General features: G+C 72.8%; 81 protein-coding genes, 2 pseudogenes and 1 riboswitch (1 of these 84 cut by a window edge). Of the genes and pseudogenes, 53 read left to right on the top strand and 30 right to left on the bottom strand.

What is annotated here, in order from left to right:
- On the bottom strand, positions 1–1,480 hold a 1,480-nt coding region (locus tag WN71_RS24455; RefSeq protein ID WP_079178071.1), incomplete at its 3' end, for a polyprenyl synthetase family protein.
- Between WN71_RS24455 and WN71_RS24450 the strand changes: the two genes are divergently transcribed.
- The 10 genes from WN71_RS24450 to WN71_RS24405 all read left to right on the top strand — a co-directional run bounded on the left by WN71_RS24450 (position 1,479) and on the right by WN71_RS24405 (position 15,086).
- The gene (locus WN71_RS24450; RefSeq protein WP_046592224.1) at positions 1,479–1,670 is read left to right on the top strand and encodes a hypothetical protein; all 192 of its coding nucleotides are present in this window, start codon (positions 1,479–1,481) and stop codon (positions 1,668–1,670) included. The genes WN71_RS24455 and WN71_RS24450 overlap by 2 nt on opposite strands.
- Positions 1,671–1,824: 154 nt before the next feature.
- Complete coding sequence (locus WN71_RS24445; RefSeq protein ID WP_079178070.1) at positions 1,825–2,508, top strand: RNA polymerase sigma factor; 684 nt, start codon at positions 1,825–1,827, stop codon at positions 2,506–2,508.
- Between the two features lie 337 nt (positions 2,509–2,845).
- Positions 2,846–4,033, top strand: a complete 1,188-nt coding sequence (locus WN71_RS24440; RefSeq protein ID WP_046592225.1) for a lycopene cyclase family protein — start codon at positions 2,846–2,848, stop codon at positions 4,031–4,033.
- A gap of 71 nt (positions 4,034–4,104) precedes the next feature.
- Positions 4,105–4,881: a class I SAM-dependent methyltransferase gene (locus tag WN71_RS24435; RefSeq protein ID WP_046592226.1), complete on the top strand. Its 777-nt coding sequence runs from the start codon at positions 4,105–4,107 to the stop codon at positions 4,879–4,881.
- Positions 4,878–6,458, top strand: a complete 1,581-nt coding sequence (locus tag WN71_RS24430; RefSeq protein WP_046592227.1) for an FAD-dependent oxidoreductase — start codon at positions 4,878–4,880, stop codon at positions 6,456–6,458. Before WN71_RS24435 ends, WN71_RS24430 begins: the two co-directional genes overlap by 4 nt.
- Positions 6,459–6,489: 31 nt before the next feature.
- On the top strand, positions 6,490–6,936 hold the full coding sequence (locus tag WN71_RS24425) for a GNAT family N-acetyltransferase (RefSeq protein ID WP_046592228.1): 447 nt from the start codon (positions 6,490–6,492) through the stop codon (positions 6,934–6,936).
- 313 nt (positions 6,937–7,249) lie between these two features.
- Positions 7,250–8,059, top strand: coding sequence for an alpha/beta hydrolase (locus WN71_RS24420; RefSeq protein WP_046592229.1), 810 nt, complete (start codon positions 7,250–7,252; stop codon positions 8,057–8,059).
- Entirely contained in the window at positions 8,056–8,877 is an 822-nt protein-coding gene (locus tag WN71_RS24415; RefSeq protein WP_046592230.1) for an SDR family NAD(P)-dependent oxidoreductase, read from the top strand. Before WN71_RS24420 ends, WN71_RS24415 begins: the two co-directional genes overlap by 4 nt.
- A 255-nt stretch (positions 8,878–9,132) precedes the next feature.
- Entirely contained in the window at positions 9,133–11,847 is a 2,715-nt protein-coding gene (locus WN71_RS24410) for an AAA family ATPase (RefSeq protein ID WP_046592231.1), read from the top strand.
- Positions 11,848–12,284: 437 nt separating this feature from the next.
- The gene (locus tag WN71_RS24405; RefSeq protein ID WP_240529741.1) at positions 12,285–15,086 is read left to right on the top strand and encodes a helix-turn-helix transcriptional regulator; all 2,802 of its coding nucleotides are present in this window, start codon (positions 12,285–12,287) and stop codon (positions 15,084–15,086) included.
- Between the two features lie 64 nt (positions 15,087–15,150).
- On the opposite strand, the gene WN71_RS24400 is transcribed toward WN71_RS24405, so the two are convergent.
- Positions 15,151–15,648: a hypothetical protein gene (locus WN71_RS24400; protein ID WP_046592232.1), complete on the bottom strand. Its 498-nt coding sequence runs from the start codon at positions 15,646–15,648 to the stop codon at positions 15,151–15,153.
- Between the two features lie 361 nt (positions 15,649–16,009).
- Between WN71_RS24400 and WN71_RS24395 the strand changes: the two genes are divergently transcribed.
- The 7 genes from WN71_RS24395 to WN71_RS24365 all read left to right on the top strand — a co-directional run bounded on the left by WN71_RS24395 (position 16,010) and on the right by WN71_RS24365 (position 24,243).
- Positions 16,010–16,699, top strand: a complete 690-nt coding sequence (locus WN71_RS24395) for a ScbR family autoregulator-binding transcription factor (RefSeq protein ID WP_046592233.1) — start codon at positions 16,010–16,012, stop codon at positions 16,697–16,699.
- 680 nt (positions 16,700–17,379) lie between these two features.
- Entirely contained in the window at positions 17,380–18,936 is a 1,557-nt protein-coding gene (locus WN71_RS24390; RefSeq protein WP_046592234.1) for an ABC transporter substrate-binding protein, read from the top strand.
- A gap of 13 nt (positions 18,937–18,949) precedes the next feature.
- Entirely contained in the window at positions 18,950–19,918 is a 969-nt protein-coding gene (locus WN71_RS24385) for an ABC transporter permease (RefSeq protein ID WP_206300128.1), read from the top strand.
- Positions 19,915–20,823 carry an ABC transporter permease gene (locus WN71_RS24380; protein ID WP_046592235.1) on the top strand — a complete coding sequence of 303 codons (909 nt, stop codon included), beginning with the start codon at positions 19,915–19,917 and terminating at the stop codon, positions 20,821–20,823. Before WN71_RS24385 ends, WN71_RS24380 begins: the two co-directional genes overlap by 4 nt.
- 19 nt (positions 20,824–20,842) lie before the next feature.
- Positions 20,843–21,859: an ABC transporter ATP-binding protein gene (locus tag WN71_RS24375; RefSeq protein ID WP_046592236.1), complete on the top strand. Its 1,017-nt coding sequence runs from the start codon at positions 20,843–20,845 to the stop codon at positions 21,857–21,859.
- Positions 21,849–22,934, top strand: coding sequence for an ABC transporter ATP-binding protein (locus WN71_RS24370; protein WP_046592237.1), 1,086 nt, complete (start codon positions 21,849–21,851; stop codon positions 22,932–22,934). Before WN71_RS24375 ends, WN71_RS24370 begins: the two co-directional genes overlap by 11 nt.
- The gene (locus WN71_RS24365) at positions 22,900–24,243 is read left to right on the top strand and encodes an MFS transporter (RefSeq protein WP_079178069.1); all 1,344 of its coding nucleotides are present in this window, start codon (positions 22,900–22,902) and stop codon (positions 24,241–24,243) included. Before WN71_RS24370 ends, WN71_RS24365 begins: the two co-directional genes overlap by 35 nt.
- Before the next feature lie 70 nt (positions 24,244–24,313).
- Here the strand turns inward: WN71_RS24365 and WN71_RS24360 are convergent, their stop codons facing one another.
- Both WN71_RS24360 and WN71_RS24355 read right to left on the bottom strand, forming a co-directional pair.
- Positions 24,314–25,288, bottom strand: coding sequence for a sugar ABC transporter substrate-binding protein (locus WN71_RS24360; protein WP_046589863.1), 975 nt, complete (start codon positions 25,286–25,288; stop codon positions 24,314–24,316).
- 463 nt (positions 25,289–25,751) lie between these two features.
- Positions 25,752–26,192 (bottom strand): PadR family transcriptional regulator, encoded by a 441-nt coding sequence (locus tag WN71_RS24355; protein ID WP_167382955.1) that lies wholly within the window; start codon positions 26,190–26,192, stop codon positions 25,752–25,754.
- A gap of 274 nt (positions 26,193–26,466) precedes the next feature.
- On the opposite strand from WN71_RS24355, the gene WN71_RS24350 reads away from it, so the two are divergent.
- The 12 genes from WN71_RS24350 to WN71_RS24295 all read left to right on the top strand — a co-directional run bounded on the left by WN71_RS24350 (position 26,467) and on the right by WN71_RS24295 (position 35,809).
- A complete protein-coding gene (locus WN71_RS24350) occupies positions 26,467–27,000 on the top strand; it encodes a flavin reductase family protein (RefSeq protein ID WP_046589858.1) in 534 nt (177 codons plus the stop codon).
- 196 nt (positions 27,001–27,196) lie between these two features.
- Positions 27,197–27,871: a PadR family transcriptional regulator gene (locus WN71_RS41025; protein ID WP_052743147.1), complete on the top strand. Its 675-nt coding sequence runs from the start codon at positions 27,197–27,199 to the stop codon at positions 27,869–27,871.
- A gap of 13 nt (positions 27,872–27,884) precedes the next feature.
- Positions 27,885–28,367: a pyridoxamine 5'-phosphate oxidase family protein gene (locus WN71_RS24340; RefSeq protein WP_143074871.1), complete on the top strand. Its 483-nt coding sequence runs from the start codon at positions 27,885–27,887 to the stop codon at positions 28,365–28,367.
- A gap of 268 nt (positions 28,368–28,635) precedes the next feature.
- A complete protein-coding gene (locus WN71_RS24335) occupies positions 28,636–29,049 on the top strand; it encodes a VOC family protein (protein ID WP_046589854.1) in 414 nt (137 codons plus the stop codon).
- A 3-nt stretch (positions 29,050–29,052) separates the two neighbouring features.
- Positions 29,053–29,844 carry an alpha/beta fold hydrolase gene (locus WN71_RS24330; protein WP_046589852.1) on the top strand — a complete coding sequence of 264 codons (792 nt, stop codon included), beginning with the start codon at positions 29,053–29,055 and terminating at the stop codon, positions 29,842–29,844.
- A gap of 143 nt (positions 29,845–29,987) precedes the next feature.
- Positions 29,988–30,746 carry a class II aldolase/adducin family protein gene (locus WN71_RS24325; protein WP_167382954.1) on the top strand — a complete coding sequence of 253 codons (759 nt, stop codon included), beginning with the start codon at positions 29,988–29,990 and terminating at the stop codon, positions 30,744–30,746.
- A 21-nt stretch (positions 30,747–30,767) separates the two neighbouring features.
- Complete coding sequence (locus WN71_RS24320; RefSeq protein WP_052743146.1) at positions 30,768–31,571, top strand: siderophore-interacting protein; 804 nt, start codon at positions 30,768–30,770, stop codon at positions 31,569–31,571.
- Positions 31,572–31,719: 148 nt separating this feature from the next.
- Positions 31,720–32,646 (top strand): NADP-dependent oxidoreductase, encoded by a 927-nt coding sequence (locus WN71_RS24315; protein ID WP_046589848.1) that lies wholly within the window; start codon positions 31,720–31,722, stop codon positions 32,644–32,646.
- Positions 32,647–32,923: 277 nt separating this feature from the next.
- The gene (locus tag WN71_RS24310; protein WP_046589846.1) at positions 32,924–34,123 is read left to right on the top strand and encodes an MFS transporter; all 1,200 of its coding nucleotides are present in this window, start codon (positions 32,924–32,926) and stop codon (positions 34,121–34,123) included.
- Positions 34,124–34,184: 61 nt separating this feature from the next.
- A complete protein-coding gene (locus WN71_RS24305) occupies positions 34,185–34,541 on the top strand; it encodes a PadR family transcriptional regulator (protein ID WP_046589844.1) in 357 nt (118 codons plus the stop codon).
- A gap of 1 nt (position 34,542) precedes the next feature.
- On the top strand, positions 34,543–35,088 hold the full coding sequence (locus WN71_RS24300) for a hypothetical protein (protein ID WP_046589842.1): 546 nt from the start codon (positions 34,543–34,545) through the stop codon (positions 35,086–35,088).
- 49 nt (positions 35,089–35,137) lie between these two features.
- A complete protein-coding gene (locus tag WN71_RS24295; protein WP_046589840.1) occupies positions 35,138–35,809 on the top strand; it encodes a GntR family transcriptional regulator in 672 nt (223 codons plus the stop codon).
- 180 nt (positions 35,810–35,989) lie between these two features.
- Here WN71_RS24295 and WN71_RS24290 read toward each other — a convergent pair whose 3' ends face one another.
- From WN71_RS24290 to WN71_RS24275, 4 genes are all read right to left on the bottom strand, one after another.
- Complete coding sequence (locus WN71_RS24290; protein ID WP_046588186.1) at positions 35,990–39,193, bottom strand: efflux RND transporter permease subunit; 3,204 nt, start codon at positions 39,191–39,193, stop codon at positions 35,990–35,992.
- A 144-nt stretch (positions 39,194–39,337) separates the two neighbouring features.
- Entirely contained in the window at positions 39,338–40,021 is a 684-nt protein-coding gene (locus WN71_RS24285; protein ID WP_046588184.1) for a response regulator transcription factor, read from the bottom strand.
- Entirely contained in the window at positions 40,018–41,214 is a 1,197-nt protein-coding gene (locus tag WN71_RS24280; RefSeq protein ID WP_420856523.1) for a sensor histidine kinase, read from the bottom strand. The genes WN71_RS24285 and WN71_RS24280 overlap by 4 nt, the downstream gene beginning before the upstream one ends.
- A 242-nt stretch (positions 41,215–41,456) precedes the next feature.
- The gene (locus WN71_RS24275; RefSeq protein WP_046588182.1) at positions 41,457–42,422 is read right to left on the bottom strand and encodes a GNAT family N-acetyltransferase; all 966 of its coding nucleotides are present in this window, start codon (positions 42,420–42,422) and stop codon (positions 41,457–41,459) included.
- A 144-nt stretch (positions 42,423–42,566) separates the two neighbouring features.
- Here WN71_RS24275 and WN71_RS24270 point away from each other — a divergent pair, with 144 nt between their 5' ends.
- From WN71_RS24270 to WN71_RS24260, 3 genes are all read left to right on the top strand, one after another.
- Positions 42,567–43,199: a sugar O-acetyltransferase gene (locus tag WN71_RS24270; RefSeq protein ID WP_046588179.1), complete on the top strand. Its 633-nt coding sequence runs from the start codon at positions 42,567–42,569 to the stop codon at positions 43,197–43,199.
- Between the two features lie 12 nt (positions 43,200–43,211).
- Positions 43,212–44,093, top strand: coding sequence for an alpha/beta fold hydrolase (locus tag WN71_RS24265; protein ID WP_046588178.1), 882 nt, complete (start codon positions 43,212–43,214; stop codon positions 44,091–44,093).
- 91 nt (positions 44,094–44,184) lie between these two features.
- Entirely contained in the window at positions 44,185–45,282 is a 1,098-nt protein-coding gene (locus WN71_RS24260; protein WP_046588176.1) for a MerR family transcriptional regulator, read from the top strand.
- A 216-nt stretch (positions 45,283–45,498) separates the two neighbouring features.
- Here WN71_RS24260 and WN71_RS24255 read toward each other — a convergent pair whose 3' ends face one another.
- Together WN71_RS24255 and WN71_RS24250 are read right to left on the bottom strand one after the other, a co-directional pair.
- The gene (locus WN71_RS24255) at positions 45,499–48,228 is read right to left on the bottom strand and encodes a molybdopterin-dependent oxidoreductase (protein ID WP_046588174.1); all 2,730 of its coding nucleotides are present in this window, start codon (positions 48,226–48,228) and stop codon (positions 45,499–45,501) included.
- Entirely contained in the window at positions 48,225–49,037 is an 813-nt protein-coding gene (locus WN71_RS24250; protein WP_046588172.1) for an FAD binding domain-containing protein, read from the bottom strand. The genes WN71_RS24255 and WN71_RS24250 overlap by 4 nt, the downstream gene beginning before the upstream one ends.
- Before the next feature lie 218 nt (positions 49,038–49,255).
- Between WN71_RS24250 and WN71_RS24245 the strand changes: the two genes are divergently transcribed.
- On the top strand, positions 49,256–50,947 hold the full coding sequence (locus tag WN71_RS24245; RefSeq protein WP_046588169.1) for a helix-turn-helix domain-containing protein: 1,692 nt from the start codon (positions 49,256–49,258) through the stop codon (positions 50,945–50,947).
- Here WN71_RS24245 and WN71_RS24240 read toward each other — a convergent pair.
- Entirely contained in the window at positions 50,901–51,302 is a 402-nt protein-coding gene (locus tag WN71_RS24240) for a TOBE domain-containing protein (protein ID WP_046588168.1), read from the bottom strand. The two genes, WN71_RS24245 and WN71_RS24240, sit on opposite strands and share 47 nt — an antisense overlap.
- 28 nt (positions 51,303–51,330) lie before the next feature.
- Between WN71_RS24240 and WN71_RS24235 the strand changes: the two genes are divergently transcribed.
- A complete protein-coding gene (locus WN71_RS24235; RefSeq protein WP_046588166.1) occupies positions 51,331–52,266 on the top strand; it encodes a LysR family transcriptional regulator in 936 nt (311 codons plus the stop codon).
- A gap of 270 nt (positions 52,267–52,536) precedes the next feature.
- Here WN71_RS24235 and WN71_RS24230 read toward each other — a convergent pair whose 3' ends face one another.
- Together WN71_RS24230 and WN71_RS24225 are read right to left on the bottom strand one after the other, a co-directional pair.
- Complete coding sequence (locus WN71_RS24230) at positions 52,537–53,049, bottom strand: hypothetical protein (protein WP_143074870.1); 513 nt, start codon at positions 53,047–53,049, stop codon at positions 52,537–52,539.
- A 1-nt stretch (position 53,050) separates the two neighbouring features.
- Positions 53,051–56,908, bottom strand: coding sequence for a DNRLRE domain-containing protein (locus WN71_RS24225; protein ID WP_167382953.1), 3,858 nt, complete (start codon positions 56,906–56,908; stop codon positions 53,051–53,053).
- A gap of 442 nt (positions 56,909–57,350) precedes the next feature.
- Here WN71_RS24225 and WN71_RS24220 point away from each other — a divergent pair.
- Positions 57,351–58,512, top strand: a pseudogene (locus WN71_RS24220) (NAD-dependent formate dehydrogenase).
- Here the strand turns inward: WN71_RS24220 and WN71_RS24215 are convergent.
- Together WN71_RS24215 and WN71_RS24210 are read right to left on the bottom strand one after the other, a co-directional pair.
- Positions 58,494–59,009 (bottom strand): hypothetical protein, encoded by a 516-nt coding sequence (locus tag WN71_RS24215; RefSeq protein WP_143074869.1) that lies wholly within the window; start codon positions 59,007–59,009, stop codon positions 58,494–58,496. The pseudogene WN71_RS24220 and the gene WN71_RS24215 sit on opposite strands and share 19 nt — an antisense overlap.
- A gap of 72 nt (positions 59,010–59,081) precedes the next feature.
- Complete coding sequence (locus WN71_RS24210) at positions 59,082–60,104, bottom strand: glycoside hydrolase family 3 N-terminal domain-containing protein (protein WP_063777715.1); 1,023 nt, start codon at positions 60,102–60,104, stop codon at positions 59,082–59,084.
- A gap of 13 nt (positions 60,105–60,117) precedes the next feature.
- On the opposite strand from WN71_RS24210, the gene WN71_RS42855 reads away from it, so the two are divergent.
- The 3 genes from WN71_RS42855 to WN71_RS24195 all read left to right on the top strand — a co-directional run bounded on the left by WN71_RS42855 (position 60,118) and on the right by WN71_RS24195 (position 61,669).
- Positions 60,118–60,435, top strand: coding sequence for a hypothetical protein (locus tag WN71_RS42855; protein WP_063777714.1), 318 nt, complete (start codon positions 60,118–60,120; stop codon positions 60,433–60,435).
- Between the two features lie 181 nt (positions 60,436–60,616).
- Complete coding sequence (locus WN71_RS24200) at positions 60,617–60,982, top strand: hypothetical protein (protein WP_046588263.1); 366 nt, start codon at positions 60,617–60,619, stop codon at positions 60,980–60,982.
- A 141-nt stretch (positions 60,983–61,123) separates the two neighbouring features.
- Entirely contained in the window at positions 61,124–61,669 is a 546-nt protein-coding gene (locus tag WN71_RS24195) for a hypothetical protein (RefSeq protein ID WP_052743104.1), read from the top strand.
- Between the two features lie 52 nt (positions 61,670–61,721).
- Here WN71_RS24195 and WN71_RS24190 read toward each other — a convergent pair whose 3' ends face one another.
- Together WN71_RS24190 and WN71_RS24185 are read right to left on the bottom strand one after the other, a co-directional pair.
- Positions 61,722–63,431: an aldehyde dehydrogenase family protein gene (locus tag WN71_RS24190; RefSeq protein ID WP_240529739.1), complete on the bottom strand. Its 1,710-nt coding sequence runs from the start codon at positions 63,429–63,431 to the stop codon at positions 61,722–61,724.
- A 43-nt stretch (positions 63,432–63,474) separates the two neighbouring features.
- On the bottom strand, positions 63,475–64,398 hold the full coding sequence (locus WN71_RS24185; RefSeq protein ID WP_046588151.1) for a TauD/TfdA dioxygenase family protein: 924 nt from the start codon (positions 64,396–64,398) through the stop codon (positions 63,475–63,477).
- A gap of 274 nt (positions 64,399–64,672) precedes the next feature.
- Between WN71_RS24185 and WN71_RS24180 the strand changes: the two genes are divergently transcribed.
- Positions 64,673–66,049 carry an MFS transporter gene (locus tag WN71_RS24180; protein WP_052743103.1) on the top strand — a complete coding sequence of 459 codons (1,377 nt, stop codon included), beginning with the start codon at positions 64,673–64,675 and terminating at the stop codon, positions 66,047–66,049.
- 104 nt (positions 66,050–66,153) lie between these two features.
- On the opposite strand, the gene WN71_RS24175 is transcribed toward WN71_RS24180, so the two are convergent.
- Both WN71_RS24175 and WN71_RS24170 read right to left on the bottom strand, forming a co-directional pair.
- The gene (locus WN71_RS24175) at positions 66,154–66,750 is read right to left on the bottom strand and encodes a TetR/AcrR family transcriptional regulator (RefSeq protein ID WP_046588146.1); all 597 of its coding nucleotides are present in this window, start codon (positions 66,748–66,750) and stop codon (positions 66,154–66,156) included.
- 186 nt (positions 66,751–66,936) lie between these two features.
- Positions 66,937–67,464 (bottom strand): GNAT family N-acetyltransferase, encoded by a 528-nt coding sequence (locus tag WN71_RS24170; RefSeq protein WP_046588144.1) that lies wholly within the window; start codon positions 67,462–67,464, stop codon positions 66,937–66,939.
- 111 nt (positions 67,465–67,575) lie between these two features.
- Between WN71_RS24170 and WN71_RS24165 the strand changes: the two genes are divergently transcribed.
- Positions 67,576–67,923 carry a VOC family protein gene (locus WN71_RS24165; protein ID WP_046588142.1) on the top strand — a complete coding sequence of 116 codons (348 nt, stop codon included), beginning with the start codon at positions 67,576–67,578 and terminating at the stop codon, positions 67,921–67,923.
- A gap of 62 nt (positions 67,924–67,985) precedes the next feature.
- A complete protein-coding gene (locus WN71_RS24160; RefSeq protein ID WP_046588258.1) occupies positions 67,986–68,729 on the top strand; it encodes an SOS response-associated peptidase in 744 nt (247 codons plus the stop codon).
- A gap of 80 nt (positions 68,730–68,809) precedes the next feature.
- On the opposite strand, the gene WN71_RS24155 is transcribed toward WN71_RS24160, so the two are convergent.
- The 6 genes from WN71_RS24155 to WN71_RS43360 all read right to left on the bottom strand — a co-directional run bounded on the left by WN71_RS24155 (position 68,810) and on the right by WN71_RS43360 (position 75,554).
- Positions 68,810–69,919, bottom strand: a complete 1,110-nt coding sequence (locus WN71_RS24155; RefSeq protein ID WP_046588140.1) for an LLM class flavin-dependent oxidoreductase — start codon at positions 69,917–69,919, stop codon at positions 68,810–68,812.
- 13 nt (positions 69,920–69,932) lie between these two features.
- Complete coding sequence (locus tag WN71_RS24150) at positions 69,933–71,615, bottom strand: dipeptide ABC transporter ATP-binding protein (protein ID WP_046588137.1); 1,683 nt, start codon at positions 71,613–71,615, stop codon at positions 69,933–69,935.
- A 74-nt stretch (positions 71,616–71,689) separates the two neighbouring features.
- Positions 71,690–72,613, bottom strand: a complete 924-nt coding sequence (locus tag WN71_RS24145) for an ABC transporter permease (RefSeq protein WP_046588134.1) — start codon at positions 72,611–72,613, stop codon at positions 71,690–71,692.
- On the bottom strand, positions 72,610–73,569 hold the full coding sequence (locus WN71_RS24140; protein ID WP_046588132.1) for an ABC transporter permease: 960 nt from the start codon (positions 73,567–73,569) through the stop codon (positions 72,610–72,612). Before WN71_RS24140 ends, WN71_RS24145 begins: the two co-directional genes overlap by 4 nt.
- A 3-nt stretch (positions 73,570–73,572) precedes the next feature.
- Positions 73,573–75,192 (bottom strand): ABC transporter substrate-binding protein, encoded by a 1,620-nt coding sequence (locus WN71_RS24135; RefSeq protein WP_046588131.1) that lies wholly within the window; start codon positions 75,190–75,192, stop codon positions 73,573–73,575.
- A gap of 245 nt (positions 75,193–75,437) precedes the next feature.
- Entirely contained in the window at positions 75,438–75,554 is a 117-nt protein-coding gene (locus WN71_RS43360) for a putative leader peptide (protein ID WP_338058697.1), read from the bottom strand.
- Between the two features lie 36 nt (positions 75,555–75,590).
- A riboswitch (SAM riboswitch) is annotated at positions 75,591–75,704 on the bottom strand.
- Between the two features lie 429 nt (positions 75,705–76,133).
- On the opposite strand from WN71_RS43360, the gene WN71_RS24130 reads away from it, so the two are divergent.
- From WN71_RS24130 to WN71_RS24090, 9 genes are all read left to right on the top strand, one after another.
- Positions 76,134–77,492, top strand: a complete 1,359-nt coding sequence (locus WN71_RS24130; RefSeq protein WP_052743102.1) for an MFS transporter — start codon at positions 76,134–76,136, stop codon at positions 77,490–77,492.
- A 13-nt stretch (positions 77,493–77,505) separates the two neighbouring features.
- Positions 77,506–78,315: a universal stress protein gene (locus WN71_RS24125; protein ID WP_079178063.1), complete on the top strand. Its 810-nt coding sequence runs from the start codon at positions 77,506–77,508 to the stop codon at positions 78,313–78,315.
- Between the two features lie 188 nt (positions 78,316–78,503).
- The gene (locus WN71_RS24120; RefSeq protein WP_079178062.1) at positions 78,504–80,477 is read left to right on the top strand and encodes a glycoside hydrolase family 15 protein; all 1,974 of its coding nucleotides are present in this window, start codon (positions 78,504–78,506) and stop codon (positions 80,475–80,477) included.
- Positions 80,474–81,907 (top strand): glucose-6-phosphate dehydrogenase, encoded by a 1,434-nt coding sequence (locus WN71_RS24115; protein ID WP_046588129.1) that lies wholly within the window; start codon positions 80,474–80,476, stop codon positions 81,905–81,907. Before WN71_RS24120 ends, WN71_RS24115 begins: the two co-directional genes overlap by 4 nt.
- Complete coding sequence (locus WN71_RS24110; RefSeq protein WP_079178061.1) at positions 81,891–82,418, top strand: gluconokinase; 528 nt, start codon at positions 81,891–81,893, stop codon at positions 82,416–82,418. The genes WN71_RS24115 and WN71_RS24110 overlap by 17 nt, the downstream gene beginning before the upstream one ends.
- 287 nt (positions 82,419–82,705) lie before the next feature.
- On the top strand, positions 82,706–83,155 hold the full coding sequence (locus WN71_RS24105; protein WP_046588124.1) for a phospholipase: 450 nt from the start codon (positions 82,706–82,708) through the stop codon (positions 83,153–83,155).
- Positions 83,156–83,425: 270 nt separating this feature from the next.
- Entirely contained in the window at positions 83,426–85,057 is a 1,632-nt protein-coding gene (locus WN71_RS24100; RefSeq protein ID WP_046588122.1) for a serine hydrolase, read from the top strand.
- A 643-nt stretch (positions 85,058–85,700) separates the two neighbouring features.
- A complete protein-coding gene (locus tag WN71_RS24095; RefSeq protein ID WP_240529743.1) occupies positions 85,701–86,951 on the top strand; it encodes an alpha/beta fold hydrolase in 1,251 nt (416 codons plus the stop codon).
- Entirely contained in the window at positions 86,948–88,540 is a 1,593-nt protein-coding gene (locus WN71_RS24090; protein WP_046588118.1) for an alpha/beta fold hydrolase, read from the top strand. The genes WN71_RS24095 and WN71_RS24090 overlap by 4 nt, the downstream gene beginning before the upstream one ends.
- 107 nt (positions 88,541–88,647) lie before the next feature.
- Here the strand turns inward: WN71_RS24090 and WN71_RS24085 are convergent, their stop codons facing one another.
- Positions 88,648–90,045 carry an FAD-binding oxidoreductase gene (locus WN71_RS24085; RefSeq protein WP_046588117.1) on the bottom strand — a complete coding sequence of 466 codons (1,398 nt, stop codon included), beginning with the start codon at positions 90,043–90,045 and terminating at the stop codon, positions 88,648–88,650.
- Between the two features lie 302 nt (positions 90,046–90,347).
- Here WN71_RS24085 and WN71_RS24080 point away from each other — a divergent pair, with 302 nt between their 5' ends.
- Positions 90,348–90,917: a hypothetical protein gene (locus WN71_RS24080; RefSeq protein ID WP_143074868.1), complete on the top strand. Its 570-nt coding sequence runs from the start codon at positions 90,348–90,350 to the stop codon at positions 90,915–90,917.
- 6 nt (positions 90,918–90,923) lie between these two features.
- Here WN71_RS24080 and WN71_RS42850 read toward each other — a convergent pair.
- Positions 90,924–91,265 (bottom strand): annotated as a pseudogene (locus WN71_RS42850) (nuclear transport factor 2 family protein); the annotation flags it as partial.
- A 141-nt stretch (positions 91,266–91,406) separates the two neighbouring features.
- Between WN71_RS42850 and WN71_RS24070 the strand changes: the two are divergent.
- Positions 91,407–92,354: a LysR family transcriptional regulator gene (locus tag WN71_RS24070; protein ID WP_046588111.1), complete on the top strand. Its 948-nt coding sequence runs from the start codon at positions 91,407–91,409 to the stop codon at positions 92,352–92,354.
- Here WN71_RS24070 and WN71_RS24065 read toward each other — a convergent pair.
- Both WN71_RS24065 and WN71_RS24060 read right to left on the bottom strand, forming a co-directional pair.
- On the bottom strand, positions 92,297–92,767 hold the full coding sequence (locus WN71_RS24065) for a DinB family protein (protein ID WP_240529738.1): 471 nt from the start codon (positions 92,765–92,767) through the stop codon (positions 92,297–92,299). The genes WN71_RS24070 and WN71_RS24065 overlap by 58 nt on opposite strands.
- Before the next feature lie 269 nt (positions 92,768–93,036).
- On the bottom strand, positions 93,037–93,909 hold the full coding sequence (locus WN71_RS24060; protein WP_079178059.1) for a COG4705 family protein: 873 nt from the start codon (positions 93,907–93,909) through the stop codon (positions 93,037–93,039).
- A gap of 284 nt (positions 93,910–94,193) precedes the next feature.
- On the opposite strand from WN71_RS24060, the gene WN71_RS24055 reads away from it, so the two are divergent.
- The gene (locus WN71_RS24055; RefSeq protein ID WP_046588109.1) at positions 94,194–95,645 is read left to right on the top strand and encodes a hypothetical protein; all 1,452 of its coding nucleotides are present in this window, start codon (positions 94,194–94,196) and stop codon (positions 95,643–95,645) included.
- Positions 95,646–95,676: 31 nt separating this feature from the next.
- Here the strand turns inward: WN71_RS24055 and WN71_RS24050 are convergent, their stop codons facing one another.
- On the bottom strand, positions 95,677–96,712 hold the 3' portion of the coding sequence (locus tag WN71_RS24050) for a cytochrome c oxidase assembly protein (RefSeq protein WP_046588108.1). 17 nt of this gene lie beyond the right edge of the window; 1,036 of the gene's 1,053 nt are visible here — the last part of the coding sequence; the start codon falls outside the window, past its right edge — the gene reads right to left on this strand; it ends in the stop codon at positions 95,677–95,679.

The following is a 96,712-nucleotide window of genomic DNA, read 5'->3' as shown; positions in this document are numbered from 1 at the left end:
GTTCGGTACCGGGTGGGGAGGCCGCGGTGGGGCCGGCCTCGGGTGGGGAGGGGTCGGTGGGGCGGGCCTCGGGTGGGGAGGGGTCGGTGGGGCGGGTCTCCGGCGGATCGGGGTCGGTGGGGCGGGTGCCGGCCGCGGCGCGCAGCAGGGCGTCCAGCCGGTCCCTGGCCCGCGGTTCCAGCCTCGCGCTGTGGAGGTGGTGCAGCCCCCGGGCCGTCAGCCGCTCGATCCTGTCCTCCACCGTGTGCCGTGCCCCGGTGGTCTCGAACGCCTCGCGCACGGTGGCGAGTTCGAGTTCGGAGGCGTCCCTGAGCCCGAGCGTGTGACGCAGCGCGGCGAGCGCCTGCGTATCGCCCGAGGACTCCGCCCGCGCCCGAGTGACGGCGGCGAGCCAGGTGGGCTTGCCGCTGCGGATGTCACCGCCGGCGGGCTTGCCCGTGTCGCGGGGGTCGCCGAACGCGTCCAGGAGGTCGTCCCGCAGCTGGAAGGCCAGCCCGACGCAGCGGCCGGCCGCGCTCAGCGCCCGCGCGGTGGCGGGGTCGGCGTCGGCGAGAGCCGCCCCGAGCGCGAGCGGCCGCTCGACCGAGTACAGGGCGCTCTTGAGACAGGCGGCCCGGACGGCGCGGCCGAGGGAGCGCGCCGACGTGGCCTCGCCCTGCACGTCCAGGTACTGCCCGGCCACCATCTCCAGGCGCATGGCGCTCCACAGCTCGCGCACGCGCCGTGCGGTCGCCGGTGGCAGCTCGGTCTCCGCGACGATGTCGTCCGCCCAGGCCAGGGCCAGGTCGCCGGCCAGGATCGCGGCCGCCTCGCCGAGCCGGGCGCCGCGCCGGGTGCCGTATCGGGTGTCTGGCCGGGTGTCGTGTCGCGGGCCGGTGCCCGCGTCGACCGCGTGCTCGTACTGCGCGGCGACGTCGACATGCAGCGTCGGCCGTCCGCGCCGCAGGAGGGCGTCGTCCATCACGTCGTCGTGGACCAGGGCACAGGTCTGGATGAGTTCGAGGGCCGCGCCGATCCGCAGCGCGGCGCCCGCCCGCGCGGGTTCGTCGCCACCGCCACACGCGCGCAGGGCCCACCACACGAGGCGGGAGCGGCTGAACTTGCCGCCCTGCTCCGTGAAACGGGCGACGCGCTCCGCCAGGTCCGCGGCGAAGAGCGGATCGACGGCCCGGGCCGCGGCCAGGCGTTCGTCGAGCAGGCCGCCGAGGACGCCGCGCACGGCAAGGGTGACGTCGGCGTCCACGGCGGCCGGGGCGTGTTCGTCGTGCGGGCCGTCACCGTCCGGGGTGTGCGGGGCTCGGCCGTCGTCGTCCGGGGTGTGCGGGGCGCGGCCGTCGTCGGCGGGCCGTCGCGGCGGGGTGGGGGAGCCCTGGGCCGGGGTGGCGGAGTCGTGGGCCGGCGTGGGGGAGCCCTGGGCGGAGGGCGGGTGCTCGCGCGTACGCCGGTCCGCCAGGTGGTCCTTTGCCACGGTCGGGCTCATGCCGGTTCCCCTCGTCGAGATCGTCGAGATCCTCGCGGCGCCCGGGTTCGGGGCTCGCGTCGTCGTGACCGGTTCGGCCGGGGCGGCGGTGACGGATGCGGTGCCGTACGGAAAGCGTGGGAGGAAGCGGCGGGGGCGGGTCGGCCCGCCCGGGACGGCGGTTGCCAGCCACCGGCTGCGGTTCCGGTAGCGGTTGCGGCTGCGGTGTCGGGGGTCGGTGGCCGTGCCGGAGCCGGGTGTTTCGATGCAGAGACGATGCGAGTTGTCCACGGCCGCATCGCGTCCGCACGGTGGAGGGGTCGCAGTCGCTCTCAGCGACGTACGGGACCAGCGGAGGAGCAGCCATGACGACCGCCCAGCAGACCCGCGCGGACCTCCACGACACCGCCGTGCCCGGTGCGAGGGCGAGCGCGCCGACGAACGGGTCGGTGGGTGAGCCGAAGGGTGCGGCGTCGGCGGCGGGGGCCACGGAGGACGGCGCCGAGCTCGTCGACGGGTTCCTCGCCGGGGACGAGGCCTGCCTCGCGGCCGTGCATCGGCGCTGGGGTCCGCTCGTGCACGCCCTCGCCCGGCGTTCGCTGGGGGACGCGAGGGAGGCGGAGGACGTCACCCAGCTGGTGTTCTTCGCCGCCTGGCGGGGCCGCGCCGGCTTCGTCCCGGAACGCGGCACGCTGCCGGGATGGCTCGTCGGCATCGCCCGCCGGAAGATCGCCGACGCGCTGTCGGCCCGGACCCGTCGGACCGAGCTGGTCGCCGCGGCGGGTGCCAGGCTGCTGGTCACGGCCCCCGACCGGGAGGTGCGGCCGGAGGCCGCCATCGACCGTGTCCTGCTCGCCGACGAACTCTCCCGGCTCCCCGCGCCGCAGCGCCGGGTGCTCAACCTCGCCTTCTACGACGACCTCACGCAGACCCAGATCGCCGAGGTCACCGGCTGGCCCCTGGGCACGGTCAAGAGCCATGCCCGCCGCGGACTGCACCGTCTGGCGGACCGGCTCACCGAGGCGGACCTCGCCGAGTGCGCAGCGTGACAACGACGCACGGTCGATGCGATTCCTTTGGCCGGACCTGGGGCCGGGCCGGGCGACCCGCACCCGGACCTGGACCCGGGCCCGGGCGACCCGCCCGCCACGGGGTATCCGCGGCGCCACCGACGTCGTAGGACACCCGTTTGCCGCATGCCGGGTGGCCTGCCGCATCCGAACGGGTGCCGCACCCGGAATGGTCCTCACGGATGCGGCAGCCGTGGTCGATGCGGATACGAGTGCGGGTGCGGATGCGGGAAGCCGTGGCCGGTGCGGAAGCCGGTGCGGAAGCCGGTGCGGAAGCCGGTGCGGCAGTGGGCGCGGGAGAGGGAGTGGGTCGGTCGTGCTGGAGGCGGACGTCGCCATCGTCGGGGCAGGGGCCGCGGGGCTGTCCCTGGCCCACCGGCTCGCCCGTCCCGCCGCCGGCTCACGCCTGCTGTCCGTCGTCCTGGTGGACGCGCCGCCGGGGCCGCTCCGCCCGCCCCGGCGCACCTGGTGCTTCTGGGAGACCGGCCGGGGCCGGTACGACGCCGCCGTCACCCGGTCCTGGCGCAGGCTGCGCGTCCATCGCGCCACGGGTGAGCCGATCGACGGCGACATTGCGCCCCTGCGCTACAAGATGATCCGCTCGGCCGACTTCGAGGACCTGATCGCGGGCGACCTGGAGCGCAGCGGACGGGTCCGACGGCTGGAGGCGACGGTCGAGGACATCGAGGGACTCCCGCGCGGCGCGCGCGTCCACGCCCGCACCCCCGAGGGCCGCCCCGACGGCGTGCGGGCCCGCTGGGTGTTCGACTCCCGCCCGCTGGGCAGCCTCCCCGCCGCGCGCACCACCCTCCTCCAGCACTTCCACGGCTGGTTCGTCCGCACCCGCGGTCCGGCCTTCGACCCGGACCGCGCGGAACTCATGGACTTCCGTACGGCCCAGCCCCCCAAGGGCCTCTCCTTCGGCTACGTCCTGCCCACCGGCCCACGGCAGGCCCTGGTGGAGTACACGGAGTTCTCCCCGGCGGTGCTGTCGGCGGACGCGTACGAGAAGGCACTGCGCCACTACACCGGCACGGTGCTCGGGCTGGCGGACTTCGAGGTGACCGGTACCGAGACCGGGGTCATCCCGATGACCGACGCCCCGTTCGCCCGCCAGACGGGCCAGTCGATCTTCCGCATCGGCGCGGCGGGCGGGGCCACCCGGCCCTCGACCGGCTACACCTTCGCCGGTGCGCAGCGCCAGACCGCCGCCGTCGCGGACGCCCTGCTCCGGGGCCGCCGCCCGGTCCCGCCGCAGCCGCATTCCGTGCGGTCGCGCGCCATGGACGCCGTACTGCTGCACGCGCTCGACAGCGGACTGGTCGACGGCGCCGCGTTCTTCTCCCAGCTGTTCGCCCGCGTCCCCATGGCACGGCTGCTGCGCTTCCTGGACGGGAGGACCCGGCTGCACGAAGAGCTGTCCATCGGACTGCGCACCCCCGTCCTGCCGATGCTCCAGGCCGCGGCGGAGCTGCCCACGCTGCCCCGCCGCCCCTTTCCCTGACCCGCGCTCGCCGACCCGGCCGCCCGCCGCGAACCACGCGGCTCGACCACCCCATCCCACCTGGAGGCAGCATGACCCTGCTGCGTGACGCGGACCTCGCCGCCGCGTTCGACCATGCTGCGGCGAGCTACGACACGCTGGTGGCCGCCAACCCCGGCTACCACTCCCATCTGCGGCGCTCCGCGCGCCGGCTCGGCCTGCCGTACCCGGGGACCGGGCTGCGGGTGCTGGACCTCGGCTGCGGCACCGGCGCCTCGACCGCCGCCCTGCGTGCCGTGCTGCCCGACGCCGACATCACGGCGGTGGACGCGTCCGCCGGGATGCTGCGACGGGCGAGGGACAAGACGTGGGACCCACGGGTCAGGTTCGTGCACGCCTCGGCGGAGGGCCTCGCGGAGGCGGGCGTGGAGGGCCCCTTCGACGCGGTGTTCGCCGCCTACCTCTTCCGCAACGTGGCGGACCCCGACGCCGTACTGGCCGCCGTACACGACCTGTCGGCCCCGCACGGTCGGCTCGCCGTGCACGAGTACACGCTGAGCGGACGCCCGCTCGACCGCGCCGTCTGGACGACCGTCTGCCGGGGGCTCGTACTGCCGGTCGCCCGTGCGCTGGGCGACGGCGACCTGTACCGCCATCTCTGGCGCAGCGTCGTCGAGTTCGACACCGTGGACGTCTTCACGGAGCGGGTGCGCGCCGCCGGGTTCGACCGGGTGCGGGCGCTGCCGCTGCCCGGCTGGCAGACGGGTGTCACGCACACGGTCGTGGGGTGCCGCGCCGACGCACCCGCCCCGGCCTCCTGGCTCAACTCCCTTACCGGCGAACGATCTCGTCCCGGAGGTGGGCGATGACCGGCTTCGTCGCGGTACCGGCCCGCCCCGGACGGGACCGGCAGGCCGTGTATCTGCCCCCGCCCCCCGGGACGCCGCGCCTGAGCGGCCCGGCGCGCAGGACCGCCGTCGTGGGCGGCGGCATCGCGGGCCTCGCGGCCGCGACCGCGCTGGCCGAACGCGGCGTCGACGTCACGCTCTACGAGAGCGAGTCCTACCTGGGCGGCCGGGTCGGCGGCTGGACGACCGACCTGCAGGACGGCTCGACGATGACGATGAGTCGCGGCTTCCACGCGTTCTTCCGCCAGTACTACAACCTGCGCGCCCTGTTGCGCCGCGCCGACCCCCGTCTGGACTGCCTCACCGCCCTGCCCGACTACCCGCTGCGGCACAGCAACGGCCGTCACGACAGCTTCCGCAGGGTCCCGCGCACCCCGCCGCTGAGCGCCGTCGGCTTCGTGGCGCTCAGCCGTTCCTTCCGCTCACGCGATCTGCTGCACATGAACCCGCTGGCCGCGCTGCCCCTGCTGGACGTGCAAGTGCCCGGCGTCTACACACAATTCGACGACGTGAGCGCCTACGAACACCTGGAGATCCTCCGATTCCCGCGCGCCGCGAGGCACTTGGCGTTCGAGGTCTTCTCGCGCAGCTTCTTCTCCGACCCGAGCCACCTGTCGGCGGCGGAGATGATCCTGATGTTCCACATCTACTTCCTCGGCTCCGCCGAGGGCCTGTTGTTCGACGTGCCCAACGCCCCTTTCCCGAAGGCCCTGTGGAACCCCCTCGCCGCCTACCTGCTCCGGCAGGGCGCCACCCTCCACACCTCGACACCGATCGAGTCCGTGTCCCCGGCGGGCGACGGCACGTTCACGGTGACCACCTCCGCCGCGGGGGGCCGGGCGGCGCGCTACGACGCGGTCGTTCTGGCCCTGGACACCCGGGGGTTGCGCACCCTGGTGAACCGCTCGCCCCGACTCGGCGACGCCGGCTGGCGCGAGCGCGTCGCGCAGCTCCGTCCCGCCCCGCCCTTCCTCGTCTCGCGCCTGTGGCTGGACCGTCCGGTCGCCCCCGGCCGCCCCGGCTTCCTGGGCACGGCGGGCTACGGCTCGCTGGACAACGTCAGCGTTCTGGAGCGCTGGGAGGATGAGGCGGCCCACTGGGCGGCCCGCACCGGCGGCTCCGTCGTGGAACTGCACGGATACGCACTGCCGGAGCACGCGGACCGCGAGGCCGAGGCGAAGCGCCTCGTCGAACAGCTGGCCCGGGTCTATCCGGAGACCGGCGCCGCACGCATCGTCGACGCGCGCCACGAATTGCGGGCGGACTGCCCCCTGTTCCCCGTCGGCGGGTACGACGACCGTCCGGAGGTACGCACCGCGCACCCGGGCCTGGTGCTCGCGGGCGACCTCGTCCGCACCGACCTCCCGGTCGCCCTGATGGAACGCGCGGCCACCAGCGGCTTCCTGGCCGCGAACGCCCTCCTGAACCAGTGGGGCACCCGCGGCCACCCCCTGTGGACGGTCCCCACCCGAGGCCGCAACGCCGCGCTCAGAACCCTGGCGCGCCGCGCACCGGGCCGCCGCGCGGAACGCAGTTGAGAGTCGGGACGCCATCGGCTTGGCTGGGGCGATGTCCGAACTCCGTTTTCAGCAGCCGTGCGACGAGGCCGCCCTCGCCGACTGGCAACATGTCCACAACGTGATCATCCCGACCCACCCGCTGTCACTGGACGACGTACGGGAACGCGCCGGGCGCAACCACCTGGAAGTGGCCTACCTGGGCGACGAGCTCGTGGGGTGCACCACCGTGCGCCCGCCGGTCGACGAGACGCGGACGGCCACCGTGATCGCGCGGGTGTTGGCCCCGCACCGGGGGCGCGGGTTCGGTGCGGAGCTGTACGGGCGGGGGTTGGACCGGGCGCGGGAGCTGGGGGCCGACGTCGTCGAGACCGTCGTCCTGTCCTCCAACGACGACGGGCTGCGGTTCGCGCTGAAGCGCGGATTCGTCGAGATCGAGCGCTACTTGTTGCCCGGCGACACGATTCCCTGGATCGACCTGCGGCTGCCCCCTCGGTGACGAGTGCGCGGGTTCGCCGCGGTGACGGTCCACGGCTTCCCCTCGGTGACGGGCCAGGCAGGGCACGGGGGTGTCCCGGCGACACCCCTGTCCCGCCGCAGCCCTGCGGAGCAGTCCCGCCGTAGCCCGACGAGCAGCCCTGCCGTAGCCCGACGGAGCAGTCCTGCCGTAGCCCTGCCACTCGGACGGGAGCGTGGGCCGTTCGGGGGGCCGCCGGGCAGGACTGGGGTGCGACCACGGTGCGAAGGCCCCGGGATTGGGGTTGTCTGAGCCACCGAAGAAGCGTCACGCCGCCACGCCGAAGGGCTGAGCCATGACCACGCCGATCCCCGTCTACTTCATCCACGGGCTGTGGCTCCACAGCGCCTCCTGGCAGCCGTGGGTCGACCTCTTCCGCGAGGAGGGCTACGACCCCTCGGCCCCGGCCTGGCCCGGCGACCCCGACACCGTCGCCGAGGCCCGGGAGAATCCCGAGAGCATCGCGGACCACGGCATCGACGACGTCGTGGAGCACTACGCGGCGCTGATCGCCGAACTGCCCGCACCGCCCGTCCTGATCGGTCACTCCTTCGGCGGAATGATCGCGCAGAAGCTGCTCGGCCAGGACCGCGCCGCCGCGGCCGTCGCGATCGACGCCGCGCAGATCAAGGGCGTACTGCCGCTGCCGCTGTCCGCGCTCCGGGCCACCCTCCCGGTGTTCAGGAACCCCGCCAACAAGCGCCGCGCGGTGTCGCTGACCGCCGAGCAGTTCCGGTTCGCCTTCGGCAACGCGATCTCCGAGGAGGAGTCCGACGCCCTGTACGAGCAGTGGACCATCCCCGCCCCCGGAAAGCCGCTCTACGAGGCGGCCGCGGCCAACTTCAACCCGCACTCCCCGGCGAAGGTCGCCACCGACAACTCCGGGCGGGGCCCGCTGCTGCTGATCTCGGGCGGCAAGGACCACACCGTCCCCGAGACCGTCACCCGGGCCACCCTCAAGCAGTACCGGCACTCCGACGCCGTCACCGACATCATCGGCTTCCCCGACCGCGGGCACTCCCTGACCATCGACAGCGGCTGGCGCGAGGTCGCCGACACGGTCCTGACCTGGCTGGGCCGGCAGAACCTGGGGGCCGCCCGATGACCGCGCCCGCCTCCGGCCCCGCCGCCTTCGACCTCGGCCTGGACGGCCGGACCGCCGTGGTCACCGGAGCGGGGCGCGGCATCGGCCTGGCGATCGTCGAGGCTCTCCTCGGAGCGGGCGCCCGCGTCGTGGCGGGTTCACGGAGTCGTAGCGACGGTCTCGACGCACTGATCAAGAGTGGCGCCCAACTCGCCGTCGTGGAAAGGGATCTGACGGAGCCCGACGCGCCGGCCGCGCTCGTCGCCGAGGCGGTCGCCCTGCACGGCGGCCTCGACGTGCTGGTGAACAACGTCGGCGCGGTCCGCCCGCGGGTCGACGGCTTCCAGGCCGTGTCCGACGACGACTGGGACTGGGCGCTCACGATCAACTTCCTGGCCGCCGTACGGGCCACCCGCGCCGCCCTGCCCCACCTGGTCGCGTCCGGCGACGGACGGATCGTGACCGTCTCCTCCGTCAACGCCCGTCTGCCCGACCCGCTGGTCATCGACTACAGCGCCGCCAAAGCCGCCCTGACGAACTTCTGCAAGGCCCTCTCCAAGCAGGTCGGGCCGCAGGGCGTCCGGATCAACACGGTGAGTCCCGGGCCGGTCGAGACCGATCTGTGGAAGGGCGCGGGCGGGGTCGCCGACACCGTGGGGCAGTCGCTGGGCGTCGATCCGGGCGAGGTGGCCCGCAACGCCGCCGGTGCGGCGGCCACGGGCCGCTTCAGCAGGCCCGCCGAGGTCGCCGACCTCGTGCTCTACCTGGCGAGCCGACGCTCGGGAAACATCACCGGCGCGGACTTCCTGGTTGACGGGGGGATGATCGACGCCCTCTGATCTACGCGCTCTGATCTACGCGCTCCGATCGACGCCGGACGGGCGACTCCCGTTGGCGACCGGCGAGCGGTCGGCCCCCGCGACGCGCGGCGGCCGACCGTTTGCTCGGGACCCGCCGCGGCTCGGCACACGGTGCCCCCGATGGTGGCGAAGCGAGCTGCGCGCTTCCTGATCTTCCGCTCGGACGTGCCCCGCCGGGCAGTATCCTGACCTTCCAGACAGACCGGGTCCGGGGACCCGGCTGATGGGGGGATCGTGGAGCTCGTCGGTCGGGACGATCAGCTGGATCTGTTGCGCCGGCTGCTGGCCGAGCCGCGTGGCCGCGGCACCGCGGTGCTGGTCCGCGGGGCGCCCGGCATCGGGAAGACCGCGCTGCTCGCCGAGACCGCCGCCCTCGCCGAAGGGTTCGGCCATCAAGTCCTGCGCACCAGCGGCGCCGAGGCCGAGAGCGACATCCCCTACGCCGGTCTGCAACTCGTCCTGCGCCCGCTGGCCGCGGGAGCCGCCCAGCTCGCCGCGCCGCACCGGCAGGCCCTGGACACGGCCCTCGGTCATGCCGAGGCCGGCGTCCCCGACGTCTTCCTCGTCGGCCTGGCGGTGCTCAACCTCCTGGCCGACGCGGCCGCCGCCGCGCCGGTGGTGGTCCTGGTCGACGACGTCCAGTGGCTCGACGACGCCACCGCCTGCGTCCTCGCCTTCGTGGCCCGCCGGATCGCCGGTGAACCGGTGCTCATCGTGGGCGCCGCACGCGACGGCTACCGGTCGCGGCTGCACTCCGACGAGGTCACCTCGGTGCCCCTCGGCCCGCTCACCGACGGCCAGGCCGCCCAACTCCTCGCGGACCACGCCCCGCACCTGCGCCCGACCGCGCATCGTCGGCTGCTGGCCGAGGCCGCCGGGAACCCGTTGGCGCTGACCGAGCTCCCCCGCGCCCTCGACGCGTCGGCCGACCCGCACGTCTCTCGCCTCCCCCTCACCGAGCGGCTCGAACGGGCCTTCACCGACCGCCTGGAGACCCTGCCCGACATCACTCGAGGCCTGTTGCGGATCGCCGTCCTCGACGACAGCCCGTCGCTCGCGGAGATCTGCCGCGCGACCCGCCTGCTCACGGGCCTGCCGGCCGGAACGGCCGACCTCGAACCGGCCGTTCCGGCCCGGCTCGTCCAAGTCGTGGGCAACGAAGTGCGGTTCGAGCATCCGCTGATCCGTTCGGCGATCCATCAGACGATGCCCACCGGCGTGCGCCACGCCGCGCACGCCGCCCTCGCCGCCGTCCTCGACGACCAGCCGGACCGCCAACTGCGGCACCGGGCCGCCGCGGCGGACGATCCGCGGGAGCCGGTCGCCGCCGCCCTGGAGGACGCCGCGCACCGGGCCGCACGCCGAGGCGGCATCGCGGCGGCCGTCACCGCCCTCGAACAGGCCGCCGCGCTCAGCGAGATCGCCGACCGCCGGGCGGAACGGCTGCTGCGCGCGGCGGACTTCGCCGTCGAGCTCGGCCGCCCCGAGACCGTGACCCGGCTGCTCGACCAGGCGCTCACCGGACCGCTCTCGCGACGGCAGCACGCCACGGTCGTCTGGCTCCGCGGCAGCTTCGACGAGGGGCTGCACAGCCACGCCTCGGGCGCCAACTCGCTCACCGCGCTCGCCGAGGAGATGGCCGCGCAGGACCGCGCGCTGGCGCTGCGGATCCTGTGGAGCGCCGCGCAGTTGTGCTTCTGGTCCGACCCGGGCCCCGAGGGGCGGCGCAGGGTTCTGCGGGCCGTGGAGCGGATGGAGCTGGACGAACTCGATCCGTGGCGGCTGGCCATCTGCGCCTACGCCGCCCCCGTCGAACGCGGCGGCTACGTCCTGGCCCGTGCCCGGCAGGTCGCCCTGAAGGAGGGCGACGACGGCCGCGCCTACCGCATGCTCAGCACCGCCTCGCTCCTCGTCGGCGGCTTCGACCTGGCCCGGGAGTTCTCGGCGGCCGGGGGTGTGCCGCTGCGGGCCCAGGGCCGGCTGGGGCTGCTGGCCCGGACCGTCGGCGCGGACGCGTGGAGCGCCCTGGTGGTGGGCGACCTGGGCGCGGCGATCGCCGCGACCGAGGAGTCCCGGAGACTGGCGCGCGAGACCAGCCAGACGATGATGTACGCGCTGATGACCGCGACCGCCGCCAAGCTGGCGGCGCTGCGCGGTGAGGAGGAGTCCGCACGGGAACTGGCCGAGGAGGCCGAGGGGATCGGGTTGCCGGCCGGGGCGCGGCCGGTGCTGGCCACGGCGTCGATGGCCCGCGGGCTGGCCGCGCTGGGCGCCGGACGGTTCGAGGAGGCCTTCGGCCATCTCCGGCGGCTGCACGATCCCGCGGATCCCGCGTTCCAGGTCGCGTTGCGGCTCACGGCCCTGGGCGATCTCGTCGACGCGGCCACGCACTGCGGGCGGCTGGACGCCGTACGGCCGGTCGTGGCGGAACTGGAGCAGGTCGCGACGGTGACCTCCGCCCCCGTGCTCCACGCCGAACTGCGCCTGGTGCGGGCGCTGTCGGCCGCCGACGAGGACGCCGACCCGCTCTTCGCGGCCGCGTTGCGGGCCGACCTCGGGGCCTGGCCGCTGATCAGGGCCCGTACCCGTCTGGCGTACGGCGAGTGGCTGCGGCGCCGGCGGCGCAGCGTCGAGTCCCGCGACCATCTCCGCGCCGCCCGCGACATGTTCGACGCGCTCGGGGCGATCCCCTGGGGCGAGCGGGCCCGCCGGGAGCTGCGCGCCGCGGGCGAGACGAGTCGCCGCCGGACTCCGGACGCGCGGGACCGCCTCACCGCGCACGAGTTGCAGATCGTCCAGCTCGCGGCCGACGGGCTGACGAACCGGGAGATAGGGCAGCGGCTGTATCTGTCGCACCGCACGGTCAGTTCGCACCTGCACCGGATCTTTCCCAAGCTGGGCGTGGTGTCGCGGGCGGAGCTGCGGGCGGTGGTGCACGCGCTGCGGTAGCCCTGCCGGGCGGTGGGCGCTTTTGCGCAGTTCCCCGCGCCCCTGGGGGGGCTGGCCCCGTGGGTCCCTGCGGGTCGGTGGGGGGGATCGCGCAGTTCCCCGCGCCCCTGGAGGGAAGCGATCATGCAGCTCTCACAGTTCTCCGCGGGTCGGTGGGGGGTTGGTCGCGCAGTTCCCCGCGCCCCTGAGGGGGTGGGCCTGAGGGGGTGGTTCCCCGCGCCCCTGAGGGGTCGGGGCTGACGGGGTTGTTCGCGTATCCCCGCGGATCTGAGGAGGGGCTGGGGCACGCACCTCAGGGGCGCGGGGAACTGCGCGAACGGGCCCCCACCGGCCCGCACGCGCTCGACCACCGTCACATGACGCTCGCTTCCACCTCGCCGGTGCTCCTACCGTTCCCGGGGTCAAGGACGTCCGCGGACGAGGGGGAGGCGCGTCCCATGGAGTGGTACGGCGTCCAGCCCGGCGCACGCCGGCCGCCGATGGTCGGCCGGCACGCCGAACGCGCAGCCGTCGACCGGCTGCTCGACGCGGTGCGCGACGGCTTCAGCGGAACGCTCGTCCTGACCGGCGAACCCGGCATCGGCAAGACCCGGCTGCTGGAGTACGCCGCGGCCCGTGCCCACGAACTCCGCGTGGTCCGGCTGACCGCGGTCGAACCGGAGACCGGCCTCGGATACGGCGCACTGCACCGCCTGCTGCGGCCGTTCCTGAGCCGCGCCGACCGGCTGACCGGGCCGCAGCGGGCCGCGCTCGACGCCGCCCTGGGCCTGCTGCCGGGACCGCCCGCGGACCGCTACCTGGTCGGGCTGGCCACGCTGACCCTGCTGTCCGACGCCGCCGCCGACCAGCCCCTGCTGTTCCTCGTCGACGACGCCCACTGGCTGGACCGGGAGTCCGCCGAGGCGCTCGCCTTCACCGCCCGCCGACTGTACGCCGACTCCCTCGGCATGGTCTTCGCCGTCCGCGACGGACACGGGGAGGACGGCCTGTTCGACGCGCTGGAGGTACAGGTCGTGACGGGGCTGCCCGAGCCGGAGGCCGACGCCCTGCTCTCCACCGTCCCCCGCCGTGTGGACGCGGACGTGGCCGCCCGGATCGTCGTCGGCACCGGCGGCAATCCGCTCGCGCTGCTGGAGCTGGCCGACGCCCTCACCGCCGAGCAGCTCTCCGGTGTCGCCCCGCTGCCCGACCCGCTGCCGGTCGGCCGGCTGCTCGAGAGCCACTTCCAGCGCCTGATCAGCGCCCTGCCGCCCGCGACCGGAACACTGGTGCTGCTGCTCGCGGCGGCCCCCTCGGACGACACCGCGCTGATGTGGCGGGCCGCGGGGCGGCTCGGCCTGGCCGCCCGCGCCGCCCGGCCGGCGGTCGCCGCGGGAATCCTCTGCCGGGACACGCCGACCGCCTTCCGGCATCGGCTGATCCGTTCGGCGGTCTACGCCGGTGCGGCACCCGCCGAGCGCCGCCGGACGCACGCGGCCCTGGCCGCCGCCTGCGACGCCGTACGGGACGCCGATCGCCGCGCCTGGCACCGGGCCGAGGCCGCCGAGGGGGCCGACGACGGCGTGGCCGACGACCTGGCGGCCGCCTCCGAACGGGCCCGCTCCCGCGGCGGCTACTCCCAGCAGGCCCTGTTCCTCGCGCGGGCCGCCGAACTCACCGCCGCCCCGGGCACACGGGCCGAGCGGCTGCTCGACGCGGCGCAGGCCCATCTGATGTCGGGCGACGCGTCGGCGGCCCGGACCGCGCTGGACCTCGCGGGGGGCGACCTCCGGGGCCCGGTGATGCGCACGCGCGAGCTGCGGATGCGGGCGACCGCGCAGATGTTCCAGATCGCCGTCGCCGACGTCCCCGCGATGCTGATGCACGCCGTGGCCGGGCTCGGGCCCGAGGACCCGCGGCTGACCTGGGAGCTGCTCTGCGAGGCGCTGCACGCCGCGCTGGTCGCCCACGACCGTACTCGCGGTGTGTCGCCGGCCGAGGTCGCGGCCGCCGCCGTTGCCGCGCGACCCGACCCGGACCTGGTCCCGCACGGACGTGACCTGCTGATGGAGGGCCTGGCCCGGCGGGCGGCCGAGGGCTTCGAGCGGGGCGCGCCCCTGCTGCGTACGGCGCTGGACGCGCTGCGGGGCGGCGCCGGGACCGGGGGCGCGAGCAGCCCCTTCGCGGTGATGGTGTCCATGGCCTGCGACGATCTGTGGGACGTGCGGGCCGAGCGGGACATCACCGAACGCCTGGCGGCGGCCGACCGCGACGCCGGCGCGCTCTACGCGCTGAGCATGACCCTGCTCGTCGCGGCGCGCTGCGATCTGTGGGACGGGCGGTTCGAGGAAGCGGAGGTCCGCTACGCCGAGTTCGACGACATCGCGGCCGACACCGGCTTTCCCGGCGGGGGAGACATCAACCGGCTCCATCTGTTCGCCCTGACCGGCCGGGAGGCCGAACTGCGGGCGGCGGCGCGGCGGATCGCGGAGCTGCACGACATCGGCCACGGCCTGCTCCAGCTGCTGGCGCGGCACGCGCTGACCGTGTTCGAGCTGGGGCGCGGCCGCTACCGGCAGGCGGCCGGGCACGCGCGGGCGGTGTTCGAGGCGGACCCACCGGCCTGCGGCAACCTCGTGCTGCCGCTGCTCATCGAGGCGGGCGTGCGCACCGGCGACCGGGCCGGCGTGGGCCGGGCCGTGGCCCGGCTGGAGGAACGCGCGCCGCTCGCGGGTACCCCCTGGGCCCTCGGTACCCTCGCCCTCGGCCGTGCGCTGACCGCCGACGGCGACGACGCCGAGAAGTTCTACCGGGAGTCGGCCGAGCTGCTGGAGCAGGCTCCGCTCGCTCTCGAACTCGCCCGTTCCCGGATCCTGTTCGGCGAATGGCTACGACGTCGCAGGCGGCGCTCGGATGCCAGGAGGCAGCTGCGCGCCGCGTACGAGAGCTTCGACGCCTTCGGCGCGCTGCCGTACGCCGAGCGGGCCCGGACCGAACTGCTGGCCACCGGCGAGACGGCCCGCAGACGGACGCCGGAGACCAGGTCCGATCTCACGCCGCGGGAACGGCAGGTCGCGTCCATGGCCGCTGCGGGGCTGACGAACGGGGAGATCGCGACCCGGTTGTTCGTCACGGCCTCGACCGTCGAGTTCCATCTCAACAAGGTCTTCCGCAAGCTCGACATCACCTCCCGCCGCCAGATCCCGTACGCGATCGGTGAACCGGGGGCGGGCCCCGGTGCGGGCCGCGGCCGCGGGTGACGACGCGTGGCATCTGCGGGTCGGCCGGATCGCCGAAACCTTCGGACGTGGGCCGTGATCCGCCTCAGATGTGTGCCCTGATCTGCCGCACCGGATGCCCGAGCGCGGTGGCCACCGCGGCCAGGTCGGCGTCGTCGAGCCATGCGCGTTCGGGGTTCCACAGGGCGATCTCGAAGCGGGCGAAACCGCAGGGCCAGTCGTAGTCCAGTGCGTCGAGCGAGGTCGTGCCGGCGCAACAGGGCACGACCACCGTCAGGGTCGGGAACCCGCCGTCCTCGTCGCCGGCGGCGTCGAGCAGGTCGTGCCATGTGTCGAGGTCGAGCACGGCACCGCAGTGGGGGCAGCCGATCCGCTCCAGGTTGCTGCCGCAGTCCACGAACGTGACCGTGTCGTGCCAGGTGACGTCGATGTCGAGGTCCAGGAGCTGGGTGCCGTCGGCAGCCGGGTCCGTGGCCGGTTCCATGGCCAGGTGCGCGGCGAGCGCGGTGGCCCGGCCGGCCGATGCCCGATCGGGCTGCCACTCGGGGTCGGTCGGTATGACCGACAGGACATCGTCACTCACGGGCTCGCTCGATTCGCCGGTCCCGAGCGTCCGTTCGATCGGGTGCCGCGATCCTACGGCCTCAGCGGCGAGCGAGATCCGGCCACGGCGCCGCCGTCGCGGACGGGTGTTCCTGGGGCTTGCGTGTTTCCTGTGACGCCTGGGGTCGCGGGGGTTCTGCCGAATCGTTCCTTCCAGTCTGGTGCGGAGCGGGACGGCGTGAAACCGGACGTCGGCGGTACGGTTCGGCCCGGGGTTCGAGGGCGCTCCGAGGGGGGTTCGAGTGCGGTTCCGGCGATCCGGGCTTGTGAATATACGGACTAGCTGGTTTGGTTTGGTGGGGGTGTGTGGCTGTCCGGTGGTGACTGCGGAGGTGGGGTAGGTGGCTCAGCAAGAACGTGCGATTCGGACCCGGCGTGTGATCGTCGAAGCCGCGGCGTCGGTGTTCGACGAGCGCGGGTACGAGGCGGCGACGATCGGGGAGATCCTCGCGCGGTCGGGGGTGACCAAGGGCGCGCTGTACTTCCACTTCCCGTCGAAGCAGGCGCTGGCCGAGGGCGTGCTGAACGAGCAACTCGCCGTCCTGCTCCTGCCGTCGAGGGTGTGCAAGCTGCAGGAGCTGGTGGATCTCGGGTTGCTGACGGCGTATCGGATGCGTCGGCATCCGGTGGTGAGTGCGGCGGCGAAGCTGTCGCTGGAGCACGGGATGCGGGCGCAGTTCGGCACGCACCTGGTGACCGCGTGGATCGACACGACCGAGAAGCTGCTGCGCGAGGCCCAGGAGCAGGGGGAGTTGCTCCCGGGCGTGGACTGCGCGGAGAGCGCCTGGCTGTTCTCGGGGGCGTGGACGGGTGTGCAGATCTACTCGCACATCCTGGTGGAACGGCGTGACCTGGAGGAGCGGATCGCGGCCCTGTTCCGGCATCTGCTGCCCGCGGTGGCGGTCCCGGCGGTGCTCGGCCGGCTGGTGATCAGCGCGGAGCGTGCGGCGGAACTGGGCGAGGAGAACGAGGAGTACGCGGCACGGCTGACCCGCGAGGGTGCGGGGGAGGAGCCGGTGGCGGCCGGCTGACCGCCCCTCGTGTCCCCGCCCCCGACGGCGGCTCCACCCCGGAGCCGCCGTCCGTCGTTGCCGGTGCCTCGAACTCGCCCTCGGGGTCCGGTGCTCGCGGTCATCTCGGCTCCCTGTCCCGAGGATGGCGTGCGGCCCCTGCGCGGACGGCCCGAACCGTCGTGCGGCACCGAGTCGCCATCGACTATCAGTGATCTATCGACAACTATCGTTATCGATCACTAAGGCTACGTCAAGTGCCCGCGGTCGGCGTGTGCGGGCAGCCTGACCAGGCGCCCGGCGCCAGGTTCAAAATCCCAGTTGAGACGCCAAGGCTCGATGATCGACGGCTGCCCGGCGACCTCTTGGACGCGCCCGTCACCGGCCGCGAATTTCCTCGATCACGACCCTTGCTAGTGACTCAGTCGCAAACCTATCGTGACATAGAACCTAAGGTTTCGGCAGCAGGTCGTCGAAGGTTTGTCACCACCCTGGACATCCCTTGAGCGCGGTTGTCACTGTTTCCGGCGTCACCGCTGATTCACGTCGGCGCCCCTCCACCCCGCACTGCAGGCGGGGCCGGAGGACTGCCGTGGCGCCGTACGTCGGCGTGCCGTCCATCCCACCGTGCGCCGGCCTCCCCACGGGCGAAGGCGACCTTGTGCCCACGTTCAGACATCCCGTTTTTCGAGAGGTACGACATGGTTCGGAACAGAGTTCTCACCGCTGTCGCCGGCTGCTGTGCCGCGCTGCTGCTCGCGGCCTGCGAGTCCGAGAGCACCGCCGGCTCCGACGGGTCCGCGGCGTCGGGCAGCCCCGTCGCGGGCGGCACCCTGCGGGCCGTCGAGATCAGCGAACCGCGCAACCTCGACCCCGCCCTCCTCCAGAACACCCTCCAGGGCACCGCCCTGTTGGGCAACGCGCTCTACGGCAACCTCATGGTCAGCGACGAGAAGACCGGCGCCCTCCAGTACCGGATGGCCACGGACTTCTCCACCAAGGACGGCGGCAAGACCTTCACGCTCAAGCTGAAGGACGGCCTGAAGTTCTCCGACGGCACCGCTCTGGACGCGGCCGCGGTGAAGTACAACTGGGACCGGCTGAAGGACCCCAAGCTCGGCTCGGACTCGCAGCCGTACGCCTCGGTGGTGAAGTCGACGAAGGTCGTCGACGCGACCACCCTGGAGGTGACGCTCACGATGGCGACGCCTCTGTACGGCGAGCAGGTCGTGCTGAGCGCCATGAACTGGATAGCGTCCCCGGCCGCGTTGAAGAAGGGCGAGAGCTCCTTCGACGCCCACCCCGTGGGCGCCGGGCCCTTCACCCTCAAGAGCTGGACCCGCGGCGGCGCGCTCGACCTGGTGAAGAACACCTCCTACTACGACGCCCCGAAGCCCTACCTCGACGGCATCACGCTGACCACGTCCACCGACCCCCAGCAGCGGGTCAACTCGCTGACCAGCGGCGGCGCCGACCTCGGCGTGGAGACCGACTGGGAGGCCGTGGCCAAGGCCAAGGCGGCCGGCCTGACCGTCGAGACGGTGCCGTCCGGCGGCGGCCGCTTCCTGACCCTCAACACCCTGCGCGCACCCTTCAAGGACGTGAAGGCACGCCAGGCGGTCAGCGAGGCGATCGACACCGACGCGCTCAACGCGGCCGTGTACGAAGGAAAGGCCGAGACGGCGAGCGGCCTCTTCCCGAAGGCCAGTCCGTACTACAACGACGTCGCCCTGCACACGTACAACAAGCAGGCCGCGCAGAAGCTGTTCGACGAACTCGCCGCCGACGGCAAGCCGGTCTCCTTCACCTTCACCGCCTTCCCCACCGACAAGGCCCTGGCCGAGGCCGTACAGGCGCAGTTGAGCGCGTACGACAACGTCACCGTCAAGATTCAGACGGTCGACTGGTCGGAGTCCGGGAAGGTCTTCGGGCAGAAGCAGTACGACATGCTGCTGTCCACCGCGTTCTTCCTCGACCCGGAGCCGGCCCTGTCCTCCGCCTTCTCCGGCAAGTCGCCCCGCAACGCCACCGGGATCGCCGACCCGCAGCTCGACGCGGCGCTGGCCAAGGGCAGTTCGGCCACGACCGACGAGGAGCGGGCCGCCGCCTACCGGACGGTCTCCGAGCGGCTCGCCGCGCTCGACCCGGCGATCCTGGTCGCCCGCACGGCCCAGGCCACGGTGACGAAGAAGGTCGGCGGAGTGGTGCTCGACGGATCCGGCTCTCCGCTTCCGGCGGACTTGTGGCTTGCCAAGTGACGGAGTGCGCACGGTGAAACGCAATCGGACGGCTCTGGCCGTCGTACGCAAGACCGGCCGCGGCGTCCTCGTGATGCTGCTGGTCACGCTGGCCATCGTCGTTCTCATGGCGAGCGCCCCCGGTTCGGTCGCCGAGGTGATCCTCGGCCAGAACGCGACCAAGGCCAACGTCGCCGCGCTCAACAAGGAACTCGGCGTGGACAAGCCGGTGTTCGAGCAGTACACGCAGTGGCTCTCGCACGCGCTGCGCGGCGACCTCGGCACCTCGCCGCTCACCCACCAGTCGGTGACGACCGCGATCGCCGAGCGGCTGCCCGTCACCCTCGAACTCACCGTGCTGGCCGTGCTGATGGCGCTCGTCCTCGCGGTGGTCTTCGCGGTGGCGTGCGCCTCCTGGCCGGGCAGCCCGCTCGACCGGGCGCTGACCGCGGTGTCCTCGGTGTTCCTGTCGGTCCCCGCGTTCATCGCGGGGCCGGTGCTCATCTACTTCCTGTCGGTCAGGCTCGGCTGGTTCCCCGTGATGGGGTGGACGCCCATCGGCGCCGGGTTCGGTGAGAACCTCCGGGCGGCGATCATGCCGTCCCTGTCCATCGCCCTGGTGGAGATCGCCGCGTTCCACCGGCTGCTGCGCACCGACCTGATCGGCACCCTGGGCGAGGACTTCATCGGCGCGGCGCGCGCCCGCGGCATGAGCAGGGCCTACGTCATGTTCCGGCACGCGTTTCGGCCCTCGTCGCTTTCCCTGGTGACCATGGTGGGCCTGAGCATCGGCCGGCTGGTCGGCGCCACGGCCGTGGCCGAGACGCTGTTCTCGCTGCCCGGCCTCGGCCAGCTGCTGATCACCTCGATCGGCAGCCGGGACGTGGTCATGGTGCAGGGCATGGTGGCCTTCACCGGCATCGTGTGCGTCGCGGTCAACACGCTCGCCGACATCGGCTACGGCGTCGTCGACCCCCGGGTGAGGCGGGTGGCGGCCGCATGACCACCACCGACACCGCGGCCGAGCGCGCCACCGGGCAGCCGAGGCCGCCCGTCGCGCCCGGCCGGCTGCCCCGTGTCACCCTGGACCGCAGGGGCACGTCGGCGCTGGTCCGGCTCAGTCAGGGATGGCTTGTGCTGATCGTCGCCCTCGCCGTGCTCGCGCCGGTCCTTCCGCTGGCGTCGTACGCGATCCCGATCGGGGCCCCGCACACCGCCCCCGACCTCGGTTCGTTCTCGACGCTGCTCGGCACCGACGGCCTCGGCCGTTCGATGCTCTCGCGTGTCGTCTACGGCGCCCGCGTCTCGCTCGTCGTCGGCGCCGCGGCCTGCCTGATCGCCTTCGTCGTCGGCACCGTACTCGGGCTGCTGGCGGGCTACTTCGGCCGTTGGATCGACAGCGTCGTGGTCCTGGTCTCCGACGTCATGCTCGCCTTCCCCGGTCTCGTGCTGCTGCTGGCGCTCGCGTCGATCTTCAGCCCGAGCGTGAAGACCCTGATCCTCGGTATGGGTGTCATGGGCGTGCCGCAGTTCGTCCGCCTGGCCCGCGCCCACACCCTGTCGTGGTCGGCGCGGGAGTTCGTACGGGCCGCGAAGGGGCTCGGCGCGAACCCGTTCCGGATCCTTTTCCGCGAGATCCTGCCGAACGTCCTGCCGCCGCTGGCCTCGTACATGCCCATCGTGCTGTCGCACATCGTCGTCGCCGAAGGGTCGTTGAGCTTCCTCGGCCTGGGCATCCCGCCGCCGCGCCCCTCGTGGGGCGGGATGGTCAGCGCGGCCAAGGACTCGATCGCGGACCAGCCGATGCTGGTCTTCGTGCCGGCGCTGGCGATCTTCTTCACCGTCTTCGCTCTCAACCAGATCGGAGACCACCTCAGGAGCCGCTTTGACCGAACAGTCGAGCAGTGAGCAGAAGGACCCGAGAGCCGTGAAACCAGAACCACTCCTTCACGTCACGCATCTCCGCGCCTATTTGAGTTCACGGCACGGGGTGGTCAAGGCCGTCGACGACGTGTCCTTCGAAGTCGGGCACGGCGAGGCCATGGGGCTGGTCGGCGAGTCGGGCTCGGGCAAGTCGGTCATGTCCCGGGCGATCATGGGACTGATGCCGCGGCGGTCCGACCGCACCGGCTCCGTCCTGTTCAAGGGGCGCGAGCTGATCGGCCTGCCCCGCAAGGAGATGAGCGAGATCTGGGGGCCGCAGATCTCCATGGTCTTCCAGGACCCGGGCCGCTCGCTCAACCCGGTCGTCCCGGTGGAGCGGCAGCTCACCGAGGGCATGCGCAGACACCTCGGCCTCGGCAGGTCCGAGGCCCGCGGCCGGGCCCTGCAACTCCTGCGCGAGGTCGGCGTGTCCGACCCCGAGCGGCGGCTGCGCAACTATCCCCACGAGATGTCGGGCGGCATGTGCCAGCGCGTCATGATCGCCGCGGCGCTCGCCTGCGAGCCCGACCTGCTGATCGCCGACGAGCCCACCACCGCGCTCGACGTCACCATCCAGCGGCAGATCCTCGACCTGCTCCGCCGCGTGCAGCGGGAGCGGAACATGTCGATGATCCTCATCAGTCACAACCTGCCCCTGGTGGCCGGCCGCACCGACCGCACCGCGGTGATGTACGCCGGCCGCCTCGCCGAGACCGGCTCCACCCGGCAGGTGTTCGAGTCACCCCGGCACCGGTACACCGCAGCTCTCCTCGCCGCCACGCCGACCATCACGCACGAACGCCACAGCCCCTTCCGGCTGATCCCCGGCACCCTGCCCAACCCGGTGAAACCGCCCGCCGGTTGCCGGTTCGCGGCCCGGTGCGACCACTTCCACGGCCCCTGCCACGAGTTGGGACCGGACATGACGCCCGTCGCCGCGGGCCACCACGTGGCGTGCGCCGACCCGGTGCCGGCCCCCGCCGCGGTCGGCGCCCGGGGAGGTGAGCACGATGGCCGGTAGCGGAACCGCCCATCTGCGCGGCGAGGACGCCCTGCTCAGCGTGCGCAACCTCGTCGTCGAGTACCACACCGACGCGGGCACGGTGCAGGCCGTCTCCGACGTGAGCTTCGACGTCCTGCCCGGCGAGACCCTGGGCATCGTCGGGGAGTCGGGCTGCGGCAAGTCGAGCATGGGCCGGGCCGTCCTCCGGCTCGGCGGCATGACCTCGGGAGAGATCAGCTGCGCCGGCGAACGCATCGACCGGGCCGACGAGAAGACGATGAGGGCGCTGCGCCGCGACATGCAGATGATCTTCCAGAACGCGCTCGGGTCGCTCAATCCCCGCCGCCATGTCAAGGAGATCGTCGCCGAAGGGCTCGCCATCGACGGCGTACCCAAGGCGGAACGGGACCGGCGCGCCACGGACATGCTGGAGGAAGTGGGCCTGACCCCCGAACGGTTCTCCGACATGCTGCCCCGCCAGCTCTCCGGCGGACAGGCCCAACGGGTCGCCATCGCGCGCGCGTTGGCCCTCCGACCGAAGTTGTTGGTGTGCGACGAGCCGGTGTCCGCGCTCGACGTGTCCGTGCAGGCGCAGATCCTCAACCTGATGGAGAAGCTGAAGCCCGAGTTCGACCTCACCGTGGTCTTCATCGCGCACGACCTCGCGGTGGTGCGCTCGGTCAGCGACCGCGTCCTGGTCATGTACCTCGGCAAGGTCTGCGAGTTCGGCGACTCGGTGGAGGTCTACGACAACCCGGTCCACCCCTACACCCGGGCCCTGCTGGAGTCCGTACCGCTGCCCGACCCGGACCGGCCGTTCACCGGCTCCCCCCTCGAAGGAGACGTACCCTCACCCCTCGCACCGCCCACCGGCTGCCGGTTCAGCGGCAGATGCCCCGCCGCCCAGGAACGGTGCGCGCGGTCGGAGCCGGAGATCCGCGAGGTGCTCCCCGGACGGTTCGCGGCGTGCCACTACCCGCTGGCGGCAGCCGCCGACCTACCGGACCCCGACGCCCGTGCCGCGGCCGCGGACCGGCGTGAACCACAAGGCAGGGAACATGAACCGACCGGGCGACGACCCGAAGGCGCCTGAGTCCGGGGCGGCGCGCGCCGGTGACCGCGAATCCGCGGCCACCGGCGCGCGCCCCGACGGACAGGCGAGCAAGGCCCTTTCGGGCAACCATCGGACGCTGGCGGCCCTGCGGGCCGGACCGTTCCGCAGATTCTTCATCGGCCAGGCCATCAGCCTCCCCGGATCGTGGATGCAGTCCGTCGGCCAGGGCTGGCTCATCGTCGAGCTGACACACTCCGGCACCGCCCTCGGCTGGCTCACCGCCGTGCAGTTCCTGCCGGGGCTGCTGCTCGCGCCCTGGGGCGGTCTGCTGGCGGACCGCTTCCCCAAGCGAACCTTGATGCTGCTCACCCAGTCGGCGATGGCGGCAGCGGCCCTCGTCCTCGGCACGCTCACCGTCACCGGACGGGTCGGCATCCCCGCGATCCTGGGCTGCGCACTGGTCCTGGGCATCGCGCAGGCCGTCGACAACCCGGTGCGTCAGTCGTACCTGATCGAGCTGACCGGACCCCGGCTGATCCGCAACGCCGTGTCCCTCAACGGCGTACTGATCAACGCGGCCCGCGCGGTCGGCCCGGCGATCGCCGGCGTCCTCATCGTCGCCGTGGGCATCGGCTGGTGCTTCCTGCTGAACGCCGTGTCGTTCACCGGCATCATCGTCGCCCTGTGGACCCTGCCTGCCGGCGCGGTCCGCGCCGACCGGGCCCCGGCCGTACGGGAGTTGCGCGAGGGGTTCGGCTACGTCCGCGACCACAAGGACCTGCTCTGGCCGCTGTCGATGGTGTTCCTGGTGGGCACCTTCGCCGCGGAGTTCCCGATCACCCTGCCGCTGCTGGCGCGCACGACGTTCCACGGCGACGGCGGCACCTACGGCTGGATGACGTCCGCGATGGGCGTCGGCGCCGTCGTCGGCGGCTTCGTCGTGGCCCGGCGCGAGAGCGTGGGCACGGCCCCGATCGCCTGGGCGTCCGTCCTGTACGGCGGTGCCGTCACGGCGCTCGCGCTGAGTCCGACGCTGCCGGTCGCGGTGGCGGCCCTGGTCCTGGTCGGCGTCGGCAGTTCGGCCTTCATGGCGATCAGCAACGCCACCCTGCAGATGTCCAGCGAGGCCCGCTACCGGGGCCGGGTCATGGCGCTGTGGTCCGTCGGCTTCGCCGGGACCACGCCGATCGGCGGTCCCGTCGTCGGCGCCATCGGGGAACATGTCTCGCCCCGCTGGGCGGTCGGTGTAGGCGCCCTGTCCTGCGCGGTCGCCGCGGTGTCGCTGTTCGCGGTGGCCCGCGGCCGCGCCCGGGCGGGTGCGGCCGACCGGGGCGTGTCCGTGTCGTAGGGAGCGGCTGCCGTGGACGAGGTGTGGGGGGCCGCGGCCCCCCACACCTCGTCCGGCTGTCGTCCGCCGTTCAGCTGTCGTCCGAGGGGCAGTACACCGGTGCCGTGTCGGCGTTGGGACGGGTGATCAGGCGGATCCGCGCCTTGGTGATCTTGTCCACGGGCTTGTCCTTGCGCAGCAGCGAGAGGGTGTTCTCGACCGCGAGCGTGCCGGTGTCGGCCGCCGAGTTGCTGACGGTCGCGGACAGCCGGCCGTCCTTGAGGGCGGCCAGGGCCTCGTCGGTGCCGTCGACCGAGACGATCTTCACCTGGCCGCCGCCGTGCTCGTCGAAGGCGGTGCGCGCGGCGAGTGCCATGTCCTCGTTGGCCACGAACGCGTACTGGAGGCCGGGGTGCGCCTCGATCATCTGCCGCGCCACCTTGGCGGCCACGGCCGGGTCGTACCTCCCGGACTTGTCGTCGACGACCGACGCGTTGGCGGGCAGGGCCTTCCTGAACCCGTCCTCCAGCTGGTCCGACGCGGACCCGGAGGAGCCGCCGATGACGCCCACCTGGACGGTGGCCTTTGCCGCGTCCTGCCCGATCCACCGGGCGTCGAGGGCGCCGACGCCCGTGAGGTCGGCGACCACCGCGCCGAGGATGCCGGAGGTGTCGTCCGGCGCCACGGAGATGAGGAAGACCGGCACATCGGCCTTCCTGGCCTTCGCGAGGTCGTCCTGGAGGGCCGCCGCGCTGACCGGCTGGAGGATGATCGCGTCGACCTTGCGGTCGATCATGTCCTGGACGGCCGCCAGTTCGGAGTCCGCGTCATGTTGGGAGTGCGCGGTGACGAGGTGGGCGAGGTTGTACCGGGCGTCGTTCTCGACGGCCTCCTGGAGGCAGGTGTCGAAGCGGGTGGTCCCGCCGTTCACCAGGCCGAGCGTGAGAGGCCCGGAGGCCGCGCCCGAGGCAGCGTCGTCCTTGATCAGGCCGCATCCGCTGAGCAGTAGGCCGGCGGCCAGGCCGGAGGCGAGCAGCGATCTTCGGGGAGAGGGGGTCGAGGACATGCGGAGGCACCTTTCGCCAGGTCGTGAGGGACCCGCGTCCGGCGGCCCCGGGGGATCCGGTGGCCCGATGGATGACATATCGCTGTCGCTGCGGCCGGGCGCGGTGAGGAGGTGTCGTGCCGCGGGGGGAAGGCGATCCAGGCGCACCCCCGCGGCGACACCCCGGGCCACTGGTCCGTGCAGGAGCGGGCCGCTTCGCGGCCGGCCGTGTCCTGCCCAGCCACAGAGCGGCGCGGCGCGGCGGCTCCGTCGCCGACCGTTGCCCGGGTGACAGAAGGGTAGCGACAGTCGTGATACATCGGAAAGGGTCGGTACGAAAGAAGGTGATACGAATCCCCGGGGGGCGGTGCGGCGGGCGGTGCGGGGGCGCGCGGGCCGCACGAATGAAGAAGCCTCCCGTCGGCTGCCGGTGATCGGATCCGGTCAGTCGCGGGAGGCTGGGGGAGCGGGCGGAGCGGGTGGCCTACTGGTCCATCAGGATGCGGTAGAGGGTCTGCCGCGCGTTGCGGACGGCGGCGATGGCCTGTTCCATCTGTTCGGCCGACGCCTCCGACGACGACACCTGGCGGGCCGCGGCCTTCAGTCGCTCCATCTCGGTGCGCAGCGGCGAGTGGTGCAGCTCCTCGTGGGTGGCGGCCTCCTCGGTGGCGATGTCGCCGTCCTGCCCCTGGAGGGCCTGCTCGCGGCCCGCGTCGGTCAGGGCGAAGACGCGACGCCCGTTCGCGTCGCTGCCCTCCACCAGGCCGCCGTCCACGAACGACTGGAGCAGCGGATAGACCGATCCCGGGCTGGGCCGCCAGCTGCCGCCGCTGGACGCCTCCAGCCGGTCCATCAGCTCGTAGCCGTGGGCCGGCCCGTCGAGCAGTGCGGCGAGCAGCAGGCTCGGCACTCTGCCTCGGCGCATTCGGCGCCCCGCGCCGCGGTCGTGACTACCCCTGTGCATTCCGCCCCATCACCGGCCTCTGCGAGCTCGCCGCCCGCACCTCGCATCGCATCTCACAGATATATCGACATGGTATCAGCAGAGGTGGAAGAGGGTGCCGCCGCCGCGGAGGTGGACCCGTAGACCGTTATCGATACATCGTGATAGACCTTTACCGAGGATGGAGCGGCGGATCGGCCGCCACCTCGTGCATCCCGGCCCTTCGTGGAGCCGGTCGACCGTCATGGGAGTGTGCATGACCACCCTGCGCGATGTGCGTGACACGCGGGTACTTCGAGACGCCTACGGCTGTTTTCCCAGCGGTGTCGCGGCGGTGTGCGGCCTCGTGGACGGATCGCCCGTCGGCATGGCCGTCAGCTCCTTCACCTCCGTGTCGCTGACCCCCGCGCTGGTCTCGGTGTGTCTGCGGAACTCGTCGGCCACCTGGGACCGGTTGAGCCGGCTGCCGCGGCTGGGCGTCAGCGTCCTGGCGGAGCACCAGGACGGCGTCTGCCGCCAGTTGTCGCGCGGCGGGCCGGACGGCCGTTTCCACGGCCTTGGCTGGCGGCGGAGCGACGCGGGAGCGGTGTTCGTGGGCGGCGCCGCCGCCTGGTTCGACTGCTCCGTGTTCGCGCTGCTGCCGGGCGGGGACCACACGGTCGCCCTGCTGGAGGTGCACGGCCTCTCCCGCGACCAGGACCGCTCCCCACTGGTGTTCCACGGCGGCCTCTTCCGCCGGCTCGCCCCGGGAGCGGAGGTCGGGCGGGCGGCTGAGGCCGGCCGGGGGTGACGCGAGCGTGTGCCCATGCCGATCGTGATACATCGGGAGGGCGCCTGCGCCTCTTGATTCGCGGCATTAAGTCACTGTTCACGCGTATCGCCCCCGCGGCAGCGGAACTCCGGTTACCGACTATCGGAGATATTGACAGCGACTGCTAGCGATATATCATCGACACAGTCCGACACAGTCACCGAAGGGAGATGACGTGTACAACGACGACTTCCCGTACTCCTACGGGACGCTCCGCGGCGGATACGGCGGATACGGCGGATACGGCGGATACGGCGGATACGGCGGATGCGGCGGATACGGCGGATACGGCGGATACGGCGGATGCGGCGGATACGGCGGCGGTCGCCGCGGCCGTGGCGGTGGCCGCGGCAGGCGGTTCGCGTACGACGCCTCCGGCCCGGCCGCGGGCCCGTGGCCGGCCTGGGGGCGGCGCTCCGGCGGCCGCCGGTGGGTGCTGCTGGCCCTCCTCAAGACGGAGAGCCCGCGCACCGAGACCGAGCTGGTGCGGGCGCTGGAGGCCCGCAGTTTCGGCCGGCCTTTCCCCGGTCCCGCCTTCGTCTACGGCGTGTTGCGGCAGTTGCAGGACGAGGGCCTGGTCCGCGTGACGGACGGCGAGGCCGAGGACGGCCGTACCTACGAACTGACCGAGGCCGGCGTCGCGTACGTGGACAGCGTCAACGACCCCGCAGGGCCTTGGGCGTTGGCACCGGAGGGCGCGTACGCGCTGCACCGGGCGATCCACGCCACCGCGGCCGCGGCGCGGCAGGTGGCCCTCAACGGTGGCGGCGAAGCCCCCGTCAGGGCCACGGAGTTGCTCAACGAGACCTGCAAGCAGCTGTACCGCCTGCTGGCGGACGGCGACCGATGACCGGGAGATGACCATGGCAGGAAAGCCCGCAGACGCCCCCGACCGGCCGGCGGAGAAGATCGACCTCACCGGGACCGTCGCGGCCTCGCTCAACAGCGCGATGGACCGCGAACGGCCCGCGGTGGTCAGCGTGGTGGCCGTCGACGGCACCCCGTCCGTGTCGTTCCGCGGCAGCATCTTCGTGTACTCGCGCGACCAGCTCGCCATCTGGGTGCGCAAGCAGCACGAGGGGCTGGCCGTCGACGTGACCGCCAACCCGGCGATCTCGATCCTGTACTACGACCCCGCGCAGGGGCCCGACCCCGCCGTGGGTGCCCGCCGGATCCTGGTCAAGGGTCGGGCCCGGGTGGACGCCTCCGTCAACGACGCGGTCTACGCCGGGATTCCGGAGGCCGAGCGGGGGCGCGACGCCGAACGGCGCGGTGTCGCCGTCATCGTCGACGTCGACTCGGTCGTCGGCTTCGGCGGGACGGGGCCGATCAAGCAGGCCCGCTGACGGCCGAGAAGGGCCGCCGGGGCCTGTGCGGATGCCCCGGCGCCGCCGACAGGGCCGTAGGGCCCGACCCGCACCAGGTGCCGCACCGGGGTTGACGTCTCTCTCCGGCACTCACTACGCTCGATAACGATAGGTCACGATACAGCGGCTTGAGAAACCGGTCGGTGCGCGTCCCGCGCCCGAGGCCGAGGCGCCGCGGCGTGAGCCCTCCGCACCACCACTCGACGCCGGCCCGCACGGGTCATCAGGCAGCGAAAGGAAAATCCCCATGAGTCCCGACCTCGACAAGAGCACCGACGCTCACACCATCCACCACGTCAACTTCCCGATCACCGACCCGGCCAGGACGGAGGAGTGGTACGGCAAGGTCTTCGGGATGAAGCGCATCATCCCGCGCGCCCGCTCCGGCTCGGCGGGCGCCCCGCAGATCCAGGCGCTGCTGCTCACCCACGGCAACTTCGACCTGCACTTTTCCCCGATCACGGACCTCGACCCCAAGATCCACTACCACTTCGCGATCGAGGTGGAGGACTTCGAGGCGTTCCTCGGGCACCTGGAGAAGCTCGGCGTCCCCTACGACGAGCCGTACAGCCGGCCGCAGAACAACTCGAAGACCACCACCATCCACGACCCCGACGGCCACCACGTCGAGATCACCCACCACGCCGACCGGGACTGGTGACCGATGCCCTACGCGAGCACCGGGGACGGCAAGGTCTACTACGAGTCGCACGGAGAGGGCCCGGCCCTCGTCCTGCTGCACGGCGGCGGCGGCAACCACGCCGCCTGGTACCAGCAGATCCCGCACTTCAAGCAGCGCTACCGGGTCATCACCATCGACCTGCCCGGCTTCGGCCTCTCCCTGATCGACTCGGGGCGGTTCGACACCGGCCTGCACCCCGCCGCCATCGAGGCGGTGCTCGACCACGCGGGCGTCGACCGCGTGTTCATGGTCAGCCAGTCCCTCGGCGGCTACTCGATGCTCTCCTACGCCGTCCACCACCCCGAGCGGGTCGCGGGCATCGTGATGACCAGCACCCTCGGCCCCGTCGGCGACGAGATATCCGACCTCAACGACAAGGGACGCGAGCAGGTCCGCCACCTCTCCGTGGCCGACTTCCTGCTCACCAAGGAGTTCCAGGAGAAGGAGGTGGAGAAGGTCCACCTCTTCTTCCAGGTCGGCAGCTTCAACCAGACCGGCCCCGGGCGGCCCAACCGGCTCGCCAACTCGCTGAAGGGGTCCGTCTCCATCCAGCAGATGCGGGACGCCATCACGGCCGGCGTCAGCATCTCGATCCTGGAAGGCGGTGCCGACGTCATGGTCTACAAGCCTGCCTACGCCCGTCTGCGCGAACTCCTCCCCGAGGCGAACGTCCAACTCGTCGAGGGCGCCCCGCACTCCGACTACTGGGAGAACCCCCAGCGGTTCAACTCGGTGGTCGACGAGATCCTCGACCGCGCCTACCAGGCCGGCTGACCAGGTCACCGCGTGCGGGCGGAGCAGGCCGCGACGGGCCGGACGCAGCCCGCCGCGGCACCGGGTGGCCGGGGAGCCGGAGTTCCCGGTCACCCGGCCGTCGACGGCGTCAGCCACACCCCCGACCGACGACAAGCACCGAGGTGAGGGCACTGCCCGAGAACCAAGCGACATCGACAGCGACGGCGCCGTCGGGCCCGGCAGCGGCACCCGGCCGTACGACGGACCCGGCCTCCGCCGTCGTCACCGGCTGCCGGGTGCTCGGCACCGACGACCACGGCGACCCCGTATGGGGCCACGTCTCGCAGCGCGACCCCGACGGGCGCGGTGTCTGGCTCAAGACCGGACCGCGCGGCTTCGACGAGGTGGCGGCGGACGACGTCGCGCTGGTCGACCTCGACGGCCGGCTGCTGGAGGGATCCGGACCGCCCCCGCGCGAGTACCCGCTCCACACCGAGGTGCTGCGGGCCCGCGGCGACATCAACAGCGTGGTGCACTGCCACCCGCCGTACTCCATCGCGCTGGCCGCGACCGGAGCGCCGCTGTACGCCTTCTCCAACGGCGCCGGACCGTTCGCCGGGGGAGTGCCCCGCTTCGAGGAGCCCGCCGGACTCGTCGAGACCGCCGAACTCGGCGCCGCCGTCGCGGACTGCCTCGGTGACGCGCGCGGACTCTTCCTCGTCGGGCACGGCATCATCGCCGTCGGCTCCAGCGTGTCCACGGCCGTCACGACCGCGATCCTCCTGGAACGGGCCTGCCGGCTCCAGGTTCTCGCGGCCTCGGCGGGCGGCGTCGACCCCGCGCTGCACCACCCCGGCAAGCGCTACGCCCACGCCGAGTCCGACGGGTACCTCCTGCGGACGTGGGACTACCTCGTACGCCGAGTCGATTCCTCGGCCTGATCCCGACCTCCAGGAGCAGAGATGACCACCCCACAGACATCGGCCGGGCCCCGGGGCGGCGGCCGCGGACGCCAGCGGCTGCCCCGCCGCCGGCTGACGGTCGCCGAGGTCACCCGGGTGACGCCCCGGCTCGTCCGGGTGCGCGCCGAGGGCGACCTGGCCGGCTGGACCGCGGACGGACCCGGGGCCCACCTCAAGGTGTTCGTGCCCGGTGCCGACGGCGGCAACGTGATGCGCAGCTACACGGTCCGGCGGTACGACCCCGAACAGGGCGAGATCGTCCTGGAGTTCGGCATCCACGCCGACGGACCCGCCACCCGCTGGGCCTCGGCGGCGGCGCCCGGCGACACCCTGGAGATCTCCGGTCAGGCCCGGGGCGGATTCCTCCCGCGCGACGACACCCGGAACATCCTTCTGGTCGGCGACCACTGCGCGCTGCCCGCCATGTCCTCGATCCTCGAATCCCTTCCCGCGGGCACCCGGGCGGAGGCGATCGTCGAGGTCGTCGATCTCGACGACAGGCTCAGCCTCTCCGGCCCCGCCGAACCCGTCGTCACCTGGACCGCCGAATCGGGCCGTCCCGGCGGCCAACTGGTGGCGGCCGTGCGGGACATGCGGTTCCCCGAGGAGCCCACCGAGATCTGGGTCGGCTGCGAGGCGGGCGTGATGCGCGAGATCCGCCGCCACCTGCTGGCGCAGGGCGCCCGGCGAGCCACACGGACCGCCACCGCCTTGGACGCGGGCCCCCTCACCCTGCACACCCGCGCGTACTGGAAGCTGAACACGGCCAACCACTCCGACCACGACACCGGAGAGGACGACTGAACCGTCGGACGAACCGGATCGATCCGCGGATCCGGGAAGAAGACGCCGCTCCCCGGCTGTTGGAGGCAGCGGCGGCGGTCGACCCGCGGCCGCCCACGGCGTGTCCTGCGGCGCGCCCGTCCTCGACACAGGGAGCGGTGGTCACGCGATGAAGGCGGTGCGGTTCCACGCGTACGGCGGGATCGATGTGCTGCGGGTGGAGGAGGTGGCGCGCCCCGTGCCCGGACCGGGACAGGTCCTGGTCGAGGTCCGCGCGGCCGGGATCCAGCCCGGCGAGGTGATGATCCGCGAGGGCGCGCGGCACGACCGCTGGCCGGCGACGTTCCCCTCCGGGCAGGGCAGCGACCTGGCGGGCGTCGTGGTGGAACTCGGGCCGCAGGCGCGCGGGTTCGCGGTCGGCGACGAGGTACTCGGCTTCAGCCACGGCCGGGCGAGCCAGGCGGAGTTCGTCGCGGTCGACGACGTCGCGCTGGTCTCGCGCCCGGCCGGGCTGCCCTGGGACGTGGCGGGGGCGCTGTACGTGGCCGGCACGACCGCGTACGCCACCGTGTTCGCGGTCGATCCCGGCCCCGGGGACACCGTCGTCGTGTCCGGCGCGGCGGGCGGCGTGGGATCGCTCGCGGTGCAGCTCGCGCGGCGCCGCGGCGCGACGGTGATCGGCCTCGCGCGCGAGCGCAACCACGCCTGGCTGAAGGAGCACGGGGTGGTGCCCGTGACGTACGGCGACGGCATGGCCGAGCGCGTGCGCCGGGCGGCCGGCGGACGGGTCGACGCGTTCATCGACACGTTCGGCGAAGGGTACGTCGAACTGGCAGTGGAGCTGGGCGTACCGCCGGAGCGGATCAACACCGTCCGCGACTGGGCGACCGCCGCCAAGGTCGGCGCGCGGACCTACGGCGAGGGCGCCGCCGCCTGCGCGGTCGTCCTCGGTGAACTGGCGCGTCTTGCCGCGCGCGGCGAACTGGAGGTGCCGATCGCGCGCACCTACCCGTTGGAGGCGGTGCGGGACGCGTTCCGCGAACTGGAGCAGGGACACACCCACGGCAAGATCGTGCTGCGGCCCCAGGACGCGTAGCGGCGTCGCGGTCGCCGTGGTCGTGGACATCTCGTAGTCATGGGCGTCCCCGTGGTCATGGGCTTCCGCGTGGTCGTGGACTTCCCCGTGTCCCGGCGACGACAATGGCCGTCCACGAGACATCGAGACTTCTGCCCGGTGACGGAGTCGGTGCGGGGCGTGTGTCCCCTCTCCGCGCCACCACTGGACGGGTCCTGACGGCATCCGCGGGTCGGCGCAACCGGGCACCGGCCGACCCGGGACGGGCCGTCCCGCCGGGCAGCGAAAGGGATTCGCCGTGCCGTCGGCGAACTACCGTTCCCTGCTGCGCACCCCGGGCGCCGCAGCCTTCTTCCTGCCGGCCTCGCTGGGGCGCGTCGGCATCGCGATGACCGGCCTCGGCATGGTGTGGCTCGTACACAGCCGCACCGGCACCTTCGCCACCGCCGGGCTCGTCAGTGGCGCCTTCGCCGTCGCCGACGCGCTCGGCGCACCCCAACTGGCCCGTTTCGTCGACCGGTTCGGGCAGACCCGGGTCCTGCCGCCCACCCTGCTCGTCCACGCCTCGGCGGCGGCCCTCCTCGTGACACTGGTCGTCGCCGACGCCGCCGACGGCTGGCTGGTGCTCGGCGGCGCGCTGGTCGGGGCCTCCGTACCGCAGCTGGGAGCGATGTCCGCGGCCCGCTGGTCGGCCGCGCTGCGCTCCGGCGGCCGGGCGGCCGAACTGCCCACCGCCTTCGCCCTGGAGTCGATCAGCAACGCCGTGGGCTACCTGGTGGGCCCGATGGCCGTCAGCGCCCTCGCCGGGGCCGGCCATCCCCTGGCCGGCACCGTGCTGGCCGCCTCCCTCTCCGTGGGCGGCGGCGCGCTCCTCGCCGCACACCGCGCGAGCGCACCCGCCCCGGTGGCCGCCGACGCCGAAAGCGCCCTGGGGCGGCGCCTGTTGCCGCGCGGCCCCCTGCTGCTCCTGCTCGGACTCAGCCTCGGCGTCGGGGTCTTCTTCGGTGCCCTTCAGGTGTCCGTGCCGGCCTTCGTGGTGGAGCACGGCGCCCCGGGTGCCGCGGCCCCGGTCCTCGCCGTCTCCAACGGCTGCGGGCTGGTGGCGGGATGGCTGTACGGGCTGCGCCGGCCGACCACCGCACCAGGGGTGCAACTGATGGCGGCCACGGGCGTGTTGACCTTCGGCGGCGCGCTCCTGCTCGCCGTCGGCTCACCGCTGGAGCTCGGCTTCGCACTGGTTCTGACCGGCGTCGTGATCCCGCCCCTGCTCGTGCTGTTCCCCCTGCTCGCCGAGTCGTTCGTGCACCGTGCCGTGCTGACCGAGGCGTTCGCCTGGCTGGGGTCGGCGAGCGCGGCCGGCTCCGCCGCCGCGGTGGCGTTCTCCGGCTGGGCGATCGACTCGGCCGGGGCGCGCGGCGGCTTCGCGGTCGCGGTCACGGCGGCCGGCGCGATGGCGCTCCAGAGCGCGGCCGGGCTGCGACTGCTGCGCGTCCCCTGAGGAACACCTCGCCGGATCGGGCTACTTGACATTGCCAGGTACTGGTAACAGTCTAGATGCTGTGACCTCAAGCCATGACCCGCAGCTCCTCAAAGGCGTCCTCTCCCTGTTGCTGCTGCATCTGCTGGCCGAACGGGAGTCGTACGGATACGAGGTGGCGCAGCGCCTGCAGGGTGCCGGCTTCACCGACGTGCTGGAGGGCACGGTCTATCCGGCGCTGGCCCGGCTCGAACGAGAGGGGCGGCTGGCCACCCGGCTGGTCGCCTCCTCCAGCGGCCCCGCGCGCAAGTACTACCGGCTGACCGACGCCGGGCACGAAGCGCTGACGGCCGGCGCCGCCGCCTGGGCGCGGCACGTCCACACCGTCGACGCCGTCCTGTCCCGTCCCCTGCCCACCGCACCGCAGAAGGGCTCCTGACATGCCGCACACCGTCACCCTGTTCGACCGGCTCCGCATCGAGCGGCTGGTCTGGTCGCTGGACCAGCGCCTGTACGACCTCCCCTCCCGCAACCGGGTCGCCCGGCGCCGCGAGGTCCGTGCCAACCTGCTGGAAGCCGCCGCCGAGGTCGGGGCGGCGCAGGCGGTACGCCGGCTCGGGAGCAGCCGCGCCCTCGCGGACGAGTACCTGGCCGCCGAACTCGGCGAGGGGCCACGGCACTCCTGGATCGCCGCCGCCGTCTTCCTGCTGACCGTGCCGCTGCTGCTCAACTACTTCCTGGGCGAGGCCGAGAACGCCTACCAGCAGGCGCTGACGGCCACGGGTGCGCACTCCGACGCCACCTTCACCTGGAGCGGCGTCGCCTGGTTGCAGAGCTCCGTCACCTTCGTCTTCCATCAGGGCCACGCCAGCCGCAGCGGCGGCGCGTGGACGCCGCTGGTCTACGTCCTGCTGTTCGCCGGTGCCGTACTCTGCGGCCGGCTCTGGCGGGCACTGCCGCACCGGCGGACCGCGCAGCCGGACTGAGACCGCCCTTCGTTGGGACCTAGATCCACCGCGGCCCTACACTGCGGGCATGAAACGGCAGCGGGTGGGCTCCTCCCTGGTGGAGGACGTGCAGGTGGAACTGCGCGAGGAGATCCTGATGGGCGTCCTCGCCCCGGGGGAACGCCTGCTCGTCCAACCGCTCTCCCGGCGGTTGAACGTCAGCCTGTCGGTGGTGCGCGAGGTGCTGACCCGGCTCACCCAGCAGGGGCTCGTGAAGTCCGCCCCGCAGCAGGGCTTCGCGGTGATGTCGCTGTCCCGGCAGGACCTCGTCGACCTCACGCGCGTGCGCGTCGACATCGAGACCCTCATGGTCCGCCGCGCGATCGCCGAGGGCGATCTCGCCTGGGAGGCGTCCGTCGTCGCGACGCACCACCACATGGCGCGCACCGAGGCCCTCGTCGACGGCGCCCTGAACGCGAGCTGGCGATCCGCCCACGCGGCCTTCCACGCCACCGTCGCGTCGGGCTGCGACAGCCCGCTGCTCCAGGGGTTCCGCTCGGAGCTCTACGACAAGGCCGAGCTGTACCGCGCCTGGGCGGTACGGGCCAGCGCGCGGCGCGATGTCGCCAAGGAGCACCGCGACATCTGCGAGGCCGTGCTGGACCGAGACGCGGACCGCGCCTGCGAACTCGCCGCGGCCCACATCCAGTTGACGACCGACCTGCTCCTCGCGTCGCCGCCGGCGGCCGACGCGGGCTGACCGGCGCCGCGCCCCGGTGCCGCGCCGTCCGGGCCCGCGTCGTGGACGGCGAGGCGCCGCCGCAGCCGTACGACACGTACGACTCCCACGACGCCATGCCCTGCCACGTCACGCCGTGACCGCGAGCGGCGGGCGGCCGTCCGTCGGATCGGCCGCCCGCCGCTCGCGGGTCGGGTCACGTCATGACAGGACCGGCTCCGGCTCGGCCGGCCGCGGCGCCTCGGGGGTGCGGCGGCGGTCCTTGCGGGCCTGGCGCCGCTCCCGGCGCGTCTCCACCATGGTGTAGAGCGTCGGGATCAGCACGAGGGTCAGCAGCGTCGACGACAGGAGTCCGCCGATGACCACCACGGCCAGCGGCTGCGAGATGAAGCCGCTGGAGCCGGTGATGCCCAGCGCCATGGGCAGCAGGGCGAAGATCGTGGCCAGCGCCGTCATGACGATCGGCCGCAGCCGGCGCAGACCACCCTCCACCACCGCGTCGTGGACGGACATCCCCTGGCGGCGGTACTGGTTGACGAGGTCCAGCAGGACGACGGCGTTGGTGACCACGATGCCGATCAGCATGAGCAGACCGATCAGGGCGGCGATGCCCAGCGGCGTGCCGGTGACCGCGAGCAGGCCGATCGCGCCGGTCGCGGCGAACGGGATCGACACCAGCAGCACGAGGGTCTGCCGGACGCTCCGGAACGTGGCGATCAGCAGCAGGAACACCAGCGCGATCGCGGCGGCGATGGCGAGCGCGAGCTGCCCGAAGGCCTCGCTCTGCTCGCTGGTGACACCGCCCATGGTGTAGCTGGCCCCGGACGGCAGGTCCAGCGCGTCCAGCGCGCTCCGCACGTCGGTGCTGGCGGTGCCGGTGTCGTCGCCCGCCGGGGTCGCCGACACGGTGTTGGTGCGCTCGCCGTCGGTGCGGGTGCGCTCGACGGGCGCCTCGGTGCGCGAGACGGTGGCGACGTCGCCGAGACGGACGGTCTCGCCGCCGACGGTGATGTCCAGGTCCCTGAGCGTGCCCAGGGACGTCGGGCGGTCGTCGGTGCCGTGGACGACGACGTCGTCCTGCCGTCCGTCCAGGGTGACCTGGCCCGCCGTCGTGCCCTGGAGGGCCTGGCCGACGCTCTGCGCGAGCGAGGCCGCGGTCAGGCCCAGCTCGGCGCTCTTCTCACCCTTCGGGGCGACGGTGATCTGCGGCGACTCCTCGGACAGGTCGGAGGTGACCTCCGACAGCGAGTCCAGCTTCTTCAGGGCGGACTCGACGCTCTTCGTGGCGGTGCGCAGCGTGGCGTCGTCGTCGGCGTGCACGACGACCTCGACGTCGCTGTCGCTGCCGACGCCACCGCCGGCGGCGAGGGTGAACGTACCGGCGCCGTGCAGGGCGTCCAGGCGGTCGCGCAGGGTGTCCTGGACCCGGTCGGTGACGTCCTCGCTGTCGGTGACCACGGTGTAGGAGGCGGAGGAGGCGTTGCTCGTCGAGCCGCTGAAGCCCGCGCTGCTGGACCCGACGGTGACCTGGTAGGAGGCGACTCCGTCGATGTCCTTGATGACCGACTCGGCCTTCTTCGCGGCGGCGTCGGTGGCGGAGAGGCTGCTGCCGGCCGGCATCGTCTGCGTCACGTTCAGGCTGGTCGACCCGGAGTCGCCGAGGAAGCTGGTCTTCAGGGTGCCGACCATGGCCACGGTGATCACGAACAGGGCGACCGCGGCGCTCAGGACCGTACGGCGCCTGCGCACCGACCAGTTGATCACCGGCAGGTAGACGCGCTGGAGGAAGCCGTGCCGCTCCTCGGCCTCGACGCGGGCCCGGTACTCGTCCGGGTCGGCGCCGATGGCGTCGGCGGGCGGCTTGAGGAACCAGTAGGCCAGGGCCGGGACCAGGGTGAGCGCCACCAGCAGCGAGGCGGCCATCGCCACCACGACGGTGACCGCGAACGGGCCGAACAACTCGCCGACCATGCCGGAGACGAAGGCGACGGGCAGGAAGACGGCGACCGTCGTCAGGGTCGAGGCGGTGACCGCCGAGGAGACCTCACGCACGGCGCCCAGCACGGCGCGGCGCTTGTCCTCGCCGTATCCGAGGTGCCGTTTGATGTTCTCCAGGACGACGATGGAGTCGTCGACCACGCGGCCGACGGCGATGGTCAGACCGCCCAGGGTCAGGACGTTGAGGGAGTAGTCGCCGATCCACAGGGCGGTCAGGGCGATCAGCAGCGACAGCGGGATCGACACGGCGGTCACCAGCGTGGACCGCGCGGAGCGCAGGAAGAGCACGATCACCAGGACGGCCATGAGCAGGCCGAGCAGGCCCTCCTCGAACAGCCCCGACACGGACTTGCTGACCTGCGGGCCGGAGTCCGAGACGACCGTCAGCCGCGCGTTGTGGCCGAGCTTGTGCTCCAGGTCCGCGATCTGGGCGCGGACGTCGTCCGAGATGGACGCCGAACTGCCGTTGTGGTCCATGGTCACGGCGACACCGAGACTGGCCTTGCCGTCGGTACGGGTCAGCGAGGTCGCGGTGGCCTCGGTCAGCTTGACCTCGGCGACGTCCTTGAGCTGGACCGGGGACGCGGTGGACGTACCGCCGGTGGACGCGCCGCCCATGCCGGTGGCGGCGCCGGAGCCCGCGGTCGCGCCGGAGCCGGTGCCGGTCGACGCGCTCGACAGCCAGAGGTTGCCGATGTCCTTGACGCTCGCGACCGAGTGCGGGACGGAGACGCTGACGGAGTCCTTGCCCTCGTCGAGCGAGCCCGCCGGGCTGGTGCCGAGGCCGGCCACGGCGTCCGAGATCGACTGCGTGGTCAGCCCGGCCTTCTTCAGCGCGTCGGCGTCCGGGACGATCGAGACCACCTGGTCGCGCTCGCCGGAGACGGTCACGTCGTTGACGCCGTCGACGTCCTTCAGCGCCGGTACGACGTCGTCGTCCAGGGCCTGCGCCAGATCGTGCTGCGAGGCGTCGGAGGTGGCGGCCAGCGTGATCGTCGGCTGGCTGTCCGTGCTGCCGGTGTTGACCTGCGGGTCGACTCCCTGCGGGAGCTGGGCGGAGATCCGCGACAGCGCCTGCTGCACCTTGTTCGACGCGTCGTCGATGTCTGCGTCGTAGTCGAACTGCACGCTCACCGTCGTCGAGCCCTGCCGGGAGGTGGAGGTCATGCTCTCCACCCCGTCGACCGACTTCACCGCGTCCTCGATCGGCTCCGTGACCTGCTTCTCGACGATCTCGGGAGACGCGCCCTCGTGCGTGCCCACCACGGTCACCGCGGGGAACGACAGGTCCGGCAGGAGCTGCTGTTTCAGGGATTTCGCGGAGTACGCGCCGAGCACGACGAGCAGGAGGGTGACCAGCGCGACCAGTTTGCGGTTCGCCACGCTGATCCTGGACAACCAGGACATGGGTGTTCCCATTTCATCGGGGTGCAGAGGGAGAAGGAGCCCCGGACAGGGGGCTCGTCTCCACCCTCCGACGCCCGCACCCGCCGAAGCGTCCGCCGACGGGACCCATTACGGCTACCGCGAGCGCGGCAGGCCCCCGGACGACTACTGCGACCGCGGGCGTCCCGACGGGGTGACCAGGCCGCTCTCGTACGCGAGCACCACCAGCTGCGCCCGGTCGCTGACCCCGAGCTTCACCATGGCCCGGTTGATGTGCGTCTTCACCGTGTGCCGGCTCAGCGAGAGCCTGGCCGCGATCTCGTCGTTGGTGATGCCGCCCGCCACGAGCACCACCATCTCCAGCTCCCGCGGGGTGAGCGCGTCGAACCTCTGCTGGGCCGCCTGCGGCACGGGAGCCGCGCTGCGGGTGAACACCGCGACCAGGGCCCGGGTCGCGGCGGGGGACAGCATCACATCGCCCCGGGCCACGGTCTCGATCGCGAGCAGCAGCTCCCGGGGATCGGTGCCCTTGCCGACGAACCCGTTCGCGCCCGCCTGCAACGCCTCCGCGACGTACTGCTCGGACTCGAACGTGGTCAGCACCAGGATCTTGACGTCGTCGAGCGCCGTGTCGTCCCGGATGGCGCGGATCGCCTGGAGACCGTCGACCCTGGGCATCCGCAGGTCCATGAGCACGACATCGGTCGCCCCGCCACGGACCACCTCCACCGCCTCCGCCCCGTCCGAGGCCTCACCGGTGACCTCGAACCCGGCGGCGTTCTCCAGCAGCAGCCGCAGCGTGCCCCGCAGCAGGACCTGGTCGTCCGCGATCACCACACGGATGGTCATACTCCGGCCTCCGCCGTGCCATGGGCCCCGGGACCCTCCGCCGCCGGTCCCTCGAACCGGCGCCCCACCGTCCCCCGGTACGGCAGCTCCGCCTCGACGAGGAACCCGCCGCCCTGCCGACCGAGCCGGGCGCGGCCGCCCAGCGCCGACGCCCGCTCCTTGATCGACACCGTGCCCCGCCCGTTCCCGGGTCCCTTCGGACCCGTCCGGCCGCCGACCGTCCCGGGCCCGTTGAGCACCCGCAGCCGCAGGCGCTCGCGCCCCCAGTCCAGTTCGACGGTGGCCCGCTCGACCCCGGCGTGGCGGTGCACGTTGGTCAGGGCCTCCTGCACGATCCGGTACGCCGCCACGTCGACCGCCGCCGACAGTTCCACCGCGGCGCCGTACTCCCGCAGCTCGACCTCCAGACCGGCGTGCCGGCAGGAGACCACCAGGTCCGGGAGCCGGTCGAGGCGCGGGGTCGGCTGGTACGGCGCGCCGTCCTCGTCCGGCGGCGCCAGCACGCAGACCAGGTCCCGCAACTCCTCCAGCGCGGCCTTCGCCCCGTCCCGGATCTGCGGCAGCAGGGCCGGATCGGCCGCCGCGCCCGACTCCTCCAGGTACACGCCGACACCCGCCTGCGCGTGGATGAGGATCAACTGGTGCGCCACGACGTCGTGCAGGTCCCGGGCGATGCGCACCCGCTCCTCGACGACCCGCCGGGCCGCCTCCTCGGCCTTGGTGCGCTCGGCGCGCTCGGCCCGTTCCCGCAGCGCGTCGACCACGGCGCGGCGGCTGCGCACGGCGTCCCCGAGCGCCACCGCGGCGGCGATCCAGGCGATGACGCCCAGCCGCTGCGGACTCTGCCAGGGGCCGGAGCCGAACGCGACGGTCGTGACCACCGCCCAGCACACGGCCACCAGCGCGGTGGCCCAGGCGGCGACCCGCCGGGTCTGGAGCGCCACCGTGTAGAGGGCGACCTCCACCGACGGCAGGGTCATGGCGATGGTGCCGCCCCCGGCCTGGTAGCCGACGGACAGGGCGAGGAGCACGCCCAGCACCCAGAAGGGCGCCCGCCGCCTCGCCAGGAGCACCAGACCGGAGACCAGGGCCACCGACAGATCGATCCCCGGCCAGCCGAAGGACCGGCTGCCGAAGTCGGCGGACATCTCCACATTGAAAACACACAGGGTGGTGGCGAGACAGGCGGGCACGAGCGTCGCCGGCCCGCACGGCCATCGAGGCCACCTGTCTGTCTGCACACGGCGAGGCTAAAGGGCGACGCGGACCCCGACGTCACTCCAGGGGATCATCGCCGCCTACCGCGAGCGCGGTAGAAGGGAGTTGGCGGACGGGGGAGACGAACGTCACGCCGACCTGCGCGTCGGGTGTGAGGCGGCTGTGGGGACGGCGGTTCGGCGGGCCGGATGTGAAGTGGCTGTGAGGCGAACTCCCTTCACCGGGCGGGCCTGATCAACGGCGCGTCCCGGGTGAACTTCTGGAACCCGACCCCGTAGTAGAGGCCACGCGCCGCGGGATGCCCCGGTGCTCCCAGGCAGGCCACCGTCATGTGACCGGCCCCGGCGTCGCGCGCCAGACGCATCCCGTGCAGCAGCATCGCGCGGCCGAGTCCGCGCCGCCGGTAGCCGGGATGCGTGCCGACCGGCTCGAACTCCGCGGTCGAGTTCGCCTCGTCGAGCCACATGATCGTCGACGCGGCCATCGTCCCGTCCGGCGCCTCGACCAGGACGTGCAGATCGCCGCGGTACGGCGGCGTGCGCCGCACCCCTTCGTACGCCTCGGCCGTGTACGTCGTCGGGGCCCAGGCGTCGACATGGGCCTGGACCACGGCGCGCGCCCCGGCCTCCTCGGCGGTGCGGAACCGGAACCCGTCCGGCAGCAAGGGCCGTCCGGGACCGCCGGGTTCGTCCAGGTCGTCGAGGTCGCGCACGTTGAGCTGCGTCCAGGACCCCGAGTCGCCGAGCGAGTCCGGATCGGTCTCGTAGCCGTACGCCCTCCACCGCCCGAGGCCGAACGCGTCGGCGGCGCTGGGCACCACGGTGCGCTCGACGCCCGCCGCCACGGCGTCGTACCACTCGATCACGTCGTCGACCAGCCCGCGGTGGTCGGGATGGACCTGGTACTGGAGATAGGCGTGGGTCACGTCCTTCACCGACCCGTCGCCGCGCCGCACCCGGCGCGGCAGCTGGACCCAGCCCCACGCGACCGCGACGCCGTCGGCGAACCACAGCCGACGCCGCCAGCTCGCGCCCTCGCTCGCGTGGCCCTTCCCCCAGATCCAGGCCAGCTCGCCGAGCGAGGCATCACTGTTGACCAGATCCGGCCGGACCGCGACGACCCGCTGTGCCAGGTCCTGCATGAGCCGCACGTCCGCCGCCGACACGAGCCCGGAGTCCTCCATGAACCGTCACTGTGCCAGGAGACGGCCGAGCCGACGACCGGTTTTCCGGCGCCCCCGATCCTCTCGGGAGACACGTAGGCTCGGGACGCCGACCGGCCGAAGACTCCGACCGACCGAAGACTCCGACGAAGGAAGCCTCCCGTCATGACGGACGCGCACGAGGAAGAAGTCCTGGCCCGGATAGCGAAGGGGCTGGTCTACACCGAGTCGGAGGCGGCCTTCCAGGCCTCGCGTCGCCGCACGGACCAGATCTTCGCGTACAACCACACGCCTCCGAGCGAGGCGGACAGACGCCGGTCCCTGCTCGTCGAGATCCTCGGCTCGGTCGGTGAACGCACCGTGCTGCTCCCGCCGTTCCACGCCGGCTTCGGCAGCAACGTCCACATCGGCGACGACTTCTTCGGCAACGTGAACCTGACGTTCGTCGACGACGTGGACATCCGCATAGGCGACGGCGTGATGATCGCGCCCAGCGTGACGCTGACGACGACCGGACACCCGGTGCACCCGTCACGGCGGGCCGACTTCGGCCGGTTCTCCGAGCCCATCGTCATCGAGGACAAGGTGTGGATCGGCAGCAACGCCGTGGTCCTGCCCGGCGTCCGCATCGGCCACGGGTCGGTCGTCGGCGCCGGCAGCGTCGTCAGCCGTGACATCCCGCCGATGACGGTCGCGGTCGGCACGCCGTGCCGGGTGCTCCGCGCCATCACGGACGAGGACCTGACGACACGCGCCCAGGGCGGGACAACCCGGATGCGGCCCACCGGCTCCGCCTGAGAAGATCGACTCATGCCGATCGCCGAAGTGTCCCCCGGAATCTCCCTCGCCTACGAGACGTTCGGCGACCCCTCCGATCCTCCGGTCCTGCTCGTGATGGGCTACGGCGCCCAAATGATCGCCTGGCACGAGGACTTCTGCCGTGCGCTGGCCGACCGCGGCCGCCATGTGATCCGGTACGACAACCGGGACACCGGCCTGTCCACCAGGTTCGACGACCACCCGGTGGACGTCGGCCGGTTCGTCGCCGCGGTGACCTCGGGCGACCTGGCGACCGCCGTCGCGATGGTGCCGTACCGGCTGGAGGACATGGCCGAGGACGGCCTGGACCTGCTCACCGTGCTCGGCATCGAACGCGCCCACGTGGTCGGAGCGTCGCTGGGCGGAATGATCGCCCAGACGATGGCCGTCATCCGGCCGGACCGGGTGCTGACCCTGACGTCGATGATGTCCTCCACCGGCGAGGAGGAGTACGGCCGCCCCACCCCCGAGGCCCAGGCGGCGCTGCTCACCCCGAAGCCGTCGGACCGCGAGGGCTACATCGCGGCGGCGGACCGGGACCTGGTGTGGGCATCCAAGCGGTACGGCGATCCCGCGGTGCTCCGCGAGGCGGCCGCCGCCGGTTACGACCGCGCCTACTACCCCGCCGGGGTCGGCCGCCATCTCGGCGCGATGATCCTCAGCGGCTCGCGCGCCGACGCCCTGCGCAAGCTGGACGTGCCGACCCTGGTCGTGCACGGTCTCGACGACACCCTGATCGATGTCAGCGGCGGCCGCCGCACCGCCGAACTCGTGCCCGGCGCACGGCTGTTGATCATCCCCGACATGGGCCACGACCGCCCCCGCGAGCTGTGGCCCGAGATCATCGACGCGGTGGTGGAGCACACCGGCTGAGCGTGCACCGACCGCGGCCCGCCGAGGTCTGCGGCTTGACCCTCACGCCACGTCAGGCCGCATAGTCGACGCCGTGGAGGAGCACCTGACGGTGGGACGCGTTGCCGGGCTGGCGGGCGTGAGCGTCCGCACGCTGCATCACTACGACGAGATCGGGCTGGTACGCCCGTCGGCGCGCACCGCGGCCGGATACCGGGCCTACTCGCCCGGCGACGTGGAACGCCTGCGCGAGGTACTCGCCTACCGGCGCCTGGGGTTCGGCCTGCGGGAGGTCGCGGACCTGGTCGGCGACCCGGCGGGCGACGCGGTCGCGCACCTGCGCCGGCTGCGCGCCCTGCTGCTGGAACGGCGCGCCCACGCCGACGCGATGGTGGCGGCCATCGACGACGAACTGCGGGCGCGGGCGACGGGGGCGACGGTGACACCGGAGGAACAGCTCCAGATGCTCGGAGCGCGGCTCTACGACGCGATCGGCGGCGCCTACACCGCGACCCGGCGCACCGACCCGCGGATCGCCGCGCGGATCTGGGCCGCTCTCGAAGGCGCGCGGACGGTACTCAACGTCGGTGCCGGCACCGGCTCCTACGAGCCCGGCGACCGTGACGTGACGGCGGTGGAGCCGTCGGCGGTCATGCGGGCGCAGCGGCCCGCCGGCGCGGCCCGCTGCGTGGCCGCCGCCGCGGAGCGGCTTCCCTTCGCCGACGGGTCCTTCGACGCGGCGATGGCCGTCTCCACCGTCCACCACTGGCGCGACCCGATCGCGGGCCTGCGCGAGATGCGCCGCGTGGCCCGTCGGGTGGTGGTGCTGACGTTCGACGCCTGCGAGCCCGGATGGCGGGACCGGTTCTGGCTGACCCGCGACTATCTGCCCGAGTTCGGCGACCTCCTGGCGGACTTTCCCCCGCTGGATGGCATGGCCGACGCGCTCGGCGCCCGCGCGGAGCCGGTGCTGGTGCCGTGGGACTGCGCCGACGGCCTGTTCGAGGCGTACTGGCGGCGCCCGGGGGCGTATCTGGACCACCGGGTGCGCCGCGCGATGTCGGTCTGGACGCGGGTCGGGCCCGAGGCGGAGCGGCGGGCCGTGCGCGCGCTCGGCGACGATCTGGCGTCCGGCCGCTGGGCCGAGCGCAACGGGGAGCTGGCCGGGCTCGACACGGCCGACCTCGGCCTGCGCCTGCTCGTGGTGTGAACGCCACCGCGATCCGGGCCCGTGGCGCTGCCGGGTCCCCGGGTCCGTGCCACTGCCGGGTTACCGGGTACCTGTCACTGCCGGGTCCCCGGGGCCCACGCCACCGCCGGGTTCCCGGGTCCCCGTCACCGCCGGGTTCCCGGCCCCCGTCACCGCCGGGTTCCCGGCCCCCGCTACCGCCGGGTTCCCCGGCCCCCGTCACCGCCGGGGACGGGCTCAGGTCCCCTCCGCCACCCCCGCGTCCCGCAGCCCCAGCCACACCCGGTCGCGCGTCAGGGGGAGTTCCGTGAAGCGGACGCCGGTCGCGTCGCGCAGCGCGTTGGCGAAGGCGGGCGCCACCGGGTTGAAGGGGCTCTCGCTCATCGACTTGGCGCCGAGCGGGCCGATGGCGTCCGTGGTCTCCATGAAGTGGACCTCGGTGCGCGGGATGTCGGCGTACTGGGGGAGCCGGTAGCGGCGGAAGGCGGCCGTCTCGACCTCGCCGCGCGCGTCGATCCGTACGTTCTCGAAGAGCGTGGCACCCAGCGCCTGCGCGACCCCGCCCTCGACCTGCCCCCTGCACTGCATGGGGTTCATGACGGTGCCCGCGTCGGCGGCGTGCACACTGCGCAGGATGCGGATCTCGCCCGTGCCGGGATCGACGGCGAGCCTGAACCACTGCGCGTTGAACGCGACGGAGCGCGGGGTGCCGCCGAAGTGCCCGTCGGCGGCGCACTCGACACCGACCGCGCGGGCCGAGGCGTACAGCTCCTTGAGCGGCAGGCGCCCGCCCGGGTGCAGTACGGCCTCGTCGGCGAGCCGGCAGTCGGCGCGCGGGACGCGCAGATGCGCGGCGGCGAAGTCGAGCAGCAGGTCGGCGAGGGCGCGGGAGGCGCGCAGCGTGGCCTTGCCCGCGACGACCACCCCGGTGGACGCGAACGCCCCGGTGTCGTGCGGCACGACGTCGGTGTCGGACTGGCGGACGGTGATCCGGTCGACGGTGCAGGCGAGTTCACCGGCCGCGATCTGCCGGTGCACGGTGGTCGTGCCGTTGCCGAACTCGGCCGTCCCGACCGAGAGTTCGAAGGTGCCGTCCGACAGCAGCCGCGCCCGCGCGTCGGCGATGTGGCCGCCGGGCGGCCCGGTCGCGATCATCGCCAGCGCGGCACCCTCGCCGACCAGCCAGCCGTCCGGGGCACGTTCGTCCGCGTAGCGCGCCTGAGCCCGGCGGACGATGCCGATGCACTGGTCGAGGCCGTAGCTCGCGATGTGCAGATCCTCCTCGTGCCCGCCCGGGGTGACCATGGGTTCACCGGAGCCGATGACATTGCGGGCCTTGAACTCCAGCGGGTCCAGGCCGAGTCGGCGGGCCAGTTCGTCGAAGGCGGACTCGACGGCGAACATCACCTGCCCGAGGCCGTAGCCGCGGAAGGCGCCCGCCGGGACGGTGTGCGTGTAGACGGAGTAGGCGTCGACCTTCTTGTGCGGGGCGCGGTAGACCGCCATCGACTCGCCGACGCTGTGGAACATCACCGCGGGCCCGTGGTTGCCGTACGCCCCGGTGTTGGCCACGACCCGCAGCTGGAGGGCGGTGAGGGTGCCGTCGCGGCGGGCGCCCGCCTTCACCCGGACGGTGAACGGATGCCGGGTGGTGGCGCCGTGGAACTGCTCGGCGCGGGTGTACTCCAGCTTGACCGGCCGCCGCAGCCGCAGCACGGCCAGCGCGACGACGTCCTCGACGAGCATCTCCTGCTTGCCGCCGAAGCCGCCGCCGACCCGCCCCGCCACCACCCGCACCTTCTCCGCGGGGAGGCCGTAGAGCGCGCACAGGGCGCGGCGGGTCAGGAACGGCGTCTGCGAACTGGTGCGCACCGTCAGCCGGCCGTCCTCGTCGAACCAGGCCACCGCGCCGTGCGTCTCCAGACTGGCGTGCTGCACCCGCTGGGTGCGGAAGGTCGCCTCGTACACGGCGTCCGCCTGGGCGAACCCCGCCTCGACGTCACCGATCTCGCCGTGCGCCTCGCCGACCACGTTGTCGCGCGGTCGGGCGATGCGGGCCGTCGTCGCGTCCTTGTCGTGCACGACGGGCGCGCCCGGCCGCATCGCCTCCTCCGGGTCGAGCACGGCGGGCAGCACGTCGTACGTCACCTCGACGCGGCGGCAGCCCTCCTCCGCGGCGGCCTCGCTGTCGGCCACGACGGCGGCGACCCGCTGGCCGATGTACCGGACCGTGTCGTCGAGGACCCGGGTGTCGTCCGGGTCCTCCTCGGGGTGTTCGTGGCGGGCGGTGGAGAAGTGCCGTTCGGGGGCGTCGTGGTGGGTGAACACGGCGTGCACGCCCGGCACGCGCAGGGCCGCCGCCGTGTCGATCGCGGCGATGCGGGCGTGCGCGTGCGGGGAGCGCAGCAGCTTCATGTGCAGCAGGCCCGGCACGTCGATGTCGAAGGTGTAGCGGGCCGTGCCGGTGACCACCTGGGGTCCGGCGGGGGCGGGCAGGTTGCGGCCGACGGACTCGCCCGCCTCCGGGCTCTCCACGTGCCGGACGCCGCGCACCGCGTCCTCGATGGCCCGGTAGCCGGTGCAGCGGCACAGGTTGCCCTTGAACGCCCGGGGCAGGTCGGCGAGTTGCTCCCGGTCCAGGGCCGCCGTGGTCATCAGGTAGCCGGCAGTGCAGAAGCCGCACTGGAAGCCCTGGGCGTCGAGGAACCTCCGCTGCACCGGGTGGAGTTCGCCGTCGGGGGAGGCGAGCCCCTCGACCGTCGTGACCGCACGGCCGTCGGCGCGGAAGGCCGGGTACAGGCAGCTGTGCACCGGCTCGCCGTCGACATGGACCGTGCAGGCACCGCAGTCGCCCGCGTCGCAGCCCTTCTTCACTCCGAACCAGCCGCGTTCACGCAGATAGGTGCGCAGACACTGGCCGGGACGCGGATCCTCCTCGTGCGTACGGCCGTTGACCTCGATCCTCACCGGGTCACCTCCCGGCGGATCTCCTCCGCGTAGCGCAGCGTCATGTGCCGCCGCCACTCGGGCAGTCCGTGGAGGTCGTCGAACCACTCCCCTTCGGCGACGGCCGAGCAGATCGCCGACCGCAACTCCGCGGCGGTCGGCGGGTGCGGGAACCGCAGTCGGACCGGGCGGACGGTCGAGGCGGTCACGGTGATCGCCAGGGAGCCGTCGAGCGGGTCCAGCGTGCCGATGACCAGCACCCCGGAGCGGCCCAGACCGTACAACGACGCCTGGCGGAAGGCCGTACGGCGGTCCAGGGCGCGGGCGGGCAGCGTGACGGACCGCAGCAACTCGCCCGCGGCCAGGTCCTTGCGGCCCGCGCCCGTCACGAAGGAGGCCACCGGCACCCGCCGTCGACTCCCGTCCTGGGCGATCAGCAGGCACTCCCCGTCGAGGGCGGCCATCAGGGAGATCATCGGGCCGGCCGGCAGCGCGTTGCAGACGTTGCCGCCGACGGTGGCCATGTTCCAGATCTTGAACGAGGCGAGAAAGGCCCGGCAGCACTGCTCGAACAGCGGCGCCGCCGTACGGGCACTGGCGCGCGCGAACCTGGACAGCTGGGCGATCGTGCAGGTGGCGGCGATCTCCAGGGAGCCGTCCGGGAGCGGTTCCACCGGTGTCCAGCCCGTCCGGCTCAGGTCCACCAGGCGGCGCAGGCGCGGCTGCGGCTCCGAGAAGAGGTAGGTCCCGCCGCCGAGCCAGGCATCGCCGGGCAGCCAGGGCGCGGGATGGCGCGCGTCCCGGATCTCCACCACCGTGTTCAGGTCCATGAGCGCCAGTGAAGCAACCGCGCCCCGGCCCGGACGACTGGTTCACCACACGGAAACCGGGGTTTTTCCGGGGCGGCATCTGGAGGATCGACCAAGAGGCATTCCGCTGCCTCCACTTGGCACTTACCATGCGATGACTCGCACCTGCCTGGTGAATGTGAGAACGGCGGGTGCCGGTCACCGCCGTCGCCGGCGGTCGGACGAGGAGCCGGAGCGCCATGCACGTCGAACACCTCCTGCGGGACGAGTCCCTCGGCCTGCGCCTGCTCTGGGGCGAGGACACGCTGCTGCGCCGCGAGACCAGCGGGGTCACCGTCACCGACCTCGCGGACCCGGCCCGCTTCGTGCGCCGGGACGAGGTCGTGCTCAGCGGCCTGGTGTGGTGGAGCGCGGGCCGGGCGGAGCCCTTCGTGTCCGCGCTGAAGGACGCGGGCGCCGCCGCGCTGCTGGCCGGCGAGGAGACCCACGGCTCGGTCCCCGACGACCTGGTCGAGGCGTGCGAGCGCCACGGCGTGCCGGTCGCGGCCGTCCCCGCCCACGTCATGTTCCGCGCGATCACCGACACGGTGTACCTGCGGCACTGGGGCGAGTTGAGCCGCCATCAGGCGCTGCCCGAGCACGTCCGCGCCCGGCTGGACCGGCTGGTCGCGGAGGATGCCGACCCGGCGGCGGTCCTGGCCACCGTCTTCGCCCACCTCGACCGGGCACCGGCGTACGTCCTGACCCCGGCGGGCCGGACCGTGGCGGCCACGCCGGGCGCGGCCCCGATCCCGGCCCGCGACGCCGTGACGGGCGGCGGCAGCGGGCTGACGGTCGCCGTGGAGACGGGCGTGGCCACCGCCTACGACCGCTGGTCGCTGGCTCTGCCCGACGCCACCACCGCCCCGCCGCGGCTGCTGCACGAGGTCGCCGCGGTGCTGGGCCGCTGCCAGGAGACGCTGAGCCGCCGCCGCCGCGCGGCGGGGCGTCGAGCGGCCGACGGCCTGGGAAGGTCACTGGCCGCCCGCGAGGACGGCCGGTCGGTCGCGGACGCGATGCGAGGGTGCGGGGCGCCGACGCAGGGGCCGTACCGCGTGATCGTGGCGGCGACGGCGACGGCGACGGTCGTGACGACGGGGGCCGCGGCCGGGAGTGCGAGTGCGGTCGCCGGGGAGACCGCGGACAAGGGCGAGTCAGGCACCAGCACCAGCATCCGGCACATGGCCCGCACCGGGCCGGACCTCGCAGAGTCCGCCCTCGCAGAGTCCGCCCTCGCGGAGGCGATCGCCCATGCCACCGCCGCCTCCACCCCCGCCGCCGCCTTCGCGGTCCTCGGGCGGCTGCCGGACGGCTCGGCCTTCGCCGTCGTACCCGAGGAGGTCGCCAAGTCCCTGGTGCAGGCCTGGCCTTCGGTCGCGGCCTGCGCCCCGGACGTCCTCCTGCACGGTGGACTCGCCGCACCGGCCGCCGACCCGGGCGCGCTGCCGGGCGCCCTGGCCGAGGCCCGCTACGCCCTGAACTCCGCACGCGCGACCAGCCCGCGCGCGTCGGCGCTGGCCGACGCCACCACCTTCACCACCCTGGACACACTGATCAGCGGCATACCCCAGGACGTCCGTGCCGCCTACAGCCGTACCGTCCTGGGCCCGCTGCTCGAGCCCGGCGACGCGTCCGCCGCCGCGCTGCTGCACACGCTGGAGGCGTTCCTCGCCCACGACGGTTCCTGGTCCCGCACGGCCGACGCCCTGCATCTGCACGTCAACACCGTCCACTACCGGATCCAGCGCATCGAGCACTTCACCGGCCGCGACCTCTCCCGTCTCACCGACCGCCTCGACCTGCGAGCCGCCCTGTCGTGCCGGCCCGACCCGCCGCAGCCCGTGCCTACGACCGCTCGACGTGCACGTTCGTCGACTTCACGCGCACGGTGACCGTCACGCCGACCGCGAGGTCCAGCTCCTCCACCGCCTCGCGGGTGACCAGGGAGACCACCCGGTGCGGACCGGACTGCACCTCCACCCGGGCCACGACGTCGTCCATCGACATCGCGACGACGAGGCCCGTCATGGCGTTGCGTACCGAGGTGGCGGGCGCCTCATCGGGAAGTCCCCGCAGGTCACCGGCCGCGCGCTCCTGGACGAACCGGGCGAGCCCCGCCCCGTCGATCAACCGGTTCCCCGAGCCGTCCCGGCCCATCGACAGCCGACCGCCGTCCGCCCACCGCCGGACGGTCTCCGGACTCACTCCCAACAGGCGCGCGGCCTGCCCGATGCTGTAAGTCGCCACACCGGAACCCTATGTCCTGGGGGCACGTATGCTGCTGCGCCAGCTGGAGTACCTGGTCGCGCTCGCCCGTGAACGCCACTTCGTCCGAGCGGCTGCCGCCTGTCACGTCTCCCAGCCCTCGCTGTCGGCCGCGATACGGCGGCTGGAGCACGAGTTGGGCGTGCCGGTCGTCCGGCGGGGCCGCAAGTACGAGGGGCTGACCCCCGAGGGCGAGGTGGTGCTCGCCTGGGCGCATCGCATCCTCGCCGAACGCGACGGCCTGAAGCAGGAGTTGTCGGCGTTGCGTGACGGACTCAGCGGAACCCTGCGGCTCGGGGTCGTGCCCACGGCCCTGCCCGTGGCCGCCCTGCTGACGAACCCGTTCTGCGAGCGTCATCCACGGGCCCGGGTGAGCATCGAATCGCTGTCCTCCTCCGACATCACGCAGGGGCTGACGGAGTTCGAACTGGACGCGGCCATGACCTACTTGGACGGCGGTCCGCCGGGCGGCGGGGGCCGGCTGCCGCTGTACGAGGAGCGGTACGTCCTGCTCACCCCCGTCGACGGCCCGCTCGCGGGGGCGCCGAGCGTGCGCTGGGCGTTCGCCGCGTCGCTCCCGCTGTGCCTGCTCGGCCCGCGTATGCGCAACCGCCGGATCATCGACGAGTGCTTCGCGGCGGACGGCGCGACGGCGGCTCCCGCGATCGAGTCGGACTCCGTGGCCGGCCTGTACGCGCACCTGCCCGGCGGACGCTGGTCGAGCGTGATCTCGCACGCCTGGCTGCACATGTTCGGGGTGCCGGAGGGGATGCGGGTGGTGCCGCTGGAGGGTCCCGCGCACGGCCCACGGGTGGGCCTTGTGACCGGACCGGACGAGCCGCCGTCCGTGCTCACCGCCGCGCTGCTGACGGTGGCCCGGGAGGCGGGCGTACGGGACGCGCTGGACGAACTCCTGCGCACCTACCTGGATGCCGAGGGTGGGTGAAGGGCTGGTCGAGCTTGGTGGGGCGGGTGTCGGCCTGCACCAACCGGGCGATCACCGGCACCCGGTTCCCGCCGGCCGAGGCCGGCAGCATCATCGCGCGCCGGTAGCGCACGGAGTGCGGGCCCAGGTCGCTGCTGCGCGCGGCCGGGTCCTGCGGCTGGAAGTGGGCCACCGTGGCGCCCGGCCGCTGATCCCGACGCACGGGCCAGGACAGGACACTGCTGCGAGGCTCGGGACGAGGTCCTGGCCTCGCAACAGTGTTCCTTCATGTCAGGCCTTCAGCGGCTGCCTGCCGGACGAGTTCGGTGACTTGTTCCAGTCCGGGGCGATGGCGAACAGCCACAGGCCGTTCTGCTTGAAGACGGTGAAGTCCTGCTGCTGTCCGGTGCGGCGGAAGTGGATCGTGCCGCCTCGGACGTCGTAGGGATCCTCTTCGGTCATGTTGATGGTGACCGGTCCCGCCGCGCCCTTTCCATAGCTGCGGATGAGCCAGCGGGCGCCCGCCGCCTCGGTGCGGCGGGCGAACCAGTGGTCGTGCCAGGACAGGTCCTCCAGGCCGTCCACGTCTCCGTCACGCACTCGCTCCACGAAGAGTTGCATGTACAGCTTGAGCGTGTCGGGGGTGGTCTTGTCGCCGGTGAAGGTCACCGCGGGCAACCCCGCCCGGCTCACCCGGCGGTAGTCCCACTGGTCGCGCGGCGCGCCCCAGGCGGCGGTGCCTGCGGCCAGCAGGACGACCAGCGCCAGGGAGAGCCACAGCACATGGCTGCGTTTTATCTTCACCTCAGTACCAGTGGGGGGTGATGTGGGCGACGTAGACGGTGACGCCCTTGCGGCGCTTCATGATCGCGGAAAGGGTCGTGTTCCTGTACTTGCTGGAGTGCTGGTAGACCAGCACGGAGCCGGTGGTGGAACCGGCGTAGTAGATCACGCCGGCGTGGTCGAGGTTGGAATCTCCGTCGCCCGCGTATTCCAGCAGCATGATGTCGCCGGGCACGATGTCGCTGATCTTGCGGACCCAGGTGACGCTGTCTTCGTTGGCCATGAAGTGGGCGAAGTTGTTCGCGGCGGACCAGGAGTAGGTCATGTTCGACTTCGACTTGCGCCACCACTGCCACGGGCTGCGGGTGACGTCGAGGATCGAACCGTACTCCATGTGCGCGCCGCCGCCCCTGTTGAGGGCCTTGGAGGCGAAGTTGGTGCAGTCGGTTCTGAGTTCGTCCTTGTCGTTGTAGTGCTTGGACGCCCAGTTGGCGACGCCGCTGCGGGTGAAGGAGGCGTAGCCGGCGGTGGAGGACGCGGTTCCTGTGGGGAGGGGATCCCCGTCGGTGTAGAAGGCGTCCATGGCGGGCGCCGCGGCGTCGGTGGTGTCGTCGTCGAGAGCGACCTGCGCCGCCGCGTTGCCGGAGGCGGACAAGCTGGTCAGGAAGTCGTCCGCCGAGAGGATCTGGGAGAGGACGGGGACCGTTCCGCTGGTGTCGAAGATGTAGACCTCGAAGGCGTTTTCCTCGTCCTGGGCGGTGCCGTCGGTCATCGTGGCTGCGCCGGTGTGGTGCGTGTAGACGAGGTCCGAGCCGGTGCCCAGGGGGCCGGTGGCGGTGCCGGACAGAGTGGCGGTGATGGCGGAGTAACCAAGCCCGTCACCCGCGTCGTGGGCCTTCTCGGCGAGCAGGTCGTCCTCTTCGGTGTGCAGCTGGGCGCTGAAGGAGGCTCCGTCGGCCTTGGCCGACACGGCTGCGTCCGCGCTCGCGTAGGTGCCGGTGAGCAGGCCGCTGCGGGCGTCGAGATACTGCTGGACGATCGACTGGTACGCGGTGGTGCTCTTGCTGTGGGGTGCGGCGGGTTTGGTCAGCGCGGACGTCGCCGCCGCGCTGGTGCCGTTGTCGGTGGTCGCCGTGACGGTGACGGTGTATCCGGTGCCGTTGGTGAGGCCGGTGAGTACGGCCGTGGTGCCGCCGGTTGCGGCGTCGACCTCGACCTGCGCGGCCTGGGTGGTGCCGGCGGCGTAGGCGGTGACCTGGTAGGAGCTGATGTCGCCCGAGTAGCCGGTGTTCTCGGGCGCGTTCCAGTTCACCAGAAGGCCGCTCGCGGTGGGCGTCGCGATCACGGCCGTGGGTGCGTCGGGGGCGCCCGGGGCGATGTAGGTGACCGTGAGTTTGGTGCCCGAGGCCGGGTAGGTGGTGCCCGTCGTGGTGTCGGAGCCCTCGTCCGCGGCCTGGACGGCGAGCCCCTGGTCGGGGTTCGATCCGTCGAGCCACAGCTGTACGGCGGAGGTGACGTCGAGCGCGGCCGGATCGGCGGCGCTCAGGTCGAGCGTGTCGCCGCTGGCCGCCGCGACCAGGTCGGTGCCGGTTCCGGTACTGGACCAGTCGGTATTGAGCGGGTGGACTTCCACGTCGTGTGCCTCGCAACTGCCGAGGCACGCCGCGGTGCCCATGCTGAGGGTCGCCGAGGTGATCTGCGCACCGGCGGGCAGCGCGGACAGGTCCGGGCGGATGTAGCTGCGCCAGTGCGTGGTGCCGGAGGCACCGACCTTCAAGGTGGCTGCAGCTGAGCCGGTGCAGGCGGCGCCGGAGCAGTCGCTCGCTCCGGTGTCCACGGTTGCCTGGGTGAGAGCGGAGCCGGTGATGACCTTGGTGGTCGTGGTCGGCGCCGTCGTCGACTGGGGAAGGCGGACGGTGAAGGTCTGCGGGGCGGTGTAGCCGGAGCAGAGGTTGTTGGAGCAGGCCCGCATCTTCCAGGTGTAGGTGGCTCCGTCGCTGAGCAGGCCGACCGGGACCTGGACGGCCGCGCGTGCGCCGTTGTCCGCTCCGACCGTGGCCAGTGGTGCTCCGCCGAGCGCCGCGCCGCCGCTGTCGTAGAGCAGGAAGTCGGCCTGCACCAGGTTTCCGGACGGGGCGGAGACGACACCGGACAGGATCGGGGTGAGGGTCTGGGTGGCGCCGGTCTGGGGTGCTGTCGGCAGATCCGCCGCAGGCTTGGGGGCCTTGGATGTGTCCACGGCGAAGCTGAGCCAGCCCGACCAGTCCGAGTAGTCCGTGCCGTCGTAGCCGCGGACGCGGAACTTGTACGTCGTCTTGTCGGAGAGCACGCCGGCCGGAACGCTCCAGGTCGCCTTCGAGCCGGCGGCGACGGAGGCGGCGGAGCCGGTGGCCAGGACGGTGCCGCTGCTGTTGGCGACGGAGAACTGGGGGGTGAGGCTGTTGGAGTCGGCGTCGTTGACCAGGGCGGACAGCGCCGGTGTGGTGGAAGTGACGTAGGAGGCGCTGCCCGAGGTGCTGCCGGGTGTGGCCTGCAGGCCCGACGGCTTGGCGGGCAGGGTGTTGTAGGTGACGGCGAGGGTGGGCTCGCGGGTGGAGGTGTAGCAGACGGAGTGCGACGAATCCGGGTTCATCGAGCAGAACCGCTTGCCGTACGTGTAGTCGCCGTCGGCGTTGTTCAGCTGGATGCCGTGCTGGGCGTGGGTACCGTCCACCCACCCCTTGATGATCTTGGTGATGTCGATCGTCTCGGAGCTGTTGCTGCAGCCGTCGGTCTCGTCACCGTGGTTGAAGCTGTCGCTGATCCACCATGAGCCCGTGTAGTCGGCGGCCGGCTTGTTCGACCAGACCGTGGAGCCCGAGAAGTTGCCGTTCAACGGGTGGATCGATGTCGGCTGGGGCGTACAGGTGTTGGCGTCGTACTGGTACAGCTTCAGGTTGGCGCTGACCACGTGCTTGCCCTGAAGGGCATCGAGTTTCCAGTTCAGGTAGGAGCGGTAGTTGGTGGTGCCGCCGTCGAACGTGCCCACCATCAGGCGATAGTTGCTGATCTCAGGTGTGGTGCTGCCCGTGTAGACGTAGGTGTCGCCATTGCGGCTGAGCGAGGAGATGTCCGGGTCGATCGTCACCGGGTAGACCGTGTGCGGGCTGTCCAGGAACTTCATCGAGGGGCGCAGCTGCATCCGCGGCGTGCCGTCCGCTGCCTTGGTCAGGGTGGTGGCCACCTTGTGCTCGGCATCGGGGAGAGGCTCGCCGCCGTGCGCGGAGTCCCACATCGTGAACTGGTGGGCCGACGCGACGGTGGCCCCCGGCACCTTGCTGCGCAGTGCGATCGCGCCGTCGGTCGACTGATGGGCCTTCAGGCTGTCGTCGAGGACGAGCGGAAGAGTGAGGGAGACCCGCTTCGTGGGTCGTTCGGTGAGCACGACGTGCGCGGTGAACCCGGTGGCGGTGGTCGATACGACCAGCCGCTCGGTGGCGGTGACCCGGAAGGTCGCGACACCGCCGCGAATCTTGGGTGCGGGCAGCTTCGAGGGCCAGCCGACACCGACCTTCGAGCCGTCGCTCTGGGTCATGGTGACGGCGGTTCGGGAACCGCCGCCCGAAATGCGCAGCCGGACGGGCGACTTGCGCGGGACCCAGCCGGCGGCGGAGTGCTTGAGCCTCAGGTCGACAGCGCTGTAGGTGCCATCGGAGTTGGCTACCCGCTGCTGCCCCTCCGATATCTGCGTGGTGAGCGTACCGTCCGGGTTGGCGAAGGTGGTCGAGTACTCGTCGTCCAGACCCTCGATGCGGACCGGTTCACCGGTGTCGGCGGCCTTGGACAAGGCCGATGCGGCGTCACCGCTCGCGGGGTCCGTCTGTTCAGTGCTCTGCGACACGAGGGGAGTCGCCGAAGCGACTGTTCCCCCACCACCCGCGAGCATCATGTCGAGCGTGAGAGCGGCGGCCGCGATCACGGCGGTACGTCTCAGGCGCTTGGCGTGGTGCACAGTGCTTCCCTTGATCAAGAACGAAAGTCGCTGAATGTTCACAGCGGCTTCATGTTCACTTCAAGATCAAAGGTGCTGGACTTACCTGATCCTTACTCTATTACCCCAGGTCAGGGACGCGGAGGTCCTCGCGGAGGTTGTTGATCAGATGGCCCCCACGGACACCGCCGTCGTCCTCTGCTTCCACCGGACCACCCTGAGATCTCGAACCGCTTGGTGAAGGCCGATAGCCGACGGCTATACGGCCATAGCGAGGAACGTTTTGACCGGCGCGAACGGTGGCGAGGATCGTGAACCACGTCCAGTCCGAGCCAAGTTGAGGAGCCGCGACATGGCCAAGGTCCTCTGCGTCCTGTACGACGACCCGACCGACGGATACCCCACCACGTACGCCCGCGACGACCTCCCCGTCATCGACCACTATCCGGGCGGCCAGACCACCCCCACCCCCGAGGCCGTCGACTTCACCCCCGGCCACCTCCTCGGGAGCGTCTCGGGCGAACTCGGCCTGCGCTCCTTCCTGGAGAAGGCGGGCCACACCCTCGTCGTCACCTCCGACAAGGACGGCGAAGGTTCCGTCTTCGACCGGGAGTTGGCCGACGCGGACGTCGTCGTCTCCCAGCCGTTCTGGCCGGCGTACCTGACCGCCGAGCGGATCGCCGCCGCGAAGAACCTCAAGCTGGCCGTCACCGCGGGCATCGGCTCCGACCACGTCGACCTGGACGCCGCGATCGCCCACGGAGTGACGGTCGCCGAAGTGACGTACAGCAACAGCATCAGTGTCGCCGAGCACGTGGTGATGATGATCCTCGGGCTGGTGCGCAACTACCTGCCCGCGCACCGGGTGGTGCTGGACGGGGGGTGGAACATCGCGGACTGCGTGGCCCGTTCGTACGACCTGGAGGGTATGCATGTCGGCACGGTCGCCGCCGGCCGCATCGGCCTCGCGGTGCTGCGCCGACTCGTCCCCTTCGACGTGCGGCTGCACTACACCGACCGCACGCGCCTGCCCGAGTCCGTGGAACACGAGTTGGGCCTGACCTTCCACGCCTCGGCCGCCGAGATGGTGCCGCGCTGTGACGTCGTCACCGTCAACGCCCCGCTCCACCCGGAGACCGAAGGCCTGTTCGGGGACGAACTGCTCGGCAGGGATGAAGCGCGGCGCCTACCTCGTCAACACCGCCCGAGCGCGGATCGTGGACCGGGACGCCGTCGACCGCGCCCTGCGGGCCGGGCAGTTGGCGGGCTACGCGGGCGACGTCTGGTACCCGCAGCCGGCCCCCGCCGACCACCCCTGGCGGACCATGCCGCACCAGGGGATGACCCCGCACATCTCCGGCTCCTCCCTGTCCGCCCAGGCCCGCTACGCGGCCGGCACCCGGGAGATCCTGGAGTCCTGGCTCGCGGGCCGCCCGATCCGCGACGAGTACCTGATCGCCGACGCCGGAGGCCTGGCCGGCACGGGCGCCCGCTCCTACTCGGTGACGGGTTGATCGTAGAGGTGCCCGAGCGGATCACCGGCGAGGCGGGTCGGGGCGGTTAGCGACTCCTCGTACGCCGTGCGGGCGAAGACGTACGGGCCCATGGGCAGTTCGCCCCACTGCTCGCGGAAGGGCTGGCGGAAGGCGGACCAGGTGACGGTCTCGGGTGTGGCGTCGATGACCGTCAGCAGCGGCCAGCAGCCCCAGATGCCGCACGAGCAACCCAGCACCGGAAGCGCGGGGTCGGCGGGCCGGGCGAACTCGGGCGCCGGGTCGCCGAGGAAGTGGCGTACGGGGTCGGTGATCTCGGAGGCGTACAGGCCGCCGTGCTGGGTGAGCACGAAGCGCTCCCGCTCCTGCGGTCCGTCGTCCTCCAACTCCCGCCGCCACAGCGGGCGGGTGGCGTCGGCGGCGTACATCCGCAGATCCCTGCCGTCGATGCGGATACCCCACAGGAGCTCGGAGCGCGGGCCGACGACGGGGTAGGTGAGGAACTCGATGTGCTGCATGACGGTCATCCTGAGCGACGGCACCCGGCCGCCGAAATCCTTTTCGGCTCGACGCCGGGTGCCGGCGCGCCGTCAGCCGCAGGTCAGCAGTCCCTCCTGCTGCTTCGCCGTCAGCACGCGATGGACGCTCTGGCTCACCTGCGTCCGGAAGGCCGAGCTCTGCGCCATGCGGTTCTGCACCGCCGTCGTCATGGCGGGGATCAGGCTCGGGTCGACGGTCAGCACCACGTCACCGCCCGCCGACAGGAAGTTGACGGCCCGGTTGCCCGGGGACACGGCCTTCACGGCCACCGCGCGGCCGATGTCGTCCGAGATCACGACACCCTTGAACCCCATGTTCTTGCGGAGCATCCCCTGGATGACCGTCGAGGAGAACACGGCCTGGTGCTTCGCGTCGATCTTGCTGTAGATGGCCGAGGAGATCATGACGAACGGGGCGCCCGCCTTGATCCCCGAGCGGAACGGTTCGAGGCTCGAACTCGTGGTCGTCGTCACCGAGTCGACCACATTCGCCGTCGTGTCGGTGTTGCCGCGGACATTGCCGAGCCCGGGGAAGTGCTTGAGCGTGGCCAGCACCTTCGCCTGCGCCATGCCGGCCGCGAACGCGTTGCTGTGCGGGGTCACCGTCGCGGCCGTGTGCCCGAACTCGCGGTCGTAGCGGCCGATCGGGGCGTTGTTGCGGCCCAGAGCGGCCGGCACGACATCGGCCACGGGCGCCAGGTTGAGGTTCACCCCGGCCGACTTGAGCTGCTTGCCCCAGGTGGTGGCCGCGTTGCGCAGATACGACGTCGACCAGGAGCCCTGCACGAGCGCGCTCGGCATGGTCGAGAACCCCGGGCCGGACAGCACCTGCACCTGGCCGCCCTCCTGGTCGGTGGAGACCAGCAGGGGCAGGCGACGACCTGCCACGGTGTCGGCCTTCGCCTGGAGGCTGTTGACGAGCGTCCTGGTCGCCGTGGTGCCCGCGGTGCTGCGCCCGGCGAGGAACACCGACCCGACGTGGTACTGACGCATCAGCTGGATCTGCTGCTGACTCGGCTTGGACGGCGTGACGGAACCCATGAAGAGCTGACCGACGCGCTGCGCGGCCGTCATACCGCCGTAGACCTTGTCGACGCAGGTCGTGGCGGCGTTCTTCGCCGCGCTGCTCGTCGCGGTCGTCGCGGCGCGACTGGTCGCGGACGCGGGTGCGCTGCTGCTCGCGGTCCTGGTCGCACCGCCGGTCGCGGTCCCGGCCGTGCCCGTGGTGATGGTCCGGGCCGTGGTCCCGCTCGCGGAGGCGGGCGCCTGCGAACGGTCGGCCGCCTGCGACGTGCACGCGCCCGTCAGACCCGCGGCGGCCAACGAGAGCGTCAGCACGGGGATCGGCAAGGCCACCCGCATCCTCTTCGAGCGCTGCTTCGGCGCCTGCTGCGATGTCATGTAAGCCCCTCGCGGCACGCCCAGTGCGGACCGGGTACCCCTTGGGCGGCCGCAGACGACGGTCACTCGTCCCGTCCGACCAAACGTACAGCCATTCAGCTGTGTGCGCCCTTTGTGCTCGTCGCGGCACGAATCGTCGTATGATCGCCCGCCGGTGGTTCAACACTTCTCACGGGGGGACCGCGTTGGAGAGACCGGACGACCGCGTCGCATCCGCGCTGCGCTTCACCACCGAACTCGTCGCCTGGGTGGCCACCCCGTGGGCGCTGTCCGCGTACTCGTGGCCGCTCGCCGCCCTCGCCGTGGTCGTGCTGATCGGTCTGCCGACCGTCCTCGCCACCCCGGGGGACAAGGCACAGGTGATCGTTCCCGTCCCGGGGTGGGTCACGGTCCTGCTCGTGCTGCTCCAGCTCGCCGCGGCCGCGATCGCCGCGTGGTTCGCCTGGCCCACGTACGCGGCGGTCCTCGTGTGGGTCCTCGTCGGTGCCACCCTCGTCACGGAGCGCCGCCGCCGGCGATGGCTCCTGTCCGCCGACCGGCACCCCGCCTGAGGGGCGGCGCGGGGCCCACTCGCCGTTTCTACGTGGTGGATTCAGTGCTTCCCCTGATGGACGCGGGAGCGCGCACTGGGACGGTGGACGACGCGGTCGGCCGTCGGGGCGGGCGGCGCATCGGGGTGAGGAGAAGACGGGTTGTCCCAGAAACGGCGTGCCGGGCTGCAACAGCGCGCGCGAGAGATCGGATTCGGCGGCGGGTACCGGACCTACGCCGTCACGGGGGTGCCGGGTGCGCTCGGGCAGATGGCGTGGCGGACGATCGCCGCGCTGGGCGTGCTGGCGTTCGGCATGCTGCTCATCACGAGGCCTCCATCGGTGCTGTTCAGGTTGGCGGTCGTGGCGGGGGTGCTGCTCGTCTGGTTCTGCCTCAGGCTGGGGTGGCGCCGCGCCTCCGCCGCCCTGGAGTTGAACAGGTGCTACCTCTACGCCGACGGCCTGGTCCTCACCGACCAGTTCGGCGCGCTGCGGGCCGCGGTGGCGTGGGCGGACGTGACCCGTCTGAAGCGCACGTACGGCGCCTGGCTGTTCACGGTGAGCCACCGCGTCGAACTGACCCGGCGAGGGGCGCCGTCCCTGACGTTCTCCGTCCTGGGATCGCAGTCCGAACTGGTCGACCAGTTGCAGGCACAGGCGGCACGGAACAGGATCCCGCAGCAGACCGTGCACATCCGCGTCCAGTAGGCGGCGGCCGGCTCCCGTACACGAGGCAGGTATGTGCCGCGGGCGCCGGCGGTCACGCGCGCAGGGCGGAGGAGAGGATCGGAGGCAGCCGGGCCCAGTGCGGCTGGGTGGTGAAGCGGGTGACCCGTTCGACGGTCGTGAGGCCCGTGCGGCTGGTGACGTAGTACGGCGGCTTGGGGGACAGCGAGGGGCTGCCGGTGAGGAGTCCGCGGGGTGCGGGGGCGAACGGTGCGCGTACGACGGTCTTTTCCACGTCCGTGAGCATGAACGCGTTGTTGACGAAGCCGGTGCCGCTGCCGATCGCCTGCCGGGTGTGGCCGGGGTGGGCGCCCCACGGGGTGTACCCGAGCAGGAACCCGACCGCGGACCAGGAGTTGACGCCGATGGTGCCGTAGCGCAGTTCGTCCAGTGCCGAGGCGAACGCCTCGGAGTGGGCTCGCTCGGTGCGGGGATGCACGATCACGGTGGCGCCCAGCGTGCCGGGCAGGACGTCGTTGCAGAAGTCGGTGGCGTGTCGCAGGAACTGCGCGGGGGTCTCGCCGGGCAGGCGCACGACGCCCAGGGCGCTGGCGAACACCTCCTCGGTCAGGAGCGGGTCGTCGTGGTCGGTGATGTCCGGGACCAGGATCCGGCCGTCGCCGGCGAGGCGCTCGGCTCGCGGATGCGCCGCCAGGACGGCCCCGAGGCGGCGGTCGGCTCCGGGGTAGTAGTCCGTGCGGGAGGGGAGGGCGTGCAGGACCCGTCTGATCTCCTCGAGCAGCCGCTCGGTGCCGTCCCAGGTGCGGGGCACCACCAGGACCTGGCTGGCGATGCAGTTGTGGCCGGAGTTGTTCATCTTGCTCGTCACGATGTGCTCCGCCTGGTAGCGGAAGTCGGCCCGGCTCCACGGCCCCGGCACCACGACGCATGGACTGACCCCGCCCAGCTCACTCGTGAACGGTTTGTCCACGAGGGGGGTGTCCGCGGCCCGCCGGCGTTCGGCGTGCTCGTCGGTGCCCCACACGATGGCGTCGTGGGTACGGTCGCTGCCCGTCACGTGGAGGGAGTCCACGTCGTCGTGGGCGGTGAGGTAGGCGCCCTCGGCGGGGCCGCCGTCCACGAACCGCACCCACCCGCGCTCGATGAACTCGGCGAAGATCCGCTCGAAGTGGGGGCGCAGATAGGCGTTGACGGGGTTCATCTTGGCGAGGACCGCCTGCCCTTCGGCGTACAGCTTGTGGAGGATGTCGGTCGCCGTGAGGGAGGCGACGTTCCCGGCGCCCAGCACCAGAGCCACCCCGGGGTGTTGCACGCCGCGCCGACGGTACGGTGCGGCCGCCCGCCTGCGTACCTGGTCGGCCGAGACCCCGGCCCGTATCCGCACCTCGGCCGAGTAGCCGTTGAGGAGCAGCCTGTCGAAGGCGGCGGCGGGGAACACCGTCACCCGGGTGCGGCCGTCCCGCTCGCGCACCGCGCCCTCCGGGAGCGGTGCGCGGCCGGCGGCGAGGCGGCGCAAAACATGCAGCCGTGCGCTGACGTGTTGGGCCAGCGCCCACGGGCCGCCGGTCCAGTCCTCCGCGGCCCAGGGGGAGTCGGGCTCGTATCCCTTGGCGCGGGCCCCCGCCCCGGCGAGGTCCGCCGCGGTGTCCCGGATGCGGGGCAGCAGCCGTTCGAGCAGACCGATGCGTTCGGCGAGTGAAGCGGCCGTCCAGGACCGGGCGTTGTGGCGCAGTTCGTTCAGCGCGCGGTCGAGGCCGATCGTGTCGAGGGTGGGGCTGGTCACGGTTCTCCTTGACGGGCCGGGCGGGGGCATGGGGCGCGGATCGTCAGGACAGCGGGACGCCCGCGATCGCGATGCGCTCCATCACGCGGCGCTGGGGGTAGTAGTCGTTGATCGCGTAGTGCTGGACGGCGATGTTGTCCCAGATCGCGATGGAGTCGGGCTGCCAGCGGAACCGCACCTGGAACTCGGGGACGCGTGCCTGGAGCCCCAGTTCGTGGAGGAGTTCGCGGCTCTCGTCCTCGGGCAGACCCACGATCCGGGTGGTGAAGGGCTCGTTGACGTACAAGGTCCTGCGGCCGGTGCGCGGATGCCGTACGACGACCGGGTGTTCGACCGTCGGCAGGGTCGAGCGCAGCGCCGTGATCTGCTCCGGCGTCATGAAGGTGCCCCAGCTGGGTTCCCAGTCGTGCACGGCGGTCAGGCCCTCGACGCGCGCCTTCATCTCGGCGCCGAGGTTGTCGTAGGCGGCGCCCATGTCGGCCCACATCGTGTCGCCGCCGGCCGCCGGCACCTCGATCGAGCGGAGCACGGAGCCCAGGGCGGGTGCGGCCATGAACGAGTGGTCGCTGTGCCAGATGTTCTCCTGTCCCACCGCCGTCGCGTCCTTCGCGAGCCGTGATACGCCGAGGGTGTCGCCCTTGGGGAAGAACGGGTTGGGCTCCGGCTCGCCCCACACCGCGGCCAGGGCCAGGTGGGCGGCCTCGTCGAAGGCGTGCTGGTCGCGGAAGAAGATCACCTTCCACTCCAGCAGCGCCTGCCGCAGTTCGTGCGCGAGGTCCTCGCCGATCGGCCGGGACAGGTCGACGCCGTCGATCTCGGCGCCGATGTGCGCGGTCATCGGCGTGAGGTGGAGGAGGCGGTACTCGGCCGGTGCCATGCCCGGCGCGGTCCGGTCCAGCACCCGCCGCCCGAAGTGGATGAGCGGCTTCTCCAGCAGGGGGTTCTTGTCGGTTCCCACGGTCGCCATGCGGTCCTCCTTGAGCGCATCCTGGAATTCGTTACGAGGAGTATCGATATCGGGGAAGGGTCTGGCAAGAGCGGGGCGGAGAATATTCCAGTACGCTGCTGGGTCTTGTCGTCGGGCCGCGGCATATTGATACTGCACGTAACGATTTCCTCGCCGCGATGACCGGTGAGCGCCCGCGCGCACCGATCCGTCGGCGTGCGCCCTCGCGTCGCCCGTTCCTCGTGTTGCCCGCCGACCTCGCCTGCCCTGGAGCAGCTACCCTCGCGGAGCCTTCGTGCCCAACACCGATCTCACCCTCGCCCCCCTCGCCGACCCCGTGGCGGCGAGCCGCAGCCACCGACGGCGGGCATGGACCGTCACCGGTCTGCTGGTGGCATTCATGATGGTCAACTTCGCCGACAAGTCCGTCCTGGGTTTGGCCGCCGATCGGATACGGCACGACCTGGGCCTGTCCGCGACCGGGTTCGGCCTGGCCAACAGCGCGTTCTTCCTGCTGTTCTCCCTGTCCGGCGCGCTGGGCGGACTGCTCGCGGACCGGGTGCGGCCACGGTGGCTGCTCCTGGGCATGGCGGTCGCCTGGTCGCTCACCCAGACCCCGATGGCCCTGGGCGGCGGGGTGGCGGCGCTGGTCGTCTCGCGGATCGTGCTGGGCGCCGCGGAGGGCCCCGCCTTTCCCGTCGCCCAGCACACCGCGTTGGCATGGTTCCCCGACCACCGCCGCAATCTGCCGGGTGCGCTGATCAGCGTCGGCGTCACGCTCGGAGTGGTGCTCGCCGCACCGGGCCTCACCTGGGTCATCGAGCATCACGGCTGGCGCGCCGCCTTCGCGGTGGTCGCCGTCGTCGGCGTGGTGTGGGCGGCGGCATGGGCCGCCCTGGGCAAGGACCGCCCCGCGCGCGCGGACGACCCCGCGGGCGGCTCGGCGCGCGACTCCGCGGACGACCCCGTGAACGACTCCGCGGACGTCGCCGCCCCCCGCCCCGCCGAGCTCCACGGTGCCGACGCGGCGACCTCGCCCGCCCCCTCGTACCGCCGCATCCTGGCCACCCGGACCTGGATCGGCGCCACGGTCGGCTACTTCGGCACGTACTGGATGATCGCGCTGTCGCTGGTGTGGGTGCCCTCCTACCTGAAGGACGGCCTGGGCTACTCGGCCTCCGCCTCCGCCGCCGTCGTCGCGGGGATCTGGGCGGTCAACGGCGTGGCGCTCTTGGCCCAGGCGGCGGCGACCGGGTGGCTGCTACGGCGTGGCGTGGGCAGCCGATGGGCGCGGGGCCGCCTCGGCGGCATCACCCTGCTCGTGTCGGCGGCCGGCTGCGGCGTCCTCTCGCAGACCGGGCGCGGTCCGCTCACCGTACTGCTCCTGCTGGTGGGCTTCGGCCTGTCCGGGGCCATGTCGACGGTGGCGGTGACGTCGGTCGCCGAACTCGTCCCGCAGCGTCGCCGCGGTGGCGCGCTCGGCCTCATGAACGCGGCGGTCACCCTGGCCGGCCTGGTCGCCCCCGCGCTGACGGGATACCTGATCGACCTCCGGGGCGGCGCGGGCTACGGGAACGCCGTCGTCCTGGCGGCCGTCCTGCTCGCCGTCGGAGGCGTGGCGGCCGTGGCGCTCATCGATCCCGCCGCGGACGCCCGCCGCCTGGCAAGGTGACCGACGCCCGTAACGGAGCCGGCCGCGCACCCCGCGGCCGGCTCGATGCCGTTCAGGGCCCGGAGCGCTCGATGCCGCTCGGGCCCCGGAGCGCTCGATGTCGCTCAGGGCCCGACGGCCCGGACGACCATGTCCACCAGGTCGTCGACGAACCGCGCGTTCGGCAGCTCGCGCTCGGCCAGCAGCCGGTAGACCAGCGGCGCCGCCACGAGGGTGGCGGCCGACCGGATGTCCACCTCGGGCCGCACCTCGCCCCGGGCGATGCCCCGCTGGAGGATGCGGCGCGTCTCGGACATGATCCGCTCGGTGTAGTCGCCGTACGCCACCTGCGGACCGCCCGCCTCGGCGGCCGCGGTCATCAGCTCCGTCAGCAGCCGTGCCGTACCCGGCAGCCGGTACGCCGTCAGGCGCGCCGTCAGCACCTCGCGGAGTTCGGCGCGGATGTCACCCAGGTCCGGCACCGTGAGCGGGCCGATCCGGGACTCGGCCGCCGCGATGATCAGTGCCTGCTTGGACGGCCAGCGCCGGTAGATGGCGGGTTTGCTCACCCCGGCACGCGCGGCCACGGCATCCATGGTCACGGCCTTCACGCCCTTCTCGGTGACCAGCTCGATCACCGCGTCGAGGGTGTCGTCCGTGACCCGTTCCTGCCGGGGCCGTCCCGGTCCCCGCTCCGCCCGCTGTGTCTCTGCCCCGGCCATGCTCCGAGAATACGGGGCGCGATCTCCGCTTTGAGGAGCGCGGGGGCGGGGCGGCGGTGCCCCGGCTCAACGGGACGGCGAGTCCGGGGCCGGGGTCGGGACCGAGACAGGCGACGGGGCCGAGTCCGGAGCCGGAGCCGGGGCCGAGTCCGCTGACGGGGCCGAGTCCGTCGAAGGGGCCAAGGCTCAGGCCGGGGCCCGTATCCCGAGCCACTGTTCGGCGTCCCAGGCCTCGAACCGCTCCACCTCCGTGAACCCCAGCTTCGCCGCGAGCCGCATCGAGGCGGTGTTGGCGGTCTGCGTGGTGAGGACGACCGGCTCGCCGGGAAGGACGTCGGCGAGCCAGCCGAGCGCCGCCGTGCAGGCCTCGGCCGCGTATCCGAGCCCCCACGCCCGCGGCAGGAACAGGTAACCGAGATCGACCTTCCCCGCGGCGGCCGGGCGGCGGTGTTCCGTCGCCCTCCGCAGCAGGACCTGGCCGATCATGTCCCCGTCGCGTTCGACGACGAAGCTCCCGGGCCATTTCCCGGGCGCCTCGGGCATCTCCCGCTCCAGCTCGGCACGTGGCCGGGGGCCACCGAGAAAGCTGTGCACCTCCGGCGAGGCGTGCAGCTCGACGAAGACCGGACGGTCGCGGGTCTCGGGCTCACGGAGCACGAGCCGCTCGGTCCTGATCGGCGCGGGTGGCCAGGCCACGGGTCCCAGATCTTCCATCCGGGCACGCTAACAGGTGGCCAATCCGGCGGTACGGCGCACCGGTTGGGCCGGGGACGTAACGTACCGCTCGCGGGAGAATCGCCCCTACCCCCCTGTCTGGAGTCGTCGATGACCGTTCGCCGTGTCGTGCCCAACGTCCGGTCCGAGGCAGTGCCGGAGAGCCGGGAGTTCTACGGCCTGCTCGGCTTCGAGGAGGTGATGAACCACGGCTGGATCATGACGCTCGCGTCCCCGTCCGAGCCGACGGCGCAGGTCAGCTTCATGGCGTACGACAAGACGGCGCCGGTCGCGCCGGACCTGAGCGTCGAGGTGGACGACGTGGACGCGGCCTACGCGCTCGTGCGGGAGAGCGGCGCGGAGATCGTCCACCCGTTGCAGGACGAGGAGTGGGGGGTACGGCGCTTCTTCGTCCGGGACCCCAACGGGCGGGTCGTCAATGTGCTGGGGCACCGCTGACACACGGTCCGATCCGCCGGGGGGTGACGCATCGGGCCCGCGAGGATGGCACAGTGGGCGGCATGTGCGGCCGATACGCCTCCACCCGCAGCCCGCAGGACCTCGCCCCGCTGTTCGGCGTGGCCGACCCGCCCCCGCGTGAGACGCTCGCGCCGAGCTGGAACGTCGCCCCGACCGACGAGGTGTGGGCCGTCCTCGAACGCGCGTCGCGAGGCGACGACGGCCCCTCGGCGGTCGAGCGCGCGCTGCTGCCGCTGCGCTGGGGCCTGGTGCCCTCCTGGGCCAAGGACGTGAAGGTCGGGTCCCGGATGATCAACGCCCGGGTGGAGACCGTGCACGAGAAGCCCGCCTACCGGCGCGCGTTCGCCCGTCGCCGCTGCCTCCTGCCCGCCGACGGCTTCTACGAATGGGAGCAGGTGAAGGACCCCGGGACCGGCCGTACGCGCAAGCAGCCGTACTTCATCCACCCCGAGGACGACCAGATCATGGCGCTGGCCGGTCTGTACGAGTACTGGCGCGACCCGGCGGTGAAGGCCGACGACGATCCGGCCGCCTGGCTGACGACCTGCACGATCATCACCACCGAGGCCACGGACGCGGCCGGCCGCGTCCACCCGCGCATGCCGCTGGCCCTCACCCCCGACCACTACGACGCCTGGCTCGACCCGGCCCACCAGGACCCCGACGAGCTGCGGGCCCTGCTCGGCCGGCCGGCCGACGGCAACCTGGACGCCCGCCCCGTCTCCACCGCCGTCAACAACGTCCGCAACAACGGCCCTCACCTCCTGGCCGAGACCGCCGCCTGAGCCACCGGGCCCGGGCCCCGCGGCGCGATCGAGGCGGAAGCGCACCTCGTCGACGGCCCGTCCGTCGGGACCGGGGTCCATCATGCCTCGATCGTACGGACCGCCGAGCCGCCGCGGGCGGCCGACGGAAGGGATCGTGTTCCGGGTTCGGCGGGGCGGGATCGGCCGTCGTCGGTCGGCGCGGGGCGCCAGCCCAGTTCCGGTGCGACGAGGTGGCGTACGTCGTGGAGGATCTGTTCGTACTCCTCGCCGTGGAACTCGTACGGGAGCTCCAGGCGCAGCTCCGACACCTGCGCGAGCACCAGGTCGGCGGTCAGCCGCTCCAGGATCTGGTCGGCGGTGCCCACCACGTCCGGGGCGAACAGGACGCGCTTCGGGCCCTGTGGGGCGAGGGTGCGTTCGTGGCGGCTCGCCGCGTAGGCGCGGTAGCGGGCCCGGGTGGCCGCGTCGGCGCTGTCGAGGGGGACGACGACCCTGCCCAGCGCCACCCGGCGCGGGCCGTCCCCGGCGGGCGCGCGACGGTACTCCGCGAGCAGGTTCAGCTGGGCCGTGCCGAAGTCGTCGGTGTGCTCGCCGGTGACGATGTTGCCGGTCAGCAGGCCGAGGCCGTTCTCCGCGGCCCAGCGGGCCGAGCGCAGGCTGCCGCCGCCGTACCAGACGCGCCGCGCCAGCCCGGGAGCGTGCGGTTGCAGGCGTGGTCGCTGGACGTTGCCCGGTGAGTGGATGACCGTGTCGGGGCCGCCGAGATAGCCGCCGCGCAGGTGCGCGACGACCCGCGCGATCCTGCCGTACGACAGGTCGAAGTCGCGCCAGTCGCCGTCGTACACCAGGTCGCCGAGCAGCTCCGCGTGCGGCATCCCGGTGCTGAAGCCGACCTGGAGCCGCCCCCGGGACAGCACGTCTGCCAGAGCGAGGTCCTCGGCCAGGCGGAAGGGGCTCTCGTACCCGATCGGGATGACCGCCGTGCCGAGTTCGATCCGTTCGGTGCGCTGGCCGGCCGCGGCGAGGAACACGGCCGCCGAGCCGACGCCGTGCTCCAGGTGGCGCTGGCGGACCCAGGCCCCGTCGAAGCCGAGCCGCTCGCCGTACTCGAAGAGGCGCAGCGTCTCCTCGAGTCCCGGGTGGGGATCGTCGTCGGCGAAGTTGCCGGGGGTGAGGAAGGCCAGGGAGGTGATGGTCGGAGTGCTCATGGGAAGCGGGTCCTCAGCTCGTGGTGGCGGTGTCCGCGACGGGAACGGGCAGGCGGCTGCCTGGAATCGCGGCGAGCAGCTCGCGGGTGTACGCGTGGCGGGGTTCGGCGAAGAGATCCGCGGGCGGCCCCGTCTCGACGACGCGTCCGGCCCGCATGACGGCCACCTGGTGCGCGATCTGCCGTACGACGGCCAGGTCGTGGGAGATGAACAGGTACGCCACTCCGGTGTCCGCCTGCAACTCGGCCAGCAGTTCGAGAACTTGGGACTGGACGGACACGTCGAGCGCGGAGACCGGCTCGTCGCAGACCACCAGGTCGGGGGAGAGGGCGAGGGCGCGGGCGATCGCCACGCGCTGGCGCTGGCCGCCCGACAGCTCCGCCGGGCGGCGCTCCAGCGTGGCGGCGGGCAGCGCCACCCGGTCCAGGAGGTCACGGGCGCGGTCGAGCCTGGCCGCGCGGTCGCCGACCCCGAACGCCCGCAGCGGCTCCGTTATGACCTCGCCGATGGACAGGCGCGGGTCGAGGGAGGCGTAGGGGTTCTGGTAGATCAGCTGGGCGCGGCGGCGCAACTGCCGCACCTGGGCGCCCTTGGCGGTGGTGACGTCCGCGCCGTCGAAGAGGATCTGCCCGGACGTCGGATCGGTGAGGCGCAGGACCAGGCGTGCCGTCGTCGACTTGCCCGAGCCCGATTCACCGACGAGCGCGAGGGTCTGCCCGCGCCGCAGGGTGAGGCCGACGTCGTCGACCGCGCGCAGGGTCCGGTGTCCGCCCGCGGCCCGGGGGAGTCGGAACTCCTTGACCAGGTGCCGGACTTCGACCAGGGGTGGACTCGACTCGGCGGGTTCGGGCCGGGATGCGTCACGGGGTGCCGTGGTGATCGGGGCCCGGGCGGCCGCGGAGGGGCCCGTCAGGCTCGGCGCGCTCGCCAACAGCCGCCTCGTGTAGGCGTGCTGGGGGTCCGCCAGCACGGTGGCCGTCTCGCCGGCCTCCACGACCCTGCCCTGCTCCATGACCACCAGGCGCTGCGCCCGGTCGGCCGCCACCCCGAGGTCGTGGGTCACGAGCAGGATCGCGGTGTCCGACTCCTCGGTGAGACGCTGGAGATGGTCGAGGATGACGCGCTGCACGGTGACGTCGAGCGCGCTCGTGGGTTCGTCGGCGATGATCAGCCGGGGGTTCGCCGCGATGGCCACGGCGATCAGAGCCCGTTGCCGCATTCCGCCGGAGAGTTCGTGCGGATACTGGCGCGCGCGGACGGCCGCGTCGGGCAGCCCCGCCCGGTCCAGCACGGCGACCGCCTCGGCGGCGGCCGCGCGGCGCGTCGCGAGGCCGTGGATGCGCAGCACCTCGGCGACCTGCTCCCCGATCCGCTTGACCGGGTTGAGGGAGACGGTCGGGTCCTGCGGTACGAGTCCGATCCCCGTACCGCGCACGGTGCGCAGTTCGGCCTCGGACAGGGTGACGAGGTCGTGCCGGCCGAAGCGGATGGTGCCCGCGTCGAGCATGCCGCCCGCCGCCAGCAGCCGGATGACGGCGTGCGCGGTGGTGCTCTTGCCGGAGCCGGACTCGCCGACCACGGCGGTCACCTGCCCGGGGAACACGTCGAGGTCGACGCCGCGTACGGCCGCGACCGTGCCGCCCCGCGTGCGGTATGACACGGACAGGCCGCGGATCTCCAGCAGGGGTGTGGTCATGTCCGTGCCGTTCTCGTCGAGTGGGTGGGCCGGGACCGGCGGCCTCGACCGCCGCTCCCGTCGGCCGGGGCGGGTCATGGCCGGCGCCCCCGTTCGCCGTCCAGCGCCCGCGCGACACGGTTCGTGGCCAGCACCGTCGCCGCGACGGCCAGACCGGGCAGCGCCGTCAACCACCAGGCGTTGGAGAGGTAGTTGCGGCCGTCGGAGATCAACGTGCCCCATTCCGGGGCGGGCGGCGGGGCGCCGTAGCCGAGGAAGCTCAGGGCGGACACGGCGAGGATCGAGGAGCCGAGGTCCAGCGTGGCCAGCACGACGACGGGGCCCGCCGCGTTGGGCAGGACATGGCGTGCCAGCATCGAGTACCAGCGCGCCCCGGAGGAGCGGGCCGCCTCGACGAAGACCGCCTGCCGTACGCGCAGGACCTCGGCGCGCGCCACCCGGGCGAAGGAGGCGACGCTCGCGATGCCCACCGCGACGGCCACCTTCACCGTCCCGTACCCGAGCGCGGTGACCATCGCCAGCGACAGGAACAGCGCAGGGATGGACAGCAGGATGTCGACGAACCGCATCAGCACGTCGTCCACCCAGCGGCCCGTGAATCCGGCCACCACGCCGAGCAGGCCGCCCACCACGAACGCCACCAGCACCGCGATCAGCGTGGCCTTCAGGGAGAGCTGGGCGCCGTGGACGACGCGGGAGAACACGTCCCGCCCGAGTTCGTCCGTGCCGAACCAGTGACTGCCGCTCGGGCCGCGGAAGTTCTGCGACGGCACCCCCTTCAACGGGTCCTGCGAGGTGAACAGCTCGGGCCGGAACGCGGCCAGGACGACCAGCACCAGCACGACGACGGACAGCAGCAGGCCGGGCCGGCGCAGCACGAACCGCAGCGCCTGCCGGAGGCCGGTGACGCGCCCCGCCGGTGACGGGGTCCGCGGGTCGAGCGGCCGGGCCGGGCCGGGGGCGGCCTCGGCCTGGCCGTCGAGCAGGGACTGACTCATGCGATGCCCGCCCTCCGGTCCGAGGCCACCACGATCCGCGGGTCCAGCAGCGGATACACGAGGTCGACGATCAGGTTCACGCTCACGAAGATCAGCGCGCCGAACACCACCACCCCCTGGACCAGCGGGATGTCCTGGGCGGTGACCGCGGCCGCGGTCACCCGGCCCAGACCGTCCCGGGAGAAGACCGTCTCCACGACCACCGAACCGGCGATCAGCTGCCCGACGAGCAGGCCGACGACGGTGAGGGCGGGCAGGGAGGCGTTGCGCAGCGCGTGCCGCAGATGCACCCGCCAGCGGCCCGCGCCCTTGGCGCGCGCGGTCTCCACATAGGCCTGGTCGAGCGCCGTGAGCAGGGACTTGGCCAGTACCTGCGCGACCTGCGCGCCGGTCGGGATCGCGAGCGTCAGGGCGGGCAGCACCAGGCCGCGCAGCCCGTCGTTGCCGAACGCAGGGAACCAGTGCAGCCGGAACGAGAACGCCTCGACGAGCAGCAGCCCCACCCAGAACGTCGGCACCGACACCCCCAACGGAGGCAGCGACAGCAGCAGTTGGCGCAGCCAGCGCCTGCTGGTGTACGTCGCCAGCACCGCGAGGCCGCCGCCGAGCACCGCCGCGAGCAGCAGTGCGGCGCCCGTCAGGCGCAGGGTCTGCGGCAGCGCGTCGGCGAGCGTGGCGGTGACCGGGCGGCCCGTGGAGACCGCGTCGCCGAAGTCCCCGCGCAGCGCCCTGCCGAGATGGTCGGCGTACTGCGCGAGGACCGGCTTGTCGAAGCCGTACTCGTGCCGCAGCGCCGCGATCCGGGCGGGATCGACCTGGCCCGAGTCCATCCCGGCGCCGGCCATCGCGCTGACCGGGTCGCCGGGCAGGAAGTCGAGCACCAGGAACGACACGGTGTACGCCGCCCACAGCACACCGACCGCCTGCGCCAGCCGTTTGATCACATACCGGCGCACGGTCTAGCCGATCCAGGTGTCGTGGAGCTGGACGCGGCTGCCCGAGTCGAAGGCGAGCCCGTGCACCTTCTTCGCCACGCCGAGCTGGGTCTGGAGTTCGACCACCGGCACGTAGTAGGCGTTCTGCACGAGCAGCTTCTGCGCCTGGCCCACCAGCTCGGCACGGGTCGCGGTGTCGGTGGTCGCGGCCTGCGCGGCCAGCACCGAGTCCAGCGAACCGGCCGGGAGGTGGTAGAAGTTCGTCAGCCGGGTGGAGAAGGAGCTGCGCAGGATGTCCGGGTCGGAGCGGGTCACATTGGTCCACACGACCTCGTAGTCGCCGGTCTGGACCGTCGTGGAGAACTGGCTCACCTGGAGCTGCTTGAGCACGACGTCGATACCGACGGCCTTGAGCTGCTGCTGGACGAGTTCGAGCGCGGGCTGGTTGGTCGCCGCGTTGGGGAACCAGGTGATGGTCAGGCGCAGCTTCTTGCCGCCCTTCGCGCGGATGCCGTCGCTGCCGGTCTTCCAGCCGGCCGCGTCCAGCAGGGACTTGGCCTTCGCCGTGTCGAGGGCGAGGTCCGCGGAGAGGTCGGTCCAGTCGGGCGTGGTGTGCGCGAGGACGCTGGTGGCCGGGCGGGTGCCGGTGGGGAAGACGGTGTCGGCGATCTGCTTGCGGTCGACGGCGGCCACGATCGCCCGGCGGACCCTGGCGTCCTTGAGCAGGGGCCGCGCGTTGTTGAGACCGAGGCCGAACACCACGCCCGGGTTGGCCCGGCTCTGGAGGGTGACCTGGCCGCCCTTGAGCGCCGCCTCGTCGGCCCGGCCTACGCTGCCGATCGCGTCCACCTGGCCGGACTGGAGACTGCCGGACCGGACCCCGGACTCGGGCACCACCTTGAACACCACCTTGTCCAGGTAGGCCGCGCCCTTCTTGGACCACAGCGCCGAGCCCCAGTCGTAGCCGGTACGCCGGGCCAGGGTGATCGACTGGTTCTGCACGTACTGCTTGAGCACGAACGGCCCGGAGCCGATGACGCCGTCCGCGCACTTCTGCTGCGGGGTCCGCTGCACGCTCGCCGACGACTCGATGCCCAGCGAGTGCGTCGAAGTGGCCTGCAGGAACTGGGCGTTGGACTGCTCGAAGGTGACCTTGACGGTCAACGGGTCGACCACCGTGGTGCTCTCGAGGCCGCTGAGATAGCCCTCGGCGAGGGTGCCGAGCGCGCCCAGCTTCGGGACCGCGTCGAAGTTGTCCTTCACCACCTGCGCGGTCAACTCGGACCCGTCGCTGAAGGTGACGCCCGACCGCAGATGGAAGGTGAACGTCTTCGCGTCGCTGCTGACCTCCCAGCTCTTGGCCAGCCAGGGCACGATCTTGCCCGTCTTCGGGTTCTGGTCGGTCAGGGAGTCCACGATCTGGCGGACCGAGTAGATGGTGTCGTTGCTGCCGACCTGCTGCGGATCCACGCAGCCGGAGTCGGAGCCCACCGCGAAGGTCAGGGTGCCGCCGGACCGTGCCGGGCCGCTCGCACCGCCGGAGCCGTCACCGCCCGAGCCGCAGGCGGTCAGCAGAAGTCCGGTGGCGAGCAGGGCGGTCAGGGACGATCGTCGGGTCGGTCCGAAGGACGGTAGTGCTCTCACGGAGGGGTGTCTCCTACTCGGGTCACCAGGCATGGACGGGTCGCGCGAGCGCGGCCGCGCAGGGGTGTGCGCCACCCGGCGGCGCGACGCGCCGACGACGGGGGGAGCGGTGGGCGGAGGAGGCCGGGGAAACGACACCGAAGGCGGTGGCGAGGCGACGGGCAGGCGTCAGCCGTGGCCGGCGAGCGACGTCAGGCCGTGCTCGCGGGCGCCGGAGAACCGGCCGCCGACGGCATCCGGGCTCGTCAGGCCCGACAGAAGCAGCTGGCCGAACGCTTCAGATCGATGTGGCGCCGACGCGACAGGCGGGAGAACGCGGTGGCGTCGGCGAAGGAGGAAGCGGGCTCAGCGAGCTGCCACATGCCGGTCCTCCCCCCGTCTTCGGCCCCGTTCGCGGGGCCTCGCGCTTGCGGGAATCGTCGGTGATCCCGCCGGGCTTTCACCTGGAGCACCCCACCGCGCGGGAGGGTTGCCGGTCAGCGAGCCAGGGCTTGACGCTGACACTCAATGCCGACCGCGATCGTACGAAGCGGTTTCGCCGTACGTCAATGCCGGTGCCCGTACGGCCGGTTGGCGCGGGCCGGCCGTCTCGCACCGCGGGACACATGGTGGACGCCACGCGTACCGTGTGTTTTGATCCGGCCATGGAGTCCGCAGGTCAGCCACGTGTCGTGCTGCTCGATCCGTTCTGGGCGGGCCGCCGCGCCGACCAGTTCGACCAGACCTGTCGCTGACCCCTCGCCGCGTCCCTCCGTTTCGCTTTCGCCTTCGCCTTCGCCTTCGCCTTCGCCCGTCTACGGCCTTGTCGCCGCGCGGACTTGGAGCGTCGGTGTCCGCCGACGTCCGCTGCCGTCCTGCCCGCCCTCGTCGCCCCGCCGCGCCCTCGTCGCCTCGCGCCGGTCGCGCACGCCGCGCTGGCCCGATCCCTCGAAGAGAGCCGTATGACCGCCGACAGCACAGCTCCGTCAGGGGCGTTCGCCGCGCTCGCGGTCCGTGACTACCGGGTCTACTGGGGCACGGGCCTGGTGTCCAACGTGGGCAGTGCCATGCAGGGCGTCGCGCTCGACTGGTTCGTCCTGACCCGGACCCACAGCGGCACCGCGCTCGGCTGGGTCGCCGGACTCCAGTTCGCCCCAGTGCTGCTGTTCGGCCTGTGGGGAGGCGTCGTCGCCGACCGGTACGACCGGCGGACCCTGCTGCTGGTGACCCAGACGCTGTACGCGGCGCAGGCGTCGCTGCTCGCGGTGACCGTGCTGACCGGCCATGCCCCGCTCTGGCTGCTGTACGTCCTGTCCTTCGCGCTGGGCGGCGTGTTCACCGTGGAGAACCCCGCCCGGCTCTCGTTCGTCACCGAGCTGGTGGGCCGGGCGCTGATCCCGAGGGCAGCGGGCCTGAACATCCTCTCGCTGAACGCGGCCCGCCTGATCGGCCCGGCGATCGCCGGCGTGCTGGTCGGCGCGGTCGGGGCCGGGTGGGTGTTCGCGCTGAACGCCGTGTCCTTCACCGTCGTCCTGGCCGGACTGCTCTCGATCCGGCCGCGGGGACGCTCGTCGCGTGCCGTCGACCGGCCGCCGTGGACGGGAGCGGGGGCCGAGGGGCTGCGCTATGTGGCCGCGCGGCCCGAACTCGTCGGCGTGTTCACCGTGTTCGGCGTGACGGCCACGTTCGCGGTCAACTTCCCCACCACGCTGACCCTGTTCGCCGGACGGGTCTTCGACGGCGGCTCGCAGGGACTCGGGCTGATGAACACCGCGCTGGCGGTCGGGACCGTCGCCGGGACGATCGCCGCCACCCGGGGCGTCTCGCCCCGGGCCCGCACGGTCGTGGTCGGCGCGCTGCTGTTCGGCGGTTTCGAGGCGGTCGCGGCCGCCATGCCCACCTACCCGGCCTTCCTCGTCCTGCTGCTGCCCGTCGGCTTCACGCTGATGACGCTGAACACGGCGGTCAGCGCGTTCGCGCAGGCCGAGGTCAGCGACGTCATGCGCGGCCGGGTCATGGCGGTGTACACGGTCATCTCGATGGGCGGCAGCCCGGTGGGGGCACCCGTCGTCGGCTGGGTCTCCCAGCACGCGGGGGTGCGCTGGGGCATGGCCGCGGGCGCGGCGACCGCGGTCCTGGCGGCGCTGGCCGTGGCGCTGTACCTGGCCCGGAGGCAGCCCCGGCAGCCCGCGCGGTTGCGGACCCGTACGCCGCGTGCCGCAGGGGAGGCGGCCGTACCCGGCCCCGGGGTCGGCTGGCGGCGGCCACCCGGTGGGGTGAGGCTGGAAGGAGAGGCGAGAGGGGGGCGCACACCGACATGACCGTGGAGGTTCCATGGGCGGCCTGGTCGTCGTAGGAGCAGATGGTTCGTCGTCCAGCGACGGCGCGGTGGTGGCGGCCGCGCGGGAGGCCCAGCGGCGCCGGGCGCGGCTGCACGTCGTGCACGCCTTCAGCTGGCCCGTCGGCGCCCTGTACGCGCCGCTCGACCCCGGGCCGCTCGACAGCCTGGCCCACGACGCCGCACAGCACGCGCGCAGCATCGTGCCCGACGTGGAGGTCACCCACAGCGTCATGATCGGCGGCGCGGTGTCGGTGCTGGCGGCGGAGTCGCGCGCCGCGGACCTGCTGGTCGTCGGGCGCCGGGGCAGCGGCGGCTTCGTCGGCATGCTGCTCGGCTCCACGGCCGTGTCGCTGGCCGCCCACAGCCACTGCCCGGTGCTGGTCGTCCGCGACGAACCGAACCGCGACGGGCCCGTCGTGGTCGCCGTCGACGGTTCGGCCGAAGGCGAGGGGGCGATCGAATTCGCCTTCGCCGAGGCGGCGTTGCGCGACACCGAGATCCTCGCGGTGCACGCCTGGCTGCCGGACCACGTACCGCCCGGGACCGGCGTGGAGAGCGCCGAGCGACTGCTCGCCCAGGCCGTCGCCGGGCGCCGGGAGCGCTACCCCGACGTCGAGGTCCGGCAGGAGGTGCTGAGCGGCGAACCCCGTGAGGTCCTGATCGACGCGAGCAAGGACGCCCGGATGCTGGTGGTCGGCGCCAGGGGCCGGGGCGGCTTCACCGGGATGCTGCTGGGGTCGGTCAGCCAGGCGATGCTGCACCACGCGCACTGCCCGGTCGCCGTCGTCCGGCGTCGGAACTGAGCGCGGCCCGGGAGGCGTCGGCGCCGTCGGCGGTCGCACGCCCGCGCTGCCCACGCACTCGCTCAACCTCATGCAGTCCGCTCAGCTCGCGCAGCAGCCCGCACAGCCCGCACAGCCCGCACAGCCCGCACAACCCGCGCAGCGCGCCGGACGGCCCCGGGACCGGGCCGGTGCGGAATCGAGGAGCCATGCACCAGCCCGACCCGCCGTTCCGTCCGGTCCGCCGGCGGGCGGGCTACCTGCCGCTGGAGGACCTCGGCCTCATCGGGGACGGCTCCACGGCCGCGCTGGTCGGCCTGGACGGCTCGATTCCGTGGATGTGCCTGCCCCGGTTCGACTCCGACCCCGTCTTCTGCGCCCTGCTCGACCACGCGCGCGGCGGCCACTTCACCGTCAGGCCGGAGGACCTGGTGGAGGCCCGGCAGCGCTACGAGCCCGACACCGGCGTGCTCATCACCGAGCTGCGCAGCACCACCGGCCTGGTACGGGTCACCGACGCGCTGACCGTGCGGCCCGGCACCGACCTCACCGACGACGCCCCCGCCGGGCGCAGCGAACTCGTCCGCTCGGCCGTCGTCGTCTCCGGGCACGTACGGCTGCGCGTGGAGCTGGAGCCCCGCGGCGGCGGCACCGCGCGGGAGCTGTTCAGCGGCCTGGAACTGCGCCCGGCGCGACGGCCGGACCTGCGGCTGCACCTGCGCTCCAACCGCCCCCTGACCGGTCTGCGCTCCACCCATGACCTCGGCCGGGGCGACCACCTCGACCTCGTGCTGTCCTGGGGCCGCTTCCACCGCCACCACCGCTTCGAGGCCGACACGATGCTCGCGGACACCGCCGACGCCTGGCGGCGCTGGATGCGCCACTTCACCTACGAGGGCCCCCAGGAGGCCCTGGTCCGGCGCTCCGCCATCACCCTCAAACTGTGCGACGACTGGAGCAACGGTGCCCTCGTCGCGGCGCCCACCTCCTCCCTGCCCGCCCCGATCGGCGGCGTGCGCAACTGGGACTACCGCTACGCCTGGATCCGGGACGCCGCCTACGCCGTTTTCGCGCTGCGCCGCATCGGCTTCACCGGCGAGGCCGACGCCTTCCTCGGCTGGGTCCTCGACGCCGTGGAACAGAGCGGTGCCCCGCGCATCATGTACAGCCTCGACGGCGGCCGCGTACCCGACGAGGTCGAGGACGCCGAACTCGAGGGCTACCGCGGCTCCGCCCCCGTGCGCTGGGGCAACGGCGCGGCCGACCAGCGCCAGCACGACGTCTACGGCGAGATCCTGGACTGCGCGGACCAGTGGCTCCGCACCGACCAGTGGCTGCGCGCGGGCCGTGAGGTGCCGTCCGCGCTGTGGGCGGGTCTGTCCGGCCTCGCCGACACCGCCGAGCAGGCGTGGCGCCAGCCGGACCAGGGCATCTGGGAGGTGCGCAGCGACGGCCGGGTGTTCACCTACTCCGCCGGAATGTGCCAGGTCGCCCTCGACCGGGCCGTGGCCATCGGCGAACGGCTCGGCCTGCCCGGACCGGTCGCCGGTTGGCGGGCCTCGGCCGACCGGCTGCGGCGGCTCATCCTGGAGGAGTCCTGGGACGAGGACGCGCGGACGCTCAGCGCGCACCTGGACGGCGGCGGACTGCTCGACGCGAGCCTGCTCGCGCTCCCGCTGCGCCATGTGGTGCCCGCCGGCCACCCGCGGATGGTGGCGACCACCGCCGCCGTGGCCGAACGTCTTTCGGCGGGCGGCGGACTGCTCTACCGCTACCTGCACGAGGATTCGCCCGACGGGCTGCCCGGCGACGAGGGCGCGTTCGTGCTGTGCAGCTTCTGGCTGGCGGACAACCTGACCGCCCAGGGCCGTATCGACGAGGCCGAAGAGGTGTACGCCTCGCTCTGCGCCCGTACGAGCCCGCTCGGGCTGCTGCCGGAGCAGATCCACCCCACCTCAGGAGAGTTCATGGGCAACTTCCCCCAGGCCTTCAGCCACATCGGGATCATCGCGAGCGGCGTGAACCTGGCCCGGGCGAAGGCGGGCGCGCGGGGGGAGCCGGGTGCCCGTGCGGACTCGGGCGGCGGCCGGACGACAGGCGGTGGCGGGATGGGAGGCGGCGGCGGGACGGCGGACGCCCGTGCGGCCTCGGGCGGCCGTACGACCTCGGGCGGTCCGGCATGATCCAGCGGCTCGCCGTCTTCGGCGGCACAGGCGATCTCACCGCCCGCTATCTGCTGCCCGCGCTGGCCGCCCTGCGGGCCGAGGGGCAGCTCGGCGACGGCTTCCGGCTGACCGGCGCGAGCCGGGAGGAGTGGGACAGCGACCGCTACCGCACGTGGTGCGCCGAGCAGCTCGACCGGCACGGCGGGGCGAGTCCCGCCGGCGCGCGCAGGGCCGTCGTGGCCTCGGCCGGCTACCGGCGGGCGGACGTCACCGACGCGGCGGACGTCGCCGCGGTCGTGGCCGGCGACGAACCGGTCGCCGTGTACCTCGCCCTGCCCCCGGCGCTCTTCCCGCGGGCGGTCGACGCCCTGCACGACGCGGGCCTGCCGCCCGGCAGCCGGATCGTGCTGGAGAAGCCGTTCGGCGAGGACCTGACGAGCGCCCGCGAGCTGAACCGCCTGCTCGCCGACGTCGTACCCGAGCGTGCCGTCTTCCGGGTCGATCACTTCCTGGCCATGACGACGGTCCAGAACGTGCTCGGCAGCCGCCTCGCCAACCGGATGCTGGAGCCCATCTGGAACAGCACCCACATCGCCGAGGTCGAGATCGTCTGGGACGAGACCCTCGCCCTGGAAGGCCGGGCGGGCTATTACGACGGCGTCGGCGCCCTGAAGGACATGGTCCAGAACCACCTGCTGCAACTGCTGTGCCTCGTGGCCATGGAACCCCCGATCACCCTCGGCGAGCGGGACCTGCGCGACCGCAAGGTGGACGTGCTGCGCTCGGTGCGCCTCCTCACCGACCAGGACGTCGTCCACCGCACCCGCCGCGCCCGCTATCTGCCCGGCCGGATCGGCGGGCACGCCGTACCCGCGTACGCCGACGAGGAGGGCGTGGACCCCGGCCGGCACACGGAGACGTACGCCGAGGTCGAACTGGAACTGGACAGCTGGCGCTGGTCCGGCACCACGTTCCGGCTGCGCAGCGGCAAGGCCCTCGGACGCGACCGCAAGGAGGTCGCGGTGCGCTTCCGGCCCGTACCGCACCTGCCGTTCGGGCACGAGGGAGAGGCCCGGCCGAACGTGCTGCGCTTCGAACTCGAACCGGAGGGCATGACCCTCGACATGACGGGCATCGGCGCCCACGCCCAGGCGCTCACCCCGCTCTCGCTGACCGCGCGGCTGAAACCGCCGCACCTGCCCGCCTACGGACGCCTCCTGCTCGACGTCCTGAAGGGCGACCCGGCCCTTTCCATCCGCGGCGACGAGGCCGAGGAGGCGTGGCGGGTGCTGGCCCCGGTGCTGAGGGCGTGGGAGAGCAACCGCGTCCCGCTGGAGGAGTATCCGGCCGGTTCCGACGGCCCGGCGCCCCGGCCGTTCGAGGGCGACCGGCGGCGGCGCAGCGACCTGCTGCACCCCGAGGCGCTGCCGCATGACGGGCCGCACTGAGCACCGGTCCCCGTGCGTCGTCGTCACGGGCGTCGCAGGGAGCGGAAAGACCACGGTGGGCCGGCTGCTCGCGGAGCGGCTCGGTGTTCCCTTCGTGGACGGCGACGACTTCCACTCGGCGGCCGGCATCGCCAAGATGGCGTCCGGTACGCCGCTCGACGACGCCGACCGCGGCCCCTGGCTGGCGTCGGTGGGCCGCTGGCTCCAGGAGCGGGACAACGCGGGCACGGGCGCGGTGGTCGCCTGCTCCGCGCTCAGACGCGGCTACCGCGACACCCTGCGGGCCGCCTGCCCGTCCGCGTTCTTCCTCCATCTGACGGCCGACCGCGCCCTGTTGGCGTCCCGCCTCGATCGGCGCACGGGCCACTTCATGCCGAGCGCGCTGCTCGACTCCCAACTCGCCACGCTGGAACCCCTGGAGGCGGACGAGCGGGGGAGCGACCTGTCGGTCGACGCGAGTCCTGACACCCTGGCCGATCGGGCGGTGGGGTTGGTGGCGGGAGAGGCGTAGCAGCGGGCCCCGGCCCCTCCCATCTCCCGCCCACTCGGTCCTGACCAGCCGAAACGATCGCGGACCGGACAGGCGGCGCAAGCACGGAGCAACCCCGGCCAACCTTCACACGCCCACCCCATGTTCTGACGCGTCCATGCAAATTTTACCGTTCAACATCTACCCGCATAGAGATTCCGCGCCCCATCCTGTGCACGCAGCGCTGCACCTATGGCCGGAGCGCCTTCCGGTCGTGTTCCCCCACCCTGCCCGAGCGCCCCCGCGCGCCCGAGTGACTGGAATCCCGCATGCGCAGAATCGCCACCGGCGTCGTCGCCTCCGCGGTCGCCGTCGTCGCCACCGTCGCACTGTCCGCCCCCGCCAGCGCCGTCCCGGCCGACAAGGCCCAGGTCCTGTCCAACTGGACCCAGACCACGTCCGCGAGCTACGACGCCTGGTACGCCGCCCGCAACAACCAGTCCGCCTGGTCCGCGTACGCCTTCGACTGGTCCACCGACTACTGCAGCGACTCCCCGGACAACCCGCTCGGCTTCCCCTTCGCTATGTCATGCGCGCATCACGACTTCGGCTACCGCAACTACAAGGCGATGGGCACCTTCGACGCCAACAAGGCCCGCCTGGACACGATGCTGTACGACGACCTCCTGCGGGTGTGTGCCGCCTACAGCGGCGTCACCAAGACGACCTGCAACAGCACGGCCTGGACCTACTACGAGGCCGTGAAGGCGTTCGGCTGATCCCTGCCGCCGGTCTCCCGGCGGGTGGCACCCGCCGGGAGACCGGTATCCCGCCGGCGGCACCGAACTCTCGCCGGCGGCACCAGCTCTCGCCGACAGTCCCGGTATCTCGCCGACGGCACCGGTCCGCACCGACCGCACCGCTTCCCGCCGACGGCACCGCTGCTCACCCACTCGGCCGCGCCCGAGTGCCGCGGCCCACCGCCGTGGCCAGGATGGAACGGGCGCGACCGTGCCCCGTACGGGCACCCGAGCGTGAGGAAGCGGACCATGGCGCGTCGGAGTCGCAGGAACAGACCGCGTCGCCTGGCCCGTGCGGGCGCGGCGGTGGCGCCGCTGAGCGCGCTGGCGCTGGCGCTGTCCGGCTGCGGCGACCCGGTCGCCGTCCGCGGCGGTCCGGCCCCCGCCACCTCCCTGTCACCCACGCCACCGGCCCAGCCCTCGCCCCAACTCACCCCGGCGCAGGTCACGTCGGCGGTCGGCAGACTCGACGGCATCGTGCAGGACGTGATGCGGCAGACCGGCGTGCCCGGGGTCGCCGTGGGCGTGGTCCACCACGGAACCGTCGTCTACGCCAAGGGCTTCGGCGTCCGCGAGGTGGGCCGGAGCGCGCCGGTCGATCCCGCCACCGTCTTCCAACTGGCCTCGCTGTCCAAGCCGTTGTCGTCGACCGTCGTCGCCGGGGCGGTCGGGCGCAAGACCGTCGGCTGGGACGATCCGGTGGTCACCCACGACCCCGGCTTCGCCCTCAAGAACTCCTACGTCACCGCGAACGTGACCATCGCGGACCTGTTCTCGCACCGCAGCGGACTGCCCGACCACGCCGGCGACCTGCTGGAGGACCTGGGCTACTCGCAGGACTACATCCTTCACCACCTGCGCCTGGAACCCCTGGCACCGTTCCGCGCGAGCTACGCCTACACCAACTACGGCCTCACCGAGGCCGGCGAGGCGGTGGCCGACGCGGCGGGGACCCCGTGGTCGCGGCTCGCGGCCGACACCCTGTTCCGCCCCCTGGGCATGACCCACACCAGCTACCGGCGCGCGGACTACGACAGCGCCGCCGACAAGGCGTCCGCCCATGTCGAGGTCGACGGCCACTGGAAGGTCTCCACCACCGAGAACGCCGACCGCCAGGCGCCCGCCGGCGGCGCGAGCTCGAACGTCGAGGACCTCACCAAGTGGATGCGCCTCCAACTGGACGACGGCACCTTCGAGGGCAGGCGACTGGTCGACGCGACCGCCCTGAACGAGACCCGCGTCCCCCACATCGTCTCCTCGCCGCCGCGCGCCGCGGCGGGCGAACCCGGGTTCTACGGCCTCGGCTGGAACGTCGGCTACGACGACGGCGGGGCCGTCCGCCTGAGCCACTCCGGCGCCTTCGACCTCGGCGCCGCCACCACGATCACCCTGCTGCCCGCCGAGGGGCTCGGCATCGTCGTCCTCACCAACGGGCAGCCCATCGGCGCGCCCGAGGCGGTGGCCGCCACCTTCCTCGACATCGCCCGCAACGGCCGGCAGACCGTCGACTGGCTGCCCTTCTACCGGCAGGTGGTCCAGGCCGCCGCCTACACCGGTGTCTCCCCGACGGACTACGCGAAGCCGCCCGCCCACCCCGCCCCGGCCCATGCCGCCGCCGCGTACACGGGCACCTACGCGAACGACTACTACGGCCCCCTCACCGTCACCGCCGACCCAGGCGGCAACCTGAGCATGACGCTGGGCCCGCAGACGATGTCGTTCCCCTTGACGCACTACACGGGGGACACCTTCAGCTATCGGACGCAGGGCGAGAACGCGGTGGGCCTGTCGGGCGTCACCTTCCACCTGCGTTCCGGCAGGGCGACCGGTGTCACCGTCGAGCACCTCGACGCGAACAAGCTGGGCACCTTCACCCGCTGAGGCCCGCGCCGGGCCCGGTCCTCACCCAGGAGGCGCAGCCGCCCGCCCCACCCGGGCGCACCCGGCTGCTCCGACTGGCGCCCACGAGTGGTGGACGTCATGGCGCACGCACAGGCTGGACTGCACCGTGCCCGCCCCGCGTATCGCGGCGGCGGGCCGCCTTGCGTCGACGTCGTAGAAACGAGAGCAGATGGCAGCACAGCACAACGGACCGGGACGCCCACGGTCCGTGCACCGCAGACCCCTTGGCAGGAGGACGGGCCACCGGCACCCGCGGCGCAGCGCCAGGGAGGCGCGCACCGCGGTGACCGGCCTCGTGGCGGGGCTGGCCTTCCTGGCCGCCCTCGCCCCGACCCCGAGCAGCGCCGCGCCGGTGTTCGACCGGGGCGGGCCGGCGCGGGGCAGCGCCGCGGCGCCTCCCGGCGGAGCCGAGCCGGCACCGGGTGTCGGAGCCCAGGGCACCCGGCGCCCCCCGCGTTTCGTGCCCGGCCCCTGCCCGGACACCCCCCAGCCGGTCCAGGGCCGGTGCGGGTACCTCGAAGTCCCCGAGAACCGCGCGGCCCACCACAGCCGGACCATCCGGCTCACCGTGGTCGTCGTTCCCGCCGTCGCGAAGAAGCCGGGCGCGGACCCCGTGGTCTTCATGACGGGCGGGCCCGGCGGCGACGCGATCGACGACATGCCGTTCCTGATCGACGCCGGCGTCAACCAGGACCGCGACCTGATCGTCATGGCGCAGCGAGGCACGCTCCACTCCCTGCCGGCCCTCACCTGCCCCGAGATCGACCGCTTCTACGCCGACTCCGTGGGGCTGCCCTACGACGCCCCGTCGACCGGACGCCTCCTGGTGCGCGCGGCCAAGGAGTGCCGGGACCGCCTCACCTCCGAAGGCGTCGAGCTGAGCGCCTACAACACCACCGAGAACGCGGCGGACTTCGCCGACCTGCGCCGGGCGCTGCACCTGAACAGGTGGAACGTCTACGGCTATTCCTACGGCACCGACCTCGCCCTGACCTATCTGCGCCGTCACCCCGAGGGCATCCGCTCGGTGGCCATCGACTCCGTGGTGCCGCCGCAGATCGTCAGCCTGCCCTGGACCTGGGACAGCGCCCAGGAAGGCATCGGCGCGATCTTCAAGGCCTGCGCGGACCAGCCGCGTTGCCACGCCCGCTACCCGGACCCGGCCCGCACGCTCACGCAGCAGGTGCGGCGCCTGGAGGCCCACCCGCTGACGGTGACGGTCCCGCCCCCGTCCGGCGGAGATCCCGTCAAGGTCGTCCTGGACGGCGGCGCGCTGATCAACCTCCTGGTCGCGAACGCCGTTCCGGCCGTCGACGTGCCCGCGGCGCTCGACGAACTCGCCCACGGAAACCCCACCCGCTTCGCGCAGGCCCGCGCGGCCGGAGCCACGGCCGCCGTCGGCGAGTTCGCGCACGGCCTCACCCAGTCCGTGGCGTGCGCCGAATGGGTGCCCGGCTACTCGCAGACCGACCTGCTCGCGGCGGGCCGCCGGGCCTTCCCCGGCTTCCCGGACTCCGTGCTCGCCCAGGCGCCCCAACTCCCCTTCGAGAAGGACGTGTGCCGGGTCTGGAACGTGCCGGACCGCACCGCCGTCCAGCGCGTGACGACCACCAGCAACACCCCGGCGCTCACGCTCTCCGGCACCTTCGACGCCAAGACCGGGGCCAGTTGGGGCGCGTACGCCGCCCGCACACTGCACCGCTCGACCGCTGTGCTGATCCCCGGCATCGGTCACTGGGTCGTTCCACAATCCCCGTGCGCGGCCGACGTGTTGACGTCCTTCCTCCTCCACCCCACCGCGCCGGACACCAGCTGTGTGGCGGGCCTCGCGCCCCAGCCCTTCACCATCACCCCCCGACTGGAGACCGCATGACGACCGCCCGCCCGCCGCGGCGCCACAGACCCGCACGACGACTCCCGGCCACGTTCGCCGGTGCCACGGCCGGCCTCCTCGCCGTGGGCCTCGGCGCCACCCCCGCCGGCGCGGAGCCAGGCGCCGGAACCCCGCTCGGCACGGTCGCCCGCACGGCGGGTCACGCCCGCTTCGTGCCCGGCCCCTGTCCGAGGACCGCGGACCCCGTACCCGTCCTGGACGAGGCCCACTGCGGCACCCTCACCGTGCCCGAGAACCGTTCCAGGCCCAAGGGACGGAAGATCACCCTGAGCGTGGCGATCGTGCCGGCCGCCACGCGGCGACAGGCGTCCGACCCGATCGTGTGGTTCGCGGGCGGACCGGGCGACGACGCCGTCTCCGAGGCCCAGTTGGCGATCGACGGCGGCCTCAACCGCGACCGTGACGTCATCTTCATGTCCCAGCGGGGCACCTACTCCGCCGACCCGGCGCTGCTGTGCCCGAACATCGACGAGTTCAACGCCAAGGTCGTCGGCCTCGTCTACGACGCGCCGTCCACCGGAGCCCTGCACGTCCGGGCCACCCGCACCTGCCGCGACCAGGTGACCTCCCGCACCCCCGACCGGGCCGCCTACAACACCACCGAGAGCGCCGCCGACTACGCCGACCTGCGCGTCGCGCTCGGCATCAGGCGGTGGAACGTCTTCGGCATCTCCTACGGCACCGACCTCGCCCTCACCTACATGCGCACCCACCCCCAGGGCGTCCGCTCGGTCGGCATCGACGGCGTGCTGCCGCCGTCCCTGGCCGGGGGAGCGGTCACCTGGAAGGCCGCGCGGGAGGGCTTCGACGGCCTGTTCGCCGCGTGCGCGCAGGAGACTGCCTGCAACCGCCGCTATCCGCACCTGTCCGCAACCTTCGACCGCCTCGTCAGCAAGCTGGAGGCCCACCCGGTCACCACGACGGTCACCGTGCCGAGCCAGAGCCGGCCCGTGAAGGTCGTGCTGGACGGCGGCGCCCTGGTGACCTGGCTGACCTCCGCCACCCACGTGGCGGCCGGTGTGCCCCGCTCCATCGACGAACTCGCCCACGGCAACCCGCAGCGCATCGCCGAGCAGTGGGCCGGCGGCAAGGTCAGCCCGCAGGCCGTCGGCCGGGTCGCCCACGGCCTCGCCTACGGCGTGTTCTGCGGCGAGTGGACGCCGTACGAGAGCCAGTCCGACGTGATCCGGGCGGGCCACCGCCTGTTCCCGACCTACCCGCGCTCGGTCGTCGCCAACGCACCCCAACTGCCCTTCCTCCAGGCCGACTGCCGGGCCTGGAACGTCCCCGCCCAACCGCCCGCCGTCCGCAGCGTGGTGCGCAGCGACATCCCGACCCTGGTGATGTCGGCCGGGTTCGACGCCCAGACCGCGTCGAGCAACGGCCCCTACGTCGCCCGCACGTTGAGCCGCCCCACGGTCGTCGAGGTGCCGTACGTCGCCCATGTGGCGTTCGCCGAGTCGCCGTGCGCGCAGTCGATCACGACGTCGTTCTTCGACTCGCCGACCCACGCGGACACCTCGTGCCTCGCGGGCCTGCACCCACCGCAGTTCGAGATCGCGCCCTGACAACTCCCCACGCACCACCTACCGTCCGGCCGGCCCCACGACACGCTGTCGTGGGGCCGCCGCTGTTCCGCGGCCCGGTTGCCACGCCGGCAGGTGCGCGGGGTGGCTCAGGCGGGTGCCGGTGGGATGTTCTGGTTGGCCCGGAAGAAGTTCTCGGGGTCGTAGGTGCGCTTGACGGCCGCCAGGCGGTCGTAGTGGCCGCGGTAGGTCCCCTGGACCCGGTCCGCGCCCTCCTGTTCGCCGAGGAAGTTGATGTAGCCGCCGCCCATGGAATGGGGGTGCATCTCGGTCCAGTAGTCGACGCACCACTGGCGGAGCAGGCCCGCGTTGGCGGGATCGGGGTCGATGCCGGCGAACACGCCGGACCACGTGGCGTCCCGATACGCCCACGCCGTGTCGTCCGGACCGATCTCGCGGGTCGCCCCGTCGACCGGGTACAGGTGCATCGTGGACAGATCGGTGGGCAGGTTCTCGCCGTACTTCTCGTGCACCGCGACGGCGCCGTCGGAGATCTCGTCGAAGAAGTCTCCCCGCCAGTACCACTGCAGGCCCTTGGGCATCAGCGCGTCGAACATGCTCTGCAGCGCCGGGTACGGCATGGGGGCGGTGAAGTGGAACGCGGGCGGGCCGGGTGCCTGCACCGCCGTCAGGGCCCTGTCGAAGGCGTCCCCTGTCACGTCGCCCGTGTAGCACCACACCACGCCGCACATCTTCTGCCCGTGGATCGGCTCGGGGAACGGCGGACCCGGCGGCACGGTCAGCAGCGCGAAGAAGCCGTTGAGCTCCGTGGGCGCCGCCGGGAGGAACTCCCGGTACCACTGCAGCACTTCGCGGGTCCGGTCGACGGGCCAGACGGTCACGCCCACGCCGACTGTGTCGACGGGGTGCAGCCGGAACGTGAACGAGGTGACCACGCCGTAGTTGCCGCCCCCGCCCCGCAGCGCCCACAGCAGGTCGGGGTGGTCCGTCTCGGACGCGGTGACGTAGCTGCCGTCGGCGAGGACCACATCCGCGGACAGCAGGTTGTCGATGGTCAGGCCGTACCTGCGGGTCAGATGCCCGTGGCCGCCGCCGAGCGTGAGACCGCCGACGCCGGTGGTCGACATGATCCCGGCGGGCGTGGCCAGCCCGAAGCCGTGGGTCGCGTGGTCGAGATCGCCGAGCTGGGTGCCGCCGCCGACACGGGCGGTCCCCGCGGCCGGGTCGACGTCCACCCAGCGCATCGGCGAGAGGTCGAGCGTCAGCCCGTCGTCGACCAGGCACAACCCCGGTCCGCTGTGGCCGCCGCCGCGCACCGCGAGTTCCAGTCCGGTGTCGTGCGCGAAGTTCAGCACGGTCCGTACGTCGGTGACGTCGACGCACCCCGCGATCAGGGCCGGACGCCGGTCGATCATGCCGTTGTAGGCGGCGCGTGCCTCTTCGTACCCCGGTTCTCCCGGTACGACGGCCGATCCCCTGAGTGCCTCCCGTAGACCGCCGAGGGCCTGTTCGTTGATACCGCCCATGCTCGAACACCCCTGCTCTTGCGTGTGAGGCGGGACGGACGCGAACGCGACGTCCGGGCGGGCGGCGGGGGCGTGTGACACGCATCCGTCCGGGCCTGTACTGGTGACCGGCAGGGCGGAGAACCCCACCACTCCCATTGTCCGGCGGCGCGCGGCGCACCGCATGTCGGTCTTCGTCCACCGACCGCCCGCCCGCAGGGGCGAGACCACCCGTGACCACCCGCACACCCGCAGTCGTCCCGCGCCGGCTGCGCCCGATCGGGCCCCTGCGAACGGGGCGGAACCACGCGGTAGCATCCCGCATGCCCATTCCGTGGAGATCCAGCGTGGAGGTGTTCACGCGGATCCTGAGAGAACGAGCGGCCGAACCGGACGCGGTGGGCGACGTCGACGTCGCCTGGGACGCCTTCGCCGCGTTCCTCCAGGTCGAAGTCGAGGGGATCGCGGGTTCCGAGGACGACGGCGACGGCTTCATCGTCGAATGGGGCAGATGGCATTGGAACGACGACCTGCCTGCACTGTCCTTCGGCCGGCTGTACGCGGTCACTGACGCCGAAGCCGAAGCCGAAGCCGAAGCCGTGGCCGAAGCCGAAGCCGAAGCCGACGGGGCAGACGGGGCCGACGACGGGCTTGGCGGGCAGCCGCAGTACTGGAAGGTGGAGCTGCAACTCGTCTTCGCCGAGGACCCCGCGTGGGCGGATCTCGACAGCCTCGGCCATCAGGACACCGGCTTCGACCACGACGGGATCGGCCCGCCCAGGGCCGCCGCGCTGCGGGAGATGCGCCGGTTCGTCGAGTCCCACCCCCAACTGGCCGCCATGTGGCGCGCCGAGCCCGTGCGCAGTGCTCTGGTGCTGGAACGGGCGGGGTAGTCACGCTCAACAGGCCCGGTGGTACACCTTGTTCGCGATGCGCCAACCAGCCGCCGTCCGCACCAGCAGGAAGACGTCGGTGAAGGTGTCCGCGCCGTGCCGCAGCGTCATGGTCGCGGTCCCTATGCTGCCGTGCACCTCGACCGCGTCGACGCGGCGGGAGCGGGTGGCCTCGTCCGGGGCCGCGTGGCCGTCGAACAGCGCGCAGTACGCGTCCAGGGTCCAGGAGACGAACCCGCCGTCCCGGATCCCCTCGACATGCGCGGTGGGCAGGAACGCGTCGCGAAAGTGCGTGGGATCACCCGTGGCATGTCCGCGGATGTAGGCGTGGAGGGGTTCGAGGGCGGCCTCGGTGGACGCGCTCGTCTGCGGTGCGGTCATGCACGTCAGGGTGGTACGCCCCGGCATCCGCCACAAGCGCGGAATCCGCAGACCCGGTCTGCGGGACGCGCATACCGACCGGCCGTACCGACCGGCCATACTGGCCGGATGGACCTGACGGTGTGGCGGACCTTCGTCACCGTGTGCCGGCTCGGCTCGCTCTCGGCGGCGGCCGCCGAGCTCCATCACACGCAGTCCGCCGTCTCACGCCAGATCGCCGGTCTGGAGCGGCAACTCGGTGTACCGCTCCTGGAGCGCCACGCGCGCGGTGTCCGCCCGACGCCCGCAGGCGAGGTGTTCCGGCGGCACGCCGTCGCCACGCTCGACGAGGCGGACCGCGCCGTGCGCGCCGTACGAGAGGCGGGTGACGGCGCCGTCGTACGGCCGCTGGCCATCGGTGCGACGCCCTCGCTCGCGGCCGGGATCGTCCCCGCGGCCGTCCGGGCGCTGCGCGACCAAGTCCCCGCCCTTCGCTGGGACTTGCTGCCGGGCCTGAGTCCCCGCCTGCACGAGCGAGTGAGCGCGGGCGACCTCGACGTCGCCGTCGTCACCGACGCGCCGCCGGGGCTGCCCCACGACCCGCGCATCGACCGGCGGTTCCTCGGCCTGGACGCCATGGTCGTCGCCCTGCCCGTCGACCATCCGCTGGCCGGGCGCGGCCCGGCGGACATGCGGACGCTGGCCGACCAGACGTGGGCCGAGGACGACGACGGCTCGGCGGCACTCCTGCACCGGCACGCCGCCCGCACCGGGGTGAGCGCCCGCATCGACCTGACGGCGGCCGATCTGCCCGGCAAACTGGCCCTGGTGGCCACCGGACACGCCATCGCGCTGATCCCCGGCGTGCTGACCCGCGCGCTGCGCGCCGACGTCACGACCGTGGACCTGGTGGACGCCCCCACGCGCGGCATCTACGCGATCACCCCGCTGCGCGACCCCCACCCCGTCGCGGCGCCCCTGCTCGACCGACTCGCCGCGGCCTTCGCCCGGACGGCGGATCACTCACCCGTGCTGCCGTCGATGGCCTCGCGGAGCAGATCCGCGTGCCCGACGTGACGGGCGTACTCCTCGATGACGTGCTCGAGGACGAAGCGCACGTCGGTGGCGCCGAATTCGGTGTTCGGCACGATGCGCGCGGTGTCGGCGGTGGCCCGCGCGAACACCTCCCGTGACTCCTGGCAGGCCCGCACGTAGTCCTCGTACACCTCCCGGGCCGGGGTGGGATCGGAGTCGTCGTACCACTCGTCGCCCGCGGCGGTGACATAGGTCTTGTACGGGGGGAATGCCGGGGTCGTGCCCGCCAAGGTCCGCTGGAGCCAGTGGCGTTCGACGCCCTGCAGGTGGCGCATGAGGCCGAGCAGGGTCAACTCCGAGGGAGGCACGGCCCGTCGGCGCAGCTGCGCCTCGGAGAGTCCCTCGCACTTCCACCGGAACGTGGCCCGGTGGTAGTCGAGGTTCGAGGCGATCACCTCCCCCCACGAACCCGACAGCACACGGTGGGGTCGAACGACTCCTCGGACCACGACATCGTCCACGCGGAAAGCCTCCCTGGGCGACCGGAACTGCGGGGCGCACGCGCGTCCCCCGGGAAGGACTCCCGCGCCGAACGGAACTCATCGCCGCGTTCACCCACCGGCGGACCCCCGGTCGTACGGCCCCGGGCGGGTGCCCGGCGCCGTACGGGCGTGTCGTCGGGGCCGACCGGCCGTCACGCCTGGCCGCGGTCGCCGTCCGGACGCTACGCCTGGCCGGCGGTCGCCGTCCGGCGCTCCTTCACCTGGGCGTACGCCATCAGGCCGAACAGGACGGCGAGCAGGACCGCCGACGAACCCGCGGTGCCGAGGTCCAGGCCGCCCTTGGCGGCCGGCTTGGTCAGCAGGTCGCCCGCCGTGGCGCCGAGCGGCCGGGTGAGGACGAAGGCGATCCAGAACAGCAGGACGTTGGGGACGGCCGGCACCTTCATCAGGGCGACGAGCACGGCGAGCGCCCCCGTCACCAGCAGCGCGCCGCCCGCGTAGCCGAGCCCGGAGCTGTCCGACAGGAAGTCGCCCATCGAGGTGCCCAGGGTGTTGGAGACGAGGATCGCGGACCAGAACAGGGCCTCGCCCTTGAACGTCACGATGTCGCGGATCTCGAACGTCATCCCGCTCAGCCTCCAGGCGAGGAAGATCGCCAGGAGGATCGAGATGAGGATCGCCGCGCCGACGGGGTAGCCCAGCCCCAGGCCCTGCGGACCCCAGCCCAGCTTCGTCGCGCCGCCCGAGAGGTACTTGGCGCTGGCGTCACGGTTCATGAAGTCGGACATCGTGGTGCCCGCCATGCTGGTCGAGAGGATCACCGTCCAGTAGAAGAACGGGTTGTACCGGCGCGACCGCAGCTGGACCACCAGCGTCACCACGAACAGCGCGAACAGCGCGATCGTGGTGAGGAAGTAACCGAGCTTCAGAGTCTGCGCGAAGAGGTCGCCGGCGGTCTCGCCGAGGGTCGTCGCGGCGATCTTCATCAGCCAGAACGCGAGGGTGACCTCGGGCAGTTTCTTCATCACCGACCTGGCCGTGCCCGGCGCGCCCGACGCGCCCGCCACGTCGAGGTCGGTGAGTGCCTCCTGCATGTCCACTTTCCTGTGCTCCCGTCCGATCGTGCGGCAGGGCACTCGGCGGGGAGCGGCGAGTGCCCTGTCTGGGGGGTTTCCGGCCGTCAAGTACGGCTGGCACATGTGACCTTCGCAGAGCGACCCTGAACGCATCCTGAACGCGCGGAACGCACAGTCGCGAGGCGGCTCGTCCCGGCGGGCACGGACGCGGCCTGCCGCGGCCGCCGTAAACCGCGTGCCCCGGCGGGCGGCCGCGTCCTACGATCACCGGCACAACCGCAGGTGGCGGGGAGGACACGCGGATGCTCAAGCACATCGAGGACGGCACCGCGGCGGCGCGGCGGCTCGCGGAAGGAGCGGCGCTTCGCCGCACGCTCGACGTCGACGACCCCGGTGACTGGCTCGCGCTCGACGCGGGGGTGCGGGAGACGCACTGGAGTCTCCCGCCGCTGCTACCGGAGTGGGAGCGCGCGGCCGGGGCGTTCGCCGACGCGCCCCCGCTCGACGAGTCGCGCCAGGCGCTGGCGCTCTGTCACCGCAACGGGCGGATCCGCCAGGAGGCGGTGCACCGCTCGCCGTCGTACCCCGCACTGCTGCCGTTGATCGTGGTGCGCTGCACGGACTGGGTGGGCCCGGTGCGCCAGTCCGCGCGGCAGGTGCTGCGGGAGTCCTTGGACGCGGAGGCCGCCGCCGCCCTCGCGTCGCTCGTGCTGCGGCTCGGCCGCCGTGACCGGGGCGACTTCGCCGTCGGACTGCTCGACGAGGTCCTGCGCGAGATGCCCCGCGAGCGGTTCACCCCGCTCCTGGCCGCCCCCGACCGCGCCGTCCGGCGGTTCGCCCACCGGCTGGCCGCCGAACGCGGGCTGCTCGACGCCGTCGAGCTGGCCCGCGCGGCCGTCCGGGACGAGGACGCCGTGGTGCAGGACCTGTGCGCCACCGCGGCGCTCACGGCGCTCGGCGCGGAAGCGGCGCACGAGGAGGAGTCGCACAAGGAGACGGCGTACGACGACGTGCTGCCGCTCCTGCTGTCCGCGCGCAACCCGCGCACCCGGTCGGCCGGCGTCACCGGGCTGCGGCGGGCGGGCCGGACCCGGCAGGCGGAGCCGTTCCTCGCCGACCGGTCCGCACTCGTGCGGGCCTGCGCCCGCTATGTCGTACGGCAGGCGGGTGGGGACCCCCTGGCCTGGTACCGGCAGCGGTGTTCGGCGTCCGGCGAGGCCGGGCCGCCGCCCGGCGTGGTCCGGGGACTGGCCGAGTGCGGGGACCGCGCCGACGCCGGGGTGCTGCGCGCGCTGCTCGCGCATCCGGTGCCCGGGGTACGGGCCGGGGCGGTCGCCGGGCTGCACACGCTCGACTGCGCGGACACCGGGCGGCTGCGGCCGCTGCTCGACGACCCCGCCCCCCGGGTCGTCCGCGAGACGACCACCGCGCTGCTCCCCTCGGCGAAGGACCTCCCGGCCGACTGGCTCCTGGCGCGCACCGGCCCCGAGCGCCCTCGGCACGTCCGCGTCGGAGCCTTCCGGCTGCTCGAGGCGGCCGGCGGCATCACCGCGCTGCGGGCGGCCGTCGGCCTGCTGGACGATCCGGACGTCAAGCTGCGGGACTGGGCCGGACAGTGCGTGCAGGGGTGGCATCCGTCGGCGGACACGCGGCTGTTCGATCCGGAGGTCGGGGAACTGCTGGACCGCGGCCGGCACCTCTTCAGCGACTACGTGCTGCGTCTGCGCAAGCGGGAGGCGGGGATCGGCGACTGAGTACGCGCCGCTCCCCGCGCCGGAGCACAGGTCAGGTCTCTCCCCGCTGGCGTCGGATGCGGACGGCGACGTCGTTCTGCTCGGTCTCCCACCAGGGGCGGACCCGGTCGGCGGAGGGAGCCTGCGCGTGGCTCGGCACCGATGCCGCCCCCGACCCCACCCCCGCCTCCGACCCCGGCGCGGCCGCGAGGGCGAACTCCGCGTCGAGGCGCCGGTCCAGGACCCTGCTCTCGGCGCGTTCGGCGCGGGCCCACTGATACAGCAGCGCCAGCAGGAACGGCAGGGCGACCAGCTCGGCGATGCTGAGCATGGCGCCGCCGCCGAGCTGCTGGTCGCGCTCGACGTCCGGGGACCAGGACGGCGCGTGGCGCGCGTACCAGGCACCCGCGATCAGCGTGCCGTGCGTCATGACGACGACGCCGGGGACCGCGTCGACGACACCGTCGAGGAACACCAGCCCCGCCCGTACGGGGTGCGTGCACCAGGCGGGCAGCGCTTTCTCGTGGGTGAGCACCGGGACGACGAACAGGCAGCCCGCCAGGAGGAGATGCAGGTACATCACCTCGTGCAGCCAGCCCACGCGCAGCGCGGTCGCGAAGTACGGCGTGAAGTAGATCGTCAGCTCCGTCGCGAGCACGAGCGCCGTACTGACCAGGGGGAACGTCAGCACGCGGACGAGCCGACCGGACACGGCCCGGCGGACTCGGGCCCCGGCGGCGGCCGGCAGCGCCTCCACCGAGAGCCGCAGCGGATCGCCGAGCGCCAGCCCGAGGGGGACGACGAGGTCGAGCAGGACGTTCTGCACGGCGGCGGGCCAGAACAGCACGCGGTCGTACACCGCGAGCGCGGACATCGTGGCCACCGCCAGCCCGCCCAGGCCGATCAGCCCGAAGGCGGCGGCCCGACCAGCCGGCCAGACCTCGCCCCGCCGGCGCACCCGCAGCACACCCCAGCCGTAGCCCGCGGCCAGGGCGACGATCAGCACCAGGGCCGGGACGTCGAGCTGCCAGGTCGACAGCAGACGGCCCGTGGTCAGCTCGAGAAGCTCACCGGCCGGCCATCGGCCT

Origin of the sequence: Streptomyces mangrovisoli, assembly GCF_000974985.2 — a bacterium.
Classification (GTDB): domain Bacteria; phylum Actinomycetota; class Actinomycetes; order Streptomycetales; family Streptomycetaceae; genus Streptomyces; species Streptomyces mangrovisoli.
The sequence above is the reverse complement of the archived record's forward strand: the minus strand, read 5'-3'. Positions and strand labels throughout refer to the sequence as shown.

Coding starts and splice junctions, on each gene's coding strand:
- WN71_RS24360 (WP_046589863.1), bottom strand. CDS start 25,288: ATGTCCTCGACCCCCTCTCCCCGAAGATCGCTGCTCGCCTCCGGCCTG.
- WN71_RS24060 (WP_079178059.1), bottom strand. CDS start 93,909: ATGCAGGAGGCACTCACCGACCTCGACGTGGCGGGCGCGTCGGGCGCG.
- WN71_RS24295 (WP_046589840.1), top strand. CDS start 35,138: ATGAAACGGCAGCGGGTGGGCTCCTCCCTGGTGGAGGACGTGCAGGTG.
- WN71_RS24355 (WP_167382955.1), bottom strand. CDS start 26,192: ATGCGCCGAGGCAGAGTGCCGAGCCTGCTGCTCGCCGCACTGCTCGAC.
- WN71_RS24155 (WP_046588140.1), bottom strand. CDS start 69,919: ATGAGCACTCCGACCATCACCTCCCTGGCCTTCCTCACCCCCGGCAAC.
- WN71_RS24270 (WP_046588179.1), top strand. CDS start 42,567: ATGACGGACGCGCACGAGGAAGAAGTCCTGGCCCGGATAGCGAAGGGG.
- WN71_RS24380 (WP_046592235.1), top strand. CDS start 19,915: ATGACCACCACCGACACCGCGGCCGAGCGCGCCACCGGGCAGCCGAGG.
- WN71_RS24215 (WP_143074869.1), bottom strand. CDS start 59,009: ATGCAGCACATCGAGTTCCTCACCTACCCCGTCGTCGGCCCGCGCTCC.
- WN71_RS24150 (WP_046588137.1), bottom strand. CDS start 71,615: ATGACCACACCCCTGCTGGAGATCCGCGGCCTGTCCGTGTCATACCGC.
- WN71_RS24335 (WP_046589854.1), top strand. CDS start 28,636: ATGAGTCCCGACCTCGACAAGAGCACCGACGCTCACACCATCCACCAC.
- WN71_RS24425 (WP_046592228.1), top strand. CDS start 6,490: ATGTCCGAACTCCGTTTTCAGCAGCCGTGCGACGAGGCCGCCCTCGCC.
- WN71_RS24275 (WP_046588182.1), bottom strand. CDS start 42,422: ATGGAGGACTCCGGGCTCGTGTCGGCGGCGGACGTGCGGCTCATGCAG.
- WN71_RS24330 (WP_046589852.1), top strand. CDS start 29,053: ATGCCCTACGCGAGCACCGGGGACGGCAAGGTCTACTACGAGTCGCAC.
- WN71_RS24390 (WP_046592234.1), top strand. CDS start 17,380: ATGGTTCGGAACAGAGTTCTCACCGCTGTCGCCGGCTGCTGTGCCGCG.
- WN71_RS24265 (WP_046588178.1), top strand. CDS start 43,212: ATGCCGATCGCCGAAGTGTCCCCCGGAATCTCCCTCGCCTACGAGACG.
- WN71_RS24420 (WP_046592229.1), top strand. CDS start 7,250: ATGACCACGCCGATCCCCGTCTACTTCATCCACGGGCTGTGGCTCCAC.
- WN71_RS24100 (WP_046588122.1), top strand. CDS start 83,426: ATGGCGCGTCGGAGTCGCAGGAACAGACCGCGTCGCCTGGCCCGTGCG.
- WN71_RS24370 (WP_046592237.1), top strand. CDS start 21,849: ATGGCCGGTAGCGGAACCGCCCATCTGCGCGGCGAGGACGCCCTGCTC.
- WN71_RS24365 (WP_079178069.1), top strand. CDS start 22,900: ATGAACCGACCGGGCGACGACCCGAAGGCGCCTGAGTCCGGGGCGGCG.
- WN71_RS24085 (WP_046588117.1), bottom strand. CDS start 90,045: ATGGGCGGTATCAACGAACAGGCCCTCGGCGGTCTACGGGAGGCACTC.
- WN71_RS24055 (WP_046588109.1), top strand. CDS start 94,194: ATGCTCAAGCACATCGAGGACGGCACCGCGGCGGCGCGGCGGCTCGCG.
- WN71_RS24415 (WP_046592230.1), top strand. CDS start 8,056: ATGACCGCGCCCGCCTCCGGCCCCGCCGCCTTCGACCTCGGCCTGGAC.
- WN71_RS24340 (WP_143074871.1), top strand. CDS start 27,885: ATGGCAGGAAAGCCCGCAGACGCCCCCGACCGGCCGGCGGAGAAGATC.
- WN71_RS24170 (WP_046588144.1), bottom strand. CDS start 67,464: ATGGAAGATCTGGGACCCGTGGCCTGGCCACCCGCGCCGATCAGGACC.
- WN71_RS24435 (WP_046592226.1), top strand. CDS start 4,105: ATGACCCTGCTGCGTGACGCGGACCTCGCCGCCGCGTTCGACCATGCT.
- WN71_RS24315 (WP_046589848.1), top strand. CDS start 31,720: ATGAAGGCGGTGCGGTTCCACGCGTACGGCGGGATCGATGTGCTGCGG.
- WN71_RS24105 (WP_046588124.1), top strand. CDS start 82,706: ATGCGCAGAATCGCCACCGGCGTCGTCGCCTCCGCGGTCGCCGTCGTC.
- WN71_RS24125 (WP_079178063.1), top strand. CDS start 77,506: ATGGGCGGCCTGGTCGTCGTAGGAGCAGATGGTTCGTCGTCCAGCGAC.
- WN71_RS24070 (WP_046588111.1), top strand. CDS start 91,407: ATGGACCTGACGGTGTGGCGGACCTTCGTCACCGTGTGCCGGCTCGGC.
- WN71_RS24080 (WP_143074868.1), top strand. CDS start 90,348: ATGCCCATTCCGTGGAGATCCAGCGTGGAGGTGTTCACGCGGATCCTG.
- WN71_RS24165 (WP_046588142.1), top strand. CDS start 67,576: ATGACCGTTCGCCGTGTCGTGCCCAACGTCCGGTCCGAGGCAGTGCCG.
- WN71_RS24110 (WP_079178061.1), top strand. CDS start 81,891: ATGACGGGCCGCACTGAGCACCGGTCCCCGTGCGTCGTCGTCACGGGC.
- WN71_RS24290 (WP_046588186.1), bottom strand. CDS start 39,193: ATGTCCTGGTTGTCCAGGATCAGCGTGGCGAACCGCAAACTGGTCGCG.
- WN71_RS24405 (WP_240529741.1), top strand. CDS start 12,285: ATGGAGTGGTACGGCGTCCAGCCCGGCGCACGCCGGCCGCCGATGGTC.
- WN71_RS24185 (WP_046588151.1), bottom strand. CDS start 64,398: ATGGCGACCGTGGGAACCGACAAGAACCCCCTGCTGGAGAAGCCGCTC.
- WN71_RS24095 (WP_240529743.1), top strand. CDS start 85,701: ATGACGGGCGGGCCCGGCGGCGACGCGATCGACGACATGCCGTTCCTG.
- WN71_RS24250 (WP_046588172.1), bottom strand. CDS start 49,037: ATGGACCTGAACACGGTGGTGGAGATCCGGGACGCGCGCCATCCCGCG.
- WN71_RS24090 (WP_046588118.1), top strand. CDS start 86,948: ATGACGACCGCCCGCCCGCCGCGGCGCCACAGACCCGCACGACGACTC.
- WN71_RS24350 (WP_046589858.1), top strand. CDS start 26,467: ATGACCACCCTGCGCGATGTGCGTGACACGCGGGTACTTCGAGACGCC.
- WN71_RS24145 (WP_046588134.1), bottom strand. CDS start 72,613: ATGAGTCAGTCCCTGCTCGACGGCCAGGCCGAGGCCGCCCCCGGCCCG.
- WN71_RS24235 (WP_046588166.1), top strand. CDS start 51,331: ATGCTGCTGCGCCAGCTGGAGTACCTGGTCGCGCTCGCCCGTGAACGC.
- WN71_RS24285 (WP_046588184.1), bottom strand. CDS start 40,021: ATGACCATCCGTGTGGTGATCGCGGACGACCAGGTCCTGCTGCGGGGC.
- WN71_RS24300 (WP_046589842.1), top strand. CDS start 34,543: ATGCCGCACACCGTCACCCTGTTCGACCGGCTCCGCATCGAGCGGCTG.
- WN71_RS24130 (WP_052743102.1), top strand. CDS start 76,134: ATGACCGCCGACAGCACAGCTCCGTCAGGGGCGTTCGCCGCGCTCGCG.
- WN71_RS24320 (WP_052743146.1), top strand. CDS start 30,768: ATGACCACCCCACAGACATCGGCCGGGCCCCGGGGCGGCGGCCGCGGA.
- WN71_RS24245 (WP_046588169.1), top strand. CDS start 49,256: ATGCACGTCGAACACCTCCTGCGGGACGAGTCCCTCGGCCTGCGCCTG.
- WN71_RS24210 (WP_063777715.1), bottom strand. CDS start 60,104: ATGACGGCCGCGCAGCGCGTCGGTCAGCTCTTCATGGGTTCCGTCACG.
- WN71_RS43360 (WP_338058697.1), bottom strand. CDS start 75,554: ATGTGGCAGCTCGCTGAGCCCGCTTCCTCCTTCGCCGACGCCACCGCG.
- WN71_RS24175 (WP_046588146.1), bottom strand. CDS start 66,750: ATGGCCGGGGCAGAGACACAGCGGGCGGAGCGGGGACCGGGACGGCCC.
- WN71_RS24430 (WP_046592227.1), top strand. CDS start 4,878: ATGACCGGCTTCGTCGCGGTACCGGCCCGCCCCGGACGGGACCGGCAG.
- WN71_RS24160 (WP_046588258.1), top strand. CDS start 67,986: ATGTGCGGCCGATACGCCTCCACCCGCAGCCCGCAGGACCTCGCCCCG.
- WN71_RS24120 (WP_079178062.1), top strand. CDS start 78,504: ATGCACCAGCCCGACCCGCCGTTCCGTCCGGTCCGCCGGCGGGCGGGC.
- WN71_RS24450 (WP_046592224.1), top strand. CDS start 1,479: ATGCCGGTTCCCCTCGTCGAGATCGTCGAGATCCTCGCGGCGCCCGGG.
- WN71_RS24445 (WP_079178070.1), top strand. CDS start 1,825: ATGACGACCGCCCAGCAGACCCGCGCGGACCTCCACGACACCGCCGTG.
- WN71_RS24115 (WP_046588129.1), top strand. CDS start 80,474: ATGATCCAGCGGCTCGCCGTCTTCGGCGGCACAGGCGATCTCACCGCC.